This window comes from Lacrimispora algidixylanolytica (genome assembly GCF_003609635.1).
GTDB classification, from domain to species: Bacteria; Bacillota; Clostridia; order Lachnospirales; family Lachnospiraceae; genus Lacrimispora; species Lacrimispora algidixylanolytica.
Genome location: NZ_MCIA01000015.1, coordinates 1 through 115,343, shown reverse-complemented (window position 1 = coordinate 115,343; position 115,343 = coordinate 1). Strand labels below are relative to the sequence as shown.

The window sequence follows — 115,343 nt, the reverse complement described above, 5'->3', positions numbered from 1 at the left end:
CAGGGGATTCCATAGACGCTGAATGTCTTACCTACAAGACCTGTAAATGTAGGATGTAACATGATTGCACCCAGTAAAATCCCCATAATTGGTGATGCTTTGAATTTTTTAGCTGAAGTATAACCAATTATAACTGGAAAGAAATAAAAACCTGCATCTCCTACAAAAGTTGCTAAAACATAAAAATCATTTTGTTCACTGATTAAATTCAACATGGTTGGTCCCAATATTGCTGCAAGCATCTTAAAAAATGCTGATGCCGTAATAACTGGTATAGCAGGTACTAAGCTTCCTGAAAGCGCATCCAAGATTCCATTTAAAAATGATTTTATAGTCGTTTTTCCCTTTGGTTTATCAGCCTCATTCACTACACTATTATTCTGTAATCCGCTTACATTGCAAAACTCATCGTAAACTTTTGACACATCCTGACCGATGATAACCTGAAGCTGTCCCCCTGCCCGAATAACCCCAAGTACTCCTTTTATTCCCTTGAGCGTTTCATCGTTGGGAATGGTTTCATCTTTTAAATTAAAACGCAATCTGGTGGCGCAATGAGTAACATTCATAATATTCTCTTTATCGCCGACTTCTTTTAACACCTCTTCTGCTAATTTCGTAAACTTTTCATCCCGAGCCATTTTCTTCCTCCTCAATTAAAACCTTGTTTTTGCTATTAAAACTCGTTTACTTACTTGGTGATTTTACATATTGACTTCTCACTCTTTATACCATACTTAATTTCTTGATATCATTGTACTCCACAGTTTATAACATATAGTTTCAAAGAATCGTTCCCTCATAACTATATAAATTATTTTTGCGGAACCGGTTCCACATTTGTATTATATTATCGTTTTTATTACATGTCAACACCTTCTCTATCAATTGTATTTTTATCTCCTTCCTCGGTTTTGATTCCATCCATTTACATTTGAATTCCGCTTTTGTTACAGTCCTGATTTAACTAGTTTACTACCAATCATTTCTTTTGTTTTTATCATAACTTTCTTCCCTTCTCAAAAACAGTACTCCCCCCCTGAAGCAAAGGAACCCTCTCCTTCTTTGAGCTTCATAAAAGCAATTTTGTCAAAATTATATGAGAATTCTAATAATATCAAAAACAAATAAATTACGCTTGACAATTGAGTGTTCGTTCAACTATAATAAACATATGAACAGTTGCTCAATCGTTCATTTAACAATCTGGACACTTGACACTATAAAAATTTAAAATAATAGGAGGATTTACTATGAAACAGACATTTATACTAGAAGGACTTGACTGTGCAAACTGTGCAGCAAAAATCGAAAGAGCGGTGGGCTCCTTAGACGGAGTTACTTCAGCTTCTGTTAATTTCATGACAACAAAGATGACCATTGAACTAAATGATAATGATACAGAGAAAACATTACAGTCTGTTAAAAAAACCGTCAAAAAAATAGAACCTGATGTCTCAATGAAATTGCACAGCAGGTAACTTGATAAAGGAGATGTCCTAACATGAAAAAGAGATTGATACGCATTATAATAGGCAGCATAATTTACTTGATGGCCTTTTTAATCAAACCAGAGATTAGCTGGTTTTCCCCTGCTATGTTTACCATTAGCTATATTATCATAGGTGGGGATATTGTATGGAAAGCCATACGTAATATCCTTAGAGGTAAGGTCTTTGATGAGAATTTTCTAATGACCGTTGCCACTGTCGGAGCCTTTTGCATCCGAGAATTTCCCGAAGCGGTGGCTGTTATGCTCTTTTATCAGGTCGGGGAATTATTTCAAAGTTATGCCGTATCTCAGTCCAGAAGATCTATCTCGGAATTAATGGATATCCGTCCTGATTATGCCAATCTGGTGATTGAATCAGGGGATACCACCCGTGTAGACCCTGATGATGTGAAAATTGGTGACACAATACTGGTTGCTGCCGGAGAAAAGATTCCTTTGGATGGCACGGTAATCGATGGCACTTCCATGATTGACACTTCCGCATTAACCGGTGAATCAGTTCCTAGAGAAGCTGCGGTAGGAAGCGATGTATTAAGTGGCTGCGTGAATATAAACGGTATTTTAAGAATTAAGGTCACCAAAGAATACGGGGAATCAACCGTAAGTAAGATTTTAGATCTGGTTGAAAATGCCAGCAGTAAAAAGTCAAATTCAGAAAACTTCATTACTAAATTTGCGGCTGTGTATACACCGATTGTTGTAATATCTGCGTTATTGCTTGCAGTAATTCCACCGCTCGTGATACCAGGGGCTTCTTTTGAGCAATGGTTATATCGTGCACTTACATTCCTAGTTGTCTCCTGCCCCTGTGCTTTGGTTATCTCCGTCCCTCTCAGTTTCTTTGGTGGCATCGGTGGCGCATCAAAAGCTGGTATCCTTGTGAAGGGCAGCAATTATCTGGAGGCACTTGCCCAGACAGAATTAGTTGTATTTGATAAAACAGGAACCTTAACTCAAGGAGTCTTTGATGTTCAAGAGATTTATGCTAAGGATATTACAAAAGAAGAATTATTAGCCCTCACAGCTTATGCGGAAAGCTACTCCAATCATCCAATCTCTCTTTCTTTAAAAAGAGCCTATGGAAAAGAGATTGACAAAAACCGTCTAAGTAATGTAGAAGAAATCTCTGGTCTTGGTATCATTGCTTCTGTTGACGGGAAAGTGGTGGCTGCTGGAAACAGTAAGCTTATGACAAGACTTAATATCTCCTACTCAGAAGATGTAGCTATCGGAACCGTGGTTCATGTAGCTGTTGATAACAGTTATGCCGGATATATCGTAATCTCAGATAAAGTAAAACCAGATGCGGCTTTGGCAATCCAGACCTTAAAGGCAGCTCACGTGAAGCAGACGGTGATGCTCACTGGTGATTCTAAGAGTGTTGGAGAAAAAGTTGCAAAAGAGCTACAGATGGATCAAGTTTATACCGAGTTACTACCAGGGGATAAAGTAGATAAGCTAGAAGAATTGTTTACTCAGAAGTCTGCAAAAGGAAAACTTGCCTTTGTTGGTGATGGGATTAACGATGCTCCTGTTTTAGCTAGAGCTGACATTGGCGTTGCCATGGGTGGTTTAGGATCCGATGCCGCGATCGAAGCCGCTGACGTGGTAATTATGACAGATGAACCGTCTAAGCTTGGAACTGCTATCAAGATATCGAAAAAGACACTTGGTATTGTACGGCAAAATATAATATTTGCCTTGGCTGTTAAAATCGGAGTCTTGATTTTAAGCGCATTTGGATTAGCAACCATGTGGGAAGCTGTCTTCTCAGATGTAGGTGTTTCTGTAATTGCTATTCTAAATGCACTGCGGGCACTGAATATAACAAAACTCAAATCCTAATGAAAACAGCGCTTGTGCTTTCGCTACAGGCGCTGTTTTATTATTTCTGGTGCTTCACATGAATCAAAGCATTCTCTATTATCTCAAAAACATGTTCATCGTCTAATGTATAATATACAAATTTCCCATCTTTCCTTGATTTCACCTGACCAGACATCTTGAGCAATTTTAATTGATGAGAAATTGCAGATTTGGTCATATTTAAAATCACCGCCAAGTCATTTACACACAACTCACTTTTTGACAATGCGTACATGATTTTAATTCTGGTATCATCACCGATTAATTTGAAGAATGACGAAAGAAGTGAAATACAGTCGTCGTCTTCCATCTCCGCTTTCACCTTGTCTGCTAATTCCTCATTAATTGCCTGGCAATCACACTTATTTATTGAATCTCCCATGCTGCACCTTCTCTTTACACCTTCTAAGTTTAATAGTTTTAATTATACTTAGCCACCAGCCAGAACGTCAAGCCTGTTTTCATAAAATAAGCTATTTAAGCTCCCTACATAACCAGGAAACGTGCCTTATTCTTACAGAACAAAAATCGTAGGCAAACCTTCATATAATAGCGTCACCATTCGAAATTCAAATACCACAAAAAAGTCATTAGAGCTTTTAGGATAAGGCATTCATTGCGTTATAATCTTCCTAAAAATCTTCACTCAAGAGATAGACTGCACCGGTAACTTCAGTCTGTGTATCATAATTAACGGATATGAAACCAGTTTTATATTTAAAATGCATATCGCCATTTTTATCACTGATTGGTTCTCCAAACGCAGTCTTAAATTTTTCTATCTTATCACCGATTCTAGCACCATTGAAATCAATATCTTTTGACTCAAAGAATATCTGACTGACGGCTCCAGTATCCGTATGAAGCCACACTCGAATTCCTGCCTTTTTAAATTCCATACCACCTTCATCAATTTTATTAGGCTCCTCGTTCATGGTCTTAATAAAATCCTCTTTACCAGTACCAAGTAAATTAAAATATGTTTCAAAAGAAGCAACTTCTGTATCTGAGGAAGGCTTTGGATCAGAAGTAGCTGACTCTAATTCGGAATCAACAATAAGAGGAGCCTGAGTCGTGGAATCCTCGCTGCTGCTAATTGAACTGGTTTGGATTTCAGTTGAAGTTGAGGGATTCTTATTGGTGTCAGGACTGGAGCAACCGGTTATTAAAACAAGGCCCAGCATTGAAACTACAGCTAATTTTACAGTTATTCTTTTGTATTGTTTTTTTATCATAAATCTCCTTCCATCTATTTCTTTGTATTTGTACTTATACGTTTTATACCAATGAAAACCAATGTTCCTATCAAACAACCAATGATAGCAGCACCCAGAACATCGCTAGGAAAATGAACAAATAAATATAGCCTTGAAAATGCAATCAGGCAAGCTAAGGGGATTGCAATATATCCAAACTTCTTATTGCTCATGGTAAGGATTGTTGCCGCAATGGCAGATGCAAGCGTATGCCCTGACGGAAATGAAAAATCCGTTGGATTTGCTATTAAAAGTGTAATCGTTTGTTCCATCCAGTTAGGCCTGGAACGTTCAATTAGATTTTTAAGAAACACATTTCCAAAGAGAACTCCTGTTAAAAGCCCTACTATCAGCGTAATTCCATACTTTCTATTTTGTTTTGTACAAAACAAAACGAATGCTGTCAGTATCCAGATAAACCCTTTATTTCCAAGTAACGTAATCTTAGGCATGACATAATCCAATGCGGGACAGGTAAATGTGTCACGAATCCAGTATAAAACTGCCCAATCCATATTTGTAATAAATTCCACCATTTCGTATGCCTCTTTTATCGTAATATATGAGGATTATTTCTCTCCCTCACGCTTTACCTATTATAACCTTTCTCCTCGCTAAATAACAATAAATGGTTTACATACTTTTGTTTGATTTAAATACTAATATCAGTCCAGTCATTCAAACGGTTATTGATAACCTAACATTCTCTAGATCTCCCTGAAAACAGACGAATGGGTTCAAACTCTCTTTTCAACCTTTTGACCATATCATTCTTTGATGAATTTTCAATTAAAATATCACATTGCTCAGGGATACTTCCAAAGATCACACTTTTCTCCATTTCCAGCATCGCTTTCAACCGCTTTAGCATGTGTTCCCGATTTGCTTCCTTATTATATATTTTCATATAAGAAAATCCTGGATAATCATTAGATTCGTAGGTGCGTATTTTCAGTTCTCCGGACCAATCCTGATTCATTAGGTTTTCATATGCCGTCTTGATCTGTTTTGTAGTATCGATCACCATGAGATAAACTACATTTTCATACTGTGGAAGCCTTCTTTTCACGTAATTGCGCAGAGGATTTTTTCTGAGTTTCTGGTAAATGCCCTGTTCTGCCAGATTATCCAGCTTTTCATAATAAATAACAAGTGAATCATCAATTACTACATTGGCAAAGTAATTAAGATTGCTTTCATTTAACAAATTTATTATTTTTTCAGCCTGATCGTAAGATAAGACATACGTCAAAAGATAGGAATTATCATTGGTATCATAAAGTGCGGCTCCATCCATAACAATCACCGGTAATTTTAGATTGATTCCGCGGACTGATTCCATCAAAGTTGCCGGTGTTCTGCCGGTGGAAAGCGTAAATTTCATCCCATTATCAAGAAGCCGGTTTAATTCCACCTTACTGTAAGGAGTTAATTTTTCCTCCCTGGTGAGCAAAGTATCATCTACCCCCGAAACATATAACACATCCAACTGCTTTTTTCTGGGTAAGTGTGCGAAATTTACAGCGATTGCCATGAACACGCCGATCAAAGTATCTGCCACACGATTCATAACAAACAAAAACGGACTGCTGTCTCCCATATGCATCACTGTAATGCTTAAAAATACCACACAGGAAAAATATGAGGTGTCTTTTTTATTCAATAAAACAGTTGTATACAGAACCACCCCGGTGAACAGGGAAATCATCAGGTAGCTGAATACACTTTCCTCAAAGATTCCTCCCCCCCAGTCAAAGATAAGAAGCAAAAGAAATCCCCATGCGGCACCGATAAACGTACCGGAACACCTTTGCTTTGCCATCTGGGTACTGCTTTCCTTATATGGCTGAATACACTGCAGTACTGCAAGAGCAGAATAAAAGGGAATCCCTTCTTTTCCACGAATATAATAAATAGCAAAACATAAACAAACTCCGCAGACAGAGCGGTAAATTCTCTGTCCCACTGCCGGCAACTTTACAGACTTTAAGGCCATTGTTTTCATAAGCTTATTCCTCCGTCTAAAAGTAAGAAAAAAACATTTATTTAGCGTACTATATCAGATTTCAGAGAAATTGTCCAATTCTCTTTTGTTATGACCGTAAAAGGAGATTTATGCATAAAATAATCCCTCCAAAGTAGTAGTACTTTTTATACTTGTACTGTCTACTTTAAAGGGATCATATCAAACTATTGGGTTTTTACAATATCTATATCCTATTACGGCTAATTACTTTTACGATAGCAATGAGGTCATTATACAGCAAATTTCTCCTTTTTAGTACGCTCGACGAGCTTAATTATAAGCTTGCTGGTTATGTGAATTCATTAAATAATCAATAAAATTATTTATCACCTGAATACAGAGCTTTCTGTCCATCTAAAAATTCAATCATCTGCTCTTTTAAAACACCAACACCGTATACAGCATTCAATCGCGCTTGTCCTAACCGATAGGATGGTACTGTATCCAGGTGATTTTCTTCCCAAGCGTACTTGCTTAATGCCAACTGCCGTTCCTTATAGGTTTTTGAAACCAACGCCTGCCGGAATGTATTTACTTCACCTCCAGCATAAGCAGCACAGTCACTCAGGACATCCAGATTTTCAATGTCCTTTCCATCGCGAAATACCGCATTATATACCGCATCATTATAACGTCTGATATCCGCCCCTTGTTCCTCCAGACATAATAAGCCCTGTATTGCCAAATAGGTATAATTGCCTGAGGGGTAAGGAGGATTAATGGTTAATCCGGCGCTTTCCAGGCGAGGTTTTAATTCAATAAGCCACGGAGCAGATTCTTCCCAGTCATAAAACCGGGGCTCAGGCTGGGGATTGAGTTCGCAGGGACTCCATGTTACTGAAAGTTCAGGATAATTTGGTAACAATTGATTCAATTCATGAAGAGCTAAATAGCAATATGGGCACGTATAATCAAAAAATACTTCCAGTTTCATCGTTAATTCCTCCTGTTATAGGCTTTTCCTAATAATAACATAAGCATACGATTAATCAAGTAGGCACATTCAAGTAATATACTTACCTAATGGTAAGTTTTATAAGTAGAATCTACTCATTCACATATTTTTCTGTCTTTATTGCTTCCATCTCTTTGCTCCATATTTTACGATTATTGGTTGCCGAAATTGCTGAGCGTTCATGGTTTCCAAATAAGAACTTATGCTTGATATTATTTTACCCGCCAGGGGTTATCCTTCCCCTCTAACTCATTTTTGCAGCTTAATATGGAATATTCCACCATATCACTCACCGCTTCTTCGGTATAAAAAGCAGTGTGGGGAGTGATGATTACATTGGGCATAGATTGCAAAATTGCCAGGTCCCGATTGGATAATACTTTATATTTCAAATCCTTATAAAATAATTTCCTTTCATTCTCTATGACATCCAACGCTGCAGCGCCGATTTTCCCGGATTCAAGACCCGCAATCAGGTGCGGAGTATCAATAAGTGTACCGCGGGCGGCATTAATGAGAACGACACCGTCCTTCATCTTCTCAATTTCCGTCTGTCCTATCAGGTGTTCTGTCTCTGCTGACGCAGGCGCATGAAGGGAAATAACGTCACTTTCCTGCAGAAGTTCGTCAAAAGAAACATAGGAAACAAAGGATGAGAGTTCTTCTTTCGGATGCAATGTATGCACCAGAATTTTACACCCAAATCCATGGAGTCGTTGAATTACAGCCTCTCCGATTCTTCCTGCTCCTATGATGCCCACGGTACAGGTACGAAGCTCCCGTCCCCGCACATTGGTGAGTGAGAAATCCTGCCCCAGCCCTCGAATCATAATCGTCTTTACTTTGCGCAGCGCCATCAAAATGAGCATTACCGTATATTCAGCCACACTGGCTGGCGTATAATTGACTGAGGAGACGGGAATCTCCAAGTTCTTAGCGGCCTCTATGTCAATATGATCAAAGCCTATGGTACGGGTGGATACACAGTGAATACCACTTGCTTTCCATTTTACAAGTATTTCCTTAGTAATGGAGGAGGTAACAACACTAACCGCTTCACAGCCTTCTGTATTCCCTGCATTCTCCAACGTGGGACTGTAAGGCAGTGTATGGAGTTCCACCCCGTATTTCTCAGCAAATTTTTGAAAAAACATTGATTCGTCCGTTCGGACATTATATGCCAGCAATTTCATGAACCATCACTCCTTCTCTTGATATGTTTTTTAATTTTATTCAAAATTTGCAATATTTCAACAATTCCTGCATGGACTTATCAGCTTCCTCTTCATAATATGAATGTATTACTTCATATAAGCTCCTTTCATGGGAGAAACTGCATGTTCAGAAAATAGCTTTAAAACCCCTGACGCATATTTGGACTCTTTGGGCTGCCAGTTCTTTTTTCTTTGCTCTAAAACCAGAGAAATCTCTTCCTGTGATTTCTCTATCCCATTTATACCTACAACATTTAGCTGCCGTTCAAAAATATTGATATAAATTAAATCCCTCTCTTCCACCAGTGCTATTGGTCCTCCCTCTGCAGCTTCCGGAGACACATGACCAATAGAAGGACCTGTGGATGCGCCGCTGAATCTTCCATCGGTTATTAAAGCAATACTTCGTCCCAGTTCCTGGTCAGATGATATGGCTTCTGAAGTATAAAACATTTCCGGCATTCCACTGCCCTTTGGGCCCTCGTATCGAATAATCACAGCATCTCCTGATTTTATTTCATGTTTAAGCACTGCCTGTAGCGCTTCCTCTTCACTGTCAAATGGTCTTGCAATCAGAGTTGCCTCAAACATTTCCTTCGGACATGCGGTATGCTTAATTACGGCTCCTTCCGGAGCAAGATTTCCTTTCAACACTGCTATGGCTCCATTTGTGCCAATTGCATTCTCGAAAGGATGAATCACATCCTGCCAAGTGATATTATGTTGTCTGCCATATTCTTCACATCGTTCATAAAACCCATTTTCTTTCAGTTCATCCAAGTTTTCTCCAAGAGTCTTTCCTGTAACAGTCATTTCATCCAAATGGAGCATTGACTTTATTTCCTCCATAACTCTTGGAACTCCACCTGCATAATAGAAATATTGAGCTGGCCATTTTCCAACGGGACGGACATCCAGGAGATAATGGGCTCCCCGATGTAACCGGTCGAATACTTCCCCCTCCAATTCTATATTAAATTCATGGGCAATTGCAGGCAAATGTAGCAGTGAGTTTGTTGATCCTGAAATTGCCGCGTGTACCATCACCGCATTTTCAAAAGAACGTTTTGTTACAATATCACGAGGCTTTAAACCAAGCTTTATAAGCTCAAGAACCTGTTTTCCTACCTTCTCCGACACTGTCAGAAGATCCTCACAGGTTGCAGGCATAAGGGACGTTCCCGGTAACATCAGACCAAGTACTTCTCCCATGATCTGCATGGTTGATGCTGTTCCCATAAAGGAGCAGGCTCCACAGGAAGGGCAGGCATTTTGTTTATAATAAGTGAGCGTTTCATATGTAATTTCTCCACGTTGGTACATAGCTGAGTATTTTCCAATTTGTTCCAGAGTCAACAAATCAGGTCCTGCATCCATAACTCCGCCGGTCAACAGAATAGACGGCATATTTACCCTTCCAATTCCCATCAAGTGAGCCGGTACCCCTTTATCACAGCTGGCGATAAATATACCACCATCAAAAGGTGTGGCACCAGCGTGTATTTCTATCATATTGCAAATCATATCCCGATGAACAAGAGAATAATTAATTCCATCATGTCCCTGGGCCATACCATCACATATATCCGTAGTAAAATACCTGGCGGCCTTTCCTCCTGCCTTACCCACACCAGAGACAGCCTTGTCCACCAATCCGTTTAAATGAGCACTTCCCGGGTGACTGTCTCCAAAGGTACTTTCAACCATAATCTGCGGTTTAGACAAATCTTCAACACTCCACCCCATCCCCATTCTGAGCGGATCCTGTTCCGGTGCAATCTTTCTGATTTCCTGACTAACCATTGATTCTTTCCTCCTAATCTATTGATATGGTTAACAAATTTCTAAACGTTAAATTCTATACTTACACTTCTCTTTCTTCTAAATTATATCATTGCAAACTGAATAATTTTATTTTTTAACACTCAATTCAAGCTCAATGACTTGCCCTTTTTGACCGCATTTCCTGTGCAATATGTTCTTCTTCCATTGTTATTTGATGATAATAATATAACAATCACACAAATTCTGGCAAATGTCAAGGACATGGGTTCCGTTGGTGAAAGAAAAAGATTTGGTACTCTATAATAAAATCAAATCTGATGATTGAATGCTTGGGCACAACAATTAAGGCCGCAGGCAAAAATGGCTGCGACCATTCCTTTACAATGTGTGGGTGCACCCATTTATCAGATATTATCAGAGGGATTCTAACTGTATCTGAATAATCCGGAACAAAAAAGAGGTGATGCTTCTGACATCGAATCGTGATTGATTACTTGTCAGAAGCACTGCCTCCTTACTTTATAATATAATGATCCAAAATATTCTCTAGCTGTGGTTGATTCTCTTCTATATATTCATTCAATTCTTTCCTTGTCTTTGAAAGATCTGACGCAATCTCATATAAAAACTCAGGCAAGCTCTCTCTTAGGATATCTCCGCAGTAATCAGCAAGCTTTGCATTTCCTACACCAAGTCTTCCCCCTAAATGCAGTTCAAAGGCATCTTTTACTTCACCCTGTACGTTCAACTTCTTACCACAAAAACCGATTTCGCCGATTTCATGGGCACTACAGGAATTGGAACAGCCAGAGATATGAATTTGAGGTAATACATCCTCGGTATAATTCTTCTCTTTAAAATAAGTGATTACCTCTTTTAATGTTTCCTGACTTTCAAGTATACCAATCTGGCAGGTGGGCACACCGATACAGGCAACAGATCTCTCCAGTCGGCTATCTCCACCTATATGCTTGGTAAGTTCCAGGATTTTCTCTGCTTCCTGTCCATCTAGATTTCTTACATAGAAGCCCTCGCTCATGGCAAGTCTAATCTCTGCATCTGGAATCTCCCTTACCTGATCGATTACAAGCTTTAAATCACTTAAGGATAACTGTCCTCCAACCGGATGAACATAGACACTGTATAATCCATCTTGTTTTTGCTCATATAAACGACTGCTTTTAACTTCTGTTTTAGAACCTACCTTGTTATATTCCTTATCGTTGACAGAAAGCCTCAGCACTTGGCTTTCTGTCACCTTTTTAAGATGTTCTTTGTAACATTTCATAAATTCTTCTGCGCCCATACGATCAACGATATATCTCATACGGGCTTTGCTTTTATTCTGATAATCCCCTTCACTTATAAATATCTGTGTAGCCGCTTCTACATGATATAACACATCTTCCAGTTCAATCAGTTCGGGGAATTCTAATCCAAGCTTTGAATTTCTTCCAAGTCCTCCTGCCACATAAACCTTAAAATATTTCTTCCCGTTTTCCTCTACCGCAAGGAATCCAAGATCAACCGCCCCTGCATGAGACGCATCTTCTGCATTATTAGAAAATGAAACTTTTAATTTTCTTGGAAGCTTATATGTATAAATCTTTTGCAAGAAATAATCTCCCACTGCCAATGCATAGGAAGAAACATCAAATACCTCATCTTTTTCCACGCCTGATAAGGGAGAAAGGGCAATGTTTCTTGGGAAGTTACCGCCGGAACCTCTTGTATATACTCCTTGCTTGATTCCAGCTTCCATTACCTCGCAGACTTGGTCTATATCAATTCCATGAAGCTGGATTGCCTGACGTGTTGTAAGATGTATATTTTCCGCACCATATTTTGTTGCATACTCATAAATAAACTGAAGCGCTTCTAACCGAGCGATTCCGGATGGGATTCTGAAACGAATCATTAATTCTTTGCCGTTTCTATGAGCATATACCCCCATGCCACCGGATGCTCCCTTAAAATCCATTTTACTTACTTCACCAGTTATAAATTTATGTCCTAGTTCTCGAAACCCATCAATTTCACCCAATAATATCTCGTCTAATGATTTCTCCATCCGCCACTCCTTATGCTTATTGCATCATATTCTTGGATATAGTATACTGTGTTTAAACCAATAAGTATAATACTTATTTTTTATTACACCCATTAATATTTCTAATGCTTTATGTATTATATAATAGAAAATACGAGGTATTCCTTTTGATCGAAGAATTGAAAACGTTCATTGCTGTAGTCGATAAGAAGAGCTTTACAAAAGCTGCTATTGCAATTAACATATCCCAACCAAGCGTAAGCCTTCATATCTCTAACTTGGAAAATTATTTTCACACTAGACTGATTGAACGCTCAAATAAGCAAAGGAATATATTTATCACCGCTCAGGGGGATTTACTTTATAAACGTGCGAAACAGATTTTATCTGTTTTAGAAGAAACGAAAGAAGAGCTTTTACAATCGGACCAATCTCCTTGTGGGACATTAAGAATCGGTGCCAGTATGACGATTGGAGAATTTCTACTCCCTTCTATATTAAGTGAGTTTATGAAATCCTATCCAAACATTAAATTGGATATGACAATTGAAAATACGGAGCACATCTATGAGAAATTTAAAAATCGTGATATTGATATAGCTTTAATCGAAGGCACTGTGCCGGTGGAGAATTATATCTACCATAATTTTTATAAGGATAGCATGGTCATAGTCGCTCCAGTTTCTTTTCAATACGATAAAGGAGCCGAGCTTAAAACCTCCTTGTCAAACCAGACCTGGATCCACCGGGAAAAAGGCTCTGGAACCGGCGAAAACTTAAATATATTTTTAAACAGCTATGGAATATCCCCCAAAAACTTAATTACGTTAGGAAGTAACTATGCCATTAAAGAGGCTGTAAAAAATCATATGGGAATTAGTTTCATATCCTCTTTAGTTGTCGATGAGTCGGTGAAACATAAAGAAGTTAAAATCATTCCGTTAAAAAATCAATATTATAGATATTTTTCCTATCTCATTCATGAAAATAATTTGCCAAAAGCAGTGGAATTGTTTCTTGAACGGTTGCATAAAAATGGGGGGAATATTTAAATATTATATTTTCTATAAAAGGAAACCCGGCCTTCATTTCCAGCCGGGTTTTTCCTGTTAAAATCAGATGTTCGGTTTAAAACTTCGACCAAATCGATATAAGGATCATTTGTAATGCCTCTTTCTGGTGATTATCATGTTAAATTAATCGTTATTAAAATGACTGCCATTCGTAGCAATTACCTCTTTATACCACTCGAAGGATTTCTTTTTCTTTCTGTCATAGGAACCATTTCCCTCATCATCTAGATCCACATAAATAAAACCGTATCGTTTTGTCATTTGACAAGTAGACATACTTACTAAATCGATGCAGCCCCATGGAGTATATCCCATCACTTCTACACCTTCTTCAATGGCATCTGCAATGGCCTGAATATGGTCTTTATAATACCGAATTCGGTAATCATCTTGTATGCTTCCATCGGCTTCTATCCGATCTGTACTGCCCAGCCCATTTTCTACAATAAACAGAGGCTTATCATACCTGTCATAGAGCTCAATAAGGGAAATACATAAGCCCGTAGGGTCAATCTGCCAGTTCCATTCAGAAGTCTCCAGATAAGGATTCTTTACCCCACTGGTAAGATTTCCGCTCACTTGCTCTTTATTTGTATCATCGATGGTTGAAACACGGCTCATATAATAGCTGAAGGAAATAAAGTCAACCGGATAATCTTTTAATATTTTCTCATCCTCTTCTCCAAAAACAATATGAATCTTGTTTCGTTTCCACTCTTTCTTAATATGACTGGGATATTCTCCTCTCACCTGAACATCCGAATAATAAAAATTCTTTCTGTTTTCTTTTAATGCAAGTAACATATTCTGTGGATGACAGTTTTCCGGATATGTGAGGGTTCTGGTGATCATGCAGCCCATTTGAGCACCGGGTATCATTTCATGCAGATATTTCGTTGCCAGGGCACTTGCAACAAATTGATTATGAATTGATTGATATACGATCTCTTCCCATTTTTCTTCCGGATAACGGTCTTCTACTAACCCAGCCGTTGTAAACGGATGACGAAACGCACTATCGATTTCATTGAATGTCAGCCAATATTTTACCAATCCATTGTATCTTCGATATACCGTTTTACAAAATTTCAAAAACAAGTCAACTACTTCTCTTTGATACCATCCATCATAATGGTTGGATAAATATAGAGGCATTTCATAATGATGTAAGGTCACAAGTGGTTCAATTCCTCTTTTTTGCATGGCTCTAAATAAATCTTCATAGTACTTAAGTCCACTCTCATTTGGAGTTTCTTCCATGCCACTTGGATAGATGCGTGTCCACTGTATGGATACCCTAAGGCACTTAAATCCCATTTCCTGAAACAAGTCCAAATCTTCTATATATCTGTGATAGAAATCAATCCCATGACGTTTCGGGTATCTAGCCGTATCATTACTTTCCATCGCTTCCTCAATATCTTTACTGGAAATCGTATGATGGCCTTTATAATCGCTTGGATCCAAATCACCTTTGTATCTGCTGCAGTCCGCAACTGACATCCCTTTTCCATCTACGTTCCAGGCACCTTCACACTGATTGGCTGCGGTGGCGCCTCCCCATAAAAATCCTTCGGGAAAAATAGTTTTCTGCATTTTATTTCCTCCTGATGTTTATTAAATTATCATTTTGAGTCACATGGTCAAATGATGCAATATCAATATCAACGGCTTCGCTTGTATTGGTAAGTAGCAACATGGTGGTGGTGTCATATCCTGCTCGTTTTATCTCTTTTAAATCAAATTCAACCAATACATCACCGCGTTTTACACTCTTACCCACTGTAGTCAATACATGAAACCCTTTTCCTTTCAGTTCCACTGTATTGATACCGATATGCATTAATATCTCTGTTCCTTGATCCGTTATTATGCCAATCGCATGACCGGTATCAAAAACCACAGCAATTTCTCCATCTGCTGGAGAATACAATATTCCCTTGTCTGGATCAATTGCAACTCCTTCTCCCATTGTCTTAGACGCAAACACCTCATCATTGACATCTTCTAATTTTACAACATTCCCCTCTGCAAAAGCCCCAAGAGAGAACTCTTTCTTTTGAACTGCATTCGAATCATTGACAACGTCAATCTTATCTTCCTTTATGCCATCCAATGATTCATCAATGCCAAGTATATAAGTGATTGCGGCCGAAACTACAAATGCAAGAGTGATACCGATTGCGTAATACACAAATGTGTCACCAAAGAAAGCAGGTAAGGTTGTCAGTGCCGGAAATACATAGACAAATGCCTTCGTATGCATGGCGCCCATAAATGCACCTGCAACAGCACCGCCAATCATTTGAGCGATAAATGGCTTCTTATACTTTATCGAAATTCCATATACAATCGGCTCTGTTACTCCGCCAAGCAAAGCAGGAATGACTGCAGATAATGCAAACGCCTTTGTTTCTTTCTTTTTCGCTTTTAAGAATACACCAAACGCAGCCCCCGCACTTCCGAAGGTCGCAGCTGCTACCATGGGGCGTATATAATCATATCCATAGGTAGATATATTATTGATCATAATAGGTGCAACACCCCAGTGAATTCCAATCATTACCAGCAATGTCCAGCCGCCTCCGATAATTAATCCGGTCAGAAGCCCGTTCAGAGTGCTCATAAGATTTACAAAATCACCAATTCCGTTTGCAAGATATACACCAATTGGTCCGATAACAATTACAGAGAGAGGTACCATAATAACCAGTGCTACAAATGACAGTGCAAACAGTTCAATACTTTTAGGAATAAATTTCTTTAATAACTTTTCTAACTTGGAGTAAACCAATACAGCTATAATGGCAGGTATCAAAGTGCCGGAGTATTTCATCAATACCACAGGAATTCCTATAAAAGATGACACATCTCCCGCATTTTTCATCAGGCCGGTAAAATTAGGTTCCATAAGGGCTCCTACCATTGCCACAGAGATATATGGATTACAATTAAATGCTTTTGCAGAAGAAAAAGCTAAGAAAAGCGGTAGAAAATAAAACACGCTGTTTCCCGCGGCAGACAAAATCAAATAGGTACTATCGGTATTATCTAAAACACCCAGAGTTGTGGTCAGAATCACTAATAGTGCTTTTATCATTCCAGCACCTGCCAGTGCAATTACGATGGGATTCACTATAATCGACATCATATTCAATGCATTGGAAAAAACATTACCACTTTTTTGTGCAGTAGTTTCAGTCCCTTTTTCACTTTTTATGGGATAACGCTGTAAAATTGTATTATAAATATCTTCTACTACCGTTCCCACAACTACCTGGAACTGACCATTGCCAATTACTACAGATAAAACACCGTCCAGAGCCTTTAATGCCTTCTGATCTGCTTTGCCATTATCTATTAGCTTAAACCTAAGCCTTGTTACACAATGTGTCAATTCGGAGATATTTTCTACCCCACCCACAAAGGTAATGATTTGTTTTGCTAATTCATCATAATTTTTTTTAGCCATAATAAATATCCCTCCTTGTATTACTATCTACTTCCCCCGGCCAAGGTGTTTTTGTTTGTAAACCAATCATAGCACATAATTTTCGGATTTCTAATAAGTTCGATTTTTGGAAACTCTGCTCTAGAATCATTAAAAATGGTACAAAAAAAGATAAGCGTCAGAGTCTAATCTGTCCGCTTATCTTATTCTTGTCAGTTTTCTGTATTCCATTATTATCATATCGTTAATCAAAGGATAAATTATGGAGTGAGTCTGGACGGTGGAGTTATGTGTAAAGCTAATACACAAATCCACATCAGGGTGATTCTCCATTTTTGCATTACCAGTTATTAAGACAATCTTTGCTTTGATATTGGAATAATCTTTTTTTGTTTGAAATTCTGAAAGCATGTTACGCTGAATATAGGAACCGGAATTAGAGAAAATAATAATCAGTTTATCCTCTCCTGCATTGTTAATGTAGTCATCCTGCTTTAAATCGTCTAAATTTGTAATGATAAATTTACCATTATAAGCAAGCTTCGCCTGCAAATCCATTGCTCCAAGCTCAGAAAATAGCAGACCAAAGCTTGCTACATTTTTGTAACTGACCAAATATCTGGCTAATTCTTTGACCTTCTCCATATCAATGTTTTTCTTACAGGAGGAAACATCATCTAAAATACTATCAATATAAGAATCCATACTATTCTGCTCAATATATTCCGCAATATTCCGATTGTAATTAAGTTTGAATCCACTCCTGTTTTCTACAAATGGTGCAGCCGCTTTGAATTCTGAATAATCTTCGAAATGAAGTTTTCTTATAAATTTGGATATGGTTGACTTGGATACAGAACATAAATCAGCCACCTCTCCTATGGTCATTTCATTGATCAGATAAAAATTTGATAATAAGGTAAACGCAATATGATAATCCGTTGACTTTAAATCACTGTCATTTAAAATAATTAATAAACGATTTAACAAAATCCCCATATGCGCCTCCTGAATTTTGATTGGTATTATTCTATCATATTACTTTCGTTTGCGAAAGTGGAATCTCAAAAAGCGGTTGCAACACGACCTAATATTTTGCTATGTCATTTCCATTGCAGATTGCATCGTCGCAATGTTATAAACCATGAAATGTTTTAATGATCTACTTCTAACTTGTATTCATAGACGGGTTTTAAGAAGATCCTCTCAACACTGGAAACCTCTTTATCCACTTCTTCTTTTCTTCCTGCCATTGAAGATTCTACATTGATGTTGCTTCCTTCCTTTAAAGGAGTGATTAGAAGGGTCATTATATCACCTGTCAGACGTTTTTCAAACAGTTTTAACCCCGTTTCCCACTGATGCCCGTTGCAGAAATTATCGGCTATCATATCTCCATCGATGAACAGATGAGCAATATCTCCTCTATACTGGATCGCGAGAATCAACTCTTTGACTCCCTCCATGTAATGATCCGGAACTTTTATGGTATAGCGGGACGGTCCAATTTGCCTTACCTCCACAGGTGACTCCTTTTTCTTTCTAACAAGAAGAAACCCTTTAAATATTCCCATAATTAGAGAAGTCTTAACCTCATCATGATCCTGATTCCGATCCTTATCCTGATTCGATTCCATTTTCACTTCCGGCCATAAAACAATGGATTCTTCTTCTCTTTCTGATTCGATACGCAGTGTATTCCCTTCCTGGAGAAGTGTTCCTGCTGTCAAAACCGCAAATTGCTTCTCAGCTAACTTGATTTTATAAAAATCCAAACTCTCTTTTGCGGTTAGAGTAACAACTCTTATTTTTGATTTGATTCCTTTTATAATAAATATATCCATTTCATTTTGCTTTGGATATATCTCTATCGTTTTATCCTTTCCTTCCTGCCTATACTCTCCTTCCACTCCTTTTACTGTTTCTGCATCAAAAACATAGCGAGGTTCTAACCCCTCGGGTGAAAAGAAGAAATAAGTGACATCGTCTTCTTCTCTCACTATGGTCAGCGGCTGAACCGTTGCGTATTTTAATTGGATTCCCATCATATCCATTCCAAGTGGAAGAATTGCATTTTCCCCAGCAGCCAGAGAGATATCAGAAATTTTTATCTCTTCTTCCTTCACCAGAATGGAGATGGTACAGCCCTTTTTCTCCTTCAATGGAACATGATCCTGATAATTATTTAGAAAGACAAAACCGCTTGTTCCATCATACCGAACTGCAAAACGCAAGGTATCCACATCCGACGGATCAATGTTCTCCCCTTGATTCGAAAGAAAGGTCTTCATGTGACATAGTTTTTCTCCCCATTCCCCGACAAATAAATGAATCCTCTTTAATCTGTCATAAGAAGGCCGCTTCTGGCCGTATTCTCCTATTGGTGCCTGATAATCGTAAGACAGTTTAGGTACCTGGCTTTCATTTAAAAACGGAGTCTTCTGACCCTTAGGGTTCGTGCCTCCCTTAAACATATAGTATCCCAAAAGGTTACAGCCAGAAGCCAGTTTTACATTTGCCATGGCATCCACACTTTCAAATGGAAGATCAAAACGGTAATTATAACTACACATCATACCGCCGCCCATCTCGCAGCATGCGTATGGCATGGATTCCGGCTGGTAAAAGGGTTCAAAGTTATATGTCTTTGGAACTTCATTATTATGAAAATCCCGATAGATATATTCTGGGGTCACTGGATGTTCCCCTTTGTGGGAATAAAAAATCCAGGGCCAAAACGCATATCCTCCCCAAAGAGGAAGCATTTCTTTGGTAGGAGTTGCCGCACCTCCCCACCCCGTACAGGTATAGAATGGGACGTCGATTCCTGCCTCCTTTACCATTTCCTTTATCTTTCGCATGTAATTGTTTCCGTCCGCTCCTGTGGGAATCCATTCCTCAGAAACTCCCGTTGTTATCTCCCACCCCGCCGCAGAATGCTGGTATTCGTTATCAATCTGGGCTGCAATGATGGCCCCTCCATTTTTGTAATATAACCCGTCAAACTGTTTTCCCAACTCCTTAAACAAACGATGCACATAGAATAAATACGTTTCGTCAAGGCTTCTAAGTTCACAATCCATACCATACAGCCAGTCTGGAAAGCCACCATTGCGCACCTCTCCATGATTAAATGGACCAATCCGAATAATTACAAACATACCATGCTTATTGCATAATTCAATAAAACGGCGGGCATTACGCCTGCCATCAAATCGGAATACTCCTTTTTCTTCCTCATGGTGAATCCAGAATACATAAGTGGAGATGATATTGATTCCATTCATTTTCATTTTGATTATCTCATCTTCCCAATATGCTTCTTCACATCGGCTGAAATGAAATTCACCGCTGATACCATAGAAAGGCTTTCCGTTCATTTCCATATAATAGTTTGTGAACGAAATCACATTCCCTTTTGGATCAGTGCCCCGAAAATTATCCGATAGTTCAAATATGTTTTTTTCTGTGAAATTTTCTAAAGAGATTATATAATTGCTCATTTTTCTCCTTTGCCTTGACCTTCCCCGACAAGTACCTATGTACTGTTATCATTATGGGATTGTTGATAGGGTTGTGGAACCAATGGGGTTTTAATTCTGTAAATATTCAGCTGTAAATTTATCTAAGAACATAAATAAATTATGATTCATTGTTGTATAATCATTTTGCCTTAATTCATTTGCTTGCTGAACATACTGCCTGTCTTTATTCTTTTGCAGTTCTATTTCCGAATGTTCAATCAACAGTTCCACCAGTTCATGAGTGAATTCCATATGACACTGGAATCCATAGATAAAGGTATCATATTGTACGATCTGCCTTGGACATCCTTCACTGTAAGCAATTAACTGGCAATTCTTTGTTAGCCCTGGCATATCATTATGCCAATGACCTACCAAACTAACATCGTCGAAATGAGAAAAGAATTTATTATCTCTTCCCGCTTCTGTTAATGTGATTGGAAAACAACCAATTTCTTTCTCAGGACTCTTCTCGCATTTGGCGCCATATGCTTCACCAATAAGCTGGGATCCTAAACATACCCCTATGACTGCTTTTTCTGAATCAATAAACTTCTTAATTAGTGCTATTTCCGCGGCTCCATCAAAATGAGGACACAGTTCAACCGTTGTACTTGGTGATTGGGGACCGCCCATTACAATTAATAAATCTATATTCTCTATGGAAATCGGAAGCGGTTCCCCTTGATATACTCTTGAATAACCAATGCTGTGTCCTCTCATCTTTGCCCATGTTAAAAATGCTCCAGGTCCTTCGAACACTTCATGAATAATAAATTGTATATGCATACTAATCACTCCTTTCATTTTTCTTGTATCATAACACAGGAAGATTGATTTTTATATTTATTTCAACAGAATTCTATCTTCTTTTAACATAAATGTAATCTATTGCATAATATCACTTTACGCGTAAATAATAACCCTAATAATCGTAAAGGTATAAATAAACGATTGATGCAAAGGAGCAAGTTATATGAATCGTGATGAACTCATTTCCCAAGTAAAAAACGAATATGCACGTATCGCCTCGTCGGAATCCCAACAGCATTTTACTCAGACTACAACCGAGGTTACCCCGGAAGCTTATTATGAAAAACTGTTAAGTAAAGTTATCAATGAAATTAGCAATGGAACCTTTGATAACTTCAAATCCGGCGAGGAAGTGGTAACTGCGATTGCAAATGACAAGACATGGCTTTCCGATTGGAAATAGATATCTAATTACAAATAAAACCGCAGTCCTTTTTATCAGGGATTGCGGTTTTATCGTGATACGAACAATCCCCATAGGAGATTGCGCTATATCCAGTTAGAAATCCATTAATTACATACGATTTCCTTAATCATCAAGTCATTGCCTTCTAAAATCTCCATATCATTGCTGCCGCAGTCAGGGCAATTTAAATCACTGTAAACAGCATTAAATACCCTGCCGCAGTCTTTGCATTTAACAATACCTGGGATCACAATTAGTTCCAGCTTAGTTTCTTCCATAAAAGTCTTATAGGAGGCAGCGGGCCAGCTTTGCTCTAGATACCTGGGCACGATACCGGAAAGCTCGCCAACTTCGATGACAAGCTTGTGGACTGCTGTTACATTCTGCTCCTTTACAATACGCTCGATGGTATGAACCATTGAGTTTAATACACCAAGCTCATGCATTGTTACCTCTTCTTTTCTCGCTAGCTTCTTCTGCTAACGCTTTCTTTCAGGGTGGTAGCTGCTATCTTTCCGGTACGTACAATTGCGTTGGTGGCAATCTTCACAGGAAGTTTTTCATAGGTATTAGGAACGGTGTTATAGATTCGCTCTAGATGGATTGCATCAAATTTACATTTGGTCGTACACATACCACAGCCAATGCACATATAATTATCAATTTCTACCGCTCCACAGCCAAGGCAGCGTTCTGTCTCCTTCTTTAACTGTTCCTCTGTAAATGTCATACGTTCATCATAAATGCTACCTTTTTTCTCAGGAGAATGGCCTGGTCTCTGACGGGGAGTCATATCAAAATCTTGTAAACCAATGGCAACGTTGTTTTTATCAAACGCATGGTATTCACGACGGTCCCGACCAAATACAAGAGACTGGCCCGGTTGAACATAACGGTGTATGGAGATTGCACCTTCTTTACCGGCTGCAATGGCATGGATGGCAAACTTAGGTCCGGTAAAACAGTCGCCCCCCACAAACACATCCGGCTCCGAAGTCTGTAGCGTCAATGAATCGGCTATGGCAGTACCATTACCTTTTTGCTCAACTTTGCTTTCTGAGAGTAGTCCGCCCCACTGAATGGATTGACCAATGGAAAGCAGTACTGTATCTGCCTCAACAATGATGGTATCATTTTCTTCGTACTCTGGCGCAAACCGCTGGTCTTTATCAAATACACGGATGCAACGCTTAAATTCCACGCCGGTCACCTTACCATCTTCCGTCAAGATTCGTTTCGGTCCCCAGCCGTTATGAAAGAACACGTTATCTTCCTCTGCCTCTGCAATCTCATCTGGTAGTGCTGGCATCTCACTTAAATCTTCCAGGCAGTAAAGATGAACCGAATCGGCCCCCTGTCTTGTTCCTGTACGGGCAACGTCAATCGCTACATTACCGCCGCCAATAACAACTACATTTCCAGAAAGCTCAACCTTTTTCCCAAGGTTTACGTCACGAAGGAAATCAACGCCTGATATTACGCCCTTCGCTTCTTCCCCTTCAATCGAAAGGCTTCTACCACCTTGCGCTCCAACTGCCAGATAAAAAGCCTCATAACCTTCGTTTCGAAGTTCGTTCAGAGTGATATCTTTTCCTACTTCAATTCCAGTTTTAAAGGTGACTCCCATCTCACGCAGAACGTTAATCTCAGCATTGATCACTTCCTTTTCTAGACGGAAGGAGGGAATTCCAAGAGTAAGCATACCACCAAGCTTTTCTTCTTTTTCAAATACGGTTACCTGATATCCATCAATTGCCAGGTAATATGCGCAGGAAAGACCGGAAGGTCCTGAACCTATTATCGCAATCTTATTACCAAGATGATATCGCATGGGCGGAATATAGCGGATAGAACCATCTAACTCTTTATCCGCAATAAACTTTTTGATCTCGTCAATGGAAACCGGCTCGTCAATATCTCCCCTGGTACATTCGCTTTCACAGCCATGAGGACAAATTCGTCCGCAGACAGCAGGAAACGGATTTTCTTTCTTTATTAATTCTAATGCTTCGTGGTAGCGGCCAGAAGCAGCAAGCTTTATGTAGCCTTGAACGGAAATATGAGCCGGGCATGCCGTTTTACAAGGGGATGTGCCTTCTTCGGTAACATCTTTCCGGTTTTCTCGGTAATCCACATTCCAATTGCTTTCATTCCAAATATGGTCACGGGCGGTAGGTTCTGCCTTTATGGTAACAGGTGTTTTGGAACAGAGCTTCTGACCAAGTTTTAATGCATTAACCGGACAATTTTCCACACACTGCCCACAGGCCACGCAGTTTTCTTTATCTACCTTGGCAGTGAAGTTGGAGCGGATGGCATCTGGAGTATTAAAAAGTGTTGCAAGTCGTAAGGAGAAGCAGGAGCAACCACAGCAATTGCAGATTGCCGCGGATTCACCAAGTCCGTCAGTATGAGGCATTTCATGCATCAGGCCGTTGTTTTCTGCAAATTTAATAATTTCTTTTGCTTCTTCCCGTGAGATCTGGCGGCCTCTACCTGTTTTTATATAATACTCGGCTCCTTCTCCCATCTGGATACAGATGTCCTTTTCCAAATGTCCGCAGCCTTCATCGATTACCCGGCGTGACTGGCGACAGGAGCAGTCTGATACTGTAAACGTATCATATTTGTCCAAATAATAGGAAAGATGTTCCCAGGGCTTTGTACCGGGAATATCTTTGATGGCCTCTTCTACCGGAATCACACGCATCATTGCCATGCCTTGTGGGAATTTTGATGCCATAGGTGCAAGACGGAGTCTGGTATATTCTTCAAACGCCTTGCCGATTTCAGGGTGTTCGTTAAGCTGTTCCCGGTTGTTCACCATCATTTCTAACATACCAGGTGCAAAGATATTCACAAAGAACCTTTCTTTATGATCTTCTTTATCCTTCCATACCTTGGCGACACCGGTATAGGCTAACTGCTCTAAGAGGGCCTTTGTCTCTTTCTTGCTCTTTCCAGAGCGCTTAGCAACATATTCAAAGGTTCGAGGTTTTCGCAACCCCATAATCATAGCAATATCGGCCATGTCATCTGTGACAACGCAGTCTAGCGAATAGTATTCGGGAGAATTTTCATCAATTTTATTCATAGCTCCAGCAATACCGCCTACCATTTTAGCCAGCTTTACGATTTTAGGTCTTAATTCACTCATAATTTCCTTTCCCGCGCATGTTTGCGCCTTTGAAGTTTATGATTATCTTTTTAAGATCTTTTTTTGTTATTCACACCAAGAGTTTACTGCATTTTCTAACCAGTCGGTCCATTCCTTTATGCCTTCGTTTTTTTGTGCACTGATGGGAATGACAATCGCGTTGGGATTCCGAAGCCTAATATTGGCTTTGCATTTTTCCATATCAAAATCAAAATATGGCATTACATCCATCTTATTAATTAGTATTACATCACAAATAGAGAACATCAACGGATATTTAAGAGGCTTATCGTCTCCTTCCGGTACGGAGAGGATCATAACATTCTTTACTGCTCCGGTATCAAATTCCGCTGGACATACCAGGTTGCCCACGTTTTCTAAAATTACAAGGTCAAGGCCGTCCGTATCAAGCCCTTCTAATCCTTGACGGGTCATTTCTGCATCCAGATGGCACATACCACCGGTATGAAGCTGAATTGTCTTTGCACCAGTTTTTAAAATGGTACGGGCATCCACGTCGGAATCGATATCCGCTTCCATAACACCAATAGTAAGACGGTCTTTTAAGGCATTAATCGTACGAGTCAAGGTGGTAGTTTTACCAGCACCGGGGCTGGACATGAGATTAAGAAGAAGGACCTTTTTATCCTTTAATTCTTCTCGAAGCTTTCCGGCTTGTATGCTGTTGTCAGCAAAGACACTTGTTTTTATCTCTAGAATCTTAAAATCTTCCATGTTTCACGCTCCTTTCTTTGCATTCTCTTTTTCTTTCATCTGTTGTCCTTACAATCAAGTTTTGGCATTTTCCTTATCTTTCATGGGTTTTCGACCATAAGGATGAAGGAATGTTTTTTCATAAGTGTTTTGGTTCAACCAGCTAAATTATTTAGATAATTTTTCCATCAATACTATTATAAAATAAACATTCCAAACTGACAATATTGCAAAAAATAATAGTCATTATAGTGCATTTCCTTGTTTGATTTTTGTGAGAATGTATGAAAAAATTGGACTAATTCCTGGTATGACCAATGCCAGAGTGTCCTTACCTACTTATGTATTTGTTTTATCGGCTTTTAAGAAACAAAAAAGCCCGACTGAAAAATAGTCGAGCATTCGTACCTTGGAAGGATCTTATTTTCTATTTTATATGTTTTCTCCAATGCCATTCTTTCCAGAAAACCTGATAACCTTATCGCTCTATCTCACTCTCCGGCAGGACTTTAAAGGTGGATTTTTTATAAAAGGCCCTCACCGAGCTGCGGAAAATACATTCCTTCCAATCCACTGACCCATAAGCCTCTGTCATCAAAAAGATGAAATATACAGCCTGTTGTCGTGTCAATAATAAATATTTTAGATGCTAATTCATATTTACCGCCGATGTCAGATAGAATGATTTCCAAAAACAAACGTTGTACATCAATATTCTCTGCTTCGTACAGTATGCGAGTGCAATTATATACTTCACGATTGCAAGCAAGTGCGGCGGGATAGGTCTCATCCATATGGGGGGACTTCCATGAAAACGAGTATGCCTCCTTTTTCTTTACTCCATTGAGGCAGCTTTCTACAAATTGAATTTCCTCTTTCTCGTTTTTGCTATAACAGGCTTCATATACTACAAGAAGTTTTGATCCGAAATTCAGGCTACGATATATTTCAGAGGAAATATCCATACACCTTGTTACATAAGTTTTGTTCACTCCATCATCCGAGTAGGGACTGCCCTTTGCTAAATCCTTGTATATGCAATAGGGGAAAATCATATTAAATAGCACGTCATCCGGTGTGTTTGAGGGTTGATTGTGCTGTTCTAAAATTCTTTGAAGCGTTTCCTTTGGTGTCATATGTATCCCTTGGCTTTCCGATTTCAATTTATTATTTATAGTTTTTGAATCAACATTCTGTAGAACCTATATTTAATATAGAAGCAGTGCCTTTTGATTGGAAATTATATTGATTCCTTCGTGATGACAAGACAATACTGTGTTGAAGGCTGGGAGAATACATCCGAGTTTTCAAAACAGACTAAATCATCAGAAGTGAACGCTTCAATAGAAATTAAGCGTTTATCTATTTGAGGTCTGCTTTCGCTTCCCTTCCAAATGTTCCATATTTCAATTTCATCTGTATATGTTAGCTGTTCTCTTATATATTCAATTACTTTTTGTGATCGTCCCTTTGTGCAGGTCCATTCCATATAGGCCTTGTATTTTTTTTCGGTATATATATCGTCAGTATCACCGTCCAATATCAGAATCGCTAGATCATCATCGAAATCGCCATCAACTAAGGCTCCTAGCTCAGTATCTAATTTGGTTTCGGTATCCAACCACAAGATTACGCCGGGTGCATCCCTATTGCTGTCTGAATTTAACAAAAAATCTGGCACGATCATTCCCATAGACAATGCTTCGTTCACAGACATCGATTTGCAATGGGGGTTTTTCACTTCCGGAAGCGGAGTATTTGAAGCAATATAGGTACATGAACTCAATGTTTTACCTCCTGCTATTCCATATTAACAAACATCGTGGTTAAAAGTATTGTAATGGATTGTTATTGTGAATGCAATGGAATAACAGGTAAGAACTATGTCTAGCCATCTAGTTATGAAGGAACTGGAGCGTAAAATGGTCAAATTCAAACCGCTGATAAATCCCCACAAAGTCTTTCTTGTCTTTTACAATCGATAACTAATGAAATTTACACATATTAGCACTTTTATATTATTAACCAAAGTGATAGCAAAACAGGAACAGCAATCATTTAAAATTGTTGATATAATGTAGTTACCGTACGGAGGAAAGGCAAGGTGGTTCATTGAATTATAATGAGGCAATAGAACAAAGTATACACTTCATCGAGACGAATATAATAGATGAATTGACATCAGAACGAATCGCAAATCATGTGGGGTATTCTGTATTTCATTTTTGTAGAATCTTTGCTAACAATCAAGGGATACCTTTAATGGAATTTGTACGCAAAAAAAGACTATTGATTTCTCGTGAAGATCTTCTCAAAAACAATAGAATTTCAAGTTAATCACCACCACTAAAAATCATGGGCAACTTCGCTAATTCGAAGTTGCCCACATTCTTTTTATGATCATAATCCATATACCGTTCAGACTATACTTCTATCTTGTATTTCTAAGATAAACTTATGGCTCCTCTCCCCAATTTAGGCTGTCAGAGATATATCCTGTAACTTTAGACCAATCCATATAACCAGTTCCGGTACCTGCGAATGAATAATCATCTGTTTGGTCATAATTGGTCCAGTCATTTTTAGTTACTCTCGTCTGTATCTCTACGGATTGTCCTGCTGCCAGATCTCCTGCTCCAGATGTAAATCCGATTTCCAGATAATGATCGGCATCTGTCTCAGCATTAGACAACTTAACAAAGGATCCTGTAATATTGCTGCTGCCAATTGAAGACCAGTCACACCAGAAGCTTTGACCTACATTTCCATTAGCCGTATAGTAATATCTAAGTTTAACATCAGAAAGATTGATGCTGCTTGTACCAGTATTGACGAGCTTAATTTTCGGGCTCAAAGAATTGGTCTGTTCTGCCGACGTTATATTAAACATCTGTACCTTAATACTACCCTGTGAAACGGAAGTATCTACTACAGTCAGAGTCAACACTGGATCTGTTCCTGCACTTAAATCAAATACGATTTTATAGGTCCCTTTCTTAAGACCAGCCAGAGAATCTTTTAAGAATGTAACTGTGCTTCCTGATATTGTATAATCTACATCTTCAACTAACTGAAGGCCTCCCAGTTTAATGCCTTTTAGAGTATTTCCAGCCTTATCTAAGGTAGTTACGATATCAGCCTGCTTCTCAATATTCTTATCAAAGGTGGCTGTGGTTGGTGAAATGGTTCCACCTAATGTGGTATCTGTAATTGATACCGTAAGTGTCGGATCAACGCCCTTACTAAAATCAAAGGTAAGCTTTAACTCACCAACACTCTTATCTGCCAAATAATCTTTAGACAGTTTCACTGTTGTGCCAGTTACCGTATAATCGGTACCTTCTGTTAAAACAGTGCTTTCATCTTTAATTCCAGTAAAGGTATTACCATTTAAAGTAAGTTCTACTGATACATCTTTTTGTTTTGTAAGATTCTTATCAAAGACTGCTGTGATAGGAGTAATTGCAGAATTATTTACGGGTTCATTGCCCTCACCAAAAAGGAGAGAGTAAACACCATTTGCAATAGCAATATCACACTGTGCCCAGAAACGGTGATAAGTAAATACCGGATCTGTATTATTATTATAGGCAGTGAGCAGCTTCTGATAATCTGGATCAGTTTTGTATTTAGAACGAATGTCAATAAATTTAACGCCAGGTTTGATTACATCGCCATTAGGCATTTTTCCTGTCCAACCGGCTGGGATAAAGATTTCCTGATTAAAGATCCGCTTGTAGTCAGCTCTTTTTTCTGGTATCGCGATACCCTTATCATCTCTGTATGACGTCCACATACGATCTAACAGTTCCTTAGCCAATACTCTTGATTCGTCATCACCTGATGCTTTGCTATAGTACAGTAACGCATTTGCAAGAGAACCTGAGACTCCAAGGTCTGTACTGTAACTAGTAACTTTTACATGGAGTTTTGGATTTCCGGTATAAGTTCCGGTCCATGTGTCAGGCTGTCCAGACCAATCAAGACCGCTTGGAACTTCAAAGGATCCATCACTATTAAGTTTTACTACTGTCTTAATCCAGCCTACCCATTTATCCAAAAGGTCTTTCGCTCTGGCATCTCCCGTCTTATAATATAATTCAGCGACACGCTGCATGGACCATGCCTGGAATCCAAACCAGGTATTGCTTCCTGGATCTGCATAAACAGGGTTGGCATCATAACCCATACCATAGAAGGTTGATAATCCGGCTGGCAATGCTTCATAGCGGCCATTCTGAGAGTTTGTAGCTCCGCCTGCAATTGCACCTTCGGAAGTCTGCAGCCACTGATAGAATTCAAGCTGCCTGTCAAGGCTCTTTCCCCAGTCTCTGGCTCCATTTTGTGATTGAGGTTTTAATTTACTATCTTCTGATAAAATCCAGGCTGCCATTGGATTCTGATAACCAAAGTGATTATGGCTGCTACCGATTTTCCATGACCAGTCAGCGTTTACTCCACCACCCCATGCATAATACCAGGACATCAGGTAAGTTGCTGCATCATATCCGGTACCTGCTACGGTAGGAGAACCAATTTTTCTGAAGTATTTATCAAACATGGAATATCTTAAATAGTCACCCATTTTACTGGCTTTCTTGTCATAAGTTCCAAGATTAACGCCATGGTCTTTCGCCCATTCGTCTGCCCAATAAGTTGCCTGAATGGCTCTGGCATCTGCATCTGGTGCATCCGTATATTTAAACTGAGCTGCATAGTTGCTGTCTCCTGTAAAAAGATCAAGATAGCCATTCTTGCCACCAAATTTCATTGCGTCCCAGCATGGCTGTGGAACTGTCTCAAACACAGATTCCTCTTTGCCTCTCTGGAATGTATTGATGTAGGATGGAGATGTGACACCATCAGCTCTGCTTCCAAAACCATACCAGTTATCAACATCTAACAACCAATGCATTCCATACATAGTACCCTTACCGTAGGTTGAAACCAGATCACTGTTAATCGGATCAACACCAACCGCTGCACCTGAGTTTAATGGTGCAGGATATTTGTCCGGTAATTCAAATTCCGGGGCATAGGTAGCAGGTTTGCTAGCGGAATACTTACTCATACTGGATTCGGGCTGATCTTTTTCCGTCGGGATCATGTACGTTTCTGCTTTATCCCAGGCAGTTTTGAATTCATTGAAATCTCCTGAGAATTTACCATACATAGCCTCCAGCCATATATAATAACTAAAAGCTTCACTGGTAGTTACATGTCCATAATCCGGAGCCTCCACATTCAATGTCTCAACAGAATGGTATGGAATCCCCTTCGGGCTGAAATACCCATTTTTCGGATCTGTAATATCCTCTCTTAGTTCTAAAAATCGGTTTTGATATTCGTCTGTTGCTGTCGCTTTTGCTTTGCTTTCGGCTGCATGACTTTGCATCGAAGGTCCGAAGCCTGTAGATAGAATGCTAGGTAAAACCATAGCTGCTATCAATAGCTTAGCAATACGTTTTCTCCTTTCTCTGGTTAAAAAAGCATGAACATGAACCTGGCAAGTTAGCTTGTTACCTTTAAATAAATCCTTATGCATCATACTATAACCTCCTCATAGTTTTTATCTAACAATTCCTTCGTTAGCCAGATCCTTACCTGCGTAACACCCCTCGCTTCTCCCCTCCTTTTTCGTTTTTTTACAGGATAAAATCCACCTATCTGTATGAATTGAAAGTTCCAATGAAAACTTCTTACTCCTTTCTTGTCCGTAATTATGTGTCTAATTATTGTATATGTTAAGTGTTTTATTAGTCGTATAATGAAATACAATGGTGTATGAGTAAATACATATGCTATGGCTTATGGTTATCTTTGTAATTGCTGTATTATTTAGCCATTTAACTAATATTTATTCAACTCATCCATCTGTTGCTCAATATTAATTTATCACTTTATCATCAAAAAGCTAATTGTATGTAATAAATCCGATTCTATTTGTAATTTTCAACATATTTTTCTCTATTTTAGTTAGCTTATCTTATCCTTTCTTTATAACCGCAATAGTAATTACTTACATAATTACCATTTACCACGAACTGATCTATGCAAATGCTTTCATTTGTACTGATACTATGGCAAAACACGTTGTTCTCTATAAAAATGTTTGAAAATTGGGCCAAATGATTCTTTTTATTCTGCCTGATTTATATAAAGTTATATACTTGAATTTTTCACATATGTTTCGTATGCTAATATTAAAATTATTTATATAAATTTGTAAATCAAATTGGAGGTACGCTATGTATAATCACGCACCAGAAGGATACGTCTGTCCCTTTTGTCAAATAGTTGACGGTGTAGAGAGCGAACATATATATACAAAACAGAATGATATTATATATAAAGATAACTACGTTACTGCATTTATTTCATCCTGTTGGTGGAAAAACAACAAGGGTCATGTCATCATAATTCCTAATGAGCATATAGAGAACTTATATGACCTCCCATCTCGACTCTCTTACCGGATACATGATTTAGAAAGAGAAATCGCTCTCGCATTAAAAGAAACGTATAAATGTGATGGAGTATCTTCCAGACAGCATAATGAACCTTGCGGAAATCAAGATGTATGGCATTATCACCTTCATGTGTTTCCTAGGTATAAGAACGACAATTTATATAAGACAAACAGGCAGAATACAAAGCCAGAAGAACGCTTAGAATACGCTCAGATATTAAAAGATTATTTTATCAAGTAGAATAACAAATGATTTCAGCAAAATAATTCAGAATATTAAGATGAGGAAAACTTTGAGAAAGGTTTTCCTTTTTTATGTTTTGATTATCATGACTTTTAAAAAATCGAATAAATTCAATAAACTGAACTAAAATAAATCATTCAACTTGAGAAAAAATTATATCTTCCATGTTTCTTTTAAAATAAGGCTTGCAATTGATTTTTAATGGATTTATCCTTTAGTCAAGGATATCCTTCATAACTAAATAGGAGGAAAATAATTATATGAATCAAGAAAAAATCAAAGAGCTAGATAAAATAATAAACAAAGACTACAGTAATATCACAGGCCTGGTGATTCAAAAAAATGGTACAAAAGTATATGAGAACTATTTCAATGAATATACTGTTGATAATCCCATTCATATCTACTCAGTGACAAAAAGTATTGTTTCCACATTAATTGGTATTGCCATTGATGAGGGTGACATCAAAAGTGTTGATCAGAGGGTATTGGACTTTTTCCCGTATTACACCGTTAATGCAGGTAAAAAAACAATTCAAGAGATTACAATTAAAAATTTACTCACTATGACAGCTCCTTATAAATATAAGACAGAACCATACGAGAAGTTTTTTGCAAGCCAGAACCCAATTCAAGATGCGCTTGATCTATTAGGAGGGGATGGTTCTATTGGGGAATTTAATTATTCCGCTGTTGGAGGAACCCACCTTCTATCAGGAATCCTTGCAAAAGCGACCGGACGCTCCATACTGGATTTTGCTACAGAAAAACTATTCTCTCCCTTGGGAATCAATGTACCTAGCAATATTGTGCTAAGGAATAAAGAAGAACATTTCGCCGTTATGAGTGATAAAAACACCAGTGGCTGGGCTGTTGATCCAAAAGGATTGAACACGGCAGGCTGGGGGCTTTTCCTGACACCTGTCGAGATGGCGAAAATAGGCCAATTATATCTAAATAACGGGGTTTGGAATGACAAGCAGATTGTATCGGCCGAATGGATGTCTGAAAGCACGAGGGAACATAGTTGCTGCGTTCAATGGGGGAATCTCGCCTATGGCTATCTTTGGTGGCTTATTGATGAGAATAGCTATGCAGCTATGGGAGACGGCGGAAATATAATTTATGTGAATACCAAGAATCAAATGGTTATTTCGATTGCTTCTCTTTTTATACCGGAAGCTAAAGATCGAATAGAATTTATTAAGGGATATATTGAGCCGATGTTTGAAATTTGACAATAACAAATCCTAACCTAGTAATCATATCATAGATAGAAATGGGAAATCGAAACTATCATTCTTGGTCTCCCATTTCTATTCTTTCGCTCATTCATTGCTTTAACAAAATAATTTAAGCTTATGGATAACTATTTATTACGATATTATGCTTCCGTCAAGATTTGTTGATAATAAACAAATAGTATTGCAAGAATTTAGGTTTTGAATAAATAATCAATTTTGTAATGGGTTAGTCTTTGGAAGAAGGATTTTGTCACACACATTTGCTTTTACTTTAAAATAAAGATATAATAGCAGGAAATTAGGTTTAAATTAGTCATCATTATTTTTAATCTAAGTAATTGTATCGTTAGTTAATCCCCCATTTTCAAGCAAAACTGCTGCTTTCCATGAGTACTTACTATGGCATTTAGACCTAACTATCTATTTTATGAGGTGAAAAAGATGAATAAAAGAACTGTTTTTGCATGTTTTTGTCTATCCACTGGACTCCTGTTAAGTGGGTGTGCAAACGAGACGAACCAAACGACCCAGACAATAGAAAACACCACGGAGCAAGCAACAAGCGTAGCTGTTCCATCAATTAGCGTAACCCAAAAGCCCACCGAAACTGAGCAGGTAAAATCAAATGTTCAATTATATGAAGGATCTTATTTTGATGAAGGTGTCTACAAATATGTGGATATTCCAGCGACAGAATCTCCATTTGTATATTGTGAGATCATAATCAGTAACATTACTGATACGTCTTTTGATTTTGCTATATCTGAAACGGTTATGGCCACCAATGAGAGTACGGTTATTTATCCAACTAGTACTGCTTTCTTCACAGGAGACGGCACCGAAGCCACATTTTATGGAAAGGACCAAACCCTTCATTTTGAATTTCCTCAGGATCAGGATCTTTATCCCATCATCCGTGATATGAAGGTTACCGGCTTCCCTAAACTAGAAGGAAATACTTATATTAACAACAGCATACCTGGACATGAAGCTGGATAAGCACAGCTTTATCAGAAAAGGAGGCAGTAAGGGTTCGACACCTTATTGCCTCCTTTCTCTTTCGTGTTCTCTATTACATGGAAAAATGTTTCAGTGCATGATTATGTATGTTATAAACCTGTCTTAAACTATAGTTGGTCATTTCACTAATTTCTTCCCATGTATATCCAGAGATATATTTTAACAATAGGATATCTTTTTCTATTTCAGAGTCCATAAGGCTCACATCTTTCACAATTCTTTTACAAATCTGATTCTTTTCCCTAAGCTGCTCTCTAAGACAAGAGCATATGTCCGACATTTCCACCTCCACCTGACCTATACCAGAAAACCTTGATAGAATAGAAAACAATTGATTTTGCTCCTCCTCAAGACGAACCAACAAATTTCCCAATGTCTTTATGGAAACAATGAGTGCCTGATAAGATTGTAAGAAAGCTTTCTTCTGGTCTATTTTTTCTATGTTACCATTCATCAAGTAATCCTCCTTAAAGGTATTTACTAAGAAAAAAGAAAAATGGAAACGATTTGTAAACCAATATTCATTTTAACCTTAGTAAAGCACTTAAAACCATTGCATTGTATTGCATGCTGCACTGGCTGTAACCTTTAGATATAGAAAACACGGTCCGATTTTCTGTAACTAAATAAATTAAAATAGGAGGTTTTTGGTATGGGAAAAATTGAAACTGCTACACAATGGATGATTAATCTGGCAAATGACGACTCACACGGTTACGATCAGACAAATCGGTGGGGGCCTGATTACGACTGCTCTTCTGCTATCATAACTGCATGGGAAAATGCAGGAGTGCCCGTGAAAAGTAAGGGCGCTGGGGCTACCGGTACGATGTACAACCCGTTTCTTAACTGTGGGTTCTCTGACGTTACCTCTAAGATAACACTGGCTTCTGGCAAAGGATTAGAAAATGGTGATGTACTCCTAAGAACTGGATCCAGCGGACATACTGCCATGTATATCGGCAACAGTAAAATCGTACATGCCAGTATAAATGAAAACGGAACTACCACTGGAGGACAAACTGGAGACCAAACCGGAAAAGAAATCTGCACCCGTTCTTACTACAACAGCCCTTGGACTTATGTTCTCCGTTACACAGGAGGCGGCGGCGGCTCAACTGGGGACAGTACAATCAAGAGTTTTCAGACCTGGCTCAATAACAATTATTCCGCTGGATTAACCGCTGATGGTATTTACGGTTCTAATACAAAGAAAGCTGCAACGATTGCTTATCAAAGATTTCTTGGTGTGACTGCCGACGGTATTTTCGGCGCAAGTTCTAAGGCGGCAGTGAAAACCTTATCGTCCGGCAGTAAAGGAAATGCAGTTTATCTGCTACAGGGTATGCTCTATTGCCGAGGATTTAATCCCAATGGGGTAGATGGAACTTTTGGAGCTGGAACGACATCAGCTGTTAAAAGTTTTCAGTCAAGCGAAGGGCTTACTGCGGACGGTATTGCTGGTGCCAATACGATGTATGCTCTTTACAATTAGAGCCGACTTATCAATGACTTATATATGACTTATCTTACACTTAACATAATAGTCTTTCATAAAAACAAACGAAATAAATTACATTACAATTAGGGCTGTGCATCGAAACTTGATGCACAGCCCTAATTGTTACTTTGTTCTATTCCCCAATGTGATGTTTACTCATTGTTTCCACATAAATCGTTCTCCTCAGCATAACCTTGGTACTATTTTTGATTTATTTACAAATTATTATTCTTGACAAATAAATAAGAACTCGATAATATATGCATATACATATATATTTTCTTTTGCTGGCAAGTAACTCAAATATATGCGGCTTGAACGTATATAAAATAATTGTTTTCGAGGATTAATCCATGATGAAATCATTATTTGATATCACCACATTGGCCAGTGTTTCAGTCAAAATCACCTGATTCGCTCTGCTACTTATAAAAGGATTGCAGATAAGAAAGGATTCCGAGGTAGATAAACTATGAGTAATGTAAATTTTTCAGATAACTCTATGGAAAACCAGATACAAAGAAAAGCTCTTGAGTTAGGATATGAGAAATGTGGCATCATTCCTGTCGACATGATGGAAGGATATGGAGAAAAACTAGACGAACGCATCGAAAAAGCAACAGGTTCCGGCCAATTTTACCAAGGACAAAAACGTCTAAAAAACTTTCAAGAGCAATATCCATGGGCGAAATCCATTATCGTATTAACGGTACCCTACTCACAATATAAAGTACCAGAAGAGATCTCTGGGCATATTGCAAAAGCTTATTTATTTGATACGCGCATTGATGAACAAGCCGAGGAATATCAACACAGTCAACTTCTTGAAAACCACCTAAAGGAACTTGGTCTTCGGGTAGAGACAAACCGAAAATTTGGTGTTGTCGCTTTACGTTGGGCGGCGATGAAAGCTGGGTTAGGCATCATTCGTCGCAACAATTTTTTCTATACGGAATCTGGTTCCTGGATACGCATTGAAGCTTTCCTAACTGACCAAAAAATGGAACTTCTACAACAGACCACTTTGCCAGCCTGCCCTAAACATTGTGATCGTTGCATCAAAGCCTGCCCCACCACTTCATTATGTGAAGCATACACCATGAACCCACTAAGCTGTGTTTCGTTTTTAACAACCTTTGGAGGACGTGATCTCCCGAATGAGCCTATGGCCTCTAATTTTGGCGACTGGATTTATGGTTGTGATATCTGTCAGGAGGTTTGTCCCATGAATCAAGGTAAATGGAAAGGGGATAAAGATTTCCCAGGCGTTATGGCGCTCTCCCCTTATCTGACCGCCGAAAACATTTTGAAAATGGATGAATCATATTATCAGCAGAACGTTCAGCCTAAATTCTTCTACCTGTCACAAGATGAACTATGGAAATGGCAAGTGGATGCATTAAATTTTATGGACAACCGATACCAAGAACATTTCAATTCTTCCATTTTGGAGGCTTGCGAGAGTAAATATGAACAGGTTCGGGAGATGGCAGACACCGTCTGCAAGAAGCATGGTCTAACATAATACTTTGGCATATGAAGTTCTACAAACTTGACAAAACTCCTTTTTTTAACTATGGTTATATGCATATACAAGGATCGGAGGAATAGAAAATGGAACTTCAAAACGATCACGGTTTAAGCTTGGCAGATTGTGCCTGCCGAAACCTTCGAATGACGACTCGAGTAATCACGCAGTATTACGACAAGGCTTTTCATTCTTCTGGGCTTAAATCTCCTCAATTCGCATTGTTAAATGATATTAACTCAAGAGAAAATGGGATTTCCGTTAATGAACTAGCTGATTTTGCAATGATGGACCAAACAACAGTAACCAGAAATGTGGAAATTCTACGAAAAAAAGGATATGTTAACGTTACTATAGAGGATGCAGATTCCAGGAAAAAGTGTATCACAATCAGTGAAGAGGGGAAAAGCAAGCTTGCACTTGCTATGCCTCATTGGCAAGAGGCCCAGATGAAATTGGAGCAAATTGTAGGGAAAGAACAGTATAATACTCTTCTCAAGACACTTTACGATTTAAGGGAAATAAAATAAAGATAATATTTTCTAAAAGAAATATGTTGTAGCATTTCTATAAGATAACTTTACACAAGCAAAGCCATAAGATCTTGACCTTATGGCTTTCGTTTATAATGGAGATAAGCAGACAAAACACTTAACCACTTGCACGATATTCAAGCTCTCTCACAACATGTCGGTTGCTCACCTCAAAGAAGCAAATCTTTGTATGTAAGATATATTTACTCCGTTGTAAATAGCTTATTGAGAATGCTCTTTTAATGTTTGCAAGGAACCGGTTTTTTCGGACATTTAGGTTTATCCGCTCTTGCCCTTATAATTGCATTTTCCTCACAGGCTTCTATACAGGCACCACACCCGGAGCATTCATTCTGGTCGATGACATGGATAAATTTCTTTTTCCCAAGAATGGCATCATCCTCACATACATCAAGACATTCCATGCAGCCGGTACATAAATCCGGCAGAATGTGAAACGTGAGAAATTTCTGGCAGACTCCTGCTTTACAGCTTTTCTTGGTGATATGCTCCTCTATTTCACTTTTGAAACAGTCTAGAGCACTCTTCACCGTATTGGCAATGGAAAAACCCGATTCACACAGAGACTGTTGCTTCATCTCATGGCATAATTCCAACATTAAATCTACATCAGACATCTTCCCTTTTTTTAAAGTCATATCCGTTAAAAGCATCCGAATCTGGAAAACACCTTCATAACCAAATACACATCTCCCACAGGCCTCTTTTTCGTATCTGTCTGCGGTTTTAAGAAGGAAATCTAGCATGCAATCTGTTTCATTCAGGATTTCAATATAATCCGTGGTCAGTTCAATTGGTTGATCCATCGTGGTCTCATTGATGAAAACTCCCATTGGATGACCGAAATACATTGCCTTGAATATCCCCTTCACACCAGCGGCAGCCAGTATATCTCTTGGAGTTATGTTCCTATCAAAATCAAGAAAACCCTTTTTCTCCGCCTTACCTCCGACATACACTTTCTTCTTTTCGGCATTTAGTAATTCTTCAACCGTTATTACTCTGCTTTCACCGCAAATACCCCCATCGTTGCGGCATAATGGAATCGGTTTTTCTCCCTCAGTTACCTTTATCAGAGCAGAATTATTTCCATAAGTAAAACCGGATTTATGACGAGTCTCGATGACTGTCAGACCCTCAGGTTTATCCCATTCCCAGCCACCTTCCGGCACAATCAGGTAACGAACATCAGCAGGTTCCTTTAATAGCGCTTCCATGACCTTTTCCGTGTTATCTTTTAAAAGCATAGGAGAAACAGGTGCCTCATGATATACCGGCATTGCATTGCAAATAATCGTATCCATCATCCTTCGTTCCTCCTAATATTCGTTCCAAAGCTTTGGATTTGTCACATTCAACCTCAGATCACATTGCAAGCAGCGTCTGGCCTCACATTTAGCTTCCTCGCAGGTAAATGTTTGTTCCACGGCATCAAAGCTATTTTTCCGCTCCTGGGGATCCAGAAGAGGCGGTGAGAGCCGCTCTAAGTTTCCAAAGTCTTTCGTCCTTCCAAGAAAAGGATCCGCTGTTTCCTTTTCTAGTAGTTCTTCTGAGATATCTCCGTCTCCCCCAAGGTAACGGTCCATCTCTACGGCAGACTGTCTCCCGGCTGCAATTGCTTCTATTACTGATCTTGTTCCGGTTACCACATCTCCGGCTCCATAAACACCCGGCAAATTGGTAGCAAAAGAACTGTTTACCTTTACATAGAAACCGTGGTTTAATTCCACTCCTAACTTCTCCGTCTCATCAGGTGCCTGTCCCACAGCAAATATCACATGATCCACAGGTATAATCTCCCTAGACCCCTCTACAAGCTCTATGACCGCTTTTCGGTTTTCGTCAAAATAAAACTTCTCCACTTTTTGAAGCTCAACGCCCTGTACTTTCGTGTCGCCTGTAATACGAAGAAAGGAATGACCGGAATGAAGAATGACTCCCTCGTCGCATCCTTCCTGGATTTCTTCTGCTGCTGCAGTCATTTTATCCCTGCTTTCTAAGCAGGCAATATGAACCTCCTCTGCCCCCAGGCGAAGAGCTGTTCTAGCACAGTCATAAGCAACATTTCCACCGCCCAGCACCATCACTTTTTTACCAAGATTTCTGATCTGGTTTCTTCGTGCATTTTTTAGGAAATCCGTATTTAGAATGACTCCGGAAAGCTTATTTCCCTCCAGAGGCAGCAAGGTGCCCTTATGGGTGCCGGTTGCAATTAAAACGGTATCATATCCCTGTTTTAAAAGAACTTCCGGTGCTTCTGCCGTAGTATTTACCTTCAGCTGGACTCCTACTTCCAGAATATCGTCGATTTCACGGTCCATCACCTCGTCTGGCAACCGATAGGATGGGATTCCATAACGACACTGTCCACCGGCTTTTTCGTTGATCTCAAAGACGGTTACTTCATGACCTTTCTTTGCCAGATAATAGGCCGCTGTCAGACCCGCCGGACCCGCTCCGATAACAGCCACCTTTTTTCCTGTGGAATCTGCGATCTTTCTATTTTTCTTCCAATCATCGGAATGAACAGAAGCGGCAGCTCTTTTTAACTTGCAGATAGACAACGGCTCTCCAAGCTCATTGCGTTTACAGGCTGTTTCGCATACGTGATTGCAAATACATCCCAGTGCTTCCGGAAAAGGCAGCTTTTCACGAATGACCGCCGTTGCTTTCTCATATTCGCCCTCTTTTATGTACCTCAAGTAACGGGGAATGTCTGTGTGTGCTGGACATGCCGCCTTGCAGGGAACCACACGTTCCCCATAAGACGCTTCTTCGTTAATCTGTCCCAAGGCATCCATAATGGATCCGGTAGGACAGACTTCAATGCATGCCCCACAAAATTTACAACCAGCTTCTTTTAAGGAAATGTTCCCACCGGTTCCGATGCGCACTCCCTCCTGTGTTCTTTGAAAATCTAACACCTTCACCCCACGAAGTTCTCTGCAGGCACGCACGCAACGTCCACAACGAACGCATCTGGTAAACAAATGCCTGATTAGGGGATTGCTGTCATCGGTTGGGACTGTTCTGGACTTCTTTTTCCACCGCTCAGGACCCACTCCCAGATACTGATACATGGACTGCAATTCACATTTTCCATACTTCGGACAGCCGGTACAGTCAGCCGGATGAGTTGCAAGAATCAGTTCCATGGCTGTTTTTCTAGTTCTTTCTGCCTTTGGTCCATGAACAGTAACCTTCATCCCTTCCTGCACCTTTATCATGCAGGAAGGAACTGCCTCTTCCATTCCATCAATCTCTACCGAACACAGGCGGCATCCACCTACAGCTTCCAAATCAGGGTGTCCGCAAAGATGTGGAATGTATATACCTGCCCCCAAAGCAGCATTTAAGATTGACATTCCTTCGTTTGCCTCTATCTGCTTATCATTAATTGTTAACCACATATTTCCTCCATCGAACGAACCTGCTCTCAGATGCTAAGACATTAATATTCAACCGCTTCTTCTGCTGCATTTTCTCCTGCAATTCTTCCGCTGTTTAAACAAAATCCCATTGAATTTCCAGAAAGGATAAAAGGATAGCTATCTCCAAAAATATTGCACGCATCTGTCCCAACACAATAAAGTCCAGGAATGACCTTTGCCTCTTCATTCAACACCTGTGTCTTATGATTGATCTTTACTCCGCCCAAAGTACCGTAAGCCCCTACATTCTGACGGCAGCAATAAAACGGTCCTTTTTCAATGGGCTGCATATATGCACGGTCTTTTTCAAAGATCTCATCAAATCCTGCCTCACACATTTCATTGTACTCTTCGATCTGCTTTTCCAGCCCTTCCAGATCAATTCCGGCTTTCTCTGCCAATTCCTCAATGGTATCCGCCTGACAGATGGGCTCATATCCATCCGCCAGATCTCTTTCCCACTGATCGTCAAAGTGGTCAAATAGATCGTGGGGATGCACATGAGACATAATGTCCGAGCCTTTTTTCTTATATTTCTTTAATAGCTTACTGTCAAAGATGGAATAGGCCACATAACCCGGCTGAGAGGAAATGGCATTGCCTGTGAATGTAGTATTGGCAATCTGATCTTCTGGCATAAAACGATTTCCATTTCGATTGACCCAGAGACACGGCTGGCGGAATGCTCCGTCTAGGATAAAATGATTCATGTTATCCGGAAGCTGGTACATCAGCTCCATGGTACAGGGGGCATGTCCGGCACCAGCTTCCCATGCCATTTTAATTCCGTCCCCCTTCATTCCAGGTATGGCAAAATTAAAGATAGTCTTACCAAATTCATATCCAGTCTGTTCCTTAATCATTTCCGGATTATCTCCAAAACCTCCGGTTGCAAGAATCACCGCCTTAGCTCTTGCCTCTATTTCTTCCCCGTCTGGGTCTTTGGCAATGACTCCCACCGCCCTTCCATCTTCCATAATGATTCTGGCAACAGGAGTCTCCATGTAAAGTTCGACTTCCAGCTCTTTCGCCCGTTCGGTCATTTTCTTTATCATGGCCGTTGCACATCGAGGGCCTGGGGCTCCACCGCCTTCCGGTTTCACCACATGCCAGGTAAACTCTCCATCTGAATATGCCCTTGTTGCTTCCGGTGCATTAAACGCCCTCTGTACTCCCAAAAATTCCACGCCCATGTCCATAAGCCATTCAATGGTCTCTCCAGACTTGAAATAGTAATCCCGGACCAGACGTGCATCCACTTTGTAATGGGTATAATACATGTGCTTGCGAAATGCCTCACCAGCTGTTAGGGAAATCATATGCTCCTTTTGTATGGGAGACCCCACCCCAAGAGGTCCCATTCCCATATTAGCAGCGCCACCCGTTGTATTGGATTTTTCAAATATCATTACCTTTGCCCCATTTTCTGCTGCAGCGATGCCTGCTGCCATACCAGAAAGTCCTGCTGCTACCACAATAACATCTGTCTGTAACTGCTTCATCGAAATACCTCCATTTTTTGTTATGATATTGTTTTAAAATTTAGGTTTTTGTATTTTTCAAGCTTTTCACTTGCGATCTTACGTTTCTCCGGATCGGAGAAGAATCCTCCCTGTGTATGGATAATTTCTTCCAGGTGCTTCCCCCTTCCTTCCAGGGTGTTGCGGTCTCTTATGAGTCCATCTTCCTGAATCACAAACTTCCATTTCCCCTCATCTGCTTTTTCAAGGGTTCCGCCAGCACCGCATACCTGGCATTCAACTGGAAAATGAAGTCCATCCCACTGCACTTCTCCCAAAATCAGTGCATTGGAATGGCAGTTTGGACACCAACCCATGTCTTCATCTCCCAGCCATTTGCGTTCTTCCACAGGAGTATTGATTGCGGTAATGATGTTTTTCCCCATTTGCCCCACTCGTTCAATCATCTCATCATGAAGCAGACATTGTGCAGGAGCCGGAACTCTCGTAGCAAGATACATATCCACTACCTTAAAGTCCGATGTGAACATAGCTGCCTGCATGGATTCTAAAGCCATGGACTGCCAGGAACGGGTAGAACCGCCTACGGCAATCAAAGCGCTGACTCTGTCCTTATGTTCAATTGCCCCAATGGCTTCCAGAAATGAGTTCTCATAGCTCAGACTTCTCTGGGCGAACTTTGCAAATACAGAACAGGCTTGCAGATCATAAGTGGGGGCTGCAAAAATAACTCCGTCAGCTTCTAACAGCACTTCCATAATCTTTTTCTTATCATCTTTTTTATCCAATACGCATCCAGTATTCTTTCCCTGTGACATGCCTATGGTACATGAGGTGCAGCCAGTACAATCTATGATGTTATAATCTCTTAAATTGATCATTGTAACATCGGCTCCCTCCTCCTGACATGCAAGAAGTGCCTCCTTTAACAAGATATCACTGTTGCTGTTTTTACGCCCTGCGCTGACTCCCAAAATTTTTACTGACATGAATATTCTCCTTTTCTTTTTTCCTGAATTTTAGTACAATCATTGAAAGTGATTATAAAAAGCTTTTGTCATATAAATATCTATAAAATATAGATATTTCCTACTTGTTAAAATAATAACACAGCTTAACAGAAGAAGCTTCCATCAATTATCGAATTATTTTCTCATATTTACTGGGTTGTTTCCTACATTTGTCTCAACAATTAAAAAGGAGTTAAAATGGCTTGTTTAAAAAATATAGCACAAAAAATACAAGATAAATTTCAGGTCAATATCCACGGATCTGTTTTTTCCGAACGGCGGATTGAAAGCGTTCATTATTTGTTGCCCCCTTATGACGATCAACTACAGCTTGATCCTGATACCCTGTACATAGGAAACTATGAGGATTTTCACACTCTCAATTCGGATAGCTGCGTTCTCTTGCTGGGCTGCTGTATGGATAATGGAAACGCAAACCAATTGTACGTAAACCAGGCCTTGGATCCGTTTGCAGTTTTAAACTGCATACAGCAGGAATTATATGATTGTCGTAAGGCAGATCTAAAGAGAGATGAAGTATTTCAAGTATTACAGGCAGGTTATGGTTACCAGAGTATGCTTGACACGGCAAGGTCATATCTGAAAAATCCCATAACATTATGTACCACAAGCTTTTCCATTCTCGCCTCCAGCCCCGAGGATTATTTTGATGATAAATTTGATGTCTATAACAATAAATTCTATTTAAAAAGCAAGTTTATTCGAAATATGAAAGAAAAAGAGGTTCTTCAACATTTGTTCACCTCTTTTTCTCCCATCATTGTGGATATTGATGATTCACCCGAAATTTCTTATCTGTTTTGCAGCATTCATATTAGACGTGCCGCAGTCGGATACCTATGTATAAGCTCCCTTTACCGCCCTTTTGAAGCTGCTGACAGTGCCTTTGCCATGAACTTGTCCAAGTTGTTCTCCCTGGAAATGCAAAAGGCCGAGTGTTATGCAGAAAAAACAGGTCTGAGATATGAGTGTTTTTTAACCGACCTAATCGAGCAGAATCTACACAGCGAGAACATTGCAGCCCGGCATCTGGCACAGCTGGGAGAGCCCTTTTACCAGTACTTCTGGGTACTGGGATTCACCTTTCATGGTTTTTCCAATCTCCAGTTAAACCCTAATTACTATATTGACCAGCTGTCGGGGATTTTTAAGCGCAGCATGGCTTTCTTTTATAAAGGGACTTTGATTCTTTTGCACACCAGCAACTACAAGGATCCTTACCAGTCAATTGACAAACATAAGCTGTCTCTTTTTCTTCAGCTGAACCAGATCAATGCTGCGATTAGTTTTCGGTTCGAACAAATACTGGACACCTGGCGTTATTATAACCAGGTAATGTTCCTACTGAAAAATGAAAAATGTATTATGAAGGAGCGCTGCCTTACTTATGAAGAAAACTTTCTGAACCATCTTCTGCAAGCCTCTCAAGATGAAATCAACGCAGAAACCATCATTCACCCGGATCTTTTGTTTCTCCAAAACTATGACCGGGAAAACAATACAGAATACATGAAGACGCTGAAGGCATATTTCCTAAATAACCGCAATGCCTTAAATACTTCCAATTACCTGCATATTCATAAAAGCACCTTTTTTTATCGCATTGGTAAAATCGGGGACTTGACAGAATTCGATCCATCCAATGCACAGATTCTCTTTTCCTATGAGTTTTCCTTTCGGATATTGGATCACTTATAACATTACCAGTCTCAGGCTTGACCACCAGCTTGTTCTCAATGCTCCATTCACTATCAGTTTTTAAAATATATCTTTGTTTTGTGCATACACTTCCGGCAAAATGGCGGCTAAATTGCTAAATTCTTTGATATTGTGTGCAAAGAGACCCTTTGGAACGATTTCCGGGATTTTTACGCCTTCGGGCAGGGCTTTCTTTATCATTCCATTATCTAGTTTAAAGCCGATCCAGAAACGAGAAGAAAACATAACCCCTTCTTTATATGGGAACCATTTGTGAGTCATAGCAGCGGCGCAGGTGCTCTCTCCGATGGCACAAACCATAGATTCACATGCTTTACTTCCAACGATGGAAGGATCATAGCCGAAATCAGACGGACTTTTAAAACATAGCTTAAGGAATTCAGGGCCGGGGCCAATATCTTCCATTATGTAGTGGTTGACCCCCCAGGTTTTCTCCTTCATTGGTACTTCAGGGTCACAGACGTAATCTACGCGGTCAGCCCTAGCAAAGTAATGATCCTCTGGGTCCCATATTTTGTAGCGAAGGTCGGAGCCTACACTATGCCAAGGGAACCACCAATCAAGCATCTCTCCCGTCACCCCGGGCATGTAAGTGGTATTGCATACATAGCCAGTTCCATCCTCATGGACACCGTAGCCGCTCTGACAGTATTCTTCATCATTTCCAGCAAGATAGAGGTTTCTTTGTTCGAATGGCACTCCCGTTTTTTTGTCTCCTTGGTCCTCTTTTAAGATGACAAGCTTTTCTTCTGGAATTTCAGCCAGAGGACGCTCAAAAAATTTATAATACGATAAGTTCTTTTCTTCCTGGCTTACGCCAACTTTTTTTTCCATATTTCTAACTCCTGTTCTTTGTTTTTTAATTGCTTATTAAATAACAACCCCAATAGTTTCATTTAAACTATATATATAATTCATTTTATAAAAATCTTCAAGCCCCGATGAATATAAAATATATCCTTCGGGACTTATTTTTCTCATCTTAAAAGTGCCCAATGTTCTCAGCCATAATAAGAGGCGCTTCTGTTTTTGCTGCCACCTCTTCTGGCGTCGTATCCACGGAAACCTCCTTTAGGACAAGACCTTCCTTCGTCACTTCGATGACAGCAAGTTCCGTCACAATTTGATGAACCTTACAAACTGCCGTTGGCGGCAATGTGATGTTGTTTAAAATTTTAGGGGTACCGTCCTTTGCCGTATGAGTCATTGCAATAATTACCTTTTTTGAGCCTGTGACCAGATCCATGGCACCGCCCATGCCCGGAACCATCTTACCGGGAATGATGTGGCTGGCAAGACTGCCCTGCTGATCCACCTGCAAGGCTCCCAGCACAGTCACATTGACGTGGCCGCCACGGATGATAGCAAAAGAGAATGCGCTATCGAAATAGCTGGCTCCTTTTTCTACGGTTACAGGTTTTCCGCCTGCATTGACAATATTGGAATCGTAGCCATCGGCTCCAGGCACAGCTCCCATGCCCAGGATTCCATTTTCAGACTGGAGGTGAATGGTGATTCCATCCGGTATGTAATCGGCAACCATGGTCGGAAGTCCAATTCCAAGATTAACCACATCCCCGTCGTTCAATTCCTTTGCCACACGCCTGGCAATCTTTTCCTTAATCGACATAAGGTTCACCTCCTACGAGAAAGTCCACAAATATTCCCGGTGTGGCAACACTTTCCGCCTGAATATCTCCCGCTGCCACAATCTCTTCTGCCGCAGCAATGACTGTTTCTGCCGCCGTTGCCATCATGGGATTAAAATTCCTGGTGGTTGCCCGGTAAAATAAATTGCCCTTCTCATCGGCAATCGAGGCACGAATCAGAGCGAAATCTGCTTTTAAGGGCTTTTCAAGGACAAAGTTTGTTCCATCCACTTCAATTACCTGTTTTCCTTCTTCAATCTCTGTACCCAGTCCCGTAGGGGTTAGGATGCCGCCAAGACCTGCTCCTCCCGCACGGATCTGCTCTGCAAGGGTTCCCTGTGGTACAAGCTGCACCTCCATCTTTCCCTCGTTCATGAACTGTCCGGTAAGCGGGTTTAAGCCGATATGGGAAGCGATTAGGCGGCTGACCGCTCCAGTTTTGATGAGACGGCCAATTCCTGTGTCAAGAGTCCCCCCGTCATTTGCTATAATTGTTAAATTCTTAAGGTTTTTCTCTATCAGCGCATCAATCAAGATTTCCGGGGTTCCGTTTGACATGAAACCTCCAATCATGACAACGGCTCCGTCGTTGATGGAAGCAACCGCTTCCTGGGGCGAAACTTTTCTCATGCGCTTTCCTCCTATCGTTCCACTACGATTGCTGTACCCATACCGCCGCCAATGCATAAAGTGGCAAGGCCTTTTTTTGCATCCCGTTTCTCCATCTCATAAAGGAGGGTGGTCAGGATTCTTGCGCCGGAAGCGCCGATGGGATGGCCTAAGGCAATTGCCCCACCATTTACATTGGTCTTTGACGAGTCAAGTCCTAAGTCACGGCATACAGCAATGGCTTGCGCTGCAAATGCTTCATTCGCTTCTGCTAAATCTAATTCTTCAGCAGTAATTCCAGCATGTTTCATGGCAAGTGTTGCAGCCGGAATAACACCGAGACCCATGACCTCAGGTTCCACGCCTGCAGAGCCATAGCCTGTAATTCTTGCCATAATCGGAAGCCCTAATTCCTCGGCTTTTACTTTGGAGCAGAGAATCAACATGACTGCTCCGTCATTTAAGCCGGAAGCATTACCCGCTGTGACGGTTCCTTCCTTAACAAAAGAAGGGCGAAGCTTTAAAAGGGTATCCTCAGTCGTTCCAAACCTTGGAAATTCATCGGTATCAAAAATCTTTGGCTCCCCTTTTTTTACGGGAATTGAGACCGGCACGATTTCTTCTTTAAAACGGCCTGCTTCTATTGCTTTTTGGGCTCTTTGCTGGCTTTCTACTGAAAATGCGTCCTGTTCCTGTCTGGTGATTTTGTACCGATTTGCAATGTTTTCTGCTGTGACACCCATGTGGTAATCGTTATATGCATCCCACAAGCCATCCTGAATCATGGTGTCCACCAGAGTTTCATTTCCCATCTTATGGCCAAACCGGTGATTCTTTAAGACATAGGGAGCACATGACATGCTCTCCGCTCCGCCTGCCAAGATAATATCTGCATCTCCAGCCTTAATAATCTGGGCAGCCAGAGTGATTGCTCTTAAGCCTGATCCACAGACCTTGCTAATACCCATGGCGGGAACCTCTACCGGCACCCCTGCCTTTAAGGATATCTGGCGAGCCACGTTTTGTCCTAAGCCTGCACTTAATACATTTCCTATAATGACTTCATCAATTTGTTCCGGATTGATTCCAGCCCGTTCCATCGCACCCTTTGCAGCCGTGGCTCCTAAATCCACCACTGGAATGGAAGCAAGACTGCCACCAAAGCTGCCAATGGCTGTCCGGGCAGCACTTACGATAACTACTTCTCTCATTTTCCCTTTTTCCTCCCCTTACTACACCCCAAGGATCTGTCTTGTTTCCTCTGGTGTGGCAACCTCTTTGCCAAATTCATGAATGATGCGCTTTGCCCGCTCTACAAATTCCACATTGGACTTTGCCAGCTCACCCTTGCTGTACATGATGTTGTCTTCCATTCCCACACGGATATTTCCCCCAAGTGCTAGGGCAGTGTATAGAATGGGAAGGTGGCCTTTCCCAATCCCAAGAGCGCTCCAGGTGCAGCCCTCTGGAATCAGATTCTTCAGATAAACCAGGTTGTCTACGGTAGCAGTCATTCCCCCTGCCGCTCCTAACACAAACTGAAAATGGAGAGGGGCTTTCAAGACACCCTTTTTCAAGTAATAAAGAGCATTGTAGATCATGCCGACATCGAAAATTTCAATTTCAGGTTTTACACCAGCTTCTTGCAGGGTGTTGCCAAGTTTCTCTAAAAAAGCAGGGCTGTTTTCAAAAACGCAGTTATTCTGCCAGTTCATAGAACCGCAGTCATAGGACGCCAGCTCCGGTTTTAATTCTTTAAAAGGCTTGATTCTCATTTCGTCATCTAATCCAATTCCCCCGGAGGTTGTTAGATTTAAGACAATATCACAATCCTTCTTGGCTCTGATGAGACGCACAGTCTCTTCAAATTTATTGTAATCCATAGAAGCTCTTGCTTCGTCATCCCTTACATGAATGTGGGACATGGAAGCTCCAGCTTTCCAACAGGCGTAAACCTCTTCTGCAATCTCTGGGGGCTGAATTGGCACGTAGGGGGTGATTTCCTTTGTGGGCCAAGCTCCCGTAGTGGCTACGGTCAGAATAACCTTATTGCTCAAATCTCCCATTTTAAAATCCTCCATACTGATAGGTTCTTTCAGGAACATCGTTTAAATCGTCCTCATCGATTTCTGCCGCACAACGGGCCATGGAACCGTCACCTAAATACCAGCGAAGAGGGAAGCAGTAGAAACGGAACCTTTTTCCAGAAACTTTGTCTAAGTTGCCACCTAAGTTCTCCACGCCCACAATGCCGTGTCCCAGCATTTCCTTATGGCATGGTTCCCAGGTGCCCCAGCAACCAATTGCTTCCAGTTCACCGAATTTCTTGTCATAGGCTTCCTGGCCGTGAAGCTTTATGTATAATTCCTTATCAAATTCTGCATAGGCTTCTTCACCAAATTTCTCAATATATTCCTCGGTAATAGGTCTTCCGGAAGCACCTACTAAATTCATTCTTGTCATGCCGTTGTTGCCCATGGCCGTGTGAAGGGGATGGTCTAAAGCCTGCATATCCATGGCAACGCATTTTACCTTGTGCTCTACAAACCATTTTCCAGCTTCAATTCCGGTGCCACAGGAATAGTGGTAATACTCCTTGGAATCGTCAAATTTACGGTGCATTCCTGTGTTTAGGCAGACAATCATACCTTCTAATTCTTCCGGTTTGATGTTGGCTCTCCTACATGCATCATCTAAATGCTTTCCTGTGATGAGTCCCCACGTCTCGATTTCAATTTCCAGACAAACGGCATCTCCCGTATAAGCGTCTACCGGCATCTCATGGGTATAACGGGCACGCTTTCCGTCAAATTCCTTTTCCATGACATGTCTCGGTGCGTCACAGTGAGTTCCAGTGTGCATGGTACATCCTATGTACTGAGTTAAGACACCACCCTTTGCCAAGGAGTGCTTATTGTCGATGACTGGCTTATCAAAATATGGCCAGCGAGGAATATCGGCACTGAATGGATGGGTTAAGTCTACGAATACTTTCTTGCTCATGGGTGTTTACCTCCGTAATTTCACTTTATATTTTGTATGTTCGAATGATTTGGCCACAATTAGTTAGCCCAATACCCGCCATCTGTGGCTACATTGGCCCCCGTCATAAAATCGCTGGCCTTTGATGCAAGAAAAATGCATGGTCCCACGAAATCTTCTGGCTCGCCTAGGCGCCCGATGGGAAGGCGCTTTAAGAAATTCTGGTAAACAGCACTTTCCGGATCAAACATCCATTCGGTCAAATTAGAACGGAACACAGTGGGATTGATTGTATTGACATTGATTTGGTATTTTGCAGTCCACTCACAAGCCAGAGATTGGGCCATCAAATCAATGCCGCCCTTTGCGGTACAGTAACCTGTATAATTCGCCATACCCATTTTGGAGCGGGCTGAGGAAACCATAATAACCTTTCCGCCCTTCCCTTGCTTTATCATCTGTTCGCCTACATATTTGCAGAAGAGCCAGGTTCCCTGAACGTCGGAATCCATAATCTGCTTCCATGTGGATAAATCCTGTTCCATAATAGGCTGAGGCTTGTTATATCCTGCTGCCGTCACCAGCACATTAATTTCCCCAAATGCCGTGATGGTATCGTTGACCACTTTAATAACATCTGCTTCCAAAGCCGGGTCCCCCGTGGAATATGCACATGGAATGCCCTGTGCCTCTAACTCCTCACAAAGTGCCTTGCAGGTTTCTTCCTTGCGGCCTGTGACCATGACTTTCATTCCTGCTAGACCGTAACCGATGGAAACTGCCTTTCCAAGAGCTCCTGTCGCTCCTGTCACTAGAGCAACTTTGCCAGATACGTCAAATAAATTCCCCATAAATTCCTTGCTTACCATACGGATTCCCCCTCCTATTGCGGATAATTGATGATGACCAGCATACTTGCCGGGCGGTTGGATTCATTGACCAAATAACGTCCTTCATTTGGCAGGAAGGATATGCTTTCGTTTTGATGAACCACATACTTTGTTCCCGCTTTGTCCGTCACTGTCATCTCCCCTTCCAAGACGTAATAAACCTTCTCTAAGGGATTGTCTTCATAGGCATATTCCGCTCCGCCTCCCGGTAAAAAGGTGGACAGCCCCATCCAGAACTTCTCCGCTCCTGTCTCCTCTTTTCCATGAATCCTCATAGCCGTCATACCAAAATGCCCTGGAGCATTGTAGCTTTTTAATTCTTCCAGCGTTCTCTTTATCATGATTACCCCTCCATCTTATCTATTTTAGATGCTTTTAATCGTACTTCTTACTGGCCTGCAGCTGACGAATTAACCGCTTGTGAAACTGATTCTGAATCTCCTGTTTTTTCTCCTCCGGATAAGAAAAGAACCCTTCTCCAGTCTTAAAACCCAACTTTCCTTCCATGACCTTTTCCCGAAGAAGGGGGCTTGCCTCCGCTGAGCTGTCCATAACAGATAAAAGGTTATCCCCCACGGTGCACCAGATATCCAGCCCCCCAAAGTCTGTTACCTCAAGCTGGCCTGTGGTAGCATATCGGAATGCCGGGCCGTATTTCAAAGCAATGTCAATATCCTTTGGGTCAGCCGCCCCTATGGCCATGAGAGAAAATACCTCTCTTGCGATTCCTTGTTGAATCCGGTTGGCCAAAAGTCCCGGAATGTCTTTTTTTACCTTAGCCGGCCGTTTTTCGATGGAGTGGTAAAGATCTTCCACCTCCTGGTATCGGCTTTCTGTCATATTTCCAAAAAATGACAACTCCACCAAAGGAATCAAATGAGCCGGATTATACCAGTGGCATACCATGATCCTGGCCTTATCCTTTTCCTCTATTTTGGCAGTCAGATCGGAAAATGCGATACTTGAGGTGTTGCTGGTGATAATGGCATCAGCCGGAGCGTACTTGATGAGATTTTCAAAAAGCTGCTGCTTTAAATCTAGTCTCTCGGGGATTGCTTCAATGATGTAATCTGCATCCTTTACCGCAAACTCCAGTTCATTGAACGTCTCAATATTTGCTAGGGATTTCTCAATCCTTTCTGGATTAATCACCCCTTCCTCTTGGAGAAATTCATACTGTTTCCTGATTTTCTCCTTGCAGGTACTGCGCACCTCTTCAAAACTTTCGTATATGGAAACATGATACCCATATAAAGCAAAGCATCCTGCAATGGCATGGCCCATGGTTCCGGCTCCAATGACAGCAATCGTTCGAATCATATGTAACACCTTCTTTTCTTTTTGTAGATTGTGACGATTATCAGTATTTTACTGTTACTTTTTTTGTATTTTTAGTCTATCACCTTTTTGCTTTTATCAGAAATTGATAATATTCATTACAGTAATAACATTTTTTCATGTAATATATCTATTGATTTTTCATAATATTAAGATTTCAGAGAGAACTCATGATATACTGGAGAAGTAAAGCAAGAATTGTTCAGAGAATAAGGAGAATATAAATGAACCTTTTTCAATTAGAATACTTTATCGTCCTGGCCGAAACCCTAAGCTACACAAAGGCTTCCCAGCAGCTCCATATCACCCAGCCCACCTTAAGCAAGCTGATCATAAACTTAGAGCATTCCATCGGTTCCCAGCTCTTTATGCGAAATAAACGAGACGTAAAACTGACCCCCACCGGAAAAGTTTTTTATGACGAAATCAAAAAAACGCTACATTCTTATGATTCCGCCGTAAAAAAGGTAAAGGATCTGGAAAACGGGACCACCGGAGTCATTAGCATTGGACTTTTAGGAACGGCCCTGGTCCATCATTTTCCCAAACTCATCAAACGATTTCATGAGCTTTATCCCACCATCAAGGTCAACCCCATGGACTACACGTACAATCACATCATGGAAACCTTAGCAAGTGGCCAGATAGATGTCGCCATCCTGCCGGATATTGAAATCGACTGCCCCCCTCACATTTTAAAAAAGACTGTTTTTACAGATCAAATGTGTGTCGTCCTGCCCCAGAATCACAAGTTTTCCGAGCTAAAATCCGTTTCCCTTACGATGATAAAAGACGAGCCCTTTATACATATGGATTCAAAGTTTTCAAGAATTGACCACAATCTCATTGACAACATTTATTCACGAGAAGGCTTTTCTCCAAACACGGTTTACGAGGCCAACTCTCTACTTAATATGATGCTCATGGTGGATTGTCAGATTGGCATCTCTCTCCTAGCCAGCCATATGAAGCAGTTTGCAAATGATACGGTACGGTTTGTTCCACTGGTAGGATTTGAGGATTATTTTAAGGTGACATGCCTTTATAATAGGGAATCCAATGATTGTATTGAGAAGTTGCTGGAGGTGGCAGATGAATATGCTAAAAGCTGCATCGTCTGAGCGTTTATGTATCCGACGTATCTAATCCTTTAAGAAATTTTTTATAGATCACTTTATGAGAACATGCACCCCTATCATTTATCCTACTTTTTTAATAAGTGTCCGGTCTATTTAGGTAAAAAAATAGCCACAGGGATTTTACCCTATGGCTATTTTTTTGTGTAGATAAGTATACTTGAATTCATAATATTAGTTTATTTGGGGGAATGTCGAACGAATCATCTTACTTACAACTTGAATAATAATGTTAGTATGTGTCTCATCAAAATGAGACTTTGTGGCTGTAGCAGCAGTAATACAGCATTGTACTCTTACTCGATTTTCAATGGTATCTTCAACACAGTTTACAGACATAAGTCTATTTAAAAGTACTTCCGTTACATAATATGGTAGAAAAAGACTATGAGATCCCTCATTATAAAAGGGGAATTTTTTTTTGATGTCATTATCCCTGAAATCACAAAGAAACTTTTGAATAAAACGTTCTGGTTCTGTAAAGAAATCTTCATAGTAATCCAGGGAACCAAGTGAGTTCTCAATAAAATCAGACACAAGTTCCTGATATAAATCATAAATATCGGAGTAATGATGATAAAATGTCCCTTTGTTTATGATAGCCTGGGAGGCAAGTTCAGTAACCGTGATCTTTTCTACGGGCTTTTTCTGCAATAATTCCATCATTTCACTTTTTATGTTTCTTCTCGTCTTAACAACTCTCAAATCTTCTTTCATAAAACCCCCAACTTTAAATTAAATAGTTTATTTGCTTTGTAATAATCAACGATTTCTCGAATTCGTTTCATATTGAACTAATTATAATCATTGATCATTGACTAAACAACGATAGTTCAATAAAATAATACTCGCTTATAAAACAAATGTAAAGGAGAAAGTAACATGATAAAAACGTTAATGAAGAGTATTAGAGAATATAAAAAAGCTTCTATATTAACACCATTGTATATAACTTTGGAAATAATATTAGAATGTTTATTGCCGCTGGTTATGGCTAGTTTAATTGATAAGATGACCGGTTCATCAATGACACCTATCATACGTTATGGAGTTATTTTAATTATTATGGCAATGTTATCCCTATTATTTGGATACATGTCAGGAAGGATTGGTGCAACGGCATCCTGCGGATTTGCCAAGAATTTAAGGCAAGATGTGTTTTATAAAATACAAAACTTTTCTTTTGCTGATATTGACAATTTTTCAGCCGCATCTTTGGTAACAAGAATGACAACGGATGTGACCAATGTACAAAACGCATATCAAATGATTATTAGAATTGCAGTAAGAACACCACTTATGCTTATTTTTTCGGTCATCATCAGCTTAACCATTAGCGTAAAAATGTCCCTCATCTTTTTAATTATGATTCCCTTTGTTGCAGCTGCATTATTCTCAATTGTCTTTACCGTATTCCCTATTTTTAAACGTATTTTCAAAAAATATGATGCTATGAATAACTCTGTGCAGGAAAATATACAAGGAATCCGTGTTGTGAAGTCTTTCGTAAGAAAGGACTATGAACAAGAAAAGTTTCATAATTCAACCGCTGAGCTGTGTAAGGAATTCACAATCGCGGAGAGAATTATTGCTCTGAACAATCCAATCTTGATGTTTTGTATCTCTCTTGCTATCTTTCTTGTAAGTCTCATTGGAGCAAAGACCATCATTAACAGCGGAGCAACCGAATTAACAACTGGACAGTTATCTTCACTGATCACCTATGGGGTTCAAATTCTTTCTTCTCTTATGATGTTGTCAATGGTTTTTGTTATATGTTCCATGGCAACTGAATCTGCCAATCGTATCTGTGAGGTGTTAAGTTATGAGAGCAACCTAACTTCACCTAACAATGGTGTGACGGAAGTAAAAAATGGAAGCATTCAATTTGAGAATGTTTCATTTAGCTACTCTAAAAAGAACAAAAAGCCCGCATTGACGAATATCAATTTGGATATTAAATCCGGACAAACTATTGGTATCTTTGGTGGTACAGGTTCTTCAAAGACATCGTTGATTCAATTGATTTCCAGACTTTACGATGTCACCGAGGGTAAGGTCACTGTTAGCGGAATCGATGTTAGAGATTATGATCTTGAATCCCTTCGCGATGAGGTTGCAGTGGTATTACAAAAAAACATCTTATTCTCCGGAACAATTAAGGAAAATCTGCGTTGGGGAAAAAAAGATGCTACTGATGAAGAACTTGTCAGAGTATGTAAGCTAGCTCAGGCAGATGAATTTGTTGAGCAGTTTCCTGACAAATATGATACCTATATAGAACAAGGTGGAACCAATGTTTCAGGAGGGCAAAAACAGAGACTCTGTATTGCAAGAGCCTTACTGAAAAAACCTAAGATTTTGATTCTGGACGATTCTACTTCTGCAGTCGATACAAAGACCGATGCTATGATCCGAAAGGCACTTCGTGAAGAAATTCCGGAGACAACCAAGATCATTATTGCACAGAGAACATCATCTTTGGAAGACGCAGACCAGATTATTGTATTAGATGGTGGTGGGATCACCGAGCAGGGAACCCACAATGAATTGCTTTCTAACAAAGGTATCTATTATGAAGTTTATCAGTCACAGACCAATGGAAAAAAGGAGGACTAACGCATGAATAAGAAAAAACAACACAGCTTTGGGCGCCTGATCCAATATTTATTTTTACATTATCAAATTCAATTAATTGCAACTATTATCTGTATTGTAATCAGTTCCTTTGCTTCTACAATTGGAACGATCTTTATTCAGAGGTTAATTGATGAATGTATCATCCCTGGTGTGAACCAAGGATTTGAACCTGTCGCAGGTAAATTTACATCAATACTAATAACCATGGGCTTAATCTATATCTGTGGTGTTATTGCATCGTTGACTTATAATCAGATTATGGCAATGGTCTCACAGGGGACATTGAAGAATTTTAGAAATGATATGTTCGACAAAATGCAAACGCTTCCTATTAAGTATTTTGATACCAATGCACACGGAGATATCATGAGTACTTATACCAATGATGCTGATGCCATAAGACAGTTCATCGGACAGAGTATTCCGACACTAATCCAGTCTATTTTGTCTGTAACTGTCATGTTCCTTACTATGCTTTACTACAGCATCTGGCTCACCTTCGTAGTGATGCTTGTAATCTTTTTTATGCTAAAGATTGCAAAGAAACTGGGCAGTACCACTGCAACTTTCATGATAAAGCAACAGAAATCTTTAGCAAAAGAAGAAGGTTTTATTGAAGAAATGATGCAGGGAATGAAAGTCGTTAAAGTATTTTGTCATGAAGATGAGAACAAAGAAGCGTTTAAAAAATTAAATGAACAGCTTTTTAAAGATGGAGAAAAAGCAAACCAGAACGGAAATGTTCTAATGCCGATTCTAGGTAATGTGGGAAACCTCATGTATGTTCTGCTCGCAGTCGTTGGTGGAATAATGGTCTATTTAAAGACACCAAACCTGAGCCTTACAGGTATCAGCATCGTTTCCATTGGTATTATTGTTTCGTTTTTAGGCATGTCAAGACAGCTTTCACAGACGATTGGTCAAGCATCGATGCAGGTATCTATGATTGCTATGGGACTTGCTGGTGCAACGCGTATATTTGAGTTATTGGATGAACAACCTGAGGAAGACCATGGCTATGTAACTCTCGTAAACGCGAAAAAAGATCTCAATGGTAACTTAATTGAGACGAAGGAAAAAACAGAAATGTGGGCATGGAAACACCCTCATCAGGATGGAACAACCACTCTTACGGAATTAAAGGGAGATGTCAGACTAGAAGATGTTGACTTTGGCTATGTGCCTGAAAAATTAGTGCTAGATAATGTTTCTCTCTTTGCAAAACCAGGGCAAAAAATTGCATTTGTTGGGGCAACTGGTGCAGGGAAAACCACCATTACAAACCTAATCAATCGTTTTTACGATATATGGGAAGGTAAGATTCGTTATGATGGAATTAACATTTCTAAGATCAAAAAACCAGATCTTAGAAGTTCACTGGGGGTGGTATTACAAGATGTCAATTTATTTACAGATACTGTCCTTGAAAATATCCGCTATGGCCGACTGGATGCTACTGATGAAGAATGTATGGCTGCAGCAAAATTAGCCAATGCAGACGATTTCATAACAAGACTTCCGGATAGTTATCAAACAATGTTGACAGGAAATGGTTCAAGCCTCTCCCAGGGACAAAGGCAGCTAATTTCGATTGCACGTGCAGCAGTCGCAGATCCACCAGCTATGATCTTAGATGAAGCAACTTCTTCAATTGATACAAGAACAGAAGCCTTAATTCAAACGGGTATGGATAACCTAATGAAAGGTAGAACTGTATTTGTTATTGCGCATAGGCTCTCGACTGTGAAAAATAGTGATGCGATTATGGTTCTAGATCATGGCAAGATTATTGAAAGAGGCTCCCATGAAAGCTTGATTGAACAAAAAGGAACGTATTATCAGCTTTATACGGGCGCATTTGAACTGGAATAAAGATTCATTTATAGAGTAAATTAAGGGCCATTGCATCATAAGTTTATATATTACTTATGATGCAATGGCTCTTTTTATCTCGGTTTGTCATGTTTAAAGAAATGTCCGTATGGCAGTACTAAACTTTACTCGCTTCGAAAGTTTACACCTTTATTTTAAATGTGTGGATATAAACTCTTCCGTCATTTCGGCAATTTTATCAGCATTTGTCCAATGTAAATAGTGCCCTCCACTAAGGGGTTCTATCTTTTGAATGGCAGCATTTGAAATCACTTCTTCATGAAGTGGTAACCAATCAGGTTCTGTGTCCACTGTATCTTTTGATAAAAATGCTAGAACAGGTAAATCATTTGGATATTTCACGTCGTAAAGTTCTTTTGTATTTGAATTTACCGTATTCAATTCATTTATTATAGAGACATTTAGACTATTCCAAAGGGTTGCCTTGTTTTTCAATTTAACTAGTTCCGCGGAATAATAATTGTTTTGGTTCATACCGTCATCAGCACTTGGTGAAAGGTATGAAAGATCCCTCATAATTCCTAACGTGTTAAGTAACGTCAAATTGTGTGACATATCCTCATCTTTATTGGTTTTGGTTTGATTCGGCACAGATTCATCAATTCCGATTATTGCTTCCACTTCATTTGGATAATTTTTTGCATAATACATTGAATATATACCCGATATGGAATGAGGCATCAAAATATATGGTCCGCTAATATCTAATTCTTTTAGTGCTGTTCTTATTTCATTTACTATATTTTCATTAGATCGATCTTTCTTCGTCGTACGGCTAAAACCATACCCAAAGGATTCAAGGATTACAACTTTATAATCCTTACTTAATCTTTCTGCTAAAGGCATAAAATCAGCAATTGGTGATGCGGTCCCTAAGCCACTTAGTAACACGATTGTTTTTTCTCCTGAGCCGGTCACATACGCATGCATATTTTTACCATCAACTTCTATCGACTGACCGATTTTGTATTTGTTTTTTTCAATTGAATTCTGAATGTTATGCGATACTGCTGAGATTATTACAAATCCGACGATAATCCCTAAAATCAATAGGAATATCTTACCGATTATTTTAAGTCCCTTTTTCATCTATTTTTCCTCCATGATTTTCATTTGCCAAAAGAGTTACAAGTGCATTTTTTTCATTTTCTTCTATCATAAATATTTCTATTATAAACCCTGCATCAGCTGCCCGTATTCCAGAATGTTAATAACAAGTACTTATTTTATTCAGCTTTGTTTACGTAACATGCCGTACTTATTTTGTGGCAAATACTCAAATTGATACTTATGATATAACAAATCTGCAGGACTGTTCGCTATCAAACAGATATAACTATCTTCAAACGTATTTTGTTCAAAGTAGTGATTGATTTCTTTCATGATTAGATCTGCAAAACCTCTCCTTCGATAATTTTCATCCACCATAATATCACTCACCACATAAGTGATTCCTCCATCACCTACAATTCTTCCAAATCCAATCAACTCTTCTTTTTCGTAAAGAGATACTGTAAATAATGAATTTGCTAATGCTTTTTTGCTTCTATCCAAATCCTTATCACCCATTCCTGAACGAAGTCTTAAGCTAACATAATCTTCCGCTTTCGGTTTTTCATAGACCATCTTCATATCTGTATTCCTCCATCTATTCTCCAATTGCTTTTATCGTTGTAGTTTTCATATTCCTATTTTAATTTATACAGCGCTATGTTACAATGGAAACAAACTCAATGTGTACCGGTACAGAAATGAAGGTGTGTACTATGTATAAATATCTATCATTATTAAACGATATTGAAAACATGATAAAAAGTGGCGACTATCGACAAGGTGAGAAAATCCCTTCCATTCGCATTTTATCGAAATCCTATCACTGTAACAAAAGTACTGTTATTCGTGCATTGGCTGAACTGGAACGAAAACATATAATTTATTCTCTTCCCAAAAGCGGTTATTATATTGTAACATCAAAAACCGAATTAATTCAAGGGGATAAACTTATATTGGACTTTTCCTCTTCTTCTCCTGATCCTGCGGTGTTTCCGTATCTAGATTTTCAGCACTGCATCAATCAGGCAATTGACATCTATAAGAATGATTTGTTTATCTATGGTACTCCCAGGGGATTACCTTCCTTGATCGATGTGGTCCAAAAACAGTTAACCAATTATCAGGTGTTTGCCAAGAAGGAAAATATTTTTATAACATCTGGAATTCAGCAGGCATTATCCATCTTGGCTATAATTCCTTTTCCTAATAATAGAGAAACCATATTAATAGAGCAACCAGGTTATCATCTATTCATTGAATCCTTACAAGCACTGCAAGTACCAGTACTTGGTATCAAAAGAACCAGTAAAGGAATTGATTTATTTGAATTAGAGAGAATGTTTAGAGAAGAAAACATTAAATTCTTTTATACAATGCCAAGATATCATAATCCTTTGGGAACGTCCTACTCTCAAGAAGAGAAAAAGAAAATTTTAGAACTGGCACGAAAATATAATGTATTCATTGTAGAAGATGATTACTTAGCTGATTTTGAACAAAATTCAAAAGCTGACCCAATCTATTCCTACGATAATTTTACACATGTCATCTATTTAAAGAGTTATTCAAAAATCATCTTCCCTGGATTAAGAATTGGCATTGCCGTAATCCCCGATTCATTAATCAAAATATTTAGTCAGTACAAAAGGATTCTTGATATAGACAGTTCTATGCTTTCACAGGCAGCATTAGAAATCTATATTAAAAACGGCATGTTTGAAAGACATAAAGAAAAAATGAAAGCAACTTATTATTCAAGAGCGAACTGTTTAATATCGGCATTGGAAAACGAACAAAAAAAGCGGAATCTGGCTAACTTTTCGTATGCTCCGGTAAAAAATATTGCTTTTCATACTTATATTGAATTGAATGAGCAGATATCATGTGAGAAGGTGATACACCGACTAAAAGATAAATCAATTATAGTTGATGGAGTAAATAATAATTATTTACGTTCCTTTCTAGAAAGAAACTCTATCTTAAAACTTAATATCTCAAATGTGGAGAAGGAATATATTGAAGAAGGTATTTCGGAGATAGTGAAACAAATTTATTAACAAATTAAGGTGAGTTATTATTAATGTAAAAGAGATTAATTAGCCTAAGGCTTTTTGATACTATAAAACTAAGGGGAATTATTAAGTATGAAAAAATCAAAGTTATTCACAACTGCTATTCTTATCCTTACAACGATTCTAGTAGCTGGATGCAGCAAAAAAACAGGTACTGTTTCTACGACATCGGAAACGACCATTTCTGAAAGTTCCATCGAGGGATCTGAAGATGAAACCAAAGACAACTTAGAAGCCATGGGAGGTGTCGAAGTAGAGAAAGGACTTTTCAATGTCGAGCTAACGATTCCTGCTCAATTTGTTGGCGAACAAACACAAGAAGAATTAAACGAATTAAGCAAAGAAAAGGGTTACAAGTCCATTACCTTGAATGAGGATGGAAGCGCAAAATACATATTAACAAAACAGCAGCATAAAGATATGATGGCAGAATTAAATACCAATATCAATACATCTTTATCGGAGATGATCGGCTCAGAAGATTATCCGAATTATACAGATATCACAGCCAATGAAAACTATACCGAATTTGTGATTACTACTAAGTCTACTGAGTTATCCATGACTGAAAACTTCTCTGCACTGGGTTTGTATATGTACGGTGGTATGTATAACATTTTTAACGGAACACCAGTTGATAACGTATCAGTTAAATTTATAAATACAGATACAGGAGCCGAAATCACGACCATGAATTCAAAAAATATGGGGCAATAATTTAACATTGAGACTAATCCAAATTGGGTTAGTCTTTCTTTTGTCACAGCTTGGTGTATTGCCCAGTTTTGTGCCTTTTTCCATTTCTCTAAAAAAATTACATACGATCTATTTTAAATGTGCACAAACATTATTCTTAAAAAAGAGAGACCGTCCATTCTCAATTAGCTTGAAAATGAACGGTCTCTCTTGAACACCTTTCTGACTTAGTTGGTGTCAAATGTATCCCCATACAAATCTGTATAGGGAGAATCTGTTTTTATTATATCAAAACTAGAGCAACTGGTTAAGCTTACTTTCAGGCTCTTCACCATTTTCTACACGCTTTATATTATTCACAAAGAAATCATATCTCTTTTTATGAAATTTAAGACCGTCAGGCAGCCCAGCTGTATGAGGCGTAAGTATCACATTACTCAAATTCCGAAGCTCACTGTCAATTGGAAGGGGTTCTTTTTCAAACACATCAAGACATGCACCTGAGATATCTTTGTTTTTTAACGCATCTATTAAGTCTTTTTCATTTACAATCCCACCACGAGATGTATTGATAAACAATGCAGTATTCTTCATTTTCTTGAATACTTCTTTGTCAATTAGTTTTTGGCTTTGCGGATTCAAGGATGCATGTACAGTTACTATATCTGATTTGCTTATAAGATCATCGAAATTTATTATCTGAGCAAACCCATCATACTGTTTAACAGGATTTCTTGCATAAACCAGCACATTCATATCGAAAACCTCGCAAAACTTGGCTACTTTTTTACCAATAGCGCCAAACCCAATAATTCCAACTGTTTTGCCTTTTAACTCACTCCCTGTATAATTCAATTGATTTTGATCTATTTTGTTTTTCATGAAAGCATCAAGAAACGGTATGTTTTTATAATAAGATAATATTAATGCCATTACATGCTCAGCCACTGCCTGAGCATTCACTCCTGCTGCATTGGCTGCCCAAATGCCGAGTTGTGTACAGGCATCGATATCTACATTATCATATCCTGCACCTGTCTGAACTAATTTTAATTCTTTTGCTATAGAAAGTAGATTGTAGTCAATTCTAACATGTTCTGGTATGATTACTTGGCAATCTTTCATATGATGCAGCATTTCTTCTCCAGGTGGAACTATAATGATGTTCCATTCTTCGGGAAAATGCCTTATAATATTCAATTTAGAGGACTCCGTGAAATAGCCGACAATGAGAATTTTCATTACCATCCCACCTTTCATACTTTATATATTTAAATAAAATCTATTTCTTGTTTGTACTTGCAAATCAGGAAACATCATGGCCATATACTACAAAAAAACATAAGTTTAAATATTTTACTCTCTAAATTTAGTATAGTTATTCCTCCTTATATAGTCAAGTGCTTTCGATTCAGCCTTAACTTCTTAAATTCAACCTCTTGCGTATCCGTTTCTCATTCTGTCTGAACCTCTTTTTAGGAAGAAGAATACCCCTTCATTTTTGCACCTAGACCCTAGAACCACATCCTTTATAGAAAAACAAATCTGGAAACAAAATGAGGACAGCAATTTGCAAGATCTTCACGTGCAACTACCCTAAATCATCTATGAGAAGGGAAAAAAGAGGGCTGCCATAAATCATTTTTTAATATGCTAGCGATCACTTGGGCGAGGTGCTGTCGGACCAAGCCCGATGGAGCAGAGCCAATTCAGCGCTACCTCATGGAGAACATTGATGTTGTCAACCTGACAATGTTCTAATCCGCCAAGTCGTCTGTCCTCAATTGGGAAAAACGTCTTGTTTTTCGAACCGGCCTGCTCGTAATTCTTCCAGGCTTGTGATAGCGGATTTGGCTGTACCAATATCTCTTCCACACCATGCATCACAAGAAGCGGGCACTCTATTTGGTGGAGCACGCCCTCCAGATCATAGGCAAAACGCGGATTGCCCGCAAATTCATCCAAACTTTTGGCGCCCAAAATTCTCATGCCGTGGGCTGCCAGACTCGGTGGCATCCATTTAAGCATTGCTTCCCAGTCGAACGCATGCGTACCACCGTCGGAAATGACGGCAGCTATTCTGTGATCAAATGAAGCAAATCGCAAAGAGTCGTATGCCGCAAAGCTCTCACCGTGCACGATGATTTTATCTGGATCGACTTCCGGACGTGTCAGAAGAAAATCGATTGCCCGTGAATGGAAGGCCTCGCTGTCAGCCCGTCTCCCCTTCCCCTTCTCATACATTGACAGACCAGTTCCAGGCTGGTCATAGACCAGAAAGTTGTACCCACACGAAAGAAAGGCAGGGCCCAGCCAGAAATAGTTCTCGATTGACCACTCATCCCCACCGTTGAGAGCGAAAATCGTTGGCTTCGGGCCTTTTATCCAAGAAGGCGAGAAGAAATATCCATTCAGTTTAACATCCTCATAATCAACTTTGATCTTCTCCGGAGGAACATCAAAGTATTTTCCTGCAGCCTCAAAGAGTTCATTTACCTTATTAAATAGAGATATTTTCTCAGCGTCATCACTCATCACAGAATACTCCGCAATTCGGTAGTAATTACAAGAGCGAATATAGCAGTTACGTGCTGTATACCAGTTTCCAATGGCTTCGGCCTCCTTTCCGTGCTTTTCCAGGGCCTGAGCCGTTATAAGCCATTCTCTATGCCACGTATCCTTATCATTTGGATCTATTTTTTTACAGGCTTCGTAGATCTCGGTGACATCCGTAGCACCGAGGCTTGCCATACCCAGGGCTTTGGTAACCTGGTATGACATCATGTAGTTATCAGGCCAACGGCTGAATTCAACTGACATTCCAATATCCTCCTTTTTCAGTTCTAATGATTACTCCCCTCGTCACTTCAATAGACAAAAAAGTGCAGATTCCTAAGTGGGATCTCTTGTCTATGGCGACATCAAGAAAATTATCTTTAGTCATATAGTTTTACTCCTTTCTATTCTTGTATTGTTTTTGGCTACAAGAAAATATTACAATGCAAAGATAAAGCTTCACTTAAAAGAAAATAAATGTTAATAAAGAGAATATAAAAAACTATGAAGCAATGGCAAATAAAAATAGCCGCTGCCTTTGTATTCACAGCTGGCAGCGACCTTTAACTTTGTTGTAAAGAAAATGGATGAATGAGTTAGTATTATGTCATAAGAGGAAGGCTGAACTTTATCCCTAAACCTCCATACTCGGAATGATATGCAAAAATTTTGCCACCATGATGTTCAATAATGGATTTACAACTTGCAAGACCAAGTCCCATCCCCTCGTTCTGGGCTTGCCTTGATTTATCCACAGTGAAAAACTTGAGAAACAGGGATGATATATCCTTATCTGGTACACCAATTCCATTATCCTCAATTAGAAAGAATACATGACGCCCTTGTTGATACCCGGTCATGTACACTTTTAACTCTCTTTCCCCTCCATATCTTACCGCATTACTGAAGAGATTACCGAAAACCCGACGTATCATCGTTTCATTGGCCATCATCAGCATATTTTCTGCAAATGAATGATGACAAGTAAACTCATAGCCAAGTCCATCCAGTTCATATTCATATTCCATTGCAATATCTTCGAATAATTTTGAAACATCTATAGGTTTAGTTCTCATAGATTCTAAATCCATTTTTTCTTTGGTAAAACTGGAGAAGTCATTGATGAGTTCTGTCATATATTTCGACTTCTTTTGAATCAGCTCATAATATTCCTGCCTTTCAGTCTCTGGTAGATCCCTGTGCGTACCTAGCAGTTGAGCAAAACCATTCATAGATGTTAAAGGTGTTTTTAGATCGTGAGTAATTGCCGCAATGATATCTATTTGCTCTTTGTTTGCCAGTCGAAGCCTTTCCTCCATATTATTAAAGTGTTTGTAAAGAGCACCAATTTCATCATTACTCCTTCGTGTAAGCGGATGCAATGTATGTACTATATTGACCTCTTCCAACCTGGCATTAAGTAATTGAATTGGTTTCTCTATATTAAAACGTATATAGAGAATGAGAATACTAAATATGATACAGGCAATGGCACATATGGGCAGAAGCAAAGAAACATACTGTGGAATCAGCGCTGAACTTCGTATCGGTGAACCTGCTGCAAAAATAATCTTCAAATATATTCCTATTGAAGTCATAAAAACAAGAAACATTATCAGGAATAAAAGGGAAAGCTTTATTTTTAGTTTCATGCTAATTATTCTCTTTCTGTATACTTATATCCGATACCCCAAATTGTTTTAATAAAGTCACACTCAGGATCAAGTTTCTTACGAATATTTTTTATATGAACAGTTACGGTATTTATTTCTCCGTATTCGTCTCCCCAAACATTTTCATAGATCTGCTCACGAGTCAATACATTATTGGGGTGGTTCATAAGAAAAAACAATATTTGAAATTCCTTCGTTGATAAATCGAGCTTCCTGCTATTAAGGAATGCTTCAAACGTCTTTTCGTTTAAAATGAGTGGAGAAATCAATTTTTCTTTATCGAAATCAATATTATTCCATTCTTTAAACAGCCTGTCTACTTTTCTGAAGTGAGCCTTTATCCTGGAGATAAGTTCCTGACAACTAAATGGTTTGGTTATGTAATCGTCTGCTCCTATTTCGAGACCAACAATTTTATCGATCTCCTTATCACGCGCACTTAAAAACAGAATTGGAACATTATAAGATTTTCGGATGCTTCGGCAGGCATCAAGACCATCCATGCCAGGCATCATTATATCAAGAATAATGAAATCAATGGAATTTTCTTTCAATGCAGATAATGCCTCTTCCCCAGAATATGCCGAAATTGTTTCAAATTGTTCGTATCTTAAACTCTTTGTGATAAGTTTTACGATATCTTCATCATCGTCTACAACTAGTATCTTTTTTAGCATTTTACACCTTCTCAACGTTTTTACCAACTACATTTTTTCTTATGTGTAGTTCTATCCACTCGGCTTATTTATGTGCCATATATATCGGAAGTAAAATATTATCTATGATATCTTCAATACTCGATTCTACTAGTGTGCCATGCAAAACAATCTCGTTAATAATTAGAAGATAAGGTAAATTTAGAGCTTTTTCAGAAATAGTATTAATTGAAAGTGAAACCTCGTTACGATAATTAGCTCTCAATATAATAGCCTCAATTGATTTACGAATACTGTTCTCGTGATTACTACCACTAAAAAAATCATAAGAAGCTATATTGGAAAACATATCTGAAATTAAATCTCTTAGGTCATCAGGCTTGATAATATTAAAAATAGGATTTAAACTTTCAAATAATGCCGTTAAATCTTCTTTCAGGGAGCCATGATCTGAAATTTCAAAATTTATTTCTGGTACTTGTCGGCTTAAAGCAGTCATAACAAGATGGCATTTTTGAGACCAGCGGCGATAAATCGCATTTTTATTGGTTTTTGCAGCATGTGCTACATCAATCATAGTCATGCCGCCATATCCCGTTTGTTGAATCAGTAGCCAAGCCTGATCTAGAATTGCATTTTCCAGTGTGGTACCCCGGCGTCGACTAACATTTTTATTCACAGTACAACCTCCTATTGTTGGTCATTGAACCATAACGCATATTATGTTATTATTTTAAATGCCGTCATATATAAGGTACTCAAGTACCTTATATCGATAGCATATCACAACGAATTGTAATATGCAAATACTATCTTTTTACTTTCAAATCTGCTTCAATGATCTCTTCAGCAGTCAATGTCTTAGAAAGTTGTTTTAATGTCTGCTCCCCATATTCAGTTCGAATACTATCATTTCGCTCGTAACGAATTATAATATCTCCTATCTTCTAATCGTTCAATTTCTCTACTTTTCGTTTGTATATTTTTTCTTAATAAAGTCTAGTTCATCCTTACTGTGATACGAACCTGCACGTATCACAGCGTTTATCTTATGAAGATTTTGAACGCTCTCGATAGGATCTCCATCCAAAAGTACTAAATCAGCATTCTTGCCAGCTTCTACGGTCCCCATATCATCCAGCCTCCCTAGAAACTCAGCTCCGCTCAAGGTCGTCATCTGAAGAACATGAAGTGGGGAGATGCCAGCTTTCTCAAGCTCGTCAAATTCTATGTGAATAGCATCACCTTCGCTCCCATCGGTCCCAACCATCATCTTAACGCCTTTCAGATCATAGGTCCTTACGAGACTTAAATATAGATTATAGAGGCTCTGTGAAGTGGTTTCACTGTTCCCACCAAACAGGCCGCCAGAATCAGATAAGCAAACCATTGCTCCCCACTGCTGATCATCAGCACTAGAACAACGCCGAACAAAAGCACTAATAGTAGTGTAAAACCAATAGTCATTAAAATATCTCTTCGCTTCATCGTATTATCCTTCCTTTTTCTTGATACCAAAAACGAGATTATTTTATTATTGAGTCACGCCAGAAGAGCAATATTTATAATATGCACCACCAACCGCGACAAACCAGCACTATTTCTATGACTATGAAAGATTACACATTATAAAATTGATGAACTTTACGATAAATCTACTATTTGTATTTTAACTTCATCCGTATATTAGATAGCGTTTTGGAATATTCACGGACCTTTTATTTTGGTGTTTTAACGTGTTAAACTTTTCGTGTCCACACTTATATATTAACACCATGATATTATCATAAGATTATGATTAAATATATTATTTTTATTTATTATTTGATGTTTCTTGACATTTTTCCATCTATGTAGATTTTATAAATTATTTTTGTGTATTCATCAATAAATATTTCTTTTTTATTAAATATAACATAGATTTTACATAATAACTCACTTGCAAATAGATGTGTTTAAAGAATTTTTAACATATATTTGTGTTTAGGCAATATACATTAAAAAGATCCAAATAAAAACGAAAGGAAGTACTTAACTATGCAGAAATTATCAATTCAGGAACAAAGAAATATTATTGGAGGTGGCTGGGGATTTAAGGCTTATGACCAGTATGGAAATTTAGTATATTTCAATTTTAACTTTGGATCACAAGGGGAAGCTACACATTATAGAAATCTCACACAAAATGAGAATCCAAGTTGGAACGTCTTTAGTGTAGAATTTAGATAAGTATATATTTTCATATACACTTTAAAATCAAAAAGCTGATTTCATATGAAATCAGCTTTTTAAAAATAATTATATTTATGAAGTACATATAATCCAAGGAAGGAAAAAGATGAAATACATTACTAAATATCCCTGTATAAGACAGCAAGATTTGCGTGACTGCGGTCCCGCTTGTTTGGCTACAATATGTGAAAGTTATGGATTAAAACTACCAGTTTCAAAAATAAGAGTACTATCGGAAACTGATTTAGAAGGAACTTCCATCTTTGGTATGATTCAGGCAGCTGAAAAACTAGGGTTTCAAGCAGAGGGAGTTCGTACAAACAATAAAAACGAGCTTTTTAATTCATTACAGGTACCACTTATTGCCCATATTATAACGGATAAAATGTTACTTCATTTTGTAGTTATACACAAAATAACGAATAACTATATCACAGTTGCGGATCCTGAGAAAGGTATCATTCGTTATAAGCCAGATGATTTTTTCAAATTATGGACTGGTATCCTAATTCTAATGACCCCCACAATAAGATTTCGAAAAGGAAATCAAACGAAGAGCATTTATAATCGTTTTTGGAATTTAATATTTGTACAAAAAAAGTTACTCTTGGGCATCTTCTTTGCCTCCATCTTAGTTACAGCTTTTGGACTAGCTGGTTCTCTGTATTATCAAATACTAATAGACAATATAATACCCAGAAAAACTCTGTCTGGCTTACACATACTTTCTATATCAATGTTAATATTGTCCATTTTCAAAGTATTATTTGAATTTCTAAGAAAAATATTATTACTATATATGGCTCAGAAAATAGATATACCGCTTATGTTAGGATATTATAATCATGTTGTTAATTTACCTATGAACTTCTTTTCTACTAGAAAAGTCGGTGAAATTATATCCAGATTTAGAGATGGAGATAAAATAAGAAATGTTATTTCTCAAGTGACGTTGACTCTTATGATTGATACATTGATGTCAATTATCGGAGGGGTAATCCTTTATATGAAAAATAGCAAATTATTTTTCCTTTGTTTTATCCCAATTACTCTTTACATGATATTCATCGTTTTATTCAAGAATAAGTTGAAAAAAGTAAATTTAGAAGTAATGGAAGATAATGCAGTTTTAACTTCTTATTTAGTCGAATCATTAGAGGGAATAGAAACGATTAAAGCGTACAATAGAGAAGATCTTGTAAAAGACAAAACAAAAAGTAACTTTCTAAAGTTAATAAAAAGTGGTTTTACTCAGGGATTAACATATAATGTTCAGGAATCCCTAATGGGTGTAGTCAGCGGAGGTTTTGCTGTTGTTTTACTATGGTTTGGAGGGAGCTTAGTTTTAAAAAATGAAATAACCATTGGTGAACTTATTACCTTTAATGTTCTTTTAGCATATTTTATTGAGCCGATCAGTAGAATAATAAACCTACAACCTCATCTTCAAGAGGCAATTGTAGCAAGTGACCGCTTAGGAGAAATTTTAGATCTAGAGCTGGAAAAACAAGGAGAAGAAACTGAAAAACCTAATAGCTTATATGGTGATATTGTATTAGAGCTTGTTGATTTTGCTTATGGTTTTAAAGATAACATTTTAAATAATGTAAATATTCATATTAAGCAAGGACAAAAAATTGCACTAGTAGGCGAAAGCGGATCTGGAAAAACAACCATTGCAAAATTATTAATGGGGTTCTATAAAATTAAAGATGGGAAAATTAGCATTAACACATATAATATAAATGATATAGACAGAGATATTTTAAGAGATAGAATAAGCTATATATCACAAGATTCATTTTTCTTTACCGGAACAATAAGGAGCAATTTAGAATTTGCTTACGAGAACGTAACATATGATGATATGATAAGTGCCTGTAAGAAAGCTCAGATACACGATTACATTATGAGTTTACACGCAGGCTATGATTTTGTATTAGAAGAAAGAGGAATGAACTTATCTGGTGGTCAGCGGCAACGCTTATCAATTGCAAGGGCATTGTTAAAAAAACCAGACATAGTGATAATGGACGAAGCAACATCAAATTTAGATTTGTTAACAGAAAGCGCGATACAAAAAACGCTAGAGGAATGTGTTAGTGGAATGACTACAATTATAATTGCACATAGATTAAGTACGATTAAGCAGTGTGATAGTATTTATGTTATAGATAAAGGTAATATTGTTGAAGAAGGTAGCCATAATGAATTAATAAACAAAAAGGGGATCTATTTTAAGCTTTGGAGTGAACAAGGGTTATAACGAAATGCTTATGGAACATTTTAAGCAGGACAAGGAAATGTTAAAAGTTGTTTTCCTCGCCGCGTTTTTGCACGTCCCGTCGTTCGGAAATTTGTGCGCTTACGACTGTCGATGTTCACAGAAACATTGTGTCTTTTAATAAAGCAATGGTAAGAGTGTCAAGGGGAGAATGGACTATAAAAACGCTATACCGTGACTTATTTTCTTTCTATACCAAATGACTATTAAAGAAACATTTCTCTCATTATACCCTATGTCATCCGTGGAAGAGCCAAAAAATAAGGCTAAAAATCGCATTTTTTAGCCCCATTTTTCACTCAAAAGCTATAACTTCTTGTGGTGAAACCCTGCAATTTTACCGTTTTCATCCATTCGCACATATCTAAATCGTAACCTTTCAATAACCAAATGATTTCTCCAATATATCAGCTATTCTTTCACTTGCATGCCCATCACCATATGGATTGCTCGCATGACTCATTTTTTCATACTCAGCTTTATCATCAAGGAGCTGTTTACATGTTTTATAGATTACTCCTTCATCTGTTCCAACCAGTTTTAAAGTGCCGGCAGCTATGCCCTCGGGCCGTTCTGTTGTATCACGCATAACCAGAACTGGCTTTCCCAGACTTGGTGCTTCTTCTTGTATTCCACCGCTATCAGTCAATATTAAATAACATCTTGAAAGAAAATTGTGAAAATCCAAAACATCGATTGGTTCGATTATTCTTATTCTATCATGTTTACCAAGGATTGTATTGGCCGCTTCTCTCACCACTGGGTTCATATGAATAGGATAGAGCACTTTGATATCTGGCGTCTCATCGACAATTCTCTTTATTGCTCTGAATATATTGTTAAGTGGTTCTCCAAGATTTTCTCTGCGATGAGCAGTCAACATGATGAGTCTGCTATCTTTTGACCACGTAAGCTGCTCATGAGTATAGTCCTCTCTCACCGTAGTTTTTAGTGCATCAATCGCAGTGTTTCCAGTCACATAAATCGTTGATGGGACTTTCCCTTCATGAATCAAGTTATTTTTAGATAATTCCGTGGGCGCAAAATGATACATTGCTAAGATACCGACTGCCTGACGATTAAACTCTTCCGGATATGGGGAGAAAATATTATAAGTTCTAAGTCCAGCCTCAACATGTCCAACCGGAATTTGCAGGTAGTAGCAAGCCAGAGCAGTTACAAAAGTAGTAGAAGTGTCGCCATGTACTAATACCAAATCAGGTTTAACTTCTTCTAAAATGCTTTTAATGCGATTAAGAATGTTAGTTGTTATATCAAATAGCGTCTGATTATCCTGCATAATTGACAAATTGTAATCAGGTACTACATTAAAAACTGTCAATACCTGATCCAGCATTTGACGATGCTGTCCAGATACACAAACTATTGTTTTTATTTTTTTTCGAGATTTCAACTCATTCACCAAAGTACACATCTTAATTGCCTCGGGGCGCGTTCCAAAGACCAGCATAACGGTTTTCATTCTGCTATTCCCTCCTTTTGTGTTGTCAGATCATTTGTTCATTTTTTTATTTCATTTTTTTGATATATTTTCATTAACTTTTAGAAATTTAATTACCTTCAGCCATGCCAATTTTGTATTTTCAAAATCTCTATAGTGTTGTTCAACATGTGAGTGATAAAATTCAAGTTCTTCTAGTATATTTTTAAACTGATCATTTTCAAAATAATTACAAACCTTTGGGATAACTATAGATAAGTTATCCTTCATTTTTTTTATTTCAGCTTCATAATTATCTCTTTGAGTAATATAAAGCAAAAGCGGCTTGTATCTAATCCAGCCTATGGAAGCTTTTAAAAATCTCATTGAATTAGCCCCTGAATCTGCTTTCAAAGCTTTTAATTTGTTAGGAAGTACTCCTAGAAGTAAATGCTCATAATTAGAGAAACCGTCGTGGAAGGTGTAACAAGGTACTTTTCTTATATTACATTCGCCAATGCAGGTACTTAAAAAGGTATCTTCTCCTCTTGCTCCCGGTGGGTTATAAAACGGAAATAATTTATCAAGATTTTTGAGATTAAAGCCCAGATTAGCACCCGAAATAAATTTCATTCCATTTACTTCTTTAACTGTTTCAACTGTATCGCTATTAATAATATCAAGGTTGGCATAGGTAACGCCGCCATCCTTCATCTTTTCTTTTATTGAGTCCCAGTTAATAATATCATTGCTTATGGACTCAATGAAAATTCTAAACTCGTTTTCGGAAAGCTTTTCGTTAAAATCCAACTGAGGTATTGGTGAAATATAACCGCAATGATGCCCATGTGTCATATCAGCATATTTTATATTGTTAATATGCGTTGATAAGACTTCTTGACCTTTCCAAACAATACTATTGTTAATTTTAATCGTTGCTATTGGATATTCGTCATCATCAAGGAAAATGAGATAGTCCATTTTGTTTTTTAAAGCAAAATATAAAACTGCATTTCTTTTCATCGCATAACCTTCACCAAAGATCAGTTTCGCTTCTTTTAAGGTGATGACATCTTTTTCAACCAGAAATTGTACTTCATTTGCTATTGCAGAATTTCCTAAATAATAAGCGGAATCCACCAACGTCAATATCTCATCATCTGTGATTTTATAATCGCTCACTTTTGTTCTGTAATACTTTAAATCATATGCTACAAACAAATGGATAGCAATTTTTTTATTATCAATCAGTCCGGATTCATTCCAGTTATCGACATAAGTTTTTACAACATTTTTAAAATTTTTTCGTCCTGTTACGAAACCCACACCAACATTTATCTTCTTTTTTTCAATTTTCATTGTTTTTGGTCCTCATCCCATTTTACTAAATTGGGATTGGAATCTAGGATGGAATCGTATTGTTCCTTAATTCCAAATATAGCATCCGAATCTAAAAGCTGATACCTTTTATACTTTTCTTCTCGATCGACTGGCGTTGCCCAGCCAAGATGTTTTACTCTGAATTCCGATGTTGCCTTTGGAATAGAAGAAGTATTGATAGGAAATCTTCCACAATGTTGTGCTGCTTCATTCCATATATATTTAAAATCAGGTTGATATCTCATTAAAAATGGTCTGTAAATGCTATGTGCATTCCAATATTTATCTTCTCGATATTGAGTTTCATTCCACATATCATATAGTCTAAAACAATACAAATCATAATCCTGGTCATTAATGAGCTTTTTTGCATTTTCCCAAAAATTATTTTCTAATATTTCATCAGCATCTATGTTTAAAATCCAATCCGGATTTGTTTTTACAGTTTCATCCCACTGCTTTTTTCTAAGTTCGATCTCACTCGCAAACATTGATTTATCATTTTGTATCAAATGCACTGGAATTTCTTTTAGTATGTCTCTACACATATTTATTGTATCATCTGAGCTTGCGTCATCTATGATAACAGCTTCATCAATATGTCCCTTTAAACTTTCTAACACCTGTTTGAGGTAACGTCCTGCTTCATTTTTTACTATCATGGAAAGAGTGATTTTATTTCCTTCTTCTTTATATTGACGTACAAAGGCAAGGTCAGCTTCGCAATCTTTCACATATTCCTCAACTCCAGCTAAATCTGTCTCTCTATAAATATGATATGCTGGATAAGTAGTATCAACAAAAAGTTCAATGCCAAGTACAGCTGCACGTATACAGAAGAATCTGTCTTCACCATGTATGGTTAAGTTTTTAATTTGCTCGAAATTAACGCCTTTCACCAATGAAGCTCTGCTTAGCAATGTGCACGCTCCCAATCCGCCCACTTCATACACGCCAGGTATCCTAAGCTGGTTTAAAAACTTTGTTTGTCGTATTTCCATCTCTTTATCACTTAAGACTTCGCCTAATTTCTTAGGAACCAAATCATATTCATCGAACATCCAAACATTTGGTTCAAAAGGTCTGTTTATATGCCATTGAGACCAAAATATTTCAGAAATTATATCCTTATTTTGAATTTTCAAATGCTCTATCAAATTAGGATGCAAAACCAAATCGGAGTCCACAAAAAACAGATAATCATAATTATAGTCTATTGCGTAATTAATGATAGAATTTTTGTAATTTGCTACTTTTAACATTAAGTTGTCGTCCCATAGATGAGATTCGTCATTACACTCATACACTCCCAATTCCTTACCTCGAATGATAATAACCTTGGATTCTTCTCTTTCAAAGCCAGCTAACAACTGACTGGATTTATCATCAATATTGTCATCAACAAACATATAGTCAATCGAAATAGTATTACGTTTAAGATTTTTTAGTGACGTTAAAAATGCCTCCAAAATTTTTGTTTTTTGATAAACCGGGCTTCCAACTAATACTCTTTTTATTTTCAAATAAGTACCACGCTTTCGTTTTATTTTATTATTTTTTCTTCGTTTTATTTGCTGCTACTGTTTCTACTGCAACGTCCGAAAGTACAGAATCTTTATTAACTTTTTTCTTCTTTAGCAGCTTCTTTGGATTTTTATCTCCCATTTATAATCACCTCTTTCCCTTACTTCATTTTATTAGATATATTTAATTAATTGAAATCGTGATAGTATCAAATAATTTATTAAAAAAAAGCCACTTTTATACAAAGTGACTTTTATTAGCTCTATTTATTTGCATTTTGTTAGCACTCGCAATTAGAGAGTGCTGACACATCTAATATATCACTAATTCAATATAATGTCAAGTTCGATACCTAATCACTGTCCCTCTTTGACAAATTTACCTTTTTATCATCAGATTCATTGCTTTGGCTCTTAATGTCTATATCTATTAATACAGAAAAAATGTGTGATATAAGAAACCTTTTTGATAAGTATTTACTTTTCTATAAATAGTTCGGGAGAAGCCTCTTTTAAATCATTTAGAAGAAAACATTTACTAATTACAACAAAACAGAAAAACACAGGCTCCTATTACGCGCAAGACCATTTGAATTAGCATATTGTTTGGATAAGCATCAGGACAGCTTCAACGTGCTTTGAACGGTTTAAGTGGAGATAGTGGGATTTGAGCCCATAATCTCTTGATTGCCATTCAAGCGCTCTTCCAGTTGTACGATCTCAGGATAGCAGTATATTGATTGAAATGGATAGTGTTACAAAAACATTGTTAGAACTAATATCCACGATGGTTTCGCCTCCTATTTGGTGATAATGTCGAATGATTGCTTTGATGATGTTTATGTTCCCGAAGACATTGGTGTCAAAAAATGCTACAGATGGCATCCATAGATGTCGCTTCAAATATAGTGCCAAAGCTACTTTCTGTATTGTTTACATCAACTTCTATATGATTAAACCGGGCGATACCTACCACAACTGGCTCTCCTTCAATCCCCCAAAATGTTTTAATATCTAATGGCATAAATATTCTCCTATTCAGTTTGTCAATAAAATTCTTTCACATACTACAAGGGAGGCCTAACCGCGTTACTTCTTTAACATAAGAATAAGGAATCTTATGATATCTCTCTGAGCACCAAACGTAATATTTTTTATTTTATCAGGTACTCACTTGTTATAGTTTTATCTAATCTGACGGTGACTCCCGGCTGCTTCTGATTTCTGTAATCATTAAAATTATTGCAACTATATTTGACAATGCACACTACATGCCTTCAGTAGACAATCGTGATGATGACATAAACTGGTCATTCCTTGTCGGCAGATTATGCCTATGTTTGTGTCACGATTTTGCTATGACTCAGGTTATATCAATCCATATTGCATATCCTTATTCATAGTTATATACAGCAATTTAAACCTCTCAAAAAGGATTCAAAATCAACGTTCCAGATGTCCACTCTATCTTACCGCCATTTCGTAAGTAGGGCTTAAGCTTCCGTTGCAAGGATGTATTCTCTGGCAATTCCTCTATTGGAATATTTCTGCTTCCATATATCCAATCCATAAAACCCAAACTATCATCTTCCATAATACCAATATCAAATGATTTTTGAAATTGTAAAATTTTAGAGTTTTCAGGTAAAACATGCTTTAATGATGGTGCAAGTAACCATGAACTGCAAACCATATCAGCGCCTATAAATTCTGGATAGTACTTCTTAAAAAATTCTAATGCTTCTAGATATGAATTACGCAGTTTGCTTATTGTCATATCAGCATCTGCCGGAATATGTATATCAATTAAATGCTTATGGTTTTCCATTCTTATCTCATATTCAAGCTCTCCAATTCGAAATTCCACCATTGAAATCTGACGAACTACCCACCATGCCCAGACATAACGATAACTTCCATGTCTATCTTTATGGTCCTGCAGAAATCTCGGAAAAAATTTCATGGTATCAATAAATATTTCTTTTGATATACCAAGTTTCTCGTATTTAGCATAAGTATCACATACACACTCCAACTGACAGGTTAAAATTTTCATTCCGTCCTCATCAGATCCTAGCAAACTTTTCAGGCGCTCGAGTGCACCCTCCCAACATTCTGGGTGCTTCATTTGCTCCATTTCCTTTTCCACGCCTTTAAAATCAATATGTTTCTCGCACTCCATTAATTTTTCCTGAACTTCTTTTTGAATCTCTAGCATGTTGCAAAGCTCAATTAGTTTCATTCACTTTTCCTCCCATTTCATTATTTACTGCATAAAAACTATTTGATACCCATCTTCAAAATTCATTTGATTATCTGTGTATAGAGAACTTTATAAATTTTAAGCACATTCTAAATTCATTTGGGGATTTGCGTAAAGAGAACTTTTTAAATTTAAACTTCCTGATAATCATTTCCTAATCCTGTTAATTGTTATAACAACCTGGCAGTTATTCGGATTTGGGATAAAAATCCATCACTCTTCTTTCAACGTCATATACTGTAATGTTGCTTGGAAGAAAGATCCTATTTTTCTGATATAAGCTTGTATTGGTCGCCGCGAAGATCAATTCTTGGTTCAATATCAAAATCGTTGAGCAACGTATGAAAAATGCCATTTATCATAAATCCTTTTGCCATACGAATCATTTCATCGGCAGAAAATACACCCGTATCTGCCCATTGAATAAACATCTCGACTAAAGCAGATAAAGTCATATCAATGGCTAGATTTGTCTTGGAATCATCTACTTTTGGATGAAATACATTAGGAAATTGATCTTTCAACTTTTTTTTGTATTTCATTGCAAAGACTGGCTGTTTGTTTTCAACAACAAGATAATGGATATATTCTCCATTATCCTCAAAGATTTTCAAAAGTGCTTTCGCATAATTGTTCAAATCATTGGATGTCTCAAAGTATTCCATTTTCACTTGATTCAGTGAATTTATCAAAATATCTTCTATTTCCTCTAAAACAGCATAAACATCCTGATAATGCAAATAAAAAGTTGCCCGGTGTATTTGGCATTCATCAGTAATACCTTTTACCGTGATTTTTTCAATCGGTTTTGTTTTATATTGTGACCAGAATGCATCAATAATTTTTTTTCTGGTTTTCATCCTTGCGTTATCATAAGTCTGCATAACAACCACCTCAAAATACGACATTTTGCTTTATATTGTAAATTGCTTTTCCGTGTAGATAAAATTATACTATGAGCAAGATATACGACACAGTGTCTATCTTTTAATGTTAGCTAACATTCCATATAATGTCAAGAAAAATAACAGAAATGAGGTAAATGATATGAGAAAAAATTTAATGGTTAATCATGGTTTTCCAATGTCAGTTAATGCTTTAGATGATCTTAAAGCGGTACCAGAAGCACTGATCGATTCATGGTATCTCAAAACTGAATTTGAAGCTGACGGTAAACAACTGGGTTTTACATGGCATCATATGGTACAGCCATATGATAATGAGATAAAAGTCAGTGTAGAAAGCCTTTTTATGGATGCAACAGATGATATCTGGTTGAATAATAAGATTCTTTCTTCTGTGAATGAAGAAAATGGTATTGCTACCGATCATATGTATTGCTTCTCATCCTGGGGTGATTTCAGTGGTGATATGAATCATATGTCTCTGGATTTGAAGATTGGCGAGAATGAAATCCACATGAACTTCATCCCCAATGGAGAAATCCTTTACAATGGTGGAACCGGCTTAATTAATTTTGGTAACACTGGGTCCTATCAGTATTCATTCCCCAATATGAAAATGGAAGGGACTTTTATTCTCCAAGGACATGAATATAAAGTAAATAATGCTTATGCATGGTTCGACAGACAGTACGGTATCGCTCAAACCCATACTGAAGAAAATTCATTTGGTCCAGGAAATAGTAGTTGGCTTTGGATTGGTCTGTCCTCTCTACAAAATGGCCGCGGAGCCGTATCACTTTGGGACGTATATCTTCCAACACAAAGACATGCTTTTGCAACATTTCTACTCCAAGACGGTGTCATGAAAAATGCATCGGCAGACATTACCTATGATGATATTTGGAAAAGCGAAAGATCAGGACATTCTTATCCAAATATCATCAATATCCGCATCCCAGCGGAAGACTTTGATGTGAAGCTTACTAGTCTTGCTACAGGTCCAGATGCAGAGTTTGTCCATGAAGTAAAATTATTATCCGGCTGTCAGTGCTTGTATCACATTTCAGGTACGTATAAAGGTAAAAAAATAGACAGTGCTGTTGATGTGGAAATGATTGGAGACGTGTGCGGCGAAATCTAAGCTTTTCGAATTTGAAGGTTTATTGGTAATTTAACCATAATAATATCCCCACCAAATATAATTTTTATTTGGTGGGGATATTATTAATTTATTTCGCTTCTAAGATAATTTCAACTTTATATAGGTAAAAATCTTACATAACGAAAATCCGTTGTATAAGGTGAAGATTATGAAATAGCACATTTTATTGTTTTTTCATAATTCTTTAGTCAAAAGAAGTTACAGCAAAAAACATCAACTAACTATTTGATATCTTTCCAATTTCTAATATTTTGTTCCCAAATATAACTATAATTCAATGCTATCTCTTTCGCGGTTTTTGGTCTGTGACCAGTTAATTTTTCCACAGCATCACTTTTTACATCCGCTAATCCCTCTGCTATGCTAGCCTCATTTGTAACCATATCATTTCCGCACCATGGAACTGGTGATTTTGAAAAATCAGCAGAACAATCTCTGGGAATATTCATGGAATCCAAATATTCAAAAAACTCCTCATGGTTAACAGGACAATATTCAATTTTTATACCCGATAACTCACTGACTAATTCTACGATATCCCTCTGAGAAATTGATTCGGAACCACATGCATTATATGCTGTATTCAATTCTCCCTTTCCCAAAAGCAAGGCAGTTGCAACTCTTGCGCTGTCATCCTTTGGAATGAATGTAGCTTTTCCTTCCCCCGCAGTAGTATACCACTTATTATCGGACATCAGCGCCAGCATGACAGATGTTGTAAAATAATTTTCCATATACAAATTATTTCTCATAAAGTTATATGTAATGCCCGTTTCTTCTGCTCTTCCTTTAATATACTTTTCTGTTTCTGTATGATCTGGAGTTACATATATATGTTCATATGCTGGATCGCTTGCACCGAGGAATGAAGTATATGTAATATGCTTTACTCCGGCCGCAATAGCAGCATCAACAACATTCTTATGTTGCTGCACCCTAACCTCTCCAATAAGTACGCCAGATACAATATATATTCTATCTCCTCCTGTAAATGATTTTGTCATTTCTTCAACATCATCATAATTCGCTTGTTTTACGCTTATTCCAAGCTGTTTCCAATATTCTTTCTTCTCCGGATTTAATTTTTCAATATTAGGACAAGTAAAAATCAAATCTTTTGGATCTACCTCTTTCAACATATTTTCTGCAACTCTTCCACCAAGTTTCCCATCTGTACCCGTTACAATATAGCGCATATTATAATCTCCTTTTTATTAATTTATAGTAAAGTTATGTACGATATTAAATCTTTCAAATACGATTCTACCTATAGCACTTACCACAACAATAATGATTATTGATTGTTTGGTTCATTCTGTCTGTTTTTTCTGTTTCTTTGTATGGTTCTTATTTTTTAGTGTATTGTTCTTATAGTAAATTACTATATTAAATGTAACACTATAATAGTATAAAGAGAATTTCAAAAAACGTTATAACATTAGATAAAATCTAATGTTGTATTGAAATGAACGATCCATTGTTTTATAATAAATTATAATAAAAAAGGAGATGGTCTTTTGAATACCCAACAATTGCAATGCTTCATAAGCGTGGCTGATAAATTAAATTTTTCTAAGGCTGCAGAAGAGCTTTATTTATCACCGCCTACAGTCACGCATCACATTCAAACTCTGGAAGCAGAACTAAATACTAAATTATTTATCCGCACTTCTAAAATGGTGAGATTAACAGAAGCAGGCACATTCTTTTATGGTGATGCAAAAGAAATATTAATGAAAATTGATATATCCAAAAAACGTGCCGAAAAAGCAGCCACGAGAAATATCAGCTTTCTTCGTATTGGTTGTACAAGTAATGCGGAACTGCAAAGTTTATCTATCATTTTATCAAATTTACAAATTGAATATCCCAGAGTTTATCCAGTTATTATCATAAAAGATTATTCTCAGCTTATAGCTTTATTTGATGACAAACAATTAGATATTATGCTTTTAACAAAAGAGATGATTAAAGATACTAGAGATTGCACGTTTAAAAGATTAAAAGTCATTACAAAATATGCTGTTATGTCAGTTGATTCTCCGTTGAGTGCCTACAAAAAATTGACGTTTGACGATTTAAAAGAAAGCTGTCTGATTACCTTACATCCCGATTTGATCCCTTTTCAATATAAAGATAAAGTACAGCAGAAATTAACATTTCACTCACAACAACATTTAGGTTTTATATGTGAAAACGACCAGGTGGGAATTTTGCTTGCAAAATCAGGTTACGGAATCGCCATTTTGCCAGCATATTGTATTTCTGCTGACATAAAAGATATAATAGCTATTCCTATACAGGAACAGGAAACCATGGAATATGGAATTGCATACCAAAGCAAACCAAAGGAAAAATATATAAAGTATTTTATAGACAATTTTTCACTGCCAGAAATATAACTTAAAACTTTTAAATAGTAAAAAGTGGACGTTTACTTAGATAGAGAACTTTAGAAAAAACAATAAAAGCAGTTTGCATTCACTATAGGCCTGATATTTCATGCAAGTTCTTTTATTATGCGTTTACTATTATGACATGCATTTGATATCATGTAGTTTATAGGAATATTCTAAAACGTCAGTTTTGCAGACACTTTGGATTATATAATAAAAAAACATATAAAAAGGTGGAAGCAAGAGTGGATAATCAGGAACAAAAACATCAGCATCGACCTAGGTATAAGGGTACTCACCACAAAGCTTTTAAAGATAAATATAAGGAACTGCAACCAGAGTTATATGCTACTGATGTCGATCCCATCGAATTGCCACGAACAAAGGAGCGTTTAGAGCTTAGATTATGGCCCGGAAATTTTAACAGTGAAACAAACAAATTTTTCCAATATAGATCAAATTACTTCTGAATCAAGACCATTGGACCTACGGCTCAATCCATCCAAGGGCATCTCTGCAGCGGAACGTCTTAAAAGTATTTCACAAGATGAATTACACGGTATGTTGTTAGAAAATGCGGACGAGCCTCATTCCGAAGAAATCGCTCGAGCCATTATCTCCGCAATAAAAAAAGGAACAGACATTATAACAACAAGTCTGCTTCAACAAATTATTAAAGATACGCTTAAATTCATTCCAGAAAAAGACAGAGATAATGAAATAAAAAAATCCTGTCAAAGATGCTTTCAAGCGCTGCGAATTGATGTCAATAAAGAATTTGAAGTGTTGTATGAATTTTTAGACTTCCGTTATGTACAAATCCATATAGTGTTTCATCCGCACCACCATCGAATAAATCGCCAGTAAGCAGCCATAATGAATTTCCCATCTCTTCTCCACAAAAGAAAGTGAATGTTGACAATACAGCAGCGATATACTTAATGTTATCAGAAATTGAGTATTTCCTATTATACAAAAAAGGCTGTGCACTAAATACTTAGTGCGACAGCCCCCATCTTTCCTTCCTAGCCATAACTATACCAGGATGTGGAATACTGGATCGTAAATACCGTAAAATAGATAGTCTTTGAGGCAGAAACCTACATTTTCAGGAAATCGATTTTTGATCTTTTTTTTCTCAAAATTCACCATCAATCCCCCTCCACCACGATTCCAGCCACCGCCCATTGGTAAGTATCATAGGCCTGATACAAATCATTATAAGAGCTCTGCTTTTCGCTCTCCGCCTTTAAATAGCTCATCTGGGCCTGTAAGGAGTCATTTTTGCTGGTAAGTCCGTGTTGAAGAGAACGTTCTGCCTTTCCCCATTTCAGCTCAGCCATTTCATAAGCGGTGCAGGCAGCTTCATAGGCGGTCTTGGCCTGCCAAACGGCCTGGTAATCGGACTGCATGGTCACGGCGATTTTCTGTTCTCCTTTCGTAATGCTGGCGTCTTTATATTTCATTCCGGTGGTGGTCTTGCCGGAGGAGGCGTGCCGTTCGGATATCAGGGAGTAATTGTTATTGACGGCCTTTTCCGTGTCGGTTTCCAAGTCCATGGAAGATATCTCTGTCATGTCCAATTGGGGGATTGTTCCGATAGCCGGTTTTGAATCTGTGGAATATCCCGTCATCAGGCACAGGGAACGGCGCAGGCTGTCTACGGTGTTTTCCATGGACAAAAGAGAGGCCTGGGCGGTGAGAAGCTCATTCTGGGCGGTAATGACATCTGCCTGAGCAGCGGTTCCCATAGCATAACTTGCTTTGGCCGATTCTAAAGAAGCGCTTCCGGCCTCTACCAGTTTCTGGAGCGAAGAAAGGCCTGATTGGGCACTGTTATAGCTGACCATGAGCTGGTTCGCATAGTAAGTATAATTTTTAACAGCATAGGTGATATTGGATTTTGTGGAGGAATTGCTGCGGTTCATATGGTCCAGGGTCCGCTTCATAGTGTCGGCCGAGGTCTTCAAGCCCTTTATCGTCATATTCAGCACATTATATTGGGCCATGCCTTCCGCACTGGAGGTCACGCCGGAATCCTCCAGCTCATCGGCATCATCCCCCAAATCCCTGATATAGCCTCTCATTTCATCGTAGATGTACTGGCTATTGTCAATAGAATTAGTTATAGAATCGGTTGTATCCTGCACATCTTGGTTGAAGTAGCGTACCAGGTCGGGCAGCTCGTCAAATTCGATGGTCTGGTCGTTGAGCCTGGCCCACTGTTCTTTTGTCACTCCGTCAGGAATAGATTCTCCAGTCTGACCAGGACCGGCTGCATAGGCAAAACCGGCGCCGGGAATTGTCAGAACAGTCACAGCGGCCAGAACAACAGCCAGTAATAATGAAACCGGGAAAGATATTGCACCGGCAGGTGAGCGGGTGGGCACAACACCAGACGGTCTAACCGTCGTGAGTTTCGCTGTAGGCGTATCCCCTGAATGAAAATGAAACCATCTTTTTCTCATATTATCATCCTCCCGTAGAGGCCAGACCGCTGACCCTATTTTCATAAGTCTGGACCGCTTCGAATAAATTCAGTTCCGCAGTCTTTACGGCAATGGCTTTTGTATTATAAGTGTTCTTTTGTTTCAGATACTCTAAACGACTGGCGGTACCAGCCTGGTATTTCCGTTCTACGGTATTAAAATTCTTCTTTTCCAGTTCCAGCTCCGTTTCCGCCTGCTGGCAGGAAGATTTGGCCAGAAGAACCGATTGATAGGACTTTACAAGGTCCGTACTGATGTTCTGCTGATTGTTTGCTATGGTCTTTTTCAAGGATTCCTTGGTCACATCGGAGCTGGCATTTTCCAGTTTTCTCTTATTGATGTTCAAAGTGTAATTATTCTGCAGTGCAGCTTCCTGATCCGCTTCCGGGGCCATAGCGTCAATTTTTTTACTGTCTACAGTCGGAAGATCTCGTATTTCAGGAGTATCGTTGTATTTCCAGCCCAGCATAATACAGAGGCCCTGCCTCGTTTCCTCAATAGAGGCCGTCAGCTTCTCAATAGAAGCGTTGGCGTCCTGCAAATCTTTCTGGGCGGAAAGCACATCGATTTGGATGCCCGTTCCTAAGTTTTTCTTCGCCTGGGCAGAGTCATAAGCCGCCTGTAAATATTCCAGGCTGTCCTTTGCGCTCTCCAACTCATACTGCTGTTTAAAATAGAAAATAATGGAGGTCTGGGCAGTGGTTACAAGATTGGCTTCCTCTTGGTCGTAGGTAATCTGGTACACCCTAATGTCCTCTACATTTTTGTCAGCCTGGGCAGCGGCGTTGCTGGCCCCTACCGCATTCTGAGCATCTGAAAGGGCATCGTCTCCTGTGATAGCACTCCGGTAATCGCTGGCCGCATCCCGGTAGTATTGAGCGTTTTCGTCGCTGGTAATCCTCCCGTCCTTTTTCTTGTCGCTGATATCTAATTGGTTCTTTTGGACCGTTACGTTATATTCGTGAATCAGGCCAGCCAGCTCGCCGTATTCCATCACATTATCCTGAAGCCCTGCCCATTCCTCTGCGGTTCTTGCAAACTCCGGACTTCCTGCGAAAGCCATCCCAGGGCTTAAAACGGCTAAAGTGGCTACAAGGCAGAAAGCGCCTATCTGTTTTATTTTCCTCATGTCTGTCCTCCTCATTTATTGAGCCGGTATCCCGCGCCCCATACGGTTTCGATGATTTTGGGGTTTGCAGGATCCTCTTCTATCTTTTCCCGGATGCGGTTGATGTGTACCGTCACCGTTGCGCTATCTCCCACATACTCATACCCCCAGATCCGCTCAAACAACTGGTCCTTAGAAAACACGATGTTTGGGTAGGTTGCAAGGTATTTGAGCAGCTCGAATTCACGGTTGGGAAACCGCACCTCTTCTCCTGATTTGTAAACCTTCCAACTTCTGGGCAAAATCTTTAACTCTTCCACCAAAATGGCGGCGTCCGCTTCCTGACTGTCCTTTCCTGCTCCTGTCAGCCTTTCATACCGTTTCAAATGGGACTTAATTCTGGCCACCAGCTCCGCAGGATCAAACGGCTTTGCTATGTAATCATCAGCTCCGAGCCCAAGTCCCCGGATCTTATCAACAGATTCCAGCCTGGCCGTGACCATAAGAATCGGAATTTCCACCTGATCCCGGATTTCCCGGCAGATGTCGTATCCGTTGACTCCAGGCAGCATAAGGTCCAGAAGAATCAGAGCGTAATCGCCGTTTAAAGCAGCGGCGGCGGCCTTGCTGCCGTCGGATATGATATCCACCTCAAAGCCGCTTATCTCTAAGTAATCCCGCTCAAGCATGGAAATTTCCTTGTCGTCTTCAATAATCAATATTTTCTTCATATAGTCCTTTCTCTGATCGGTAAAAGAATGTCAATGACCAGGCCGTTTTCATTTCTCGCACGGACAGAGCCGCCGTGCATTTTCACGATGTGCTTTACGATGTTGAGTCCCAGGCCGCTTCCACCGCCTCCGATCCTGCTACTTCTGGATTCGTCGCCCCTCCAGAATTGGACGAATAAGCTGGAAAGCTTATCCTCGGGAACGCCTTTTCCGTTGTCCGCGAATACGAGGTGAATCTTGCCTGCCTCATTCCAAACAGAAATCGTCAGGGTCAGATCCTCTGCATCGGCGTATTTCAATGAGTTGTTCGTTAAGTTCATAAGGAGTCGGTGTATCTGCTCCGTTTCCGCCATGATGGGATTTTCTTCGGTCCGGATGTCCAGCCTGATGTCGACATTTTTCTGGAGCAGCTCATCTCTTGACTGGCGCACAAAGGTCCTTACCAAGACGCCCATGTCCTCCTCTGTGAGAAACAGGGGCAAGTTTCCCGTCTCCAGCTTTGAAAAATAGAACAGGTTCTGAAGCAGGACCTCCATTTCCGTGGCCTTGTTGTATGCAATGGTCAAATACTGCTCCCGCTTCTCCGGAGTGGTTACAATGCCGTCCCGCAAGCCCTTGATATAGCCCTTCACTGAGGTCAGAGGCGTCCGCAAATCGTGAGAAATACCTGCTATCATATCAGTACGAGACTTTTCATAGGCTGCTTCTCGTTCTTTTTCGTCTTTTAAATGGCTCTGCATCTGGTTAAATGCCTCACAGACACGGGAAAGCTCATCCCTTCCGTCATAGATGACCGGCTCCGACAAATTCCCGTCCATAATTCTCTGAGCACCATCTGTCAGAACGCGGAGGGGGCGAAGGCCCCTTCTTACCATCCAAGAGGAAAGGATTTGTCCAATGAGCAGAATCACGATGATGGTGGCCGAACCGATTGCGAGAAAAGCGTTGAGCACAGTTTCAAACTGATTCACTCTGTGGCCGGTGGCGTCGGTTACATTGTTCATTTTTACTGCAGTTATTCGATATCCGCCAATTTCTTTTCCCACAAAAGTGACTCCTGCCACATAGCAGGACTTTCCTGTTTCCAACCAGGGAATTTTTTTCAAGATTCGAATGATGGGCCTGGCTTTCTGGTCTAAGTTTGAAAAAACCACCGCCTCTCCGTTGGTAACGTAAAGTCTGTAATCGTCTTTTTCAAGGGTGGCGGCGATACCTGCCCAGTCGGAGCTGTCATTGTCTATGGCAGTTATGGTATCTTCTATCAGAAAGGCTTTCTGATCTAAGGTCGGCATTCCCACATCGTCGACATCACCGGAAAACAGCCAGACCACCAAGCTTCCGATTCCAAAAAACAGCACCAGTGAAAACAGCATGACTGAAAAGGTGAATAATAGAATCTTGTTTTTTATCTTCATATGGCATCTCCCAGGGATTTTATTGTTTTTATGTACATCTTATCAGTAAAATCCCCTATTTGGAACCATTTTTCACTGAAATCAATCGGACCGCAGGGCGTCGATGGGCTTTAGTCCGCTGGCCTTTTTTGCAGGCGTCCAGCCAAACACCAGGCCTACTGCTACGGAAAATCCGATTCCCAAAGCAATGGCTCCCCAGGAGATGGAAAATGTCGTCCCGATGATCAGGGTTGCCACCACGGAGATGATGAGTCCTAAGGCAATGCCGATAGCTCCCCCAATGAGGGACAGGGCCAGAGCCTCTATAATAAATAGAGCTTGGATCTGGGCGGGCTCAGCCCCTAATGCTTTACGCAGGCCTATTTCCCTGGTTCGCTCTGTAACGGAAACCAACATCATGTTCATGATTCCGATTCCTCCTACTACAAGGGCAATGGACGCGATTCCTGCAAGTAGGGTTGTAAGAAGGGACTGCATACTGTTCATAGTATCTAAAATACTACCCAAATCCACGATTTTATAGCTGTCGTCCTTGTAGTTAAATGCGGCGTCTAAGACAGTCTCCACATCAGAGGTGGTTTCATCCGACAAATTCGTGTCCTCTAAAAAAACATCAACATTGGAATAGGTGGATGAGCCGGATAAGGACAGGGCATTTTTATAGGGAATGATAATGGTTCCGTCAGAAGTAGAACTGGCATTGATTCCTGACATGACATCGTTGCTGCTATCCGTGTCCCTTACGCCCACCACCTCATAGCCCTGGCCGTTGACCATGATTTTCTGACCGATGGGATTTTCATTGGGAAATACTGCCTTTTCAATGTCTTGGTCAATGATACAGGTATAGGTGTGACCGTCCATGTCAAGGGCCGTCAGTTTCCTGCCTCTGGTCAGCTCTGTGGTGTCTTGCTGAAAATATTTTTCATTTTTCCCCATGATGGAAACTTCGTCCAAAAGGATTCCCTGCTTTCCTGCGGAGCCGGTAATGGAAACGGAGGGAGCTACGCCGGTGACGTTGGGGATTTCTTCCAATTTTCGTAAATCGCTTGTAGTCAGACCAGATTTCAAGGGATTTCCCGTAGCTATAACCGTGATTTTATCAGCTCCCATACTTTCAAACTGTGACATCATTTCTCCGGTAACGCTTTGTACAATAGTAATAAGGGCGATGACGGAGGCAACACCGATGACTATGCCCAAGGAGGTAAGAAATGACCTCATCTTGCTGTTTATGATATTATCCCAGGCCATCAGAAAATTTTCTTTGATCACCTAGATCACCTCCTCGCTTATGTTACCGTCCAGAATGCTGACCACCCTCTTCGCTTCTTTTGCAAGTTTCACATCATGGGTGATCATGATGATGGTCCGGCCTTCTTCGTTCAGTTGATGGAACAACTCCATAACCTGGCGTCCAGTCTTTTGGTCCAGAGCCCCTGTTGGCTCGTCGGCTAAGAGGATGGTAGGGTCGTTAATCAAAGCCCTTGCAATGGCGACCCTCTGCTGCTGCCCACCGGATAACTGGCGGGGAAGATGGTGCATCTTATCACCAAGTCCTACCTTTTTCAGCATATCGGCGGCTTTTTCGTAGCGGAGCTTTTTATCCGTGCCGGAGTAGATTAAGGGCAGTTCTACGTTTTTTAAGGCGGACTGCCTGGAGAGCAGGTAAAAGGATTGGAAAATGAAGCCGATTTCTTTCCGCCGGATCTGTGCCAGAAGCTTTTCCTCCTGTCCTGACATTTTCCTTCCAGATAAGTGGTACTCCCCGGAAGTAGGCACATCTAAAAAGCCGATGATATTCATCAATGTAGATTTTCCGGAGCCGGAGGGACCCAGGAGGGAAATAAATTCGCCAGATTGAACGCTTAGGTTGATGCCTTTTAGTATGGTGGAGGTCTCATCACCCATCTGGTATTCTTTAACAATATTTTTCATAGTTAAAATTTCTTCTGGCATTATGCTACCTCCAATGGGAGTGATAGAATGGTCTCCGGGAGGTTGCTTCCATAATATGAGCTATTTTCCTGTTCTACCTCACCCATGGGGCCTGCTCCGCCGGGGAGGCCCCCGCCTTTATCTTCCGAGCCTACGTTTGGTACATAGGACACACGGTCCCCTTCGCTTAAACCCTCTTTAATTTCTACGTTACTTCCGTCGCTGATGCCCACGGTCACATAGACCTTTTCCAGGTTTCCTGCGTCATTATGGCGTTGGACATAAGGCGTGGTGCCCTCATAAAGGACGGCCTCCACAGGAATGGTAATGGCCTGACTGGCGCTTTCCGCTACTACCTTAACCTCCGCCGATAATCCTACTCGTAGCTCATCGTCCTTTGGCAAGCTCAGGGTCGTTTCAAAATAAGAAACGCCGTTTACCACGCTGGCTCCCCTTGAAATCTCAGTAACAGTACCGGAAACGGTTTTCTCCATTGCTTCGAAATACACCTCTGCTTCCATTCCCACGGAAACGGCGAATAAATCGTACTCATCCACCTTTACATTAACCTCCAGGTCATCATAGTTGATAATGTCCATGATCTGGGTTCCCTGGGTGACGGAATCATTTTCGTTCACATAGATTTTAGAAATTTCTCCCGATACCTCCGCATAGTACTTCGTGTCCTCCAGCTCCTTCTCAGCCTGGGACAGGCGGGATTGTGCATCGGTTATGGCATTTTGAGCCTTGTTGTATTCGTCCCCGGCCGTCTCCAGCTCCAGAAGAGACACGTCTCCGGTGCCGTAGAGAGACTGGCTTCTTTCATAGCTTGACTTTTTTGCGGCAAGGGTGGTCTTGGCGTCAGCCAGGGTAGTGTTGGCACTGGTTAAAGTGGACTGGGCGGAGTCGTTGTCCACCTCATATAGGAGGTCACCTTTCTGGATCTGGTTTCCTTCCTTTACATAGAATTTTTTTACTGGCTTGTTGGTGGTGGAAAGAACGTTCTGGACATCGCTGGACTCAATATTTCCGCTAAAGCTGTAATACTTTACAATATCCTGTTTTACTGCTACGGCTTCCGTAAGATTTGCATTGGAATCCTTTGCCATGGTCGGAACGATGATAATTCCCAACAGTAGGGCTACTACTGCAACTGCAATCAGAATCTTGATTTTCTTATTGTTAAAAAATTGTTTTCTCAACCTCATACCTCCTGGTTTATATGTATATGAATTATTTTAGACAGTTTTATCATAAATTGGGAGGATTAACAGGGGAGGTATAAAAGATAAACAAACTATAAACGAAAAGGGAAATTTTGATAGACAATATAAAGATTAGGCAACCAGACTAACAAATGCGGTAAGGAAAATGCTTCTGCTCCGAGTGAATGAGTGTTATTCGGTAATTCTTACAAAATAGTAATTGATGATCCAGGAAAGAATAACCTGACAGCCTGGTGTCCTTATTATCTTATCAGTAGCAAGCCTAATACTTTTTGCTTGCTGCTGATAAAAGCTGATATGTCCCTGAGTATATGTTTGAATCGATATGAGCTGCGTTAACGTATCATTTTTGAATTTCATCGTCTTTGATGAAGAAAATTTGACCATTAACATTTTCGAGTGACTGAAGTACTGTTTTGAGTTTACTTTGTTTATTGCATCAAGAAATTGTCCAATTCAATCCAGACCGTCTTTGATCTATAACAGCTTTTCATTCACCTGTGCCAAAAAAGTTCAGAAAAACGTGTATTTATCGGCAAAGGCTTCCAACTTTGTACCATCAATAAATACCATGTATTTCTCCAGTTCTCTTGGTAGCAAATATCACCAGATAAATCAGTAGGAATCATTTTTATCCAAAACCCAAGAAATGGTGGTATTAATTTGAAGTTGCAAAATTGGTCCTAAACATCATAAGTAAGATTATTTTCCCAAAAAGACTTTGAACAAATCTAGATCAATCAGTTACAACTCTAATCTTATTTTTTTAGATTTCTACATATACAAAATAAACAAGATTAATGACTCTCATTATATAAAGCACCTTGGTTTTTTTATATATTTTTAATTATAAACTTTTCATGACTTTACTACACACACGATCAATCTTTCTAAGCACACTCTTGTTCTTCTCTGCTGCTTCTTTTTCATTTGCAAATCCAAGCCTAACAAGTCCAAAAACATCGAATCCAAAACTTTTTATAATACGCTTTATATTTCTACCTGCGCCGCGAAACATGATGGTAGGTGCACCTTGTGTCATTATAATCATGCACTTTTTACCCGGATGTCGTTTTGTATATCTTCCTGGTTCTCCTCCAATCATTGGGTACATACGGTTTATCATAAGTCTAAAATCACCTGATGCATCATACATATATACCGGACTACTAAAGATAACAAAATCACTTTCAATCATGTCCTGAAGCAAGTTGTTCATGTCATCTTTTCTTACGCACATTTCTTTTTTTCTGCAAGCAAAACATCCCAAACATGACTTAATATCCATATCTGAAAGATAATATCTCTTTAGCTCAGGATTTTTATCTGCAAAATTACTAATTGCACGTTCAACTAATGCTGCACCATTTCCATTTTTCCTTGCACTTCCATATATCGCTACAACCTTCATATCTATTTCCCTTCGTTTTTAATATTTTGAATATTCCCTTTTTAATTGATACATTTTGCTAAAAAATCATGTAATGCAATAGTTCCACAATATATAGAACTGAAAGGATTTAAGCTATTATTCAAGCTGCAGGATTGCTGCATTGCGTCCGGCCAACGCATCCAATTTTGATGCTATCGGTCTCATTTTTATAGCCCAACATCTTTGATTGAACTGTCCTCAGATTGTCCGGATGCCTCAGGAAACAACTGGAATTGTAAGAGTTGACTGATATTTTCCACCAGTATATATGACATGTTTTCCTTTATTGATTGTTTTCGTAGAAAGCTGACCAGGTAACTCCGGTGTTTGAGGATCATATCCGCTGATTCCAATTGTCAAGACCTGGCCCTTTTCAAATATCATACCCATTGGACAGAGTTCAATTTTTACTGGAACAATCTGGCCGGCTTCAAGAAAATGAGGTTTATCATCAGAGTTACGCATTGATACTCGCTGATGACCGTTTCCCCATTCATATTCAGCAGCGCCATTTACACAGTAAGGAGCACCGCTAACTTCTACAGGCAACGAAATTCCAGATGCTGAGGTTTTATTTGCCATAACAAATAAATCCATATCATTATTTCCTACACTCTCGACCCAAAGTGTTAATTCCATATTTTCTCCAATTTCGGTACGCTCATCAAATTTTACTGAAAATGAAATACTGCTTTCACTGTCATCAGACTGATAGGTTACCAGCGATTCTTCTTCAACAGGTGACCAGCTTAAGGAAAAATCATTTGCATTAAGATATGTGGTTTTTTGTATTGTACGAAATAATGGATATTCTTTTTCTGGACGATCAACAATGTCATCACCACCAGGATTCAATACTGATAACCTAACTTTAGGTGTTGTTTCCCAACCATTGTCAATCCCCTTGCAATAGTGGTCAAAAAATCTACACAATTCATCCTGATGAATATAAAAGTCATGCCATTCATGTGTATTGTGAATTCTCAGCCATTTCTCTTCCGATGCACATTCTATATAAGATTTTAACGTTCCTCTGGTATGGACTTTACTTGCATAGCTTGCGACTACATATGCAGGAACAGATATTTTTGAAAGGTCAGCAACCTTATCTTCCCAATACGAATTGTAGAGTGGGAAACGTTCTGTCATACTTGCTACATTTTCACCACTGTTTCTTCCTCGAAAACTGGAAAATACCATTCTACCAAACTCTGGGTTTGGTATACCGCCTAAGACAAAATAATCGTGATAAATATCAGAGGAGCCTTCCCATGGTGCAATGGCCGCTAGCGCCGATGGCTGCTGTTCAGCAATGAACCACTGGACCATGGAAAGATATGAATTACCGCAAAAGGCTACTTTTCCATTACACCAACTCTGCTCAACTACCCACTGAATGAAATCAACTCCATCTTTTCCCATCTGTCTTCCCCACTGGCAGAAATCCCCGTCAGAATTGCCAATTCCTCTTGTGTCAGGATTCAGTACAGCATAGCCCTTGTTAACCCAGTAAGCCGGATCGGGTCCTTCAAATTTTTGCAGACCGGAAAGAGCGATGCCTTCCACAGGCATACCGTGGAATTCCTTACCATATGGGCTCCATGCAATAACAGCGGGTACTTTCTGACTATTATCGGGTCTGAATACATCCGTAAAAATTTTAGTGCCATCACATAAAGTCGCTGCTACATCTTTTTCTTCGATGATATTGCAAGGCAGTGTTAAAGCTTTATCGTTAAGTTTTGTACCAGCCTTCCATGTGTTCTTTCTGTAGACCGCTTCCTCTACAGGAGGTAATTTGTCATAAATTACAGGTATATCGTTTCCATTTGAATCTTTAAATATTTTCTGATTCATAATTTATCCTCCATCGGATTATTGAAATTCGAACTTTGTAATCTCATCAAAACAAACCTTTGCACCTGCTATTGTGTTATCAATAATATCAATTACTGCTTCTTCTCAATTGATAAGTGGCACTATTTGTCCAGCTATAACTGCTCCATGTTCCATATCTTCCTCAGACATTACTCTCATAAAAAAACTTTCAGCAACTGGGCAGAGTGTTTCTGACGCTACAGCTTTACCATGCCATTAATCCCTGTATATTCGGCTTTTCAATTCCTGATACGTCGCAAGCTCTGTTTCCCATTTGTAATATCCTCCTTTGGTATTGATTTCTATTATTTTAACAAGCATAAAAATAACCCAAAAGACAGAATCATAAAATGTGTCGACCATTAAGATTTCTTGTTTTCCAGTAAAGAAAGCAAACCTTTCTCATGACAATCTTTGATTACTCCATGTACGTAACCAATCGTGAAATCTTGATAATTATAGATCCACCATTTTACTGTTGCCATCACATTTGCTGCGTATAGATTTGCAAAAAAGTCTGCTTGACCGCCATTTTTCATTTGAATATTCTCTTTTTCCAAAAACTGATAAACTGTGGAAGCCACAGATTTCTCCATGATTTTATAAGGATTAAACGTTTCCTCCTGAATATTCCATAATGCTTTTATTACTTTCTCATGTTTGCTTAAGTTTTCGAAAGCCTTCTGACAACTCTTTACTTCCTGCTCTTTTGCATTTTTATCTAATGCATCCATAAAAACCTCAATAAATTCATCTAAAAAAGTATCGCAGATATCATAAATCAATTCTTCCTTTGAACTATAAAACAGATAGAAAGTGGTCCGATTTAAACCTGCTTCTTTTGCTATTCCTGCAACTAAAATTTTTTCATACTCCTGTTTTTTCAATAGTCGGATCATCGACTGATGTAGTTTCTGTACTGTTACAATTGATGACTTTAATTTTCGTTCCATGACTATTTCCTCCTATGTTACTACCATACCTATATTTCATAGCCGCCTTATTGCTTCACTGGCACCAGCGTTGCCATTCGTTCTTAGATGAAGGTTTCTGGCTTATGGACTAGAAGGATCCCCCCTTCATCTCTTAAAGGAAACTTAACGATTATAGGTTATATATTTCTTTCATTCCATACCTTGGCAACTTCTAATGATATCCTCGACTTTAACATTGGGATTGCGATATCTTGTACGTCCGATTGTATTTCTGCCATACTCAATAGCTTCACAAGGACACCAGTGAATACAAGCAAGGCATTGTTCGCAAGTATGCTGCCAGCATGGATGATGATTTTCAATTTTAATATTATTCACAGGACATATTTTAGCACACAAGCCGCAGCCTACACACTTGTCGGTAGCTATAAATTTTTCATCCAATTTATGCGTATTTTTATATAAGAAATGGTGATTGATTCGTTCACTCCATAGTTTTACTTTTTGTTTGGCAGGCCGCAACTCACAGTTAAGAATCGCTTTTGCAATTTTCTTTGTCCTGATAGAAGCATCTGTGATCAGCCTTTTGACTTGGGTCGGCTTAGGGGAATTATGTGAAACAATATAATTTCCCGGCATTTTAATCTCATCTGCGAAAGATAAGCGAACACCTTTAGACATAAGAATATCATCAATCATTCCTAATGGATTTGATCGTGTGCCTCCAGAATTAGCAATCGCAAAGCAATAAGTGTTAGGGGATATGGTAAGCCCTTCAACGAAGCGCTTAACTAATCTTGGCAAACCATAGAAATAAACGGGAAATATAAAACCAATGGATTCACCTAGGCCGCCCAAAGGTTTATTGGGTATGTAAGCTGCCATTGACTGAATTACACAGTTTTCTAATTCTTCTGCTATATTACGGGCAATTTGCAGAGAATTCCCCGTGGCGGAAAAGTAAAAAATCTTAATCCTCATACAAATCTACTCCTTACTTGGTTTATAGAAAATTTTCCTAAGTTCCACAAAGTATTCATCAAGTCTTGGAGTGATAAGGCCATCGTCTAAAGGGGAAGTTTCTGAATTTCGGATATCGTCTAAAATTTGATTCGTAAAACCAATGTTAGACCAAAAAATAAACTGCTTGCACATTTCAATATTCAGGCCGTTCCTAAATTTAGTTTCATCTAACCCATCAAATATATGATTATAGCATGATGATTGCTTGTTGTTGGTTCTTTCTTCAAGTTCTTTATTTATCTCATTAGAATTAGTTGCAATAGAGAGTTTATTAAACTCAAAAACCCAAGGATATTTTTTTATCAATTCAAATTGAAGAAGATATGACTGATGCAACCTATCAAAAATATCTTTTTCGCCCAAATTCATCAATTCGAAATATTCTTTGTCCATGAGTTCAGTAAAAAAGTCGTATACAAACAGAAAAAGATCTTTCTTACTATTTACATAATGAAACATTAGGGCTTTGGAAATTTCAGCTTCCTTTGCAATTACATTGGTCGAAGCGCTATCGAATCCCTTCAATGCAAACTCTTTTAATGCGGCATTCAAAATAGCGTCACGTCTTTGAGGTTCTAAATCTAGTAATTTTATAGGCATATGTGACACTCCTTCATATTATCTATTCTATATTGACCTAATGGGTCAATATCAGTATACTTCCATTTACCTAATAGGTCAATAGATGAAGTCAAATCCTAAATCTGTATTTTTTACTCACTTTCTAACCAGCAAACATCTTCGGCAGTCTGGCAGTCATGAAAAACCATAGTTCCCTTTTGCAGTGGTACAGGCTGTGTATCTTTTCCTATCGGCTGCTTCTCTTTGGCAATTATTTTATCACCTTATTATTGTGTTTTGCTTAGAAGCCATCTATGTCATCCATGGAAGAGCAAAAAAAAGGCAAAAAATTGCATTTTTTAGCCTCGTTTTTTGCTTATTTTCCGCCCAAAAGCCACAATACTGTGATGTTCATCCTATTTATTCTCGTTATCACAATACGGCATCATTATTACTACTTAACATGTGTAGACGCTGTAATTCAAATAACCATCTAACCCACTGAGTCCTTGGCGTCAGCAATAAAAAAAGCCTCACATCTCCGGCAATCTGCCAAGGAGACGAAAGACTTAATCTTACGCGGTACCACTCCGATTCATAATACCTAAGTATTATGCACTTATTCAGATACGGGCACTAATGCCATATATCATTCCCATATAACGGTGGTCTTCCGTTCTTAGCTACTCTCTAATTTATTATATAATAAATTTCAATTTGACTAAGACTGCTCAAAGGTGAGTTCCCTGTATTCTTTCTATTGCTTCGCATCAACCTGCAACTTTCTAATACCAGTTTACAGATACTAATCCTTTTCTCAGCATTTTCAATATTTATTTTTATACTATCAGATGTACGTTAAATTGTCCAGTGAGACATATGTCTTTATGAGTTGATGTTTTGTGTGTTTATTCATTTGTTGATTTTTCAAAATGTTAATTATCAAACATGTCATCAGCGGGTCATTTAGTTATACCGATTGACCATTCTTGATTCGAATGGCCAATCGAACAAACGATGTCAAATCGCCGGTAGTTTATACCGCACTTTGTCCAGGGAACGTCGTTATAATACCGAGTAAATATTGTTTGAGCAGTGAAAAATCGAGTGCGTCAACGGTACCACCCAAGCTTCCTTAATTACTTCCTGTAGCAAATTTGAACCAGTTCAGGTTGAATAAGTATCCGCTTCCTCCCGTAAATTTCAGATATAAGTCATGCTTTCCGCTCACCCCACTAACATTGCACGTTGCAGCCGCCCAAGTCTGCCAACCCCCGGTCCCGGCAACCGGACAAGTCCCTATCAAAGTTCCGGTAAGACTATCCAGCCTGATCTCAATATTCCCTCCGCTAGTGGCACTGGCGACTCTGGCCTGAAAGCTTGCAGAACCACTGCCGAAATCAATATTGCTGTAAACTGCATAATCCCCGTTTTCGATATATCCGACACTCTCCCCACCTTCAGTACAGCTTTCGGTTTGAACTCCCGATTGGTTATTGTAACTCTCCGATTCGATCTGTGTAAAGGCCGATCTTGGGTCAGGAGTTGGCAGAGCACCCCCGGAATCTAATCCGGCACCGTCAAACGGAATGACGATAACCTTACTGCCATGACTGTCGTTGCCCAAGTCTTTGTCTTTTGCAACGTCTATCGCCGCGAGTGTCATCGCAACCACATGGCCATTCTCCATATACACATTGGGACGTTCTAATTTATTCCAATGATTGACCGTGCCATTTGAATAGCGGATAAAATTCGCTGTCGGGTCATAGGCGTATCCCGGTTCTAATTTCCAGTTGCTGATACCATCTTTTGAAGTGATATGATACGCCTTACGTGTGTCCCACTTATTGACAATAATATGATAAAGGCCACCACTATACCACATAACCGGATCTTCCATGTTGCCTGTCGGACAACCGGGAGTCTTCGCATAAATATTGGTTCCTTGAATGGTGTAAGGTCCAAGGACATTATCAGCAATACCAATTACCCCATCTCTTTCAATCAACCCATAACGTCCATCCGGACGAAGCATAATGTAAACATTCGACGCTGTATAATTGGATGAGTAAGCATTTGAAGTAATCGATACACTACCCAGCTTTGACCATGGCCCATCCAGGGAATTGGAGACAAAAATGTCCGCCGGCCGCCTGGTTTCACTCACGAGGATAGCAAACCGCCCGTCTTTCAGTTGCAACGGAACCACGTTGTGACCTTTACCGCCCTGATCGTTCGGCCAGCACATACCCTTGTCCGTATAAGGTCCATACAGATTGGAGCTCGTCGCATGAACAGCCACAGAGCCAAACCACCCGTTGTGACCGGCAGATTGATTCCACCGGCTGGCAAACATATGATACGTGCCATCCGGCCCCTTGATGATTCCTCCATCCCAATAAGCATACTTCGACATGGTCCTGTCTTCCAAACCGTTCGATTGATCACGAGGGCCCACTGCCGCGGCACCCCAACAGGACGACGATAGGGAATCTATTATCGGCGTCGCTTTAAAATAATCAATGTATGATGAAGCAGCATGTACTACCTTGAAAGATACCAGTGATAAAACTAATCCAATAATAAATATCGAAACTTTTTTCATAATCCACAATTTCCTCCTTATTTGAATTTAACGGTATTGTTGTAAACAACTTTAGAGCGCACGTCTTTAAGGCGAACAAGGTAATTTCGTAATAGTACCCAGCAGCTATTTCTTGAAAACGGCAAAATCAGGTGCATCAATTGTACCGTCAAGATTCAGGTCCCCGGCCGCAAGGTCATTTTGTACCGGGAAATCCGTAATAGACCCGAGAAGGTACATTTTCATCAAGGCATAGTCTGTTCATCGACACTCACATCTTCCTTGAGTTCTCCGGCGGTTACACTTCCACCGGTAAACTTGAACCAGTTAAGGTTGAATATGTATCCGCTTCCTCCCGTAAATTTCAGGTATAAGTCATGTTTTCCGCTTACTCCGTTGACACTACACATTGCATCAGCCCAAGTCTGCCAACCTCCGGTTCCGGCAACCGGACAAGTCCCTACTAAAGGACCGGTAAGACTATCAAGCCTGATCTCAATATTACCTCCGCTGGAGGAACTGGCTACCCTAGCCTTAAAGCTTTCTGCACCATTGCCGAAATCAATATTGTTGTAAACTACATAATCCCCGTTTTCGATATACGAGGCACTCTCCCCTCCTTCACTGCAACTTTCGGTTTGAATTCCAGACTGGGTGTTGTAGCTTTCCGCTTCTATCTGTGAAAAAGCCGATGTCTGGCCAGAAGGTGGAGTTTCACCTGTACGGGTGAACTTCCACCAGTTGAAGTTAAATAGAGAACCGCTTCCGCCGGTAAATTTCAGGTATAGATCATGTACTCCTGTTGCGCCGCTTACATTACAGGACTTAGTTGTCCAGGTCTGCCAACCTCCGGTACTTGGAACAGCACAAGTTCCCACCAGTTTCCCTGTCTCGCTGTCAAGACGGATTTCAATATTCCCGCCATTAGTTGCCGAAGCTACTCTTGCGTCAAAAGATGCCGCACCGGAACCAAAATCTACACCTTTTACTTTTATCCAGTCCCCGTTTTCGATATTACTTACATTCATTCCGCCTTCACTGCATTTTTCTGTCTCAACACCGGATTCCCAGCAAATTGTTTCAGCTTCTGTTTTGACATATGGGTCTAGATTACTAAGCTGGTTCGGACCATTTTTGGTAATTGGAATACTGGGAATTGTGCCATCTGCATTGTATTTGAATTGTTCTAAGCCAACAGAACGATGGTAGCTTCCGCCTCCCGGTAAAGCACCGGTATGGTAAAAGAGGTAGGAATTCCCCTTATAATCGGTTACTCCCGGATGGTTTGTATAGCTGTTTTGCGACCCCATAATTGTTCCCTTAGAGGTCCATGGCCCGGTAGGACTGTTGCTAGTAGCATAGGAGATATTTTCGGATCCTCCAGTCATACCTGCGTATACCATGTAATATAAATTATTACGCTTGTAGAACCACGGGCCTTCAATAAAATTCGCTGGTTTCGGAGATACTTGAACAATACCGCCTGAATATGAAATCATATCTTGATTTAATTTCACATAATAGAGGTTACCATTCCCCCAGTAGAGATACGCCTGTCCGTTGTCGTCAATGAATACGGTAGGGTCAATATCCTGCGCCCCGTGATTGGTGATTAAAGGTTTCCCGATAGGATCCGTGAACGGCCCGGTCGGGCTGTCTGATACCGCTACACCAATTACCCTTGCGCCCCCAGCGTTTTTGCGGGTCATTGGACCGTAAAAATAAAACTTCCCGTTCCTATTAATAACCTGGCCTGCCCATGCATCGCCTTGCGCCCAACTGAATGTATTGTAAGACAACGGTGATCCATGATCCGTCCAGTTTTGCATGTCGGTGGATGAATAGCATTTCCAGTCATTCATGGTATAAAAATTATTGACGATGGTGTCCTCGTCATGACTGGTATACAAATAGCAAGTCCCGTTATAGACCATCGGTGCAGGATCCGCAGTATAGTTCGTTTGTACGATTGGATTGTCTGCATAACATTCTGTTGAAAGAAATAGGGAAATAGCCAACAGAGAAACTACAACTTTACATACTTTTTTCATAGATTTACCCCCAATCAATATGATAATTTCGTAATAGTACCCAGCGGTTACACCTTTGCTGGCGGCGCAGGCTTCTATAGCCTAGAAGCCTGCCGCACCACCGCTCAAATCGTTATTGTTGTAGATTGCTTAATCCCCATTCTCCATATCCCCGATATTCTGTTCGCCCTCGTTACAAGTTTCGGTTTGGGTTTCGGTTTGGGTCTCGGTTTGGGTCTCGGCTTGGATTCCAGACTGGTTGTCATAACTCTCTTCTTCGATCTGTGTAAATGCCGATCTTGGAGTGCCATAATCCGTAAATCCTTTCGCGCTCGCCATTTGTGCAAAATTCCACAGACTTGGTTTCCAAACAGTCCAATCGTGACCTCTTCCTGGAATTTGATAATAGGTGCAAGGGATACTATTGTTCTTACAAAAATTAGCTATGCCGTTACTGTAAGATAAATTATCATTGGTTCCAATGCAAAGGAACAATAGCTTCATCTGCTGACGGGTAGCTGCAGGATCGGGAAACAACTTGCTGGTCGGATAGGCAACAGGTCCGCCGCCTGAAAAACCTCCAACATAGGCGAATTTGTTCATATTTGTACACCCAATATTATATGCTTGTGGACCACCATACGAAAGACCGGCAATTGCTCTATGAAGGCGGTCAGTATAAACGGAATAGTGTGAATCGATGTATGGTATAAGACTGTTGAGTATATCATCCGGAAGCTTATCATCAGATATTGACGATGTATTAGCATTTGGTGTTACAATGATAAATGGCTGAGTATTGCCATTAGCAATAAGGTTGTCCATAATGACGTTGGCTGCACCTCCGCCTGTAAACCAATCACCTTCACTCCCGCCGTAACCGTGCAATAAATACAGAACGCTGTATTTTTTGCTTGTTGAATATCCTGGTGGCAAGTAAATTCTCGCCTTCCTCTGGCCTTTTGTTGCTGATGATTGATAAGTAATATTGTTGATCTGCCCGTGCGGAATGTTGTTCTTAGCTTGGTCATATCCTGTCGGCGGCATGGTTGGGAGCGCTTGCGCCGCCATTGAATTTAAAGGCATTGCTAAAAGTACTGCAAGAGTGAAAAAAGCCGGTACTATTTTTCTGCCAATTTCATTCATTAAGGGTTTTAGTCTCATATTTTATTTCTCCTTTCTTTTATATCGCCGTGTATCTCAAACAGGATACACGGCAGTATGATTAGAGTACACTATCTTTAAAGCGAATAAGATGATTTGGAAATAACACCGTCAAGATTTAAGTCCCCTGCTGCAACGTCATTTTGTACGGGGAAATCTTGAGATCTCTACCCACATATTAGGGAGTTGGCGCTTTAGTCGGTGTGGAAGTTGCACTTCCCCCGGTAAATTGGAACCAGTTTAGATTGAATAAGTAACCGCTCCCACCGGTAAATTTCAAGTATACGTTATGCTTCCCGCTTGCTCCACTGATACTACAGGTTCTGGTAGCCCACGTTTGCCAACCGCCAGTCCCGGTGATAGAACAAGTTCCTACTAAAGGACCAGTAAGACTGTCCAGCCTGATCTCAATATTCCCTCCACTGGCACCGCTGGCTACTCTGGCCTGGAAGCTTGCCGCTCCGGCGCCGAAATTGATATTATTGTATACGGCATAATCCCCATTTTCAATATACCCAATGTTCTGTCCTCCTTCGCTGCAGGTTTCCGATTGAATACCCGATTGGTTACTGAAACTCTCCGCTTCAATCTGTGAAGGCGTTCCGCTTACTCGGAGCAGTGCCGCCGATTCACCCAGCTTCATGCCTTGTGAATTTACTACACACAACCGGTACGTACCGGCAGCGACTGGGGCAGTAGTCGTTGTCGCAGTTCCTTCCGCTTTCGTCATCGTAGGTCCCTCGACAAAACTGGTTGTTCCAGCCGGGGCAAACCAAACCGTATTTGAAGAATTCCCGCTGCTCCTTATACTTATGCTAGTTCCGGCTTCAGCCGCACAACTTGCGGGGAACACATAATCCTGTGTTGAAAGCAAGTTTGCCGGGATAATATCCCTGTATGCTTCCTGGATTCCCGAATTCAAACAGGTGGTGTACTGTGTCAAAGGCCATACGTTATCCGGTACGACAACCGGGGGATCAATTTTACTGTTTGGAGGATTAACGCCCATTTTACTTACGGTGGCATAGGTCCGCAGTATGGTTAAATCGTGTTTTTCTCCAAAATCCTCACAGTTGATGGTATACTTTACCCCAGGATCAATATCCAGTACGTTGTCATTTTCATTGATATAGGCAGTTCCTTCATCGTTATGCAAACCATAGGTCGGACCAGAGGTTGCAGGAGGAATTCCCTTGACATAGTTCTGGTTAATGTTCGTGTCCGGCATCTGTCCGATGGTATAGATGGCTCCGCTGTCATGAAGTCTGGTTAAGGTATTAATAATCCGGTTATTGCTTACTGTGTTGTTTTTACAGGTAGTGGAGTCAGTGAAATTACGCCATCCCCATCCTAAATGAATTCCATTGTATGCTGTTGATTGAACATGGTTATTCGTTATTTTGAGGGTATCCACAAAGTAAGCCGTGATGGCGGCACATCCCCAAAATCCGTGAGACGTGCTTATGTTGTACAACATATTATTGTTAATGGTGTTATTCTTACAAATCCCTTCTACTCCGGGAGCATATTTTGCATGGTTTCCACCATCTCCGATATAAACATGCTGCGGATGCCCTACCGTGATGCCGCTGGATGTGATGTCCGTGATGTAGTTGCCGATAAGACTGGAATTTATAACATCGTTTACCATGGTAATTCCATCATTGCCGCTGTGCTTTACTATATTTCTTATAAAGTTGATGGAATCGCTGCTGCTTACGTTGACCATTCCCGGCAATGTATCAACAAGATCATACTTGGTGTTGTGCCAATTGTCGTTATAAAAAGCGGTAAATGCCTGTGCAGCCTGACATGTAGATTTACCGTGTGAGCCTGCAACATTCACAAGGCTGTAATCCGTATTTTCAAAAGTAATACCCTGAAAGGTGATATTTTTGACCCTGTTAGTCGTTGATGTTCCTGCGATGTCGATCAGCTTCTCTACAACAGGAGCCTCTACATCGGCAGTGGTCATATTCTCACCTGGACGGATATAGTAATAAAGCGTTTTGGCCGACTTGTCAAAATAAAATTGTCCAGGAGAATTTAGGAATTCGAAGGCATTATAAATCGTATGGGTACCGGAAGCACCAAAGGCTGCCCCCCACCCCGGAGTCTGTGCTATCGCCCCATAAGGCTGCTGCAAAAGAAGCACTCTATAACTGCCGGATGTAATGACATCCCTAGTACAAACTATATTCTCATTCCAGGTAGTACCGTTTACGATCTCAAGATCATCTTTGTTTCTGGAAATTGCCGGTATATCCGATGTATTATACTGAACCCCATCACTCTTACTGCCACTTGTCCATGCCCAACTAGCCTGTCCTGCAGTTACAGAATATGTCCCGTATCCTCCACGGGCTGTGACGGTTTTGCTGGTCATAGAAGCCCTCTGGTCATTCACATAAAGGTTTCTCAATTTGGTCGAACGATTGAGCGTAGCCTTATAAATATTGCCACTATGCTGAGTCCAACCTGTAACTTTTGTTGCACCGTTCAAGATAGGCGTTTCACCCGGGTATGCCTGGTAATAGATCCTGTATCCGTTTGTCCCTGAATCCTGTGGTCCGAAAGTAACGGTACTGGTAATGCTGTAGTTTCCGCCCCGCAAATAAATATAGATATCTCCGGTCATATTGCTGTTGATCATGCGTACAGCGTCGCGCGCCTTTGCGATTGTTTGGAAGGGTGCTGCAAGCGTTCCTGGGTTGGTGTCGCTTCCTGTCGGTGAAACATAATAGGTTGCCTGAGTCGCAGCGGATGTAGCTATCGGAAAGACAGTAAAAGTGAATATACTGCATAATACAGTTATCAAAGAGAGAATTAATAAAACACTTCTTTTGGAAGCCTTCTTTTTTAACATACCCGTTTCCTCCTTGTTTTTAAAACATACTTTTTAGCGTATAAGCTAACTTGGAAATTGTACCCAACAAGTACTTTTTAAAGACGGTAAAATCATAGGTTTTACATGCCAACTCACCAGCCGAGGGCTTGAATCATTTTTTCAGCATATCGCTTGCCCAGGGTAACTGATGAATCATGACTAAAATGGAGACGGTATTGTGTATCGCCAGGGTCTACTACCAGACCACTTGCAGAGACTACCGAGCAATTCGTAATCATGGAAGGCAGTTTGTTTACCAACGTATTGTGACCTGCACAAGGACCGCTGTAAAGCAGTTCACCAGGAATAAAAGGAACATTCCCCAGGTTCAGATCTTTTCTAAGGTCTTCCACCAGTGTTTTTACCTTGCCGGGCCAATTTGGGTCGCCGCTGTTGGATTCGCCCTGGTGAAAAATGATGCCTTCAATGACGCCTCCATTTTGCTGTGCAAGTTTTGCACGGTTGAGGATCCAATTATATTTGGTGCCTCCCGACTTCATAAATGTCTCGATCCTTTCACCGCTAATCGCGCAGGGTATCAGTCCGATCGTATCACCAGCCGGGACTTTCTTTATCATGGTCTTGCCAAACCAATCTCCAGGGCCGATAGCATTAAGCCAGGAAGCATGAAGAGGTGGAGATGCCACATCCCACTTATTGGCTACCCGTCCGAGTGCAGCATTATTATCATACCCCAATACCAACACGCGGGGATCTTCCACTTTATCAGAAGCTTGTGCCAAAGCATAACCTGCCATATTGGATTGACCTAATAACAGAAAACAGTGGAATTTAGCAGCATTTGGTGTTGGAGTTGTTGTCTGTACGAGTGTCATTGCAGGCGTAGAGGTGAGACTTTGTTCGTCTACACCTCCTAGGATTTCCATGCTGTATTGCGTCGTAAATTTAAACCAGTTAAGATTGAATAGGTATCCATTTCCGCCTGTAAATTTCAGATAAACGTCATGTTTTCCGCTTGCCCCGTTGGCACTGCTCTTTACATCGGTCCAAGTCTGCCAACCACCGGTTCCTGCAACCGGACAAGTCCCGATCAAAGTACCGGTAATACTATCCAGCCTGATCTCAATATTACCACCACTGGCGCCGCTGGCTACTCTGGCCTGGAAATTTGCGGCACCGTTGCCGAAATCGATATTGTTGTAAACAGCATAATCCCCATTCTCGATATACCCGATATTCTGTCCGCCCTCGTTACAAATTTCGGTTTGGATTCCAGACTGGTTGTCGAAACTCTCTGCTTCGATCTGTGTAAATGCCGATCTAGGGTCAGGGGTTGGTGTTGGGGTGGTCTGATCCGTAAATCCTGCTGCGCACGCCATCTGGGCAAAATTCCACAGACTTGGCTTCCACACACTCCAATCATGGCCCTTACCCGGGAGAAGCCATTCCGTATAGCGTATATTATTGGACTTGCAATAATCTCTTACCCTATTGTTATTGGATATAAGTCCATCTGAGGTTCCGCAGGAGAGAAATAGCAGTTTTGAATTTGCCTTAACCTTAGTCCCACCGTCAGGAAACAGCTGGTTAACCTGTTTGGTGATGGGCGAGGAGGAAAAGCCACCGGTATAGGGGAATTTATCCGCGTTCGGCAATCCGATATTCAGCGATTGGGCGCCACCCTGTGAAAGGCCGGCAATCGCCCGGTGTTGGGCGTCAGTATAAACGGAATAGTGTGATTCGATATAGGGTACAAGAGAATTCATCAAATCTTTCGTGAAATTCTCCCAGCCATCCCTTACTCCAGATCCCGTCGCATTTCCGTTTGGTAATACAAGGATAAAGGGTTGAATTTTACCGGCAGCGATGAGATTGTCAAGGATGACATTCGGTGCGCCGTTGTTGTACCACTCGTCTTCATTCCCGCCAATGCCATGCAATAAATACATGACGCTGTATTTGTTATTCGTTGAATACCCTGGTGGCAGGTAAATTCTCGCCCTCCGCTGGCTGTTTGTCGCCGTGGACTGATAAGTAATATAGCTGACCTGACCGTGTGGAATGTTGCTCTTGAATTGGTCATAGCCTGACGGCGGAGAGGTTGGGAGCGTTTCCGCCGCCACTGAACATACAGGTCTTGCGAGAAGTACAGCAAGAAGTAAAGCGAGTATGGAAAATGTTTGTCTCAATTTCCTGCTTATTTCTTTCTTTAAGGTTTTTGATTCCATTTTTACTTTTCCTTTCTTTTTTGGTTATTTAACAGAAAACCTACCTTTAGACTTAATTCATCGTTACGTCATCATTTTAACCTCCTTCATTTTTAGTAAGTACACTGCATTCGTATTGCTTATCTTTAAGTTTTCACGCCCCCCTTTCACTACCTTATTGTGTAATATAAAATAAACTTATCTTTAAACCGCCGATATCCCGAAGGACAGATGCACGGCAGCATGATTAGAGTATATGATCTTTAAGGAAAATAAGGTAATTTTGAAATAACACCCAGCAGGTACTTTTTTAAAACGGCAAAATCCAGTGCATCAATGTCACCGTTAAGATTCAGCTCCCCCGCTGCAAGTTCATTATGTACAGAAAAATCCTTAATTGACTCAAGAAGATACATTTTCATCAAGGTATAGTCTGTTGTATCTACACTCGCATTTCCATATTCTGTTTCGGATAACACCTACTGCCATGGTTCTTCCGGCAATGGCAACAGGTATCTCACCATCTAGTTGGAAATTCATTCTAAGAACTTCAAATCGATGAATTAATTCATTTACTGCTACTCGAAACCGCATTACATCCAATTTTCTATCAACGATCATAACTCTTGGCATATTATAATCAAGGCTGTCTTTATGCAGCTGATAAAACCTGTATAAACTCGCTTAATTGCACTAGAACCTTTTTGTCAACAATTATTATGATTTTTTAAGGAAACCTCTCAATTCCACTTACTATTAACCTTATTTGTGGAAATCCTGGTTTTGATAATTGATCAATGCACTCTTCTATCAATAATGGCGACACCTGTGGTATTAACACCGGCACTTCTATTAATTCCACATCTTTCTAAATAATTAAATTGTACTTTTTTTGCTCTACATCATGTTGTTAATTCATTATACGATATTTACCCAATATTTATATTACATGTAAGAAATGCGGCACAGCGCGCCATTTTTCGCTACTATTCACCCCATGATTTATATGCTATTTCATTAAAACATTATTTTTAAGAAAACTAATATCTACCAAAAAGCGGAAAGTATATTTGACATTTTACTTTTTAACGAGTATAAGAAAGTTATGGAAAGCAAACTTTACATCAGAAAGGAGGATCTATTGAGAAATCAGTTAGAAGAATTAAGAAAACAAAAAGATATTAGACAAGAAGAATTAGCTGCCGTTTTGGAAGTATCCCGACAGACAATAGGTTCTTTAGAAAACGGTCGTTACAATCCATCAATACTATTAGCTTTCAAAATCGCTCCATACTTTGAAATGAGTATTGAAGATCTATTTATTTATGAGGAAGAAACAAAATGAAAGAAAAGAAACCATTTATTTCGGACTTATCGTTGGTATTACCCTAATTGTAATAGGTCTCATCGTAAATACTCATTACTATTCTATTTTAATTTTGGCGATGGGATTTGATTTTGGATTTAGTTCAATTGTGCAACTAATCCGTATTTCTTATTATCAACTCCCTACCCATCAGTCCAAATATGAAAGCAAAAAAAGAAACCTATATTAACAGCGTTGATGAACGCAAGTATATGGCTCTCAGTATATTAATTTTGGATTTTAAGCTGGCTCTACTTCGTGTGGAAGCATAGGTAATAGGGAAGATATTTATACTTTTCATATTGCAGCGGGTAATAAACTCTATTGTTTATCACTACCTGGAAAGGCGTCAGTAATAATATATCTTTGAGTGTTTATTATTGTCCACCGAGCAATTTGACTTTGTTAGGTTAACCAAATAATACCAATAGAATAGAAAAATACATGTTAATAGACTTAAATGAATGCTTTTTTTTTGTATATAACTTTCATGTTAGGTTCTACAAGGCAAAATAGCATATTCCAGTAATCCTGACTTGAAAAAGTAAATTCCAGTGCAAGAGTAAATGGGGATGCAGACGTATTCTTGGACTTAACTTGCCAGTCCCAGACTACGTCTGCACTGCTATCAGCTCATTGCCCCGAGTGACATTTTGATACATTTCTCATTGTACCAACGTATATAGCAGTCTACTTCCTGGATAAAGTCATCAACAGATACACCTTCCCAGGAACGGCAATAGAACATTTCATTTTTGAGAATTCAGCTACTAAAGAAGCAAGTCAAAAAAACAATACTAACTATACTACGAATGTTATAGTAATGAAATTTACGATTCCCTACTTTTTAATAGTCATAATGATCTTCCTTTTTCTGCCCAATGATCCAATTTCCAACGTCTTTTCTATTGTGTTGACTAATAGGTAATACTTTCTTATTAGACATCTCTATATTTTCGTATTGATAAGACAATATGTATGTATAATTTATGATATAAGATTTATGTATTTGTAAAAAAGCTTGACAAGGAAGTCGCTTTATTACATCTGTAAGCTTACCATAAAATTCATAGACCCCATCTATTCCAAATATTTTTACTTTTTTCTTGTTACTTTCTAAATAAATTATTTCATTAAACGGTACTCTTATGTATATACGGCCAGTTTTAAATTCAAAACATGGATTTTCATTATCAATTAACATAATTGCTGTTTTTAACACCATTTCAATTTTTTCATTTCTCAATGGTTTTACTAGAAAATTCAACGGTCTAATATCAAATAATCTCATAGCATATCTCTCATTTACTGAGACGTAAACGATTTGTGTTACATTATCATTTCTCTCCTCTCTAATTCCTCGCCCTATTTCAATACCATTAATTGTATCAAATTCTATCCCTAGAAATATCAAATGATAAAATTTTTCATTCACAATGTACTTATATAATTCTTCACCTGAATAGAAAACATCTACCTCAAATTGCCTTCTCGTGCTATCTTGAAATACCATTATATTTTCTTCTAATTGAGTGCATATTACAGGATCATTATCACATATTGCAATATTTAACAAGTCACTCCCTCCCCCCAAACTCTATAAGTATATACGGTTCAATATATCAAAATCAAATAAGTATGAATTTATTGTTTCCTTTTCTTATTATCAAAAATATAATAAAAATAATGAACATATTATTTACGATATAAGTTACGTCGGGACCTATAATACTAGAAATAAATCCAGAATAAAGGATTCCAAGTGGTACAAATAAACTAGCACTAAAAGCCAGTAATGCAAAAAAACGGCCTTGGAATTTTAAGGGAGTATAAATCTGAAAATATGAATTTAACGGCACATTTACGCACGTAGTAAAAAAACCTATTAGAAGCTGTATTGTTAGAAACAAACAAAAATATACTGTTTTCATCGGATATAATAATATGGATAATGAACCAGTCATTATCATCAGTATGCTGTTTATGACAATGAAATAATACATATATTTTTGTAATTTAATCTTCTGGTTTTTAAAAATAAATATTCCAGCAATAATTGTTCCAATAATTGCTGTAGTTGAGGTGAAACCAAATAATAAATCAGATATTTCATATTTTTGTATTAGAATTCCTGGATTCATTATCTCTTCACTACCGCCTACAAAAAAATTCAAAGCCATTACTAATATAAAAAATTTTAAAATGTCTTTATTATTCCAAACAAAATGTATTCCTTGGATAAAATCATTAAACCAATTTAATTTCGCAGACATATCTAGTTCTATGGAATTATATTTTATTAAATATTCTAAAACGGCAGATATAAAATACAGAAACACCATAATCAATAAGATTATCTTAAATCCCCATAAACCATATAAAAGTGCTCCTATAACAGGTGCAATAATAGAGGCTGCATTATCACCGAAACTTTTTACACCATTATATCTTTCGATTGAGTCTATAGGTACAATCTCTGTAAATAATACTTTTGATGCTATCTCAAAAATATTATTTATTACATTTAGTAGAATAGTTACAAATAATAAGATCCATAAAAAGAAATCTTTATAATTATAGGCAATTAATAGTATAATATACAATATTACTGCTAATAAATCGCATATAACAATAATGTTTTTTTTATTAATTCTATCCACAATTATGCCTAAAAATGGAGTAACTATAATTGCGGGCAACGAAGATAACGTAAAAAAAATACCCGACCATGCTAGACTCCCTGAACTTTTTAGAATAAATAAAGGTAAAACAATAAGATAAAAAGCCACACCAAATTTCGAGGTTAACCTTCCCATAATTAATAAAACTATATTTTTTTTAAAGTTAATATCTTCTACCATCATTTACTCCTTAATCCAATATTCCGAACAAGAATCTGTTCGATCTAAAAAGCCATATTCAATTAGCAAACGACGAATGTATGGAAAATCAGTATGTATTTTTTTTAAAGTATTATTGATTTCAATTTCTTTATAATGTATTCCAGGTGTAAAATTGTTGGCAATTTCTCTTAATATTATAATCTTTGCCTTTTCTTTTGCAGGCATCTGTTTTATAATACCGTCTTGATCTAAGTATTTTTCTATGATTTTTTTCTTCTCTTCAACTGTAACATTATATCGATCATCAATCATTGTAGCGGTTTTATGTGCATCATAAAATTTAATTGTTGAATCTTCCAATTTCATAGATTTCTCCTTATTTTTGAATAATTCCATTGTTCCTAAAAACAATTTTGCTTGCTTTTCATATTCGTGCATTTTATACCTATGATTCCTTACTGTAGAACAGGATATGCCTTTTTCTTCACTAATTTCTTTATCAGACTTACCATCTGCCATTAATTTTAAAATAAACTGTTGAGCTGACGAAATCCCTAAAAATTTACAATTCAAACTCAAGAGATAATCTAACATCGAACCATGTTTATCTTTACTATGTATCTCTATCATTTTATATGCATCATAAAAATGATTCTCATATAAATATATTTCTCCTTTGATGTAGGTCTCTTTACATATTAAACAATATACACAATTACAATCTTCGTAAAAACCTTTTATTAACTCATCTTGTGTAGCTTCCCATAATGACTTTCTTTCTTCAAATTCTTTCATCATCTCTTAATACCCTTTCCATGAGTTCCTACTTCGCTTCATTTATATTTCAAAAACTAAGAAATATAAATTGATATAAATATTGCTCTTGCATTCAATTATATGCTTAAAATGTAAAAATGTCTACATATTTACAAACATAATCATATTACGTCTATGTATTTAGCAAGTGCTTATTTTATATAAACATTTCTTAAACAGATAACCGCATTTTTGAGTTTAATTATATTGACGATTGTTGAGATGTTTTACTTTCCTCTTCAGCTGTAAAAATCTAAATTCTTTCCACACAAAAAGAACTGTTGTCCAACTGATATATTATCCATTTTTACAACAGTTCTTTCTTTATAAAACAATAGTTAAGGCCAAGTACTCTTAGATGAAATCATTAAAATTTCAATTTGCATACTTCATTACATAATCTTGGTTATCCAAACTCTCAGCAATTATTTCATTTTCTACAAGTTCTTTAAGTTTTTCTAGTAACTGTTTGTCTATATTTTCACCTCCATTCATTATAATTATTCTAAAGGTATTAAGATCTTTGAATGTAGCATAATGGAAAAAAAATTCCTTAGATCTTTTCCTTCAAAACCTAAATTATTTCTTTTTAACTCAGATTTTAAATGTTGAAGAGAACACTTATTATTAAAAAGCTCCAATAACAAAAGAGATAATTTATTGATTTTACACATATCATAAGTAATTAAATTTAGCAAATATATAATCCCAGAATCATTTGCTTCTTTAACAACATATTGATCATTTAATATACAATCAGTACTTTCAAAGTTTAACAAGTATTTATCACTATGATCTTTATTATTGATATTTAAAAAGTCAAAGTATATCATCTTATTAATTTCATCTACCAATTCTCCTTGTGAATTACTTATTAATTCTTTTATAGAAATACCTTTCATTAATTTTTTTATTACATATTCGTATTTATTATCAAGATAAAATATTTGGTGATTCAAACTATTATATAAAACTAAATTCCTTTTTAATGATAAATCATGATTATCGATCATCTGGAAACTTACATTTTCATTTAAATATATAAATAAATCCTTATTCTTTTTCCTTAAATCATACATTAATTTCATTTTTGAATTTTCATAATGAGTTTTATTTACAGAATCAAGTATCCATTTTACCTCTGAAACATGAAGTCGTTCTGGCAAAATCATATATTGAGTAAATAATTTATCTGATTGATGTTCAAATTGGTGCTTACTTACTATTTTTTTACTTTCTTCAGTTGATAAACCTTCTAATATATCAAAAGTAACACTTGTAGATAAATCTCT

Annotated in this window: 95 protein-coding genes, 3 pseudogenes and 1 other annotated feature (1 of these 99 running past the window's edge); of the genes and pseudogenes, 22 read left to right on the top strand and 76 right to left on the bottom strand. The window is 38.9% G+C overall.

The annotated features are described in order from the left end of the window. Positions 1 to 641, bottom strand: the beginning of a protein-coding gene (locus BET01_RS10790) for a PTS transporter subunit EIIC (RefSeq protein WP_120196811.1). It extends 766 nt beyond the left edge of the window; 641 of the gene's 1,407 nt are visible here — the first part of the coding sequence; the start codon lies at positions 639 to 641; the stop codon falls past the left edge of the window. A gap of 612 nt (positions 642 to 1,253) precedes the next feature. Here BET01_RS10790 and BET01_RS10785 point away from each other — a divergent pair. Together BET01_RS10785 and BET01_RS10780 are read left to right on the top strand one after the other, a co-directional pair. Further along, the gene (locus BET01_RS10785; protein ID WP_120196810.1) at positions 1,254 to 1,481 is read left to right on the top strand and encodes a cation transporter; all 228 of its coding nucleotides are present in this window, start codon (positions 1,254 to 1,256) and stop codon (positions 1,479 to 1,481) included. A gap of 23 nt (positions 1,482 to 1,504) precedes the next feature. Then, entirely contained in the window at positions 1,505 to 3,358 is a 1,854-nt protein-coding gene (locus BET01_RS10780) for a heavy metal translocating P-type ATPase (RefSeq protein WP_120196809.1), read from the top strand. A 40-nt stretch (positions 3,359 to 3,398) separates the two neighbouring features. Here BET01_RS10780 and BET01_RS10775 read toward each other — a convergent pair whose 3' ends face one another. The 8 genes from BET01_RS10775 to BET01_RS10740 all read right to left on the bottom strand — a co-directional run bounded on the left by BET01_RS10775 (position 3,399) and on the right by BET01_RS10740 (position 12,686). Then, positions 3,399 to 3,761, bottom strand: a complete 363-nt coding sequence (locus BET01_RS10775; RefSeq protein WP_120196808.1) for an ArsR/SmtB family transcription factor — start codon at positions 3,759 to 3,761, stop codon at positions 3,399 to 3,401. A 250-nt stretch (positions 3,762 to 4,011) separates the two neighbouring features. Continuing rightward, positions 4,012 to 4,614 carry a hypothetical protein gene (locus tag BET01_RS10770; protein ID WP_120196807.1) on the bottom strand — a complete coding sequence of 201 codons (603 nt, stop codon included), beginning with the start codon at positions 4,612 to 4,614 and terminating at the stop codon, positions 4,012 to 4,014. A gap of 14 nt (positions 4,615 to 4,628) precedes the next feature. Further along, a complete protein-coding gene (locus tag BET01_RS10765; RefSeq protein ID WP_120196806.1) occupies positions 4,629 to 5,171 on the bottom strand; it encodes a phosphatase PAP2 family protein in 543 nt (180 codons plus the stop codon). 161 nt (positions 5,172 to 5,332) lie between these two features. Beyond that, positions 5,333 to 6,640: an HAD hydrolase family protein gene (locus BET01_RS10760; protein ID WP_120196805.1), complete on the bottom strand. Its 1,308-nt coding sequence runs from the start codon at positions 6,638 to 6,640 to the stop codon at positions 5,333 to 5,335. Positions 6,641 to 6,980: 340 nt separating this feature from the next. Further along, complete coding sequence (locus tag BET01_RS10755) at positions 6,981 to 7,595, bottom strand: DsbA family oxidoreductase (protein ID WP_120196804.1); 615 nt, start codon at positions 7,593 to 7,595, stop codon at positions 6,981 to 6,983. Positions 7,596 to 7,828: 233 nt separating this feature from the next. After that, positions 7,829 to 8,809, bottom strand: a complete 981-nt coding sequence (locus tag BET01_RS10750; protein ID WP_120196803.1) for a D-isomer specific 2-hydroxyacid dehydrogenase family protein — start codon at positions 8,807 to 8,809, stop codon at positions 7,829 to 7,831. A 108-nt stretch (positions 8,810 to 8,917) separates the two neighbouring features. After that, entirely contained in the window at positions 8,918 to 10,633 is a 1,716-nt protein-coding gene (gene ilvD, locus BET01_RS10745) for a dihydroxy-acid dehydratase (protein WP_120196802.1), read from the bottom strand. Between the two features lie 496 nt (positions 10,634 to 11,129). Beyond that, a complete protein-coding gene (locus BET01_RS10740) occupies positions 11,130 to 12,686 on the bottom strand; it encodes a nitrite/sulfite reductase (protein WP_120196801.1) in 1,557 nt (518 codons plus the stop codon). A gap of 146 nt (positions 12,687 to 12,832) precedes the next feature. Between BET01_RS10740 and BET01_RS10735 the strand changes: the two genes are divergently transcribed. Next, complete coding sequence (locus BET01_RS10735; RefSeq protein ID WP_120196800.1) at positions 12,833 to 13,717, top strand: LysR substrate-binding domain-containing protein; 885 nt, start codon at positions 12,833 to 12,835, stop codon at positions 13,715 to 13,717. 144 nt (positions 13,718 to 13,861) lie between these two features. Here the strand turns inward: BET01_RS10735 and BET01_RS10730 are convergent, their stop codons facing one another. The 5 genes from BET01_RS10730 to BET01_RS10710 all read right to left on the bottom strand — a co-directional run bounded on the left by BET01_RS10730 (position 13,862) and on the right by BET01_RS10710 (position 21,502). Next, on the bottom strand, positions 13,862 to 15,334 hold the full coding sequence (locus tag BET01_RS10730) for a glycoside hydrolase family 1 protein (RefSeq protein WP_120196799.1): 1,473 nt from the start codon (positions 15,332 to 15,334) through the stop codon (positions 13,862 to 13,864). A 1-nt stretch (position 15,335) separates the two neighbouring features. After that, entirely contained in the window at positions 15,336 to 17,210 is a 1,875-nt protein-coding gene (locus BET01_RS10725; protein ID WP_120196798.1) for a beta-glucoside-specific PTS transporter subunit IIABC, read from the bottom strand. A gap of 177 nt (positions 17,211 to 17,387) precedes the next feature. Then, positions 17,388 to 18,188 carry a MurR/RpiR family transcriptional regulator gene (locus BET01_RS10720; protein ID WP_120196797.1) on the bottom strand — a complete coding sequence of 267 codons (801 nt, stop codon included), beginning with the start codon at positions 18,186 to 18,188 and terminating at the stop codon, positions 17,388 to 17,390. A 155-nt stretch (positions 18,189 to 18,343) separates the two neighbouring features. Then, positions 18,344 to 20,692 carry a beta-galactosidase gene (locus BET01_RS10715; protein WP_120196796.1) on the bottom strand — a complete coding sequence of 783 codons (2,349 nt, stop codon included), beginning with the start codon at positions 20,690 to 20,692 and terminating at the stop codon, positions 18,344 to 18,346. Positions 20,693 to 20,782: 90 nt separating this feature from the next. Continuing rightward, on the bottom strand, positions 20,783 to 21,502 hold the full coding sequence (locus BET01_RS10710) for a glutamine amidotransferase-related protein (protein WP_120196795.1): 720 nt from the start codon (positions 21,500 to 21,502) through the stop codon (positions 20,783 to 20,785). A 187-nt stretch (positions 21,503 to 21,689) separates the two neighbouring features. Between BET01_RS10710 and BET01_RS10705 the strand changes: the two genes are divergently transcribed. Next, positions 21,690 to 21,929: a hypothetical protein gene (locus BET01_RS10705; protein ID WP_120196794.1), complete on the top strand. Its 240-nt coding sequence runs from the start codon at positions 21,690 to 21,692 to the stop codon at positions 21,927 to 21,929. Between the two features lie 107 nt (positions 21,930 to 22,036). Here BET01_RS10705 and BET01_RS10700 read toward each other — a convergent pair whose 3' ends face one another. The 6 genes from BET01_RS10700 to BET01_RS22230 all read right to left on the bottom strand — a co-directional run bounded on the left by BET01_RS10700 (position 22,037) and on the right by BET01_RS22230 (position 31,351). Next, positions 22,037 to 22,378 carry a hydrogenase maturation nickel metallochaperone HypA gene (locus BET01_RS10700; RefSeq protein WP_120196793.1) on the bottom strand — a complete coding sequence of 114 codons (342 nt, stop codon included), beginning with the start codon at positions 22,376 to 22,378 and terminating at the stop codon, positions 22,037 to 22,039. A 20-nt stretch (positions 22,379 to 22,398) separates the two neighbouring features. Next, on the bottom strand, positions 22,399 to 25,089 hold the full coding sequence (locus BET01_RS10695; RefSeq protein ID WP_120196792.1) for an FAD-dependent oxidoreductase: 2,691 nt from the start codon (positions 25,087 to 25,089) through the stop codon (positions 22,399 to 22,401). Between the two features lie 66 nt (positions 25,090 to 25,155). Then, positions 25,156 to 25,824 (bottom strand): hydrogenase nickel incorporation protein HypB, encoded by a 669-nt coding sequence (gene hypB, locus BET01_RS10690; RefSeq protein WP_120196791.1) that lies wholly within the window; start codon positions 25,822 to 25,824, stop codon positions 25,156 to 25,158. 503 nt (positions 25,825 to 26,327) lie between these two features. Further along, on the bottom strand, positions 26,328 to 26,939 hold the full coding sequence (locus tag BET01_RS10685; protein WP_120196790.1) for a DUF3885 domain-containing protein: 612 nt from the start codon (positions 26,937 to 26,939) through the stop codon (positions 26,328 to 26,330). Between the two features lie 104 nt (positions 26,940 to 27,043). Beyond that, a complete protein-coding gene (locus BET01_RS10680) occupies positions 27,044 to 27,589 on the bottom strand; it encodes a hypothetical protein (RefSeq protein WP_120196789.1) in 546 nt (181 codons plus the stop codon). Between the two features lie 669 nt (positions 27,590 to 28,258). Further along, complete coding sequence (locus BET01_RS22230) at positions 28,259 to 31,351, bottom strand: glycoside hydrolase family 48 protein (RefSeq protein ID WP_120196788.1); 3,093 nt, start codon at positions 31,349 to 31,351, stop codon at positions 28,259 to 28,261. Positions 31,352 to 32,051: 700 nt separating this feature from the next. Here BET01_RS22230 and BET01_RS10670 point away from each other — a divergent pair. From BET01_RS10670 to BET01_RS10660, 3 genes are all read left to right on the top strand, one after another. Further along, entirely contained in the window at positions 32,052 to 32,513 is a 462-nt protein-coding gene (locus tag BET01_RS10670) for an HIT family protein (RefSeq protein ID WP_120196787.1), read from the top strand. A gap of 263 nt (positions 32,514 to 32,776) precedes the next feature. Next, positions 32,777 to 33,754 carry a serine hydrolase domain-containing protein gene (locus BET01_RS10665; protein ID WP_120196786.1) on the top strand — a complete coding sequence of 326 codons (978 nt, stop codon included), beginning with the start codon at positions 32,777 to 32,779 and terminating at the stop codon, positions 33,752 to 33,754. Positions 33,755 to 34,201: 447 nt separating this feature from the next. Further along, positions 34,202 to 34,759: a hypothetical protein gene (locus BET01_RS10660; protein ID WP_120196785.1), complete on the top strand. Its 558-nt coding sequence runs from the start codon at positions 34,202 to 34,204 to the stop codon at positions 34,757 to 34,759. A 73-nt stretch (positions 34,760 to 34,832) separates the two neighbouring features. Here BET01_RS10660 and BET01_RS10655 read toward each other — a convergent pair whose 3' ends face one another. Beyond that, a complete protein-coding gene (locus tag BET01_RS10655; protein WP_120196784.1) occupies positions 34,833 to 35,234 on the bottom strand; it encodes a sigma-70 RNA polymerase sigma factor region 4 domain-containing protein in 402 nt (133 codons plus the stop codon). Between the two features lie 198 nt (positions 35,235 to 35,432). On the opposite strand from BET01_RS10655, the gene BET01_RS22225 reads away from it, so the two are divergent. From BET01_RS22225 to BET01_RS10640, 3 genes are all read left to right on the top strand, one after another. After that, positions 35,433 to 36,275: a C40 family peptidase gene (locus tag BET01_RS22225; RefSeq protein WP_120196783.1), complete on the top strand. Its 843-nt coding sequence runs from the start codon at positions 35,433 to 35,435 to the stop codon at positions 36,273 to 36,275. Between the two features lie 478 nt (positions 36,276 to 36,753). After that, a complete protein-coding gene (locus BET01_RS10645; protein ID WP_120196782.1) occupies positions 36,754 to 37,806 on the top strand; it encodes an epoxyqueuosine reductase in 1,053 nt (350 codons plus the stop codon). A gap of 89 nt (positions 37,807 to 37,895) precedes the next feature. Next, positions 37,896 to 38,339: a MarR family winged helix-turn-helix transcriptional regulator gene (locus BET01_RS10640; RefSeq protein ID WP_120196781.1), complete on the top strand. Its 444-nt coding sequence runs from the start codon at positions 37,896 to 37,898 to the stop codon at positions 38,337 to 38,339. A gap of 242 nt (positions 38,340 to 38,581) precedes the next feature. Here BET01_RS10640 and BET01_RS10635 read toward each other — a convergent pair whose 3' ends face one another. The 4 genes from BET01_RS10635 to BET01_RS10620 are packed head-to-tail and all read right to left on the bottom strand — an operon-like array spanning position 38,582 to position 44,264. Then, complete coding sequence (locus BET01_RS10635; protein WP_120196780.1) at positions 38,582 to 39,670, bottom strand: NADH-ubiquinone oxidoreductase-F iron-sulfur binding region domain-containing protein; 1,089 nt, start codon at positions 39,668 to 39,670, stop codon at positions 38,582 to 38,584. A 12-nt stretch (positions 39,671 to 39,682) separates the two neighbouring features. After that, complete coding sequence (locus tag BET01_RS10630) at positions 39,683 to 41,773, bottom strand: FAD-dependent oxidoreductase (protein WP_120196779.1); 2,091 nt, start codon at positions 41,771 to 41,773, stop codon at positions 39,683 to 39,685. A 41-nt stretch (positions 41,774 to 41,814) separates the two neighbouring features. Continuing rightward, the gene (locus BET01_RS10625) at positions 41,815 to 43,296 is read right to left on the bottom strand and encodes an FAD-dependent oxidoreductase (RefSeq protein ID WP_120196778.1); all 1,482 of its coding nucleotides are present in this window, start codon (positions 43,294 to 43,296) and stop codon (positions 41,815 to 41,817) included. Between the two features lie 20 nt (positions 43,297 to 43,316). Further along, positions 43,317 to 44,264 carry a flavodoxin family protein gene (locus BET01_RS10620; protein WP_120196777.1) on the bottom strand — a complete coding sequence of 316 codons (948 nt, stop codon included), beginning with the start codon at positions 44,262 to 44,264 and terminating at the stop codon, positions 43,317 to 43,319. A 219-nt stretch (positions 44,265 to 44,483) separates the two neighbouring features. Here BET01_RS10620 and BET01_RS10615 point away from each other — a divergent pair, with 219 nt between their 5' ends. Next, positions 44,484 to 46,004, top strand: a complete 1,521-nt coding sequence (locus BET01_RS10615) for a PucR family transcriptional regulator (RefSeq protein WP_120196776.1) — start codon at positions 44,484 to 44,486, stop codon at positions 46,002 to 46,004. Positions 46,005 to 46,064: 60 nt separating this feature from the next. Here BET01_RS10615 and BET01_RS10610 read toward each other — a convergent pair whose 3' ends face one another. From BET01_RS10610 to BET01_RS10570, 9 genes are all read right to left on the bottom strand, one after another. Then, entirely contained in the window at positions 46,065 to 46,859 is a 795-nt protein-coding gene (locus BET01_RS10610; protein ID WP_120196775.1) for a DAPG hydrolase family protein, read from the bottom strand. 148 nt (positions 46,860 to 47,007) lie between these two features. Continuing rightward, on the bottom strand, positions 47,008 to 47,655 hold the full coding sequence (locus tag BET01_RS10605; RefSeq protein WP_120196774.1) for a 3-oxoacid CoA-transferase subunit B: 648 nt from the start codon (positions 47,653 to 47,655) through the stop codon (positions 47,008 to 47,010). Continuing rightward, positions 47,645 to 48,304, bottom strand: a complete 660-nt coding sequence (locus BET01_RS10600; protein ID WP_120196773.1) for a CoA transferase subunit A — start codon at positions 48,302 to 48,304, stop codon at positions 47,645 to 47,647. The genes BET01_RS10605 and BET01_RS10600 overlap by 11 nt, the downstream gene beginning before the upstream one ends. Positions 48,305 to 48,315: 11 nt before the next feature. Next, entirely contained in the window at positions 48,316 to 49,494 is a 1,179-nt protein-coding gene (locus tag BET01_RS10595) for an acetyl-CoA C-acetyltransferase (RefSeq protein ID WP_120196772.1), read from the bottom strand. 21 nt (positions 49,495 to 49,515) lie between these two features. Then, on the bottom strand, positions 49,516 to 50,349 hold the full coding sequence (locus tag BET01_RS10590) for a BKACE family enzyme (protein ID WP_120196771.1): 834 nt from the start codon (positions 50,347 to 50,349) through the stop codon (positions 49,516 to 49,518). Position 50,350: 1 nt separating this feature from the next. Then, the gene (locus tag BET01_RS10585; RefSeq protein WP_120196770.1) at positions 50,351 to 51,286 is read right to left on the bottom strand and encodes a cyclase family protein; all 936 of its coding nucleotides are present in this window, start codon (positions 51,284 to 51,286) and stop codon (positions 50,351 to 50,353) included. Between the two features lie 59 nt (positions 51,287 to 51,345). Further along, a complete protein-coding gene (locus tag BET01_RS10580; RefSeq protein WP_120196769.1) occupies positions 51,346 to 52,134 on the bottom strand; it encodes an SDR family NAD(P)-dependent oxidoreductase in 789 nt (262 codons plus the stop codon). A gap of 14 nt (positions 52,135 to 52,148) precedes the next feature. Further along, a complete protein-coding gene (locus BET01_RS10575; protein ID WP_120196768.1) occupies positions 52,149 to 52,496 on the bottom strand; it encodes a cupin domain-containing protein in 348 nt (115 codons plus the stop codon). Positions 52,497 to 52,530: 34 nt separating this feature from the next. Then, positions 52,531 to 53,475: a 3-hydroxyacyl-CoA dehydrogenase family protein gene (locus BET01_RS10570; RefSeq protein ID WP_120196767.1), complete on the bottom strand. Its 945-nt coding sequence runs from the start codon at positions 53,473 to 53,475 to the stop codon at positions 52,531 to 52,533. A gap of 242 nt (positions 53,476 to 53,717) precedes the next feature. Between BET01_RS10570 and BET01_RS10565 the strand changes: the two genes are divergently transcribed. After that, a complete protein-coding gene (locus BET01_RS10565; RefSeq protein ID WP_120196766.1) occupies positions 53,718 to 54,614 on the top strand; it encodes a LysR family transcriptional regulator in 897 nt (298 codons plus the stop codon). Positions 54,615 to 54,803: 189 nt separating this feature from the next. Here the strand turns inward: BET01_RS10565 and BET01_RS10560 are convergent, their stop codons facing one another. Further along, positions 54,804 to 55,346 (bottom strand): TetR/AcrR family transcriptional regulator, encoded by a 543-nt coding sequence (locus BET01_RS10560; protein ID WP_120196765.1) that lies wholly within the window; start codon positions 55,344 to 55,346, stop codon positions 54,804 to 54,806. A gap of 165 nt (positions 55,347 to 55,511) precedes the next feature. Here BET01_RS10560 and BET01_RS10555 point away from each other — a divergent pair, with 165 nt between their 5' ends. Further along, positions 55,512 to 57,248 carry an ABC transporter ATP-binding protein gene (locus BET01_RS10555; protein WP_120196764.1) on the top strand — a complete coding sequence of 579 codons (1,737 nt, stop codon included), beginning with the start codon at positions 55,512 to 55,514 and terminating at the stop codon, positions 57,246 to 57,248. 3 nt (positions 57,249 to 57,251) lie between these two features. Further along, entirely contained in the window at positions 57,252 to 59,141 is a 1,890-nt protein-coding gene (locus tag BET01_RS10550; protein WP_120196763.1) for an ABC transporter ATP-binding protein, read from the top strand. A 150-nt stretch (positions 59,142 to 59,291) separates the two neighbouring features. Here the strand turns inward: BET01_RS10550 and BET01_RS10545 are convergent, their stop codons facing one another. Both BET01_RS10545 and BET01_RS10540 read right to left on the bottom strand, forming a co-directional pair. After that, on the bottom strand, positions 59,292 to 60,251 hold the full coding sequence (locus BET01_RS10545; RefSeq protein WP_120196762.1) for an alpha/beta fold hydrolase: 960 nt from the start codon (positions 60,249 to 60,251) through the stop codon (positions 59,292 to 59,294). Positions 60,252 to 60,392: 141 nt separating this feature from the next. Further along, positions 60,393 to 60,794, bottom strand: a complete 402-nt coding sequence (locus BET01_RS10540) for a GNAT family N-acetyltransferase (protein ID WP_120196761.1) — start codon at positions 60,792 to 60,794, stop codon at positions 60,393 to 60,395. A gap of 134 nt (positions 60,795 to 60,928) precedes the next feature. Here BET01_RS10540 and BET01_RS10535 point away from each other — a divergent pair, with 134 nt between their 5' ends. Further along, positions 60,929 to 62,272, top strand: coding sequence for an aminotransferase-like domain-containing protein (locus tag BET01_RS10535; RefSeq protein WP_120196827.1), 1,344 nt, complete (start codon positions 60,929 to 60,931; stop codon positions 62,270 to 62,272). 87 nt (positions 62,273 to 62,359) lie between these two features. Beyond that, positions 62,360 to 63,004 carry a hypothetical protein gene (locus BET01_RS10530; protein WP_120196760.1) on the top strand — a complete coding sequence of 215 codons (645 nt, stop codon included), beginning with the start codon at positions 62,360 to 62,362 and terminating at the stop codon, positions 63,002 to 63,004. A gap of 273 nt (positions 63,005 to 63,277) precedes the next feature. Here BET01_RS10530 and BET01_RS10525 read toward each other — a convergent pair whose 3' ends face one another. The 7 genes from BET01_RS10525 to BET01_RS21595 form a co-directional block, all read right to left on the bottom strand. Beyond that, a complete protein-coding gene (locus BET01_RS10525) occupies positions 63,278 to 64,225 on the bottom strand; it encodes an NAD(P)-dependent oxidoreductase (RefSeq protein WP_120196759.1) in 948 nt (315 codons plus the stop codon). A 411-nt stretch (positions 64,226 to 64,636) separates the two neighbouring features. Next, a complete protein-coding gene (locus BET01_RS10520) occupies positions 64,637 to 65,803 on the bottom strand; it encodes an alpha/beta hydrolase family protein (RefSeq protein WP_120196758.1) in 1,167 nt (388 codons plus the stop codon). 338 nt (positions 65,804 to 66,141) lie between these two features. Further along, positions 66,142 to 67,191: a sensor histidine kinase gene (locus BET01_RS10515; protein ID WP_120196757.1), complete on the bottom strand. Its 1,050-nt coding sequence runs from the start codon at positions 67,189 to 67,191 to the stop codon at positions 66,142 to 66,144. Positions 67,192 to 67,196: 5 nt separating this feature from the next. After that, positions 67,197 to 67,889: a response regulator transcription factor gene (locus BET01_RS10510; protein ID WP_120196756.1), complete on the bottom strand. Its 693-nt coding sequence runs from the start codon at positions 67,887 to 67,889 to the stop codon at positions 67,197 to 67,199. A 64-nt stretch (positions 67,890 to 67,953) separates the two neighbouring features. After that, complete coding sequence (locus tag BET01_RS10505; RefSeq protein WP_120196755.1) at positions 67,954 to 68,547, bottom strand: TetR/AcrR family transcriptional regulator; 594 nt, start codon at positions 68,545 to 68,547, stop codon at positions 67,954 to 67,956. Positions 68,548 to 68,832: 285 nt separating this feature from the next. Further along, positions 68,833 to 69,141 carry an amidohydrolase family protein gene (locus tag BET01_RS10500; protein ID WP_158585038.1) on the bottom strand — a complete coding sequence of 103 codons (309 nt, stop codon included), beginning with the start codon at positions 69,139 to 69,141 and terminating at the stop codon, positions 68,833 to 68,835. Positions 69,142 to 69,176: 35 nt separating this feature from the next. Next, on the bottom strand, positions 69,177 to 69,356 hold the full coding sequence (locus BET01_RS21595; RefSeq protein WP_158585037.1) for a hypothetical protein: 180 nt from the start codon (positions 69,354 to 69,356) through the stop codon (positions 69,177 to 69,179). A 549-nt stretch (positions 69,357 to 69,905) separates the two neighbouring features. Between BET01_RS21595 and BET01_RS10495 the strand changes: the two genes are divergently transcribed. Both BET01_RS10495 and BET01_RS10490 read left to right on the top strand, forming a co-directional pair. Further along, complete coding sequence (locus BET01_RS10495) at positions 69,906 to 70,097, top strand: hypothetical protein (RefSeq protein ID WP_120196753.1); 192 nt, start codon at positions 69,906 to 69,908, stop codon at positions 70,095 to 70,097. 109 nt (positions 70,098 to 70,206) lie between these two features. Next, positions 70,207 to 72,366, top strand: a complete 2,160-nt coding sequence (locus BET01_RS10490; protein WP_120196752.1) for a peptidase domain-containing ABC transporter — start codon at positions 70,207 to 70,209, stop codon at positions 72,364 to 72,366. Positions 72,367 to 72,763: 397 nt separating this feature from the next. Here the strand turns inward: BET01_RS10490 and wecB are convergent, their stop codons facing one another. The 6 genes from wecB to BET01_RS10465 form a co-directional block, all read right to left on the bottom strand. Further along, on the bottom strand, positions 72,764 to 73,867 hold the full coding sequence (gene wecB / locus BET01_RS10485; protein WP_120196751.1) for a non-hydrolyzing UDP-N-acetylglucosamine 2-epimerase: 1,104 nt from the start codon (positions 73,865 to 73,867) through the stop codon (positions 72,764 to 72,766). A 51-nt stretch (positions 73,868 to 73,918) separates the two neighbouring features. After that, positions 73,919 to 75,184: a hypothetical protein gene (locus BET01_RS10480; RefSeq protein ID WP_120196750.1), complete on the bottom strand. Its 1,266-nt coding sequence runs from the start codon at positions 75,182 to 75,184 to the stop codon at positions 73,919 to 73,921. After that, positions 75,181 to 76,728 carry a glycosyltransferase family 2 protein gene (locus BET01_RS10475; protein WP_120196749.1) on the bottom strand — a complete coding sequence of 516 codons (1,548 nt, stop codon included), beginning with the start codon at positions 76,726 to 76,728 and terminating at the stop codon, positions 75,181 to 75,183. Before BET01_RS10475 ends, BET01_RS10480 begins: the two co-directional genes overlap by 4 nt. A gap of 862 nt (positions 76,729 to 77,590) precedes the next feature. Continuing rightward, entirely contained in the window at positions 77,591 to 77,752 is a 162-nt protein-coding gene (locus BET01_RS21590) for a hypothetical protein (protein ID WP_158585036.1), read from the bottom strand. Positions 77,753 to 78,154: 402 nt separating this feature from the next. Beyond that, on the bottom strand, positions 78,155 to 78,970 hold the full coding sequence (locus BET01_RS10470) for an acyltransferase domain-containing protein (RefSeq protein WP_120196748.1): 816 nt from the start codon (positions 78,968 to 78,970) through the stop codon (positions 78,155 to 78,157). A 284-nt stretch (positions 78,971 to 79,254) separates the two neighbouring features. Further along, entirely contained in the window at positions 79,255 to 79,875 is a 621-nt protein-coding gene (locus tag BET01_RS10465) for a TetR/AcrR family transcriptional regulator (protein WP_120196747.1), read from the bottom strand. Between the two features lie 163 nt (positions 79,876 to 80,038). On the opposite strand from BET01_RS10465, the gene BET01_RS10460 reads away from it, so the two are divergent. After that, positions 80,039 to 81,037: a lipocalin-like domain-containing protein gene (locus tag BET01_RS10460; protein ID WP_158585035.1), complete on the top strand. Its 999-nt coding sequence runs from the start codon at positions 80,039 to 80,041 to the stop codon at positions 81,035 to 81,037. A gap of 242 nt (positions 81,038 to 81,279) precedes the next feature. Here BET01_RS10460 and BET01_RS10455 read toward each other — a convergent pair whose 3' ends face one another. After that, positions 81,280 to 82,254, bottom strand: a complete 975-nt coding sequence (locus tag BET01_RS10455) for an NmrA family NAD(P)-binding protein (protein WP_120196745.1) — start codon at positions 82,252 to 82,254, stop codon at positions 81,280 to 81,282. A 321-nt stretch (positions 82,255 to 82,575) separates the two neighbouring features. On the opposite strand from BET01_RS10455, the gene BET01_RS10450 reads away from it, so the two are divergent. Then, positions 82,576 to 83,460 carry a LysR family transcriptional regulator gene (locus BET01_RS10450; RefSeq protein WP_120196744.1) on the top strand — a complete coding sequence of 295 codons (885 nt, stop codon included), beginning with the start codon at positions 82,576 to 82,578 and terminating at the stop codon, positions 83,458 to 83,460. Between the two features lie 239 nt (positions 83,461 to 83,699). Then, positions 83,700 to 84,258, top strand: a pseudogene (gene mraW, locus BET01_RS10445) (16S rRNA (cytosine(1402)-N(4))-methyltransferase); the annotation flags it as partial. Positions 84,259 to 84,605: 347 nt separating this feature from the next. On the opposite strand, the gene BET01_RS10440 reads toward mraW, so the two are convergent. The 20 genes and pseudogenes from BET01_RS10440 to BET01_RS10350 all read right to left on the bottom strand — a co-directional run. Further along, positions 84,606 to 85,772, bottom strand: a complete 1,167-nt coding sequence (locus tag BET01_RS10440; RefSeq protein ID WP_158585034.1) for a TolC family protein — start codon at positions 85,770 to 85,772, stop codon at positions 84,606 to 84,608. A gap of 154 nt (positions 85,773 to 85,926) precedes the next feature. Continuing rightward, positions 85,927 to 87,072 carry a TolC family protein gene (locus BET01_RS10435; protein WP_120196742.1) on the bottom strand — a complete coding sequence of 382 codons (1,146 nt, stop codon included), beginning with the start codon at positions 87,070 to 87,072 and terminating at the stop codon, positions 85,927 to 85,929. An 11-nt stretch (positions 87,073 to 87,083) separates the two neighbouring features. Next, the gene (locus tag BET01_RS10430; protein ID WP_120196741.1) at positions 87,084 to 87,782 is read right to left on the bottom strand and encodes a response regulator transcription factor; all 699 of its coding nucleotides are present in this window, start codon (positions 87,780 to 87,782) and stop codon (positions 87,084 to 87,086) included. Further along, a complete protein-coding gene (locus tag BET01_RS10425; RefSeq protein ID WP_120196740.1) occupies positions 87,779 to 89,197 on the bottom strand; it encodes a HAMP domain-containing sensor histidine kinase in 1,419 nt (472 codons plus the stop codon). Before BET01_RS10425 ends, BET01_RS10430 begins: the two co-directional genes overlap by 4 nt. An 81-nt stretch (positions 89,198 to 89,278) precedes the next feature. Next, entirely contained in the window at positions 89,279 to 90,472 is a 1,194-nt protein-coding gene (locus BET01_RS10420; RefSeq protein ID WP_243117185.1) for an ABC transporter permease, read from the bottom strand. Continuing rightward, on the bottom strand, positions 90,473 to 91,156 hold the full coding sequence (locus BET01_RS10415) for an ABC transporter ATP-binding protein (protein WP_120196739.1): 684 nt from the start codon (positions 91,154 to 91,156) through the stop codon (positions 90,473 to 90,475). Beyond that, positions 91,156 to 92,337, bottom strand: coding sequence for an efflux RND transporter periplasmic adaptor subunit (locus tag BET01_RS10410; protein ID WP_158585033.1), 1,182 nt, complete (start codon positions 92,335 to 92,337; stop codon positions 91,156 to 91,158). The genes BET01_RS10415 and BET01_RS10410 overlap by 1 nt, the downstream gene beginning before the upstream one ends. A gap of 871 nt (positions 92,338 to 93,208) precedes the next feature. Continuing rightward, positions 93,209 to 93,772 (bottom strand): flavodoxin family protein, encoded by a 564-nt coding sequence (locus BET01_RS10405; RefSeq protein ID WP_120196737.1) that lies wholly within the window; start codon positions 93,770 to 93,772, stop codon positions 93,209 to 93,211. Between the two features lie 237 nt (positions 93,773 to 94,009). After that, complete coding sequence (locus BET01_RS10400; RefSeq protein WP_120196736.1) at positions 94,010 to 95,650, bottom strand: CocE/NonD family hydrolase; 1,641 nt, start codon at positions 95,648 to 95,650, stop codon at positions 94,010 to 94,012. Between the two features lie 383 nt (positions 95,651 to 96,033). Further along, positions 96,034 to 96,624 carry a TetR/AcrR family transcriptional regulator gene (locus tag BET01_RS10395; RefSeq protein ID WP_120196735.1) on the bottom strand — a complete coding sequence of 197 codons (591 nt, stop codon included), beginning with the start codon at positions 96,622 to 96,624 and terminating at the stop codon, positions 96,034 to 96,036. Positions 96,625 to 96,795: 171 nt separating this feature from the next. Beyond that, on the bottom strand, positions 96,796 to 97,587 hold the full coding sequence (locus BET01_RS10390; RefSeq protein WP_120196734.1) for an EFR1 family ferrodoxin: 792 nt from the start codon (positions 97,585 to 97,587) through the stop codon (positions 96,796 to 96,798). A 6-nt stretch (positions 97,588 to 97,593) separates the two neighbouring features. After that, positions 97,594 to 98,229 carry a TetR/AcrR family transcriptional regulator gene (locus tag BET01_RS10385; RefSeq protein WP_120196733.1) on the bottom strand — a complete coding sequence of 212 codons (636 nt, stop codon included), beginning with the start codon at positions 98,227 to 98,229 and terminating at the stop codon, positions 97,594 to 97,596. A 514-nt stretch (positions 98,230 to 98,743) separates the two neighbouring features. After that, positions 98,744 to 99,018: a binding site (T-box leader), on the bottom strand. A 307-nt stretch (positions 99,019 to 99,325) separates the two neighbouring features. Beyond that, positions 99,326 to 100,609: a carbohydrate-binding protein gene (locus BET01_RS10380; RefSeq protein WP_330512730.1), complete on the bottom strand. Its 1,284-nt coding sequence runs from the start codon at positions 100,607 to 100,609 to the stop codon at positions 99,326 to 99,328. A 294-nt stretch (positions 100,610 to 100,903) separates the two neighbouring features. Further along, the gene (locus tag BET01_RS22530) at positions 100,904 to 101,017 is read right to left on the bottom strand and encodes a hypothetical protein (protein WP_243117188.1); all 114 of its coding nucleotides are present in this window, start codon (positions 101,015 to 101,017) and stop codon (positions 100,904 to 100,906) included. A 5-nt stretch (positions 101,018 to 101,022) separates the two neighbouring features. Next, on the bottom strand, positions 101,023 to 102,828 hold the full coding sequence (locus BET01_RS10375) for a glycoside hydrolase family 43 protein (RefSeq protein ID WP_120196732.1): 1,806 nt from the start codon (positions 102,826 to 102,828) through the stop codon (positions 101,023 to 101,025). A gap of 129 nt (positions 102,829 to 102,957) precedes the next feature. After that, positions 102,958 to 103,971: an alpha/beta hydrolase gene (locus BET01_RS10370; protein WP_243117184.1), complete on the bottom strand. Its 1,014-nt coding sequence runs from the start codon at positions 103,969 to 103,971 to the stop codon at positions 102,958 to 102,960. A 178-nt stretch (positions 103,972 to 104,149) separates the two neighbouring features. Then, the gene (locus BET01_RS10365) at positions 104,150 to 106,837 is read right to left on the bottom strand and encodes a carbohydrate-binding protein (protein WP_120196731.1); all 2,688 of its coding nucleotides are present in this window, start codon (positions 106,835 to 106,837) and stop codon (positions 104,150 to 104,152) included. 113 nt (positions 106,838 to 106,950) lie between these two features. Next, positions 106,951 to 109,047: a sialate O-acetylesterase gene (locus tag BET01_RS10360; RefSeq protein WP_120196730.1), complete on the bottom strand. Its 2,097-nt coding sequence runs from the start codon at positions 109,045 to 109,047 to the stop codon at positions 106,951 to 106,953. 242 nt (positions 109,048 to 109,289) lie between these two features. Further along, positions 109,290 to 109,442, bottom strand: a complete 153-nt coding sequence (locus BET01_RS22525; protein WP_243117187.1) for a dockerin type I domain-containing protein — start codon at positions 109,440 to 109,442, stop codon at positions 109,290 to 109,292. Continuing rightward, a pseudogene (locus BET01_RS10350) lies at positions 109,429 to 109,689 on the bottom strand (hypothetical protein); the annotation flags it as partial. The pseudogene BET01_RS10350 and the gene BET01_RS22525, both read right to left, overlap by 14 nt. Positions 109,690 to 110,167: 478 nt before the next feature. Here BET01_RS10350 and BET01_RS10345 point away from each other — a divergent pair. Beyond that, positions 110,168 to 110,371, top strand: a complete 204-nt coding sequence (locus BET01_RS10345) for a helix-turn-helix transcriptional regulator (protein WP_120196727.1) — start codon at positions 110,168 to 110,170, stop codon at positions 110,369 to 110,371. 649 nt (positions 110,372 to 111,020) lie between these two features. On the opposite strand, the pseudogene BET01_RS22320 reads toward BET01_RS10345, so the two are convergent. From BET01_RS22320 to BET01_RS21580, 5 genes and pseudogenes are all read right to left on the bottom strand, one after another. Then, positions 111,021 to 111,152, bottom strand: a pseudogene (locus BET01_RS22320) (IS3 family transposase); the annotation flags it as partial. Between the two features lie 87 nt (positions 111,153 to 111,239). Further along, the gene (locus BET01_RS10330; protein WP_158585031.1) at positions 111,240 to 111,968 is read right to left on the bottom strand and encodes a LytR/AlgR family response regulator transcription factor; all 729 of its coding nucleotides are present in this window, start codon (positions 111,966 to 111,968) and stop codon (positions 111,240 to 111,242) included. Between the two features lie 52 nt (positions 111,969 to 112,020). Further along, positions 112,021 to 113,253 carry an MFS transporter gene (locus BET01_RS10325; protein ID WP_158585030.1) on the bottom strand — a complete coding sequence of 411 codons (1,233 nt, stop codon included), beginning with the start codon at positions 113,251 to 113,253 and terminating at the stop codon, positions 112,021 to 112,023. Between the two features lie 3 nt (positions 113,254 to 113,256). Then, the gene (locus BET01_RS10320; RefSeq protein WP_243117182.1) at positions 113,257 to 114,033 is read right to left on the bottom strand and encodes a DUF2087 domain-containing protein; all 777 of its coding nucleotides are present in this window, start codon (positions 114,031 to 114,033) and stop codon (positions 113,257 to 113,259) included. Between the two features lie 518 nt (positions 114,034 to 114,551). Further along, on the bottom strand, positions 114,552 to 115,343 hold a 792-nt coding region (locus BET01_RS21580; protein ID WP_158585029.1), incomplete at its 5' end, for a hypothetical protein.

Coding starts and splice junctions, on each gene's coding strand:
- BET01_RS10380 (WP_330512730.1), bottom strand. CDS start 100,609: ATGTCGAAGTATGCTTATTGGGATGGAGGAATCATCAAGGGGCCGGAT.
- BET01_RS10435 (WP_120196742.1), bottom strand. CDS start 87,072: ATGAGGAAAATAAAACAGATAGGCGCTTTCTGCCTTGTAGCCACTTTA.
- BET01_RS10455 (WP_120196745.1), bottom strand. CDS start 82,254: ATGCGCTATATTGTAACGGGTACAGATGGGAAACTTGGTGGAAGAGTT.
- BET01_RS10470 (WP_120196748.1), bottom strand. CDS start 78,970: ATGAAACTAATTGAGCTTTGCAACATGCTAGAGATTCAAAAAGAAGTT.
- BET01_RS10520 (WP_120196758.1), bottom strand. CDS start 65,803: ATGTCAGTTGAATTCAGCCGTTGGCCTGATAACTACATGATGTCATAC.
- BET01_RS10605 (WP_120196774.1), bottom strand. CDS start 47,655: ATGTCGATTAAGGAAAAGATTGCCAGGCGTGTGGCAAAGGAATTGAAC.
- BET01_RS10385 (WP_120196733.1), bottom strand. CDS start 98,229: ATGCCTATAAAATTACTAGATTTAGAACCTCAAAGACGTGACGCTATT.
- BET01_RS10430 (WP_120196741.1), bottom strand. CDS start 87,782: ATGAAGAAAATATTGATTATTGAAGACGACAAGGAAATTTCCATGCTT.
- BET01_RS10370 (WP_243117184.1), bottom strand. CDS start 103,971: ATGAGACTAAAACCCTTAATGAATGAAATTGGCAGAAAAATAGTACCG.
- BET01_RS10565 (WP_120196766.1), top strand. CDS start 53,718: ATGAACCTTTTTCAATTAGAATACTTTATCGTCCTGGCCGAAACCCTA.
- BET01_RS10755 (WP_120196804.1), bottom strand. CDS start 7,595: ATGAAACTGGAAGTATTTTTTGATTATACGTGCCCATATTGCTATTTA.
- BET01_RS10515 (WP_120196757.1), bottom strand. CDS start 67,191: ATGAAACTAAAAATAAAGCTTTCCCTTTTATTCCTGATAATGTTTCTT.
- BET01_RS10580 (WP_120196769.1), bottom strand. CDS start 52,134: ATGGTAAGCAAGGAATTTATGGGGAATTTATTTGACGTATCTGGCAAA.
- BET01_RS22530 (WP_243117188.1), bottom strand. CDS start 101,017: ATGTACCTTCTCGGGTCTATTACGGATTTCCCGGTACAAAATGACCTT.
- BET01_RS10590 (WP_120196771.1), bottom strand. CDS start 50,349: ATGGGAGATTTGAGCAATAAGGTTATTCTGACCGTAGCCACTACGGGA.
- BET01_RS10595 (WP_120196772.1), bottom strand. CDS start 49,494: ATGAGAGAAGTAGTTATCGTAAGTGCTGCCCGGACAGCCATTGGCAGC.
- BET01_RS10320 (WP_243117182.1), bottom strand. CDS start 114,033: ATGATGAAAGAATTTGAAGAAAGAAAGTCATTATGGGAAGCTACACAA.
- wecB (WP_120196751.1), bottom strand. CDS start 73,867: ATGAAAACCGTTATGCTGGTCTTTGGAACGCGCCCCGAGGCAATTAAG.
- BET01_RS10705 (WP_120196794.1), top strand. CDS start 21,690: ATGAATCGTGATGAACTCATTTCCCAAGTAAAAAACGAATATGCACGT.
- BET01_RS10555 (WP_120196764.1), top strand. CDS start 55,512: ATGATAAAAACGTTAATGAAGAGTATTAGAGAATATAAAAAAGCTTCT.
- BET01_RS10685 (WP_120196790.1), bottom strand. CDS start 26,939: ATGACACCAAAGGAAACGCTTCAAAGAATTTTAGAACAGCACAATCAA.
- BET01_RS10740 (WP_120196801.1), bottom strand. CDS start 12,686: ATGGAGAAATCATTAGACGAGATATTATTGGGTGAAATTGATGGGTTT.
- BET01_RS10750 (WP_120196803.1), bottom strand. CDS start 8,809: ATGAAATTGCTGGCATATAATGTCCGAACGGACGAATCAATGTTTTTT.
- BET01_RS10465 (WP_120196747.1), bottom strand. CDS start 79,875: ATGCAGACTTATGATAACGCAAGGATGAAAACCAGAAAAAAAATTATT.
- BET01_RS10635 (WP_120196780.1), bottom strand. CDS start 39,670: ATGATGGATACGATTATTTGCAATGCAATGCCGGTATATCATGAGGCA.
- BET01_RS10570 (WP_120196767.1), bottom strand. CDS start 53,475: ATGATTCGAACGATTGCTGTCATTGGAGCCGGAACCATGGGCCATGCC.
- BET01_RS10390 (WP_120196734.1), bottom strand. CDS start 97,587: ATGAGGATTAAGATTTTTTACTTTTCCGCCACGGGGAATTCTCTGCAA.
- BET01_RS10480 (WP_120196750.1), bottom strand. CDS start 75,184: ATGAAAATTGAAAAAAAGAAGATAAATGTTGGTGTGGGTTTCGTAACA.
- BET01_RS22525 (WP_243117187.1), bottom strand. CDS start 109,442: ATGTATCTTCTTGAGTCAATTAAGGATTTTTCTGTACATAATGAACTT.
- hypB (WP_120196791.1), bottom strand. CDS start 25,824: ATGGAAGATTTTAAGATTCTAGAGATAAAAACAAGTGTCTTTGCTGAC.
- BET01_RS10780 (WP_120196809.1), top strand. CDS start 1,505: ATGAAAAAGAGATTGATACGCATTATAATAGGCAGCATAATTTACTTG.
- BET01_RS10720 (WP_120196797.1), bottom strand. CDS start 18,188: ATGGGGATTTTGTTAAATCGTTTATTAATTATTTTAAATGACAGTGAT.
- BET01_RS10500 (WP_158585038.1), bottom strand. CDS start 69,141: ATGATGGTTGGGACCGATGGGAGCGAAGGTGATGCTATTCACATAGAA.
- BET01_RS10405 (WP_120196737.1), bottom strand. CDS start 93,772: ATGAAGGTTGTAGCGATATATGGAAGTGCAAGGAAAAATGGAAATGGT.
- BET01_RS21595 (WP_158585037.1), bottom strand. CDS start 69,356: ATGAAGCGAAGAGATATTTTAATGACTATTGGTTTTACACTACTATTA.
- BET01_RS10775 (WP_120196808.1), bottom strand. CDS start 3,761: ATGGGAGATTCAATAAATAAGTGTGATTGCCAGGCAATTAATGAGGAA.
- BET01_RS10730 (WP_120196799.1), bottom strand. CDS start 15,334: ATGCAGAAAACTATTTTTCCCGAAGGATTTTTATGGGGAGGCGCCACC.
- BET01_RS10545 (WP_120196762.1), bottom strand. CDS start 60,251: ATGAAAAAGGGACTTAAAATAATCGGTAAGATATTCCTATTGATTTTA.
- BET01_RS10710 (WP_120196795.1), bottom strand. CDS start 21,502: ATGCATATACAATTTATTATTCATGAAGTGTTCGAAGGACCTGGAGCA.
- BET01_RS10525 (WP_120196759.1), bottom strand. CDS start 64,225: ATGAAAATTCTCATTGTCGGCTATTTCACGGAGTCCTCTAAATTGAAT.
- BET01_RS10615 (WP_120196776.1), top strand. CDS start 44,484: ATGGCTTGTTTAAAAAATATAGCACAAAAAATACAAGATAAATTTCAG.
- ilvD (WP_120196802.1), bottom strand. CDS start 10,633: ATGGTTAGTCAGGAAATCAGAAAGATTGCACCGGAACAGGATCCGCTC.
- BET01_RS10360 (WP_120196730.1), bottom strand. CDS start 109,047: ATGGAATCAAAAACCTTAAAGAAAGAAATAAGCAGGAAATTGAGACAA.
- BET01_RS10640 (WP_120196781.1), top strand. CDS start 37,896: ATGGAACTTCAAAACGATCACGGTTTAAGCTTGGCAGATTGTGCCTGC.
- BET01_RS10645 (WP_120196782.1), top strand. CDS start 36,754: ATGAGTAATGTAAATTTTTCAGATAACTCTATGGAAAACCAGATACAA.
- BET01_RS10695 (WP_120196792.1), bottom strand. CDS start 25,089: ATGAGTGAATTAAGACCTAAAATCGTAAAGCTGGCTAAAATGGTAGGC.
- BET01_RS10760 (WP_120196805.1), bottom strand. CDS start 6,640: ATGAAAACAATGGCCTTAAAGTCTGTAAAGTTGCCGGCAGTGGGACAG.
- BET01_RS10785 (WP_120196810.1), top strand. CDS start 1,254: ATGAAACAGACATTTATACTAGAAGGACTTGACTGTGCAAACTGTGCA.
- BET01_RS10575 (WP_120196768.1), bottom strand. CDS start 52,496: ATGATAAAGAGAACGCTGGAAGAATTAAAAAGCTACAATGCTCCAGGG.
- BET01_RS10610 (WP_120196775.1), bottom strand. CDS start 46,859: ATGGAAAAAAAAGTTGGCGTAAGCCAGGAAGAAAAGAACTTATCGTAT.
- BET01_RS21590 (WP_158585036.1), bottom strand. CDS start 77,752: ATGCCATTAGATATTAAAACATTTTGGGGGATTGAAGGAGAGCCAGTT.
- BET01_RS10550 (WP_120196763.1), top strand. CDS start 57,252: ATGAATAAGAAAAAACAACACAGCTTTGGGCGCCTGATCCAATATTTA.
- BET01_RS10535 (WP_120196827.1), top strand. CDS start 60,929: ATGTATAAATATCTATCATTATTAAACGATATTGAAAACATGATAAAA.
- BET01_RS10770 (WP_120196807.1), bottom strand. CDS start 4,614: ATGATAAAAAAACAATACAAAAGAATAACTGTAAAATTAGCTGTAGTT.
- BET01_RS10415 (WP_120196739.1), bottom strand. CDS start 91,156: ATGCCAGAAGAAATTTTAACTATGAAAAATATTGTTAAAGAATACCAG.
- BET01_RS10325 (WP_158585030.1), bottom strand. CDS start 113,253: ATGGTAGAAGATATTAACTTTAAAAAAAATATAGTTTTATTAATTATG.
- BET01_RS10700 (WP_120196793.1), bottom strand. CDS start 22,378: ATGCATGAGCTTGGTGTATTAAACTCAATGGTTCATACCATCGAGCGT.
- BET01_RS10460 (WP_158585035.1), top strand. CDS start 80,039: ATGAGAAAAAATTTAATGGTTAATCATGGTTTTCCAATGTCAGTTAAT.
- BET01_RS10490 (WP_120196752.1), top strand. CDS start 70,207: ATGAAATACATTACTAAATATCCCTGTATAAGACAGCAAGATTTGCGT.
- BET01_RS10600 (WP_120196773.1), bottom strand. CDS start 48,304: ATGAGAAAAGTTTCGCCCCAGGAAGCGGTTGCTTCCATCAACGACGGA.
- BET01_RS10625 (WP_120196778.1), bottom strand. CDS start 43,296: ATGAAGCAGTTACAGACAGATGTTATTGTGGTAGCAGCAGGACTTTCT.
- BET01_RS10510 (WP_120196756.1), bottom strand. CDS start 67,889: ATGCTAAAAAAGATACTAGTTGTAGACGATGATGAAGATATCGTAAAA.
- BET01_RS22230 (WP_120196788.1), bottom strand. CDS start 31,351: ATGATGCATAAGGATTTATTTAAAGGTAACAAGCTAACTTGCCAGGTT.
- BET01_RS10620 (WP_120196777.1), bottom strand. CDS start 44,264: ATGTCAGTAAAAATTTTGGGAGTCAGCGCAGGGCGTAAAAACAGCAAC.
- BET01_RS10375 (WP_120196732.1), bottom strand. CDS start 102,828: ATGAAAAAAGTATGTAAAGTTGTAGTTTCTCTGTTGGCTATTTCCCTA.
- BET01_RS10395 (WP_120196735.1), bottom strand. CDS start 96,624: ATGGAACGAAAATTAAAGTCATCAATTGTAACAGTACAGAAACTACAT.
- BET01_RS10530 (WP_120196760.1), top strand. CDS start 62,360: ATGAAAAAATCAAAGTTATTCACAACTGCTATTCTTATCCTTACAACG.
- BET01_RS10425 (WP_120196740.1), bottom strand. CDS start 89,197: ATGAAGATAAAAAACAAGATTCTATTATTCACCTTTTCAGTCATGCTG.
- BET01_RS10725 (WP_120196798.1), bottom strand. CDS start 17,210: ATGGCTAAAAAAAATTATGATGAATTAGCAAAACAAATCATTACCTTT.
- BET01_RS10400 (WP_120196736.1), bottom strand. CDS start 95,650: ATGAATCAGAAAATATTTAAAGATTCAAATGGAAACGATATACCTGTA.
- BET01_RS10495 (WP_120196753.1), top strand. CDS start 69,906: ATGCAGAAATTATCAATTCAGGAACAAAGAAATATTATTGGAGGTGGC.
- BET01_RS10655 (WP_120196784.1), bottom strand. CDS start 35,234: ATGAATGGTAACATAGAAAAAATAGACCAGAAGAAAGCTTTCTTACAA.
- BET01_RS10715 (WP_120196796.1), bottom strand. CDS start 20,692: ATGAGCAATTATATAATCTCTTTAGAAAATTTCACAGAAAAAAACATA.
- BET01_RS10670 (WP_120196787.1), top strand. CDS start 32,052: ATGTATAATCACGCACCAGAAGGATACGTCTGTCCCTTTTGTCAAATA.
- BET01_RS10540 (WP_120196761.1), bottom strand. CDS start 60,794: ATGAAGATGGTCTATGAAAAACCGAAAGCGGAAGATTATGTTAGCTTA.
- BET01_RS10585 (WP_120196770.1), bottom strand. CDS start 51,286: ATGAGCAAGAAAGTATTCGTAGACTTAACCCATCCATTCAGTGCCGAT.
- BET01_RS10665 (WP_120196786.1), top strand. CDS start 32,777: ATGAATCAAGAAAAAATCAAAGAGCTAGATAAAATAATAAACAAAGAC.
- BET01_RS10630 (WP_120196779.1), bottom strand. CDS start 41,773: ATGTGGTTAACAATTAATGATAAGCAGATAGAGGCAAACGAAGGAATG.
- BET01_RS10560 (WP_120196765.1), bottom strand. CDS start 55,346: ATGAAAGAAGATTTGAGAGTTGTTAAGACGAGAAGAAACATAAAAAGT.
- BET01_RS22225 (WP_120196783.1), top strand. CDS start 35,433: ATGGGAAAAATTGAAACTGCTACACAATGGATGATTAATCTGGCAAAT.
- BET01_RS10365 (WP_120196731.1), bottom strand. CDS start 106,837: ATGTTAAAAAAGAAGGCTTCCAAAAGAAGTGTTTTATTAATTCTCTCT.
- BET01_RS10765 (WP_120196806.1), bottom strand. CDS start 5,171: ATGGTGGAATTTATTACAAATATGGATTGGGCAGTTTTATACTGGATT.
- BET01_RS10660 (WP_120196785.1), top strand. CDS start 34,202: ATGAATAAAAGAACTGTTTTTGCATGTTTTTGTCTATCCACTGGACTC.